Annotated in this window: 113 protein-coding genes and 2 pseudogenes; all 115 read right to left on the bottom strand. The window is 43.5% G+C overall.

Annotated features, from left to right (window positions below):
* Window positions 1–117 precede the first annotated feature (117 nt).
* The 115 genes and pseudogenes from G358_RS0107315 to G358_RS0106755 all read right to left on the bottom strand — a co-directional run bounded on the left by G358_RS0107315 (window position 118) and on the right by G358_RS0106755 (window position 115,277).
* Window positions 118–840, bottom strand: coding sequence for a lysozyme inhibitor LprI family protein (locus tag G358_RS0107315; protein ID WP_019636553.1), 723 nt, complete (start codon window positions 838–840; stop codon window positions 118–120).
* A 28-nt stretch (window positions 841–868) separates the two neighbouring features.
* A complete protein-coding gene (locus tag G358_RS0107310; RefSeq protein ID WP_019636552.1) occupies window positions 869–1,405 on the bottom strand; it encodes a cysteine hydrolase family protein in 537 nt (178 codons plus the stop codon).
* A 33-nt stretch (window positions 1,406–1,438) separates the two neighbouring features.
* Complete coding sequence (locus G358_RS29600; RefSeq protein ID WP_019636551.1) at window positions 1,439–1,933, bottom strand: GNAT family N-acetyltransferase; 495 nt, start codon at window positions 1,931–1,933, stop codon at window positions 1,439–1,441.
* Between the two features lie 14 nt (window positions 1,934–1,947).
* Complete coding sequence (locus G358_RS0107300) at window positions 1,948–2,523, bottom strand: GNAT family N-acetyltransferase (RefSeq protein ID WP_019636550.1); 576 nt, start codon at window positions 2,521–2,523, stop codon at window positions 1,948–1,950.
* A 36-nt stretch (window positions 2,524–2,559) separates the two neighbouring features.
* Entirely contained in the window at window positions 2,560–3,126 is a 567-nt protein-coding gene (locus G358_RS0107295; RefSeq protein ID WP_019636549.1) for a hypothetical protein, read from the bottom strand.
* 209 nt (window positions 3,127–3,335) lie between these two features.
* Window positions 3,336–3,983 (bottom strand): pentapeptide repeat-containing protein, encoded by a 648-nt coding sequence (locus G358_RS0107290; protein ID WP_019636548.1) that lies wholly within the window; start codon window positions 3,981–3,983, stop codon window positions 3,336–3,338.
* An 18-nt stretch (window positions 3,984–4,001) separates the two neighbouring features.
* On the bottom strand, window positions 4,002–6,197 hold the full coding sequence (locus G358_RS0107285; RefSeq protein WP_019636547.1) for a DEAD/DEAH box helicase: 2,196 nt from the start codon (window positions 6,195–6,197) through the stop codon (window positions 4,002–4,004).
* A complete protein-coding gene (locus G358_RS0107280) occupies window positions 6,194–7,552 on the bottom strand; it encodes an ATP-binding protein (RefSeq protein WP_420836048.1) in 1,359 nt (452 codons plus the stop codon). The genes G358_RS0107285 and G358_RS0107280 overlap by 4 nt, the downstream gene beginning before the upstream one ends.
* 19 nt (window positions 7,553–7,571) lie before the next feature.
* On the bottom strand, window positions 7,572–9,341 hold the full coding sequence (locus tag G358_RS0107275; protein WP_019636545.1) for a TerB N-terminal domain-containing protein: 1,770 nt from the start codon (window positions 9,339–9,341) through the stop codon (window positions 7,572–7,574).
* Between the two features lie 79 nt (window positions 9,342–9,420).
* Entirely contained in the window at window positions 9,421–9,690 is a 270-nt protein-coding gene (locus tag G358_RS0107270; protein WP_019636544.1) for a hypothetical protein, read from the bottom strand.
* Between the two features lie 237 nt (window positions 9,691–9,927).
* Window positions 9,928–11,646: an ABC transporter ATP-binding protein gene (locus G358_RS0107265; protein ID WP_019636543.1), complete on the bottom strand. Its 1,719-nt coding sequence runs from the start codon at window positions 11,644–11,646 to the stop codon at window positions 9,928–9,930.
* A 103-nt stretch (window positions 11,647–11,749) separates the two neighbouring features.
* On the bottom strand, window positions 11,750–12,673 hold the full coding sequence (locus G358_RS0107260; protein WP_019636542.1) for a DUF4261 domain-containing protein: 924 nt from the start codon (window positions 12,671–12,673) through the stop codon (window positions 11,750–11,752).
* Between the two features lie 218 nt (window positions 12,674–12,891).
* Window positions 12,892–13,329 carry a hypothetical protein gene (locus G358_RS0107255; protein ID WP_019636541.1) on the bottom strand — a complete coding sequence of 146 codons (438 nt, stop codon included), beginning with the start codon at window positions 13,327–13,329 and terminating at the stop codon, window positions 12,892–12,894.
* A complete protein-coding gene (locus G358_RS29595; RefSeq protein ID WP_420836047.1) occupies window positions 13,329–13,790 on the bottom strand; it encodes a zinc-ribbon domain-containing protein in 462 nt (153 codons plus the stop codon). Before G358_RS29595 ends, G358_RS0107255 begins: the two co-directional genes overlap by 1 nt.
* Before the next feature lie 169 nt (window positions 13,791–13,959).
* On the bottom strand, window positions 13,960–14,598 hold the full coding sequence (locus G358_RS0107245; RefSeq protein WP_019636539.1) for an NUDIX hydrolase: 639 nt from the start codon (window positions 14,596–14,598) through the stop codon (window positions 13,960–13,962).
* Between the two features lie 23 nt (window positions 14,599–14,621).
* On the bottom strand, window positions 14,622–15,044 hold the full coding sequence (gene fosB, locus G358_RS0107240) for a metallothiol transferase FosB (RefSeq protein ID WP_019636538.1): 423 nt from the start codon (window positions 15,042–15,044) through the stop codon (window positions 14,622–14,624).
* 22 nt (window positions 15,045–15,066) lie between these two features.
* Window positions 15,067–15,612 (bottom strand): GNAT family N-acetyltransferase, encoded by a 546-nt coding sequence (locus G358_RS0107235; protein WP_019636537.1) that lies wholly within the window; start codon window positions 15,610–15,612, stop codon window positions 15,067–15,069.
* Between the two features lie 164 nt (window positions 15,613–15,776).
* The gene (locus tag G358_RS0107230) at window positions 15,777–16,388 is read right to left on the bottom strand and encodes a hypothetical protein (protein ID WP_157274282.1); all 612 of its coding nucleotides are present in this window, start codon (window positions 16,386–16,388) and stop codon (window positions 15,777–15,779) included.
* Between the two features lie 65 nt (window positions 16,389–16,453).
* Entirely contained in the window at window positions 16,454–16,927 is a 474-nt protein-coding gene (locus G358_RS29590; RefSeq protein WP_019636535.1) for an SMI1/KNR4 family protein, read from the bottom strand.
* A gap of 55 nt (window positions 16,928–16,982) precedes the next feature.
* Window positions 16,983–17,774: a lipid II flippase Amj family protein gene (locus G358_RS0107220; RefSeq protein WP_019636534.1), complete on the bottom strand. Its 792-nt coding sequence runs from the start codon at window positions 17,772–17,774 to the stop codon at window positions 16,983–16,985.
* 80 nt (window positions 17,775–17,854) lie between these two features.
* Window positions 17,855–18,208: a hypothetical protein gene (locus G358_RS0107215; RefSeq protein WP_019636533.1), complete on the bottom strand. Its 354-nt coding sequence runs from the start codon at window positions 18,206–18,208 to the stop codon at window positions 17,855–17,857.
* A gap of 45 nt (window positions 18,209–18,253) precedes the next feature.
* Window positions 18,254–18,817 carry a hypothetical protein gene (locus G358_RS0107210; protein WP_019636532.1) on the bottom strand — a complete coding sequence of 188 codons (564 nt, stop codon included), beginning with the start codon at window positions 18,815–18,817 and terminating at the stop codon, window positions 18,254–18,256.
* A 123-nt stretch (window positions 18,818–18,940) separates the two neighbouring features.
* The gene (locus G358_RS0107205; protein ID WP_019636531.1) at window positions 18,941–19,489 is read right to left on the bottom strand and encodes a hypothetical protein; all 549 of its coding nucleotides are present in this window, start codon (window positions 19,487–19,489) and stop codon (window positions 18,941–18,943) included.
* A 172-nt stretch (window positions 19,490–19,661) separates the two neighbouring features.
* A complete protein-coding gene (locus tag G358_RS0107200; protein ID WP_019636530.1) occupies window positions 19,662–20,153 on the bottom strand; it encodes a hypothetical protein in 492 nt (163 codons plus the stop codon).
* 102 nt (window positions 20,154–20,255) lie between these two features.
* Window positions 20,256–20,786 (bottom strand): hypothetical protein, encoded by a 531-nt coding sequence (locus G358_RS0107195; protein ID WP_019636529.1) that lies wholly within the window; start codon window positions 20,784–20,786, stop codon window positions 20,256–20,258.
* 81 nt (window positions 20,787–20,867) lie between these two features.
* The gene (locus tag G358_RS33630; RefSeq protein ID WP_019636528.1) at window positions 20,868–21,635 is read right to left on the bottom strand and encodes a hypothetical protein; all 768 of its coding nucleotides are present in this window, start codon (window positions 21,633–21,635) and stop codon (window positions 20,868–20,870) included.
* Window positions 21,636–21,645: 10 nt separating this feature from the next.
* A complete protein-coding gene (locus G358_RS0107185) occupies window positions 21,646–22,443 on the bottom strand; it encodes an ABC transporter permease (RefSeq protein ID WP_019636527.1) in 798 nt (265 codons plus the stop codon).
* The gene (locus G358_RS0107180; RefSeq protein ID WP_420836050.1) at window positions 22,443–23,153 is read right to left on the bottom strand and encodes an ABC transporter ATP-binding protein; all 711 of its coding nucleotides are present in this window, start codon (window positions 23,151–23,153) and stop codon (window positions 22,443–22,445) included. Before G358_RS0107180 ends, G358_RS0107185 begins: the two co-directional genes overlap by 1 nt.
* 191 nt (window positions 23,154–23,344) lie before the next feature.
* Window positions 23,345–23,692, bottom strand: coding sequence for a hypothetical protein (locus G358_RS0107175; RefSeq protein WP_019636525.1), 348 nt, complete (start codon window positions 23,690–23,692; stop codon window positions 23,345–23,347).
* Between the two features lie 71 nt (window positions 23,693–23,763).
* Complete coding sequence (locus G358_RS0107170; protein ID WP_019636524.1) at window positions 23,764–25,329, bottom strand: serine hydrolase domain-containing protein; 1,566 nt, start codon at window positions 25,327–25,329, stop codon at window positions 23,764–23,766.
* Between the two features lie 71 nt (window positions 25,330–25,400).
* Entirely contained in the window at window positions 25,401–26,012 is a 612-nt protein-coding gene (locus G358_RS0107165; protein WP_019636523.1) for a class I SAM-dependent methyltransferase, read from the bottom strand.
* An 88-nt stretch (window positions 26,013–26,100) separates the two neighbouring features.
* Window positions 26,101–26,625, bottom strand: coding sequence for a GNAT family N-acetyltransferase (locus G358_RS0107160; RefSeq protein WP_019636522.1), 525 nt, complete (start codon window positions 26,623–26,625; stop codon window positions 26,101–26,103).
* A gap of 18 nt (window positions 26,626–26,643) precedes the next feature.
* Complete coding sequence (locus G358_RS0107155; protein ID WP_019636521.1) at window positions 26,644–27,237, bottom strand: hypothetical protein; 594 nt, start codon at window positions 27,235–27,237, stop codon at window positions 26,644–26,646.
* Window positions 27,238–27,340: 103 nt separating this feature from the next.
* Window positions 27,341–27,745, bottom strand: coding sequence for a hypothetical protein (locus tag G358_RS0107150; RefSeq protein WP_157274284.1), 405 nt, complete (start codon window positions 27,743–27,745; stop codon window positions 27,341–27,343).
* A gap of 8 nt (window positions 27,746–27,753) precedes the next feature.
* A complete protein-coding gene (locus G358_RS0107145) occupies window positions 27,754–28,182 on the bottom strand; it encodes a GNAT family N-acetyltransferase (protein WP_019636519.1) in 429 nt (142 codons plus the stop codon).
* Between the two features lie 426 nt (window positions 28,183–28,608).
* Window positions 28,609–29,091, bottom strand: a complete 483-nt coding sequence (locus tag G358_RS0107140; protein ID WP_019636518.1) for a GNAT family N-acetyltransferase — start codon at window positions 29,089–29,091, stop codon at window positions 28,609–28,611.
* A 40-nt stretch (window positions 29,092–29,131) separates the two neighbouring features.
* A complete protein-coding gene (locus G358_RS34505) occupies window positions 29,132–29,299 on the bottom strand; it encodes a DUF6985 domain-containing protein (protein ID WP_019636517.1) in 168 nt (55 codons plus the stop codon).
* A 198-nt stretch (window positions 29,300–29,497) separates the two neighbouring features.
* Window positions 29,498–30,088: a hypothetical protein gene (locus tag G358_RS0107130; RefSeq protein WP_019636516.1), complete on the bottom strand. Its 591-nt coding sequence runs from the start codon at window positions 30,086–30,088 to the stop codon at window positions 29,498–29,500.
* 54 nt (window positions 30,089–30,142) lie between these two features.
* Window positions 30,143–30,790 carry a hypothetical protein gene (locus G358_RS0107125; RefSeq protein ID WP_019636515.1) on the bottom strand — a complete coding sequence of 216 codons (648 nt, stop codon included), beginning with the start codon at window positions 30,788–30,790 and terminating at the stop codon, window positions 30,143–30,145.
* Between the two features lie 60 nt (window positions 30,791–30,850).
* Complete coding sequence (cysK, locus tag G358_RS0107120) at window positions 30,851–31,786, bottom strand: cysteine synthase A (protein WP_019636514.1); 936 nt, start codon at window positions 31,784–31,786, stop codon at window positions 30,851–30,853.
* A gap of 304 nt (window positions 31,787–32,090) precedes the next feature.
* On the bottom strand, window positions 32,091–32,621 hold the full coding sequence (locus G358_RS0107115) for a GrpB family protein (protein WP_019636513.1): 531 nt from the start codon (window positions 32,619–32,621) through the stop codon (window positions 32,091–32,093).
* Between the two features lie 376 nt (window positions 32,622–32,997).
* On the bottom strand, window positions 32,998–33,498 hold the full coding sequence (locus G358_RS0107110; RefSeq protein WP_019636512.1) for a hypothetical protein: 501 nt from the start codon (window positions 33,496–33,498) through the stop codon (window positions 32,998–33,000).
* 53 nt (window positions 33,499–33,551) lie between these two features.
* On the bottom strand, window positions 33,552–34,157 hold the full coding sequence (locus tag G358_RS0107105; RefSeq protein ID WP_019636511.1) for a class I SAM-dependent methyltransferase: 606 nt from the start codon (window positions 34,155–34,157) through the stop codon (window positions 33,552–33,554).
* A gap of 28 nt (window positions 34,158–34,185) precedes the next feature.
* Entirely contained in the window at window positions 34,186–34,656 is a 471-nt protein-coding gene (locus G358_RS0107100; protein ID WP_019636510.1) for a GNAT family N-acetyltransferase, read from the bottom strand.
* A 69-nt stretch (window positions 34,657–34,725) separates the two neighbouring features.
* Window positions 34,726–35,127: a GrpB family protein gene (locus G358_RS29580; RefSeq protein WP_019636509.1), complete on the bottom strand. Its 402-nt coding sequence runs from the start codon at window positions 35,125–35,127 to the stop codon at window positions 34,726–34,728.
* Window positions 35,128–35,146: 19 nt separating this feature from the next.
* Window positions 35,147–35,941 carry an aminoglycoside phosphotransferase family protein gene (locus G358_RS0107090; RefSeq protein ID WP_019636508.1) on the bottom strand — a complete coding sequence of 265 codons (795 nt, stop codon included), beginning with the start codon at window positions 35,939–35,941 and terminating at the stop codon, window positions 35,147–35,149.
* 297 nt (window positions 35,942–36,238) lie between these two features.
* Window positions 36,239–36,367, bottom strand: a complete 129-nt coding sequence (locus G358_RS33625; RefSeq protein ID WP_019636507.1) for a class III lanthipeptide — start codon at window positions 36,365–36,367, stop codon at window positions 36,239–36,241.
* A gap of 34 nt (window positions 36,368–36,401) precedes the next feature.
* Entirely contained in the window at window positions 36,402–39,014 is a 2,613-nt protein-coding gene (lanKC, locus tag G358_RS0107080) for a class III lanthionine synthetase LanKC (protein WP_019636506.1), read from the bottom strand.
* Between the two features lie 16 nt (window positions 39,015–39,030).
* The gene (locus G358_RS0107075; protein ID WP_019636505.1) at window positions 39,031–40,788 is read right to left on the bottom strand and encodes an ABC transporter ATP-binding protein; all 1,758 of its coding nucleotides are present in this window, start codon (window positions 40,786–40,788) and stop codon (window positions 39,031–39,033) included.
* 477 nt (window positions 40,789–41,265) lie between these two features.
* Window positions 41,266–41,625 carry an NUDIX hydrolase gene (locus G358_RS31585; protein WP_157274281.1) on the bottom strand — a complete coding sequence of 120 codons (360 nt, stop codon included), beginning with the start codon at window positions 41,623–41,625 and terminating at the stop codon, window positions 41,266–41,268.
* A gap of 56 nt (window positions 41,626–41,681) precedes the next feature.
* Window positions 41,682–42,566 (bottom strand): copper amine oxidase N-terminal domain-containing protein, encoded by an 885-nt coding sequence (locus tag G358_RS0107065; RefSeq protein ID WP_033403827.1) that lies wholly within the window; start codon window positions 42,564–42,566, stop codon window positions 41,682–41,684.
* Window positions 42,567–42,762: 196 nt separating this feature from the next.
* The gene (locus G358_RS0107060; RefSeq protein WP_019636502.1) at window positions 42,763–43,185 is read right to left on the bottom strand and encodes a hypothetical protein; all 423 of its coding nucleotides are present in this window, start codon (window positions 43,183–43,185) and stop codon (window positions 42,763–42,765) included.
* Between the two features lie 272 nt (window positions 43,186–43,457).
* Window positions 43,458–43,661, bottom strand: coding sequence for a VanZ family protein (locus G358_RS34500; RefSeq protein WP_420836049.1), 204 nt, complete (start codon window positions 43,659–43,661; stop codon window positions 43,458–43,460).
* An 81-nt stretch (window positions 43,662–43,742) separates the two neighbouring features.
* Window positions 43,743–44,393 carry an SMI1/KNR4 family protein gene (locus G358_RS0107055; protein ID WP_019636501.1) on the bottom strand — a complete coding sequence of 217 codons (651 nt, stop codon included), beginning with the start codon at window positions 44,391–44,393 and terminating at the stop codon, window positions 43,743–43,745.
* 113 nt (window positions 44,394–44,506) lie between these two features.
* Window positions 44,507–45,070, bottom strand: coding sequence for a hypothetical protein (locus tag G358_RS0107050; protein WP_019636500.1), 564 nt, complete (start codon window positions 45,068–45,070; stop codon window positions 44,507–44,509).
* Between the two features lie 21 nt (window positions 45,071–45,091).
* Window positions 45,092–45,598 (bottom strand): GNAT family N-acetyltransferase, encoded by a 507-nt coding sequence (locus G358_RS0107045; protein WP_019636499.1) that lies wholly within the window; start codon window positions 45,596–45,598, stop codon window positions 45,092–45,094.
* Between the two features lie 195 nt (window positions 45,599–45,793).
* Window positions 45,794–46,093: a hypothetical protein gene (locus tag G358_RS0107040; protein ID WP_019636498.1), complete on the bottom strand. Its 300-nt coding sequence runs from the start codon at window positions 46,091–46,093 to the stop codon at window positions 45,794–45,796.
* Between the two features lie 33 nt (window positions 46,094–46,126).
* Window positions 46,127–46,885: an aminoglycoside adenylyltransferase domain-containing protein gene (locus G358_RS0107035; protein ID WP_026342117.1), complete on the bottom strand. Its 759-nt coding sequence runs from the start codon at window positions 46,883–46,885 to the stop codon at window positions 46,127–46,129.
* Between the two features lie 89 nt (window positions 46,886–46,974).
* Window positions 46,975–47,445, bottom strand: coding sequence for a hypothetical protein (locus G358_RS0107030; protein WP_205621516.1), 471 nt, complete (start codon window positions 47,443–47,445; stop codon window positions 46,975–46,977).
* A gap of 213 nt (window positions 47,446–47,658) precedes the next feature.
* Window positions 47,659–48,264, bottom strand: coding sequence for an adenylyl-sulfate kinase (gene cysC, locus G358_RS0107025; RefSeq protein ID WP_019636495.1), 606 nt, complete (start codon window positions 48,262–48,264; stop codon window positions 47,659–47,661).
* Window positions 48,265–48,318: 54 nt separating this feature from the next.
* Window positions 48,319–49,779 (bottom strand): hypothetical protein, encoded by a 1,461-nt coding sequence (locus tag G358_RS0107020; RefSeq protein ID WP_019636494.1) that lies wholly within the window; start codon window positions 49,777–49,779, stop codon window positions 48,319–48,321.
* 255 nt (window positions 49,780–50,034) lie between these two features.
* Window positions 50,035–50,907 carry an SDR family oxidoreductase gene (locus G358_RS0107015; protein WP_019636493.1) on the bottom strand — a complete coding sequence of 291 codons (873 nt, stop codon included), beginning with the start codon at window positions 50,905–50,907 and terminating at the stop codon, window positions 50,035–50,037.
* 126 nt (window positions 50,908–51,033) lie between these two features.
* Window positions 51,034–52,005, bottom strand: a complete 972-nt coding sequence (locus G358_RS0107010) for a copper amine oxidase N-terminal domain-containing protein (protein ID WP_019636492.1) — start codon at window positions 52,003–52,005, stop codon at window positions 51,034–51,036.
* A 43-nt stretch (window positions 52,006–52,048) separates the two neighbouring features.
* Window positions 52,049–52,240, bottom strand: a complete 192-nt coding sequence (locus tag G358_RS34395; RefSeq protein ID WP_338042678.1) for a hypothetical protein — start codon at window positions 52,238–52,240, stop codon at window positions 52,049–52,051.
* A 29-nt stretch (window positions 52,241–52,269) separates the two neighbouring features.
* Complete coding sequence (locus tag G358_RS33850; RefSeq protein ID WP_240479966.1) at window positions 52,270–52,578, bottom strand: histidine phosphatase family protein; 309 nt, start codon at window positions 52,576–52,578, stop codon at window positions 52,270–52,272.
* Between the two features lie 194 nt (window positions 52,579–52,772).
* A complete protein-coding gene (locus G358_RS0107000; protein ID WP_019636491.1) occupies window positions 52,773–53,006 on the bottom strand; it encodes a hypothetical protein in 234 nt (77 codons plus the stop codon).
* 775 nt (window positions 53,007–53,781) lie between these two features.
* Window positions 53,782–56,349, bottom strand: coding sequence for a winged helix-turn-helix domain-containing protein (locus G358_RS0106995; protein WP_019636490.1), 2,568 nt, complete (start codon window positions 56,347–56,349; stop codon window positions 53,782–53,784).
* 431 nt (window positions 56,350–56,780) lie between these two features.
* Window positions 56,781–57,638 (bottom strand): HAD-IIB family hydrolase, encoded by an 858-nt coding sequence (locus tag G358_RS0106990; protein WP_019636489.1) that lies wholly within the window; start codon window positions 57,636–57,638, stop codon window positions 56,781–56,783.
* 36 nt (window positions 57,639–57,674) lie between these two features.
* Window positions 57,675–58,049 (bottom strand): VOC family protein, encoded by a 375-nt coding sequence (locus G358_RS0106985; RefSeq protein WP_019636488.1) that lies wholly within the window; start codon window positions 58,047–58,049, stop codon window positions 57,675–57,677.
* Between the two features lie 399 nt (window positions 58,050–58,448).
* Window positions 58,449–58,925 carry a GyrI-like domain-containing protein gene (locus G358_RS0106975; RefSeq protein ID WP_019636486.1) on the bottom strand — a complete coding sequence of 159 codons (477 nt, stop codon included), beginning with the start codon at window positions 58,923–58,925 and terminating at the stop codon, window positions 58,449–58,451.
* Window positions 58,926–58,951: 26 nt separating this feature from the next.
* Complete coding sequence (locus G358_RS29565; RefSeq protein WP_019636485.1) at window positions 58,952–59,425, bottom strand: NUDIX domain-containing protein; 474 nt, start codon at window positions 59,423–59,425, stop codon at window positions 58,952–58,954.
* Window positions 59,426–59,906: 481 nt separating this feature from the next.
* Window positions 59,907–60,429: pseudogene (locus G358_RS31210) on the bottom strand (ABC transporter ATP-binding protein); the annotation flags it as partial.
* Window positions 60,430–60,531: 102 nt separating this feature from the next.
* Window positions 60,532–60,742 (bottom strand): annotated as a pseudogene (locus tag G358_RS33835) (sensor histidine kinase); the annotation flags it as partial.
* 65 nt (window positions 60,743–60,807) lie between these two features.
* Window positions 60,808–62,013, bottom strand: coding sequence for an MFS transporter (locus G358_RS29555; protein ID WP_019636483.1), 1,206 nt, complete (start codon window positions 62,011–62,013; stop codon window positions 60,808–60,810).
* A 25-nt stretch (window positions 62,014–62,038) separates the two neighbouring features.
* On the bottom strand, window positions 62,039–63,226 hold the full coding sequence (locus tag G358_RS0106955) for a cytochrome P450 (RefSeq protein WP_019636482.1): 1,188 nt from the start codon (window positions 63,224–63,226) through the stop codon (window positions 62,039–62,041).
* Between the two features lie 41 nt (window positions 63,227–63,267).
* Entirely contained in the window at window positions 63,268–63,720 is a 453-nt protein-coding gene (locus G358_RS0106950; protein ID WP_019636481.1) for a MarR family winged helix-turn-helix transcriptional regulator, read from the bottom strand.
* A gap of 103 nt (window positions 63,721–63,823) precedes the next feature.
* Window positions 63,824–65,266: a carboxylesterase/lipase family protein gene (locus G358_RS0106945; protein WP_019636480.1), complete on the bottom strand. Its 1,443-nt coding sequence runs from the start codon at window positions 65,264–65,266 to the stop codon at window positions 63,824–63,826.
* A 33-nt stretch (window positions 65,267–65,299) separates the two neighbouring features.
* A complete protein-coding gene (locus tag G358_RS0106940) occupies window positions 65,300–66,481 on the bottom strand; it encodes an acetyl-CoA C-acetyltransferase (RefSeq protein ID WP_019636479.1) in 1,182 nt (393 codons plus the stop codon).
* 29 nt (window positions 66,482–66,510) lie between these two features.
* The gene (locus G358_RS0106935; RefSeq protein ID WP_019636478.1) at window positions 66,511–67,350 is read right to left on the bottom strand and encodes a fumarylacetoacetate hydrolase family protein; all 840 of its coding nucleotides are present in this window, start codon (window positions 67,348–67,350) and stop codon (window positions 66,511–66,513) included.
* Between the two features lie 30 nt (window positions 67,351–67,380).
* On the bottom strand, window positions 67,381–68,484 hold the full coding sequence (locus tag G358_RS0106930) for a cupin domain-containing protein (RefSeq protein ID WP_019636477.1): 1,104 nt from the start codon (window positions 68,482–68,484) through the stop codon (window positions 67,381–67,383).
* Window positions 68,471–69,481, bottom strand: coding sequence for an MBL fold metallo-hydrolase (locus G358_RS0106925; RefSeq protein ID WP_019636476.1), 1,011 nt, complete (start codon window positions 69,479–69,481; stop codon window positions 68,471–68,473). Before G358_RS0106925 ends, G358_RS0106930 begins: the two co-directional genes overlap by 14 nt.
* Window positions 69,482–69,495: 14 nt before the next feature.
* Window positions 69,496–70,716, bottom strand: coding sequence for an FAD-dependent monooxygenase (locus tag G358_RS0106920; protein ID WP_019636475.1), 1,221 nt, complete (start codon window positions 70,714–70,716; stop codon window positions 69,496–69,498).
* A gap of 180 nt (window positions 70,717–70,896) precedes the next feature.
* Window positions 70,897–72,318: an NAD-dependent malic enzyme gene (locus G358_RS0106915; protein WP_019636474.1), complete on the bottom strand. Its 1,422-nt coding sequence runs from the start codon at window positions 72,316–72,318 to the stop codon at window positions 70,897–70,899.
* Window positions 72,319–72,374: 56 nt separating this feature from the next.
* The gene (locus tag G358_RS0106910; protein WP_157274280.1) at window positions 72,375–72,821 is read right to left on the bottom strand and encodes a hypothetical protein; all 447 of its coding nucleotides are present in this window, start codon (window positions 72,819–72,821) and stop codon (window positions 72,375–72,377) included.
* A gap of 147 nt (window positions 72,822–72,968) precedes the next feature.
* The gene (locus tag G358_RS0106905; RefSeq protein WP_026342115.1) at window positions 72,969–73,748 is read right to left on the bottom strand and encodes an enoyl-CoA hydratase-related protein; all 780 of its coding nucleotides are present in this window, start codon (window positions 73,746–73,748) and stop codon (window positions 72,969–72,971) included.
* 221 nt (window positions 73,749–73,969) lie between these two features.
* Window positions 73,970–76,192: a helix-turn-helix domain-containing protein gene (locus G358_RS0106900; protein WP_019636471.1), complete on the bottom strand. Its 2,223-nt coding sequence runs from the start codon at window positions 76,190–76,192 to the stop codon at window positions 73,970–73,972.
* Between the two features lie 299 nt (window positions 76,193–76,491).
* Entirely contained in the window at window positions 76,492–77,352 is an 861-nt protein-coding gene (locus G358_RS0106895; RefSeq protein WP_019636470.1) for an alpha/beta fold hydrolase, read from the bottom strand.
* Window positions 77,353–77,455: 103 nt separating this feature from the next.
* Window positions 77,456–78,676, bottom strand: a complete 1,221-nt coding sequence (locus G358_RS0106890) for a CoA transferase (RefSeq protein ID WP_019636469.1) — start codon at window positions 78,674–78,676, stop codon at window positions 77,456–77,458.
* 25 nt (window positions 78,677–78,701) lie between these two features.
* On the bottom strand, window positions 78,702–80,012 hold the full coding sequence (locus tag G358_RS0106885; protein ID WP_019636468.1) for a 2-hydroxyacyl-CoA dehydratase subunit D: 1,311 nt from the start codon (window positions 80,010–80,012) through the stop codon (window positions 78,702–78,704).
* 1 nt (window position 80,013) lies between these two features.
* Window positions 80,014–81,162, bottom strand: coding sequence for a 2-hydroxyacyl-CoA dehydratase subunit D (locus G358_RS0106880; protein WP_019636467.1), 1,149 nt, complete (start codon window positions 81,160–81,162; stop codon window positions 80,014–80,016).
* Between the two features lie 39 nt (window positions 81,163–81,201).
* Window positions 81,202–82,914: a CocE/NonD family hydrolase gene (locus G358_RS0106875; RefSeq protein WP_019636466.1), complete on the bottom strand. Its 1,713-nt coding sequence runs from the start codon at window positions 82,912–82,914 to the stop codon at window positions 81,202–81,204.
* Between the two features lie 201 nt (window positions 82,915–83,115).
* Window positions 83,116–84,732: an ABC transporter substrate-binding protein gene (locus G358_RS0106870; protein WP_019636465.1), complete on the bottom strand. Its 1,617-nt coding sequence runs from the start codon at window positions 84,730–84,732 to the stop codon at window positions 83,116–83,118.
* Between the two features lie 212 nt (window positions 84,733–84,944).
* A complete protein-coding gene (locus tag G358_RS0106865) occupies window positions 84,945–86,063 on the bottom strand; it encodes a CapA family protein (RefSeq protein WP_019636464.1) in 1,119 nt (372 codons plus the stop codon).
* Window positions 86,056–87,261, bottom strand: coding sequence for an MFS transporter (locus G358_RS29550; RefSeq protein WP_019636463.1), 1,206 nt, complete (start codon window positions 87,259–87,261; stop codon window positions 86,056–86,058). The genes G358_RS0106865 and G358_RS29550 overlap by 8 nt, the downstream gene beginning before the upstream one ends.
* Complete coding sequence (locus G358_RS0106855; protein WP_019636462.1) at window positions 87,261–88,643, bottom strand: MmgE/PrpD family protein; 1,383 nt, start codon at window positions 88,641–88,643, stop codon at window positions 87,261–87,263. Before G358_RS0106855 ends, G358_RS29550 begins: the two co-directional genes overlap by 1 nt.
* Window positions 88,640–89,767, bottom strand: coding sequence for a CapA family protein (locus G358_RS0106850; protein WP_019636461.1), 1,128 nt, complete (start codon window positions 89,765–89,767; stop codon window positions 88,640–88,642). Before G358_RS0106850 ends, G358_RS0106855 begins: the two co-directional genes overlap by 4 nt.
* 35 nt (window positions 89,768–89,802) lie before the next feature.
* Window positions 89,803–91,242 (bottom strand): carboxylesterase/lipase family protein, encoded by a 1,440-nt coding sequence (locus G358_RS0106845; protein ID WP_019636460.1) that lies wholly within the window; start codon window positions 91,240–91,242, stop codon window positions 89,803–89,805.
* A 5-nt stretch (window positions 91,243–91,247) separates the two neighbouring features.
* Window positions 91,248–92,654 carry an MmgE/PrpD family protein gene (locus tag G358_RS29545; RefSeq protein WP_019636459.1) on the bottom strand — a complete coding sequence of 469 codons (1,407 nt, stop codon included), beginning with the start codon at window positions 92,652–92,654 and terminating at the stop codon, window positions 91,248–91,250.
* Window positions 92,655–94,268, bottom strand: coding sequence for an ABC transporter substrate-binding protein (locus tag G358_RS0106835; RefSeq protein ID WP_019636458.1), 1,614 nt, complete (start codon window positions 94,266–94,268; stop codon window positions 92,655–92,657).
* A gap of 89 nt (window positions 94,269–94,357) precedes the next feature.
* Complete coding sequence (locus G358_RS0106830; RefSeq protein WP_019636457.1) at window positions 94,358–95,980, bottom strand: ABC transporter substrate-binding protein; 1,623 nt, start codon at window positions 95,978–95,980, stop codon at window positions 94,358–94,360.
* A 191-nt stretch (window positions 95,981–96,171) separates the two neighbouring features.
* Window positions 96,172–98,223, bottom strand: coding sequence for an ABC transporter ATP-binding protein (locus G358_RS34245; RefSeq protein ID WP_019636456.1), 2,052 nt, complete (start codon window positions 98,221–98,223; stop codon window positions 96,172–96,174).
* A gap of 51 nt (window positions 98,224–98,274) precedes the next feature.
* The gene (locus G358_RS0106820) at window positions 98,275–99,174 is read right to left on the bottom strand and encodes an ABC transporter permease (protein ID WP_019636455.1); all 900 of its coding nucleotides are present in this window, start codon (window positions 99,172–99,174) and stop codon (window positions 98,275–98,277) included.
* Window positions 99,175–99,191: 17 nt separating this feature from the next.
* On the bottom strand, window positions 99,192–100,136 hold the full coding sequence (locus G358_RS0106815) for an ABC transporter permease (protein ID WP_019636454.1): 945 nt from the start codon (window positions 100,134–100,136) through the stop codon (window positions 99,192–99,194).
* Between the two features lie 125 nt (window positions 100,137–100,261).
* Window positions 100,262–101,062, bottom strand: coding sequence for a carboxylesterase family protein (locus tag G358_RS0106810; protein WP_276203557.1), 801 nt, complete (start codon window positions 101,060–101,062; stop codon window positions 100,262–100,264).
* A gap of 19 nt (window positions 101,063–101,081) precedes the next feature.
* Complete coding sequence (locus tag G358_RS0106805; RefSeq protein WP_157274279.1) at window positions 101,082–102,725, bottom strand: ABC transporter substrate-binding protein; 1,644 nt, start codon at window positions 102,723–102,725, stop codon at window positions 101,082–101,084.
* 215 nt (window positions 102,726–102,940) lie between these two features.
* On the bottom strand, window positions 102,941–104,224 hold the full coding sequence (locus G358_RS0106800; RefSeq protein WP_019636451.1) for a cytochrome P450: 1,284 nt from the start codon (window positions 104,222–104,224) through the stop codon (window positions 102,941–102,943).
* Window positions 104,225–104,245: 21 nt separating this feature from the next.
* Window positions 104,246–105,439: a thiolase family protein gene (locus tag G358_RS0106795; protein ID WP_019636450.1), complete on the bottom strand. Its 1,194-nt coding sequence runs from the start codon at window positions 105,437–105,439 to the stop codon at window positions 104,246–104,248.
* A gap of 8 nt (window positions 105,440–105,447) precedes the next feature.
* Window positions 105,448–107,508, bottom strand: coding sequence for a 3-hydroxyacyl-CoA dehydrogenase/enoyl-CoA hydratase family protein (locus tag G358_RS0106790; RefSeq protein ID WP_019636449.1), 2,061 nt, complete (start codon window positions 107,506–107,508; stop codon window positions 105,448–105,450).
* A gap of 155 nt (window positions 107,509–107,663) precedes the next feature.
* A complete protein-coding gene (locus G358_RS0106785) occupies window positions 107,664–109,223 on the bottom strand; it encodes a carboxylesterase/lipase family protein (protein WP_019636448.1) in 1,560 nt (519 codons plus the stop codon).
* Window positions 109,224–109,437: 214 nt separating this feature from the next.
* Window positions 109,438–109,848 (bottom strand): hypothetical protein, encoded by a 411-nt coding sequence (locus G358_RS0106780; RefSeq protein WP_019636447.1) that lies wholly within the window; start codon window positions 109,846–109,848, stop codon window positions 109,438–109,440.
* 22 nt (window positions 109,849–109,870) lie between these two features.
* Window positions 109,871–111,430 (bottom strand): class I adenylate-forming enzyme family protein, encoded by a 1,560-nt coding sequence (locus tag G358_RS0106775; RefSeq protein WP_019636446.1) that lies wholly within the window; start codon window positions 111,428–111,430, stop codon window positions 109,871–109,873.
* 168 nt (window positions 111,431–111,598) lie between these two features.
* Window positions 111,599–112,711 (bottom strand): CapA family protein, encoded by a 1,113-nt coding sequence (locus G358_RS0106770; protein ID WP_019636445.1) that lies wholly within the window; start codon window positions 112,709–112,711, stop codon window positions 111,599–111,601.
* Between the two features lie 39 nt (window positions 112,712–112,750).
* Window positions 112,751–113,860, bottom strand: coding sequence for a CapA family protein (locus G358_RS0106765; protein ID WP_019636444.1), 1,110 nt, complete (start codon window positions 113,858–113,860; stop codon window positions 112,751–112,753).
* Window positions 113,861–114,077: 217 nt separating this feature from the next.
* Entirely contained in the window at window positions 114,078–114,485 is a 408-nt protein-coding gene (locus G358_RS0106760; RefSeq protein WP_019636443.1) for an acyl-CoA thioesterase, read from the bottom strand.
* A gap of 15 nt (window positions 114,486–114,500) precedes the next feature.
* Complete coding sequence (locus G358_RS0106755; RefSeq protein WP_019636442.1) at window positions 114,501–115,277, bottom strand: IclR family transcriptional regulator; 777 nt, start codon at window positions 115,275–115,277, stop codon at window positions 114,501–114,503.
* Window positions 115,278–115,343 lie beyond the last annotated feature (66 nt).

Here is a 115,343-nt window from a genome sequence, read left to right as displayed (position 1 = left end):
CTATTTTAATAATTTTATATATCCATTTTCGATGACGCTTGACCATTTATGAAGCAGAAAGTTCCTCCGACCTATCAGCGGCGTTACCTTTCTCGAATCGCTGCTGATAGCGGCGGATTACTTTCCCTTATATAAAAATTCAGCATTCCCCTCAAGCATGTAATCATATTCAAATAATTGAATCGTTCTCTCTTTAATTCTATTTTTGAAGGCGATCTGTAAATTGACCAGTCCCTGAGAGCCGATGTGGTGACCTGTATCACTTAGAAACGTGCTTTCGACGAATTCTGTTTCCTTTAAATGATTTTGTAACCAGCCCCTTTGTGATTCGATTAACAATTCCTTTTGTTGTGCATCCAGTTTGTTTAAAAGCTGCTTGTAAATTTCATTCATTTCTTTATCCCAAATATCCGCGTATTTTCCCTCAAGCTGCATCCATCCCGTTGTGGAGAATTCCCCTGAATTATCAAACTCCTCAAATTCTTGTTCATAATCTCGATCGATTGGATTTGAGCGAATGAGTTCTGAGAACTCACCCGATAAATCATATGAGCCAAAATAAGCTAGCGTGGAATCATCATACGATGAGTCATCTAACCTCCCTGTATTTTCGTTGCCACCGGGTTCATGAGTAGAAGGCAATGATCCATTCGATTTGTTATTTGATGCATTTGATGCATTTGATGCATTTGATGCATTATTCGACGCGTTTGAAGCATCTGATATTATAGAATTATTTGCGACAGTACTATTACTAGCTGATTTATTACTATTTTCATTATTACAAGCGGTTAACGAAACGATTAATACGATAAATAGCCATAGCTTTCTTTGTGGCATTTGGATCTCTCCTAGCTTCCTAAGTGTTTTAACAATCTTTTATTCTAACCAATGTATGTTCAATATGTTCTACGATCGCAAATCGATCTTTAAATATATTAAAATTGTAGTGATCATATAAATCCCCCGCTAAAATGTTTCCATTATGAAAAGTCGTATTGGTTTTCTCCGGGATAATGATCTGAAACCCGTGTTCAAAAGCAGCTTTACAAGTAGCATCTATACAATATTCTGTTTGCATGCCTACTATTATTAATTGCTCTATGCCTTTCCCTTCCAAATATCCTCTTAAATTTGTCCCCTTAAATGCAGAATTATAATTTTTATTTATTATAGTTTCATTTGCTTTCGGACTGATCTCTCTATAAATCTGCCAGCCATCCGTATTTGGTTCTAACTCAGAACCGATTCTACCATTATGTTGAACATAAATGACCTCTACGCTATTTTCTCGGCATGCTGTAATCAATCTTTGTATGTGACTTAGAATTGTCTCTATATTATATGGTTTGGCCTGTACCAACGCATTTTGAACATCTACGACTAAGAGTGCTGTATTTTTCATACCTTACCCCCTCTAAATTATTATTATCCTGCATTAAGAAAACGGCCTCGATTGCTGCTGCGATGAGGCAGTTAATAAATCAAAACTATATACCCTTGTATATTCCCCATCCGCCTTTGGAGCGAGTTCTTTGAATGTCCAGCCGAGTCTTTCATAATATCCGTCATGGTCCGTAATTAAATATAGATAGGGATACCCTAATTTCCGGGCTTCTGCTATAGCATGTGCTTGCAGCAGCTTGCCGATCCCCATCTTCCTCTTCTCTTCGACGACATACAAACCAGCCAGCCAAGGATATAAATCTTGTCTGCATTTTAAATCATTCATCCACAGCGATACCGTGCCGATAGGCTCATCTTCGGCTAAAGCAACAAAAGTCATGGGAATCCTGTCTCTTTGGGCATGATGCTGAACCGCGTATTTGATATATTCAAATGTCGATTCCTTCCCCCATTCCTGCCATAACCACCGGCTAATAACATCGAGATAATTCATTTGGTCCGCAAGATTTACTATGTTTATATTCATTACTCTCTCCTATATCAATACTTCTCGTACAAGTTGGCACTCCAGCCCTCTCGATTGAGTCTTCTGACAAATTGGAATCCATAATCCTTGTAGTATTGATTTAGTCTTACGTTATCCGCCATACAATCAAGCCTGACCAGCGTTTTTCCTTTAAGCTTGATCTGTTCCTCAGCGCTGTTTAACAGATATTGTCCAATGCCTAATCCTTTATAGTCTCTATGAACTGCGAATCTATGTATATAACCGGCCTCAGGACAATCAAGCTCTTGCCAAATCAAAGGGTCTGTCCATGTCAATATATAGGTACCTACAATTTCTTGATTTGATTCGGCTACATATACGTCCGAGCCATCATGGAAAAAATCGATGACTTGTTCCAAATTAAATTTTTCCGGCCGCCATTGATTGATTCCTTTTGAATTAAGCCATTTTGCCGAGCTTTGCCATAAATCCAATACGATTGGGGCCTCTTTAAGTGACGCAGGTCTAATCAATAGCTCTGTTAGAAGATTTTCCATTAACATTACCTCACCCAGTATTGTTCTTGTACTTAAATTATGGGTATTTATCTTGCTGCCTTCCGAAGGCATAAAATGGGTATATCCTCATCCATAATTTACTTAATTTTACAAGGATTCATAGCTCTGGTCCTGATCTGCTTGATAGGAGCGATAATCGATGACGATATAATCGATGCTATTGGCATCATTATCAATCACAAAGTCGATGTATTTTTCATTAAGAGTATATCTGTACGTTTCATATCCTTCGTAGGGCGTTAACTTCGATTGGGGCTCTCCATACATTTCGAATAATTTCTCATAAGAATCTCCCGCTTTCACACCTCTGTTTGTGCTCACATTGTTTAATTGTGCAAACACTAAATACGTCGTATCACTGGCGGTCGTTAAAAAGACCATTCTACATTCCACATCATCCGAGTTTGGATAGGCCGCTTGCCATCTTATCGCGCCTCCCCCGCTGCTAATATACCCGTTATTGTTCGCGTCAAAATCCGCACCAAAACCTAATTTGCTTTCAATTTCTTCTGCTTCTGTATTTTCAGTAATTTCGGCCGAATTGTACTCAAAACGAAAATCTTCTTCCCCAAGCGGCTTGGGCGGTGTCGCTTTATTATTGCAACCAGTTAATGTAAAAACTAACGAAAAAGCAAGTAGGAAAAACCTTAACATGGGAGCTCCTCTCATAATTAGGCGGATTTACCGTCCGATTATTAGATTAAAACTAATAGGGACAACCTTAATTATACCTCCATTTCATTATTCTGTAAGATAATTTTATCTCCCATTATAGTCTTAGTTCAACACCATACACAACAAAAAAAGACAGCCCCCCATACTGAGGACTGTCCTCGCTAATCTTTCCGCCCTGATGGTGCTGATTAATATTTCACCTTCAACCCCAACAGCTTGGCAAAGCCAATTGCCTGTTCGGGAGACACCGTACATCCCGCCAAGGATTGTGGCGGAATATCAATCCGGTCATACGTACAGGTGCTGATATCTATCCCTTTTAGCGAAGTATCGGTAAAATCCGCCTCATTCAGATCGCAGTTGTCAAGCTCTACCTCTTTAAGCTTACTGCCGTAAAAATTAGCGTTCCGCAAAGAACATCCGCTAAATATTACTTGCTTGAGCGAGGCCTCCACCAAATCGGCCAAATTCATCACGCAATTTTCGAACGTTACATGTCCCAGATTGGCTTTGTTCAAATTTACGCCTGTCAATTTACAGTCTTTGAAATGAACACGGTAGATCACGCCCTGTTCCAGTATGGCATTGGACAGATCGCAGTTTTCCAGCACAACATCCGTCATATCCATCCGCTCAACCCTCGTATTGGCAAAAGAGCAACCACGAAACATCGCTTTAGCCACAATGCATTTCTCCAGAGTCTCATATTCCATATTCCCGCCGTTTACCAAGGCATTTACGAGCTCATGATCTTCACTCTCCAGCAATTCGTCCAAGTCTGCTTCCTGCAAAGTGGCCGGAAGCTGGGGTGCCGACACTTTTGCTTTCGCCGCCATTTCCTAATCTCCTTTTAATCATATTGAAAAAGAAGCGAGTGCTTCATTCAGCCCATTTACATCCAATCCATCTACGGCAAATGCACGCCGCACCAGCTCGGGAGGCACGAATTCGTCGTACTTGCCCAGGTACGGTGCTTCAGCAGCATCCAGCAAGGCTTCCGGGTCCCTGACCGCGGATAGTTCAGCTTGAATGCCTGCCAGCAGCTCTGCAGCAGGTGCTCTTCCCGAAACGACCATATAATACGGCTCCATAGGGACAACTTGACGCAATCTCATCGGTTCAGCCAGATTGTGCTTAAGAAGGCGCTCCAACGTACGGAACTGCTTACTCCCCGCCCACGGCAAAATAAACAGTGAATCGCCGCCTGCCGGAATGACCGGACTGTGCAGCAGCCCGCTGTCCCTGGCCAGTCTGCGCGCCCGTTCCAGACGGTTTACCGCGCCGGGAGCCAGGTACGGGTACAGCGTCTGTTCCTGCAGAACTTGGCGCATTTTCTGCATCACCCGCGTATGAACGTCTCCGCCAGCACCAAGCCAAAGCGTATCCACCTTGCCCTTGGAGGATTTGACATAGACGGCCTTGTGCTTGCTGTCTACTTCCTCCACCTTCCACAGCTTGCCGGCCAGCGAGAAGCAGTAGCCCGGCGGCGGCACGGTCGTGATGCTTCCGATCTCCTCGGAGCCGTTATATACCGCATGCTCTTCGTCATCCTTGAACACCGCGTAGAAGCGGAAGTTGTTTACGATCTTCTCGCCGCCAAGCCCGATAATCAGCGTGCCTTCCTCTGTCTGCTGAATATGGTCCGTCTGCAGCAAATACTGCAGCAGCTGCTTGAACTCCTCCGGCTCTACGCCGCGGAATGCCGGCAAGGTCAGCACGGCCTGCGCCAGTTCGGCGGGCTCTGCTTCACCGATGCTTTTGAGTGTGCTCATCGTCTGGTGATAGAGCACGCCAATCGGCTTGCGCCGCAAATCCAGCGGCTCTACCCAGCGCTCGCGGACGTACAGCTCAATGACAGCGATCGCCCGCAGCAGCATCCACGGCATCCGCGCAGGCAGCTGCGCCTCCTCGTCCTCTTCCTCCGCGCAGAGGAACATCATCTCCGACGCCTGATCGCCCCGGCGGCCAGAGCGGCCCAACCGCTGCACGAAGCTGGAGCAGCTGTACGGTGCGCCGAGTTGAATGACCCGCTCCAGCTCGCCAAGGTCGATGCCGAGCTCCAGCGTCACCGTCGCTGCGGCCACCGCCGGCCCGGAGCCGGAACGAAGTGCCGCTTCGGCCTCCTCGCGCAGCATCGCCGAAATACTGCCGTGGTGCACGTGGAATACGTCGCGCTCCTCCCGCTTTGCGGCGATCCGCCGCAGCTCCAGCGTAGTCAGTTCGGCGTCGGAGCGGCTGTTGGTGAAGACGAGCGCTTTTTTCCGATGGGTATGGTCATAGATGAATTTGTAATAGTTTTGCTTTGCCAGCTCCAAATGCTCGGCCTCTCGCTCATCCCGGGCATCCGGGAACGAGAAGTGCTCCACCGACAGCTTCAGCTTCCGTCCGCCTTGGGGAGATACGACCTCCACGGGCTGCGAAGTTCCGGCTCCAAGCCAGCGGGCCGCGGCCTCGTAGTCGCTCAACGTGGCGGACAGGCCGATTCGCCTCGGGGAACAGGAGGCCATACGCTCCAGCCGGGTCAGCTGGCTCAGCACCTGAATGCCCCGGTCGGCCCCCATAAACGCATGAACCTCATCAATCATGATGTACCGCAAATCATGGAACAAGGCCGGTATCGCATTCGGCCGGTTCATGAGCAGTCCCTCCAGCGACTCGGGCGTTATTTGCAGGACGCCGGATGGCCGCTGCATCAGCTTGGTTTTCTCCGCCTGGGAGACATCGCCGTGCCAATGCCATACCGGCACCTCCCCCTCCCGCAGCAGCTCGGTAATGCGCTCGAACTGATCGTTGATCAGTGCCTTAAGCGGTCCGATGTAGAGTATGCCGACCGACCCGGAAGGACGCTGATACAGCTCCGTCAACGCCGGAAAAAAAGCTGCCTCCGTCTTGCCCGACGCCGTGCCGGAAGCGATCAGCAAATGATGGCTCGTATCGAGCAGCACGCGGCAGGCCTCGACCTGGGCCTCCCGCAGGCTGTCCCATTGCTTCCGGTAAATGTATTCCTGGATAAACGGCGCCAATCGGGAAAATGGACTCGATCCGCTCATAACTCAAACTCCGCCAGGAAATCATCCAGATCATCCTTCGCTCCGCTCTTGCGGTCATTCGCGTTCACTGCATGCTCCCGTTCCCGCTCGCCCAGCAGTTCCTCGAACGAAAGCTCCTCATGCTGGTGCAGCATATGAAGCACATCCATGAAATCCCGGACCACCTCGCGGGTCGTCAGCAGTTCTTCGGCACCAAGCCGGTTCACCGCCGCCTGCATGAAGGCGATCAGCTGTTCATCCGCAAGCTGAGCTTCATAGCCGAAATGCATGGCATGGATGTCCCGCAGCTTCTGCAGCAGGACGAGGATCTCCTCATGGGACAGCATGTCCAGCTTCAGAATCGGCGAAGTATACGTCCGGCGCGAGCTGCTGCTGTAGCGGCCATCCATCAGCCGGGAACGCAGGGCGTCATAGCTAAACAGCCCTCTGCGCTCGTCCTCGACGAACTGCGGTGTTCCGCCCAGATAGATCCCCAGGTACTGCGCTTTGCCCTGCATCGTGTCGTTGAACATCGTGAGCAGCTTCTCGTAGTTGCTCTGACGGGAAATGCTGTTGGTGATTTTGTACAAATTGACGCCTTCATCTATAAACAGCAGCAGCCCTTTGTATCCTATGCGCACTGCAAACTCCGCCCACAGCTTCATGTAGTCGTACCAATTATCATCGTCGATGATGGCGCCAACTCCGAGCTCTTTGCGCGCCTCCGTGCGGTTCGGGTATTCCCCGCGCAGCCAGCGCAGCGCTGCCGCTTTCCGGTCGTCCTCTCCCAGCTTATAGCCGTTCCAGTAGGCGGCCAACACTTTGGCGAAATCAAAGCCGTGCACCAGATTTTGCATCTCATTGCATACCGCATAAATGCGGAGCTCTACCGCTTCGTGCAGCGCCGGATCACCGGGCCGCAGGCCGGCCGCCTGCATTTGCTCCTGCTGCAGCGAAACGATCCATTTTTGCAGCATCGGCTCCAGGGCGCCCCCGTCCGGTCTCGTTCGAGTGGACATGTTCATCATAAGCTCACGGTAGGTAGCAAGCCCTTGTCCTTTGGTGCCGACGAGCCTCCGCTCTGGCGATAAATCTCCGTCTGCCACCACAAACTCCCGGTCCATCGCATAGTTGCGGATCATTTGCAGCAAGAAGCTTTTGCCGCTTCCATACCGTCCGGTAATCAGGCGAAAAGCCGCCCCGCCCTCCGAGATATTGTCCATATCCTGCAGGATCGAAGCCACCTCTGCCCTTCGCCCGACGGCGATATGCTCCAGCCCGACCCGCGGAACTACCCCTGCTGTCAGGGAGTTCACCAGCGCCGTGGTCAGGCGTTTTGGTATTTGTATCTGTTTCACCGGTGTCACCTCATTCATCTGAACATGTGGAACTCTGTTAGCTAAGCAAACTCCGCAGCTCTTCCTTGTACTCCCGGGCGATCTCATCGCCATCGACGAGCAAGTCGCCAATACACTCCATCGCGATTTCGTTGATTTCGTCCAGCAGCAGCTCGGGCATGGAGCCAGCCCGCTCGGCAATGCTGAACCGCACTGCGGCGTCCGCTCCATCAAGCAGTGCGGACAGCATTTTGAGATGCGCCGTGGACAACCGGGCGAATACTTCGCGCCACTCCCCCGGCAGCTCCATCCCAATCTCCTCAGCCCCAATTTTCTTACATCTTCCGGTCACAGCGCTAATTTCTGTATCCAGGCTCTCGCTATCATCACGCATATTTGTTTCAGAGGGAGGCTGAGCCTGGTGCCTGGTCGCTATGGAATCTTCCTTGAAGTCGTGACGCGTAGAAACAAGTCTAACCTGCGTATGCTCTATTTCCTCAGGCTCCATCCAGCCCCGCTCGAAATCGAGCTCTGCCTGCTGCAGCTTCGCTGCTTTCTCAGGGTCCAGCACCTTGCTCCCCTTGACCAGTTGCAGCGGCGGTACGGCACCTTCTCTTCTCTCGCCGGTAACAGGTGCCTGCTCCTCAACGGTCAGCATATCCCGCACCTCGTCGGATTCCCACTGAGTCCTTTGCAGCTTCGATACGTTGATCTTCACCCGGGGCAGGCTCGCTTTGGCCTCCTCGGCCTTTCGCTGCTCGAACTCTTTATGCAGGAATCGTTCAACGAGCTGCTCCACCTCCGGCTCCAGCTGGATGCCCCGCAGCTTGCCTCTAAATCCCAATAACTCGCGCAGCTTATTCTCCGTGAACCTGACAAGCTGGGTCAAATACGAGCGCAGCGGAAGATGTGTACTGATCGGCAGAACGCTGACCGTAACACTGCGCCCGTACAGCTCATGATTGTATACAGCGGTACGGAACAAGGGCCTGCTCACTATTTTCTCGCGGGGCATAAATCGCTTCAGCAGCCTAGCTCCCTCGATTTTTGACAAATATCCATCGACCAGTGCCACCGCTTTCGAGGCATAAAGCTGCAAATCCTTGCGCCCTTGCCCGGTGTAAAAACGGCTCTTCTCCACGTCGTAGTCGACTAGCGTCCGCAGCATGTCCCAGGTCAGCGCAAGCGGCTCAGCGGTAAACCTGCGTTTCCACTCTAGCTCTTTCAGCTCTAGGGATAAATTCCTGGGGAGCTTCTGCAGCGGTTCGGAAGGCGGGACATCCAACCCAAACACCAGCCCGTAGTCATACAGCCATTCACGTACGTATGCTTCCAGCTTCGGATAACGCTCCCGGTAAGCCAGCCATACCTGCTGCATCTGCTTATACCCCTCGGCCGGTTCATTCGTGCCAATGCCATGAATCAGTTCATACAGGTACACAAAAAGATAAGACAAATCCGTATCCGGATACCGCCCTGAGCGTACCTCTCCCCGCCAATACAAATACCAGCGCAGCTGTCCCGGCTGCATTTGCTCATAGGTAGGCCAGTAAGCGTGAAAGGGGACAAACTCCCCCACTGCTCCACCCTTCCATTCGAGCTCTCGGGCCTGCTCCACAAACTGCCGCTCCCGGGAAACATAGCGGAAACTCTGCTGCCAATCTACTTCCCGCTCGCCGCGTTCAGGAATCACCACAAAGGGCTCCGCTCCTTTCCGTTCTGGCTGCTCAAACTCGATCTCGGCAAAAGTAAGCTGCTGCTCCCTAGTCCTCCTCTGATTGTTAACCATCTGATTCTGATATCCGTGCCTGCCCGTTCTATCGTTCATCGTCCATAGACCTCCATCACGACACCATTATACCATCAAAGCGAAAGCCTGTTCGTATTTTTTTCAGACGACTTAAGAGCTATATTTTATTATCGCGGCCTTCCTGCTTCAATTCCTCTAGCAGTTCCTCTTCAATCTCTTCATTGCTCATATTAAACTCGTCCTGCTCCAGGATCCCTAACTTTTCCTTGATACGTTGGATGTCATTATGCATTTCCCGGTTTCGAATATACATGTTAAGTACCAACCCAAAAATAACGGAAAGCAGAATTAGCACTCCAATCGGACCAAGAAAGAAGGAAATCAGTATGGCAATTATTATAGCTAGCAGCGTCCCGATAATAGACATTTTCTATACCTCCCCATCTGAATTCATTCGTTATTTATAACCTTTGTTCATATTAGTAGATAATGTTATCTCATATTGAAGGCTATAGAAGCCATTAGGCCTTATTTAAAAAAGAGCGAATGTTGTTGGAGTTTATCCACGAACCTCGCTCTAATGCTGTATCGGTATTTTTGTGCAGACATAGGCTGTCAGGCCTCTGTTTTTAAACAACTCTGGGACGGTTCCCGCCGTTTTATCTTACGCCTGTTGATATTGCGCCTGATGCAGCCTGCTATAGACGCCGCCAGAAGCGACAAGCTCCGCATGCCGTCCTTGCTCAGCAATGCCGCTCTCGTCGATGACGATGATCCGGTCGGCGTTTTTGATCGTTGCCAAACGGTGGGCAATGACCAGCGTCGTCCGTCCGATGGACAGCTCGGAAAGCGATTGTTGGATCGCCGCTTCCGTCTCGGTATCCAGCGCTGACGTCGCCTCGTCCAGAATCAAGATCGGAGGATTCTTCAGAAACATTCTAGCGATGGCAAGCCGCTGCTTCTGCCCTCCTGACAGCTTCACGCCCCGTTCGCCAATGACCGTATCCATCCCGTCAGGCAATTGGCTGATCATCTCTTCCAGAGATGCCCGCTTGGCCGCTCCCCAAATTTGCTCTTCGGTGGCCTTCAGATCGCCGTACATGATGTTCTCCCGGATCGTTCCTGCGAAAAGGAACACGTCTTGTTGAACAATGCCGATATTTTTGCGCAGCGACTGCAGCGTCATATCTCGGATATCCATGCCATCCACCGTGATCTGTCCTCCGTTCACATCGTAAAACCTCGGCAGAAGACTGCAAATGGTCGTTTTTCCAGCACCTGAAGGACCTACAAACGCAACCGTTTCTCCCGCGCGAATCGATAGATTAATTCCATCCAAAATATTCCGATCAGCCTCATAACCGAACGTTACGTTCTCGAAGCGAATATCGCCCCGCAGCGTATCGACCGCGACTGCATCTTTCCTATCCGCAATATCCGGCTCGGTATCTAGAATCTCTGTGTACCTTTTGAACCCGGCGATGCCCTTCGGATAACTTTCAATTACGGCGTTGATCTTCTCGATCGGACGGAAGAAAATATTCGATAACAATATAAAGGCCATAAATTCACCCAGCTCGATCTTGCCTTGGATATAAAACCAGGCCCCGCAAACCATGACGAAAATAGTGATCAGCCTCATCAGCATGTAGCTGACCGAGATGCTCTTGGCCATCGTTTTATACGCTGACAGCATCGTCTCTCGGTAATTCCGGTTATCCACCGAAAACAATTTTTTCTCGTGTTCTTCATTCGCGAACGATTGCACGACGCGGATTCCGCCGACATTTTCCTCGATCCGGGCGTTGAAATTGCCGACATTGGCGAACAACCGGCGGTAAGTCCTGGTCATCTTGCCCCCAAACACGATAATCAACCAGGCCATAATCGGAATAATGATAAAGGTGATCAACGCGAGCTCAAGATTTATGTAAGCCATCAGCGAAAATGAACCCGCGAGCGTCATGACAGCAATAAACACGTCTTCCGGGCCGTGATGCGCAAGCTCTCCGATTTCGTTCAAATCATTCGTCACTCTGCCGACCAGGTGCCCTGTCTTGTGATTATCGAAAAACCGGAATGACAGCTTTTGAATGTGCTCAAACATTTTACGCCGCATTTCCGTCTCAATATTGACGCCTAACATATGACCCCAATAGGTCACGATATAGTTCAATACCGTATTCAGCGCGTAAACGCATAACAACCCAACGCTTGCAACCACGATCATGCTCCAGTTTCCTCCTGGAAGCAGATCGTCGATAAATTTGCTGACAGCTAGCGGGAACCCAAGTTCCAGAACCCCCGCGATGACTGCACAGCTGAAATCCAATATAAATAAACCTTTATAAGGCCGGTAATACGAAAAAAATCGGCGCCACATGGCCATTATGTCTCCTCTCTGTCATCCACATCAGCCATCATTACGTTGTTTCATCCCTTACACTTGCCAGTAGAATAGCGGAGGAGCCTGTCTAATTTAAATATTATTCAGCAGAGGCGGCTTCCTCGTCATTTCCCTGTCGTCCTGCGTAATAAGGTTCGCCCGGGTCCAAATCGATCACGGCGCGATGCGGTCCAGCTAACGCATACTGGTGCTCACAGCGCCAACGCATGTCTTCGGATAAGTCTACCGTCTCCCCATCCTCGATAATGTCTCCGTGGGTAAATAAATAATACGCGATGTCCATTAAATGACCGGCAACCTCTGAAGGAGTGAGAGCATAGTAATGGCATTGTACATCGGGGATGCCCAGCGCCGCTAGTCCGATAGAGTCCATCAAGCGCTCCTCTTGCCCATGTCCGGTTCCTTCCACGTTATAAAAGCGTATATTCATCGCTCCGTATAATAAGTTCCCGTCTTCAATGGCGGCCAGGTACGGGCCAGGCTCTACCAGCTTGTCGCTCTCCCGAAAGTAAATCGCATCGCAAGGCGCTGCCTCAAGTACTGCCCGAAGTGCTCCGGTAAACAACTGCAGTCTGGACTTGGGTTCAAGTCCGGACGCCATCATATCCGCTAACAGCAGCGAATAGCTGCATTCATTCAAGGTTTGCTCAGCCTCCTGCCAATGCCAGCATTGCTGAATCGCCGTCTCGTAATCCGCAGCCGGACGATGATCAATTTCCACCAGAGTGGTCTGAGCTGGCATCTCTCCTTCCGCGTACTGAACCATGTAGTTGAAATGAAAGAAATGAATCAGGTTATCCTGACCCGTTCCATTTGCTTCCCCTACTGCTAACCCGGCTGTATCTTCCCCCGTTGCTCTAGGCTGTTCTATTGTACCGGTATATTGCTCCATTTTCTCATAGAGTAAACCCCGATCGAGCTTAGGCTGCTGCCTGTATTTCAGTTCTATCGTATAGACCCGGGCAAACCCGAAATCTTTTTCGAAATCAACACTATCATTCATAACTCTTGTCCCCAATCTATGATTTTATGTACGATAAAATTGTTGCACGGCGGGACAATTAAAGAGCGCCCTTCGCCACATGGGACGAAGAGCGCTTGGCTTGCTATTCATGTCCACCATTGATGAATTACTAATTATCGCATCACGTAAAAGATGCGAAACGTGTAAAACAGTACCCTAAGCTCATCGTTCAGCGTTATGTACAGAGCCGGCTTGAATCAGTTATCGAGCGAAGAAATGCGTGACTGCTCTGCATACGAAGTCGCTGTATATTTAAACAGCATATAACCAAGGAATGCGTAAACGGCTACCGATATTAAACTGGACAAAGAAATCGAAGTAAAGGGAAAAATAACGTACAATGCCCTTCCCCATAATCCGTACGGCAGATATTTCACATTAGGCGAAATCAAAGTCAGCCATACTCCTAACAGGAACGCGAGGTTTGCCAGTGACAATAACGGGATTGTGAAAAAAAGAGTATTCAGCACTTTAAGGCTCTGCCAAGGCATGACAACACTTAAGAGCTGGTATAAGAACATAATGCCTAACCCGCCAAACAATAAATGCAGAGCATAGGCACGAATCGCCGAATACCATTTAAATGACTCAAACCATAAACGAAGCTCTTTGAGCACCACAGAAAATTGCTGCATCAGGACGTTTCCTCCTCGGATTTGGCTTCAGGCAGTAAACCTGCGTTTGTTTCCCCGTTGTTATCCTCTCCAGATTCCTCTACTGGAATAGGGTCCACGCTAATCTCAAACGTACTTCCGCAACTAGAGCAAAAACGAACATTTACCGGAACGCTGCTTCCGCAGGATCTGCACACCTTCATGTCGGATAAATTGGCGATTTGCAGCAGATTTTGTTCAATTTCCATCCGCAGCTGAACGATGCGCTCGATCGGAGCTGCAAACTCCTCCAAAGGCAACGGCCATGATCCCTGCTCGGCAGCCGCGTACACAAGCTTGCCAATGGCCTGATATTGTTCGTTGACTTCGTTTTGTTTGCTGCTATTTTGCATTTTCAAACGGTTGACTTCAACAACCATTTTGGCCTTATTCCCGGCCTCGGCTACACCTGTCTTGAACTTGTCAAAAAAGCTCAACGACATCTCCCTCCCTAAAAATCATCTCAAAACATCTCAAATGTTATTTTTCGACATTAATATCAAAATCCCTCCAGAAAAACGCTGAATTTTCTATCTTCCTATGCCTTTACTTAAGAATAGTTCTATCGGTGTATTATATTTCCAGTAATTCCGGGACCTTTATGCCTAAGGCTCACTTTGGGTTCGTGTCTTGCAAAACTTCTTTTATTTGATGTAATACAGCTTGATAAAAAGATTCGTCATGTGGAACAAACTGATTTCTCCCCACGGTTTGTTTCACTTTCCTTTTTTGTCCGTCATCGTCCAGTTGAAACCCATGTATATCAATCTGATTTTGTTGTCCTAACCACAATTTAACAAAGTCATTAAAGCGAGCTCTAAAAATCCCTGATACTTCATCTTGTTGCACGGAAAAATCATCGAATGACAATTCGCAGCGATACAAAAAAACATACGCGATTTCTTTATCGATCCAGGCTTGGTTAGTGACAACATAATTCATGATCCCCAATGAAATTAGTTCGCTCATAGAGACTTCTATACCCGTCTCCTCTTTAATTTCCCTTATTCCATCCCCGACCGTTTCATGGGATAATAAATGTCCGGCCGCCGTAATATCCAAAAGGTTAGGATAGTCCCTCTTGTGTTCACTACGAAGTTGAAAGTAAATATAGTCCTCATTTTCATCATGACTAACAAACCAGCAATGAATGGATTCATGCCAATAACCAAGTTGATGCACATCAGCACGTGTAGCCACACCTATATGTACTCTATTCTCATCATAAATATTCAACAACTCTGTCTGCATCCTATTGATCCTTTCCCAGCATTTTATTCAAAAAAAGTCATATGAGTTTTAGATTCCCTATAATATTTCAATCGGTCTTCCAACTGCCCGGTATGCAGCTCAAATTTATGTCCATCGGGATCTGTGAAGTAAATAGACTTCTTGTCTCTTTCATCCCGTTCTCTTCCTGAGAGGATGTTAACTTTAAGTTTTTCCAGTTTTTCTTTATAGATTTCAAATGCTTCTTCTTTGATAGTAAAAGCAATGTGAGTATACGAATGAAATATTTCATTTCTTTCAATCTCCGGTTCTTCATTCAAAGCAAGCCATATCCCGTTTAAATCAAAGTAAGCAAGTTTTCTGCCTTTAACTAAAAGCTTTGCCCCGAAAACTTGCTCATAAAATGGGATGGACTGCTCTAAGCTTGCAACGGAGAAACAGATGTGATTTACACCTTGAATTTGCAAAAGCAATCATCCTTTTCTTTTCCTAAGTTATTTTCCAATCTTCCTTCAACATTCCATATACAACATAGTCTACATAATGATCATAAAGCCATTCCGCCTGTCTAATGATCCCTTCGTTACAGAAATTCAATCGTTCAGGTATAGCTCTGCTCTTTGAATTTTGTACGGCCGCCCTGATTTCAACTCTATTTAGTGATAATTCATGAAAGACATAATTAATCACTGCCTTGCAGGAGCTGGTCATGATGCCTTTTCCTTGCTGATCTGCAGATAGCCAATAGCCAATAGAAGTCTGTTTATTTCTCCAATCAATACTGTGCAGCCCAATGCAGCCTACGATTTTTTCTTTATAGAAAATACCTGAGCTAAAACCATTGTTGTCAGCAAATAAATTTAATGAAAGCTGTATAAACTCTTTAGTTTGTTCTACACTTTTTGTATCATCTACCCATGGCAGCCATTCTCTTAAGTGTACTCGATTGTGATCAGACAACTTGAACATTTCTTCAGCATGCCGCATTTCAAGCAGTTTTAATTGCAGGTCATTGCTTATAATGTGAGTAAACATAGATTTCTCCTCCTGATTTTTCTAGCATTTATTGTGTGATCCTGTATTTGATGTTAAAGTCTTGAGGTTGCTTTCTAACCACTTCATAGGGGATCCACATTGATCAAATCACCTCACCATCCGCACATCGGAATTAAATATTTTCTGAGGGACAACCTTAACCATTAACCGTTCCATCTTCTTAATACTTTAAATCCAAAAAACTCTAATTGTTCATCAATGGTTTGTATGGAGCGGATTTGCCTTAAGTAATTAATATTTTTAAATAGCCAACTGTTTTTTTCAATGAGCTCTTCAATCACTATAGTCCCTTCCGGGAACAATCTATTGAGCCTATTGATATATTCCTTTTCGGATGTTCCGATATAATAGGAAGGAGAGTGCGGATATATATTGCTATGAAAAACAAATTTGAAACCTAATTGATGGATGTACTCCGGAATATCCATCATATTTTGCAATGCCTTGTCCTGGATAATATAGTATAAATTCCTGTCGACATTTTCGAGGTTCGTGATAGATCTGCTTGGATAGTGCTGCAAAAGCAGAGCAGTTATTTCAGTGCTGCTTTTAGGATATTTGGATACGGGATTAAAAATGTAACCCAAATATTCAAAGTATTCCTGGAGCGAACCCTCAAATTTTACACTTCTCATCATGGCTTTCATCTCTTGATAAAGTTCTTGAGGTATAGCTTTATAGTAAGTAATTTTTTTATTTGCAGCATACTGATCCAGCTGCTGAATTAAATCTAATTCTTCTTTTGAATACTTCATTTTCATCTCCTTAATTTCACCTTGCTGGACATGGCTAGCCATCGTCAATAATATGAAAAACCTCATTATAGTTTCGCATTATAAAATAACTCCGTTAATGAATCCGATACCTTGCTGATGCTAATGTCATCATGAAAAATTCGGTATACACCGTATTTCCCTTCCTCTTCAAATTTGATAAATATCGGATCCCCGCTTCCATGCGAGCAATTTGCAACAAACAGATACCCTTCCTTCAGTACATGTATTCCAGGTTGATATCTTAAACTCTCGTCTAATATATCTTTAATCCCGCCCCATAAGATATACGATATTCCATCAAAATCAGGCTCGGGCTCATATTCCTGAAATCCAAATTCGGCATCAATAATCGGTACAGCAGTGTATAGATGAATTAAATCCTTTGGCAAGATAATGCCTAATTGGTTTTGCAAGCTCTCCATCTCTTCAATAGTCGCGATTTTCCCTTTGTAATCAGGATATTTTTCTTTTACTTTTTCAATTAATCCTTCAGCAGAATGTATAAGCGATGTATTCAAAATAATCACCTAGTCTCAATATTTACTTTTACACGAACTACTTCTCGATAAAAAATCAAATCAGTTTGATGATCATAACTATAAAATAGGATGCAGGCAATAGTAATACTTGTGCAAGCACTGTACCCAATAATCGGGACACCATTAAAGTATTGTATATTTTTCCGAGCTGATCTCTGTACTCTTCGTTATTAATCGCTTTATCTGTAATTAAACCTACTTGCGGGTCTATAAAAATCGTCAATAATATGGTTGCTATTCCATTAATAAGGCCCGATGATTGTGATGCTGTTGTACTCAATGAAGGAACTAAATGAGCAGCATAAAGGGATGACAGTACTCCTACTGTGTAAATTGCCGTAACCAAAATATTTAAGAGTATAAATCGCTTAGATATGCCTAAATATCTATAATGATAAAAATTGAATGACGGTTTTTTTATATAAGTTCTCACATTTCTTAATTGCGCTACCGTTACGCTAGATATGAGTCTTGGTAAGGAACCAGCAAGCTCCAGCTTGGATATGACTCTGGTCCAAACGTTAACAAAAGTAGGAAAAAGAAGAATGGCCATAAAAGTGCCCATCGTGGAGGAAATTAATATGATTCTGAGATTGTACAGCACATTAAAAGCTGGATCGATTTTAGCGTAATCAATAATTTTAGCTGTCAATGGAGCTTGAATTAAATTAGCGGTTCTCGAAATAAGTACGATAATACCTGTTAAAGAAAGCGCGACCGCAATCTTATTGATCTTCACCCCAGCATATCTTAGTGAGTAAGATAATGTTTCTACCGTATGGATGATCATGGTCAGAATAAAGATAACCATCAAATAATTAATCATTAGTTTAGTCTCCATAGTGTTATCATTTTCTAATCTTCTTCCATGATTATACATCTTTCAGTCAAGGGTGAGCCCCGATCTTAAGTATCGGTGTTTTCCATGTATTTATCGTGCAATTGAATTCCTTCAGTAATTGACTGCCGTGTATCCTTATCCATCATTTCTATTTCGAAGGTTAAACCTCCATATCCGTCGAGCATCTCAAGAATTCTATATATTACTTCATCTATCAACTCCACTTGAATTTCTCGAAATGATTGTTTATCCTTGTTTGAATGCAGCAATGATCCGAGTCTTATATATTCTTCTCGATATGTACTCCAGTTTAGCTTTGAATCTACTTCTAGGCTTCCTACAGAAAAATCAACATATTGGTCTCTAATTTGTTTCAACTTCTTCAATAATTCTTTTTGCTTTTCATTTACTTCCTTCAATGGAATACTCCTTTCTGAATGTTAGACTTTATTTCCCCCTTTTCTTCAATCGATGTCTACAATCATCCATCCTTGATCATTTGTGTTTTGAAGGGCGAAAGAAACGTTGTTATCATTATATTTAACACCTACAACTATACTTTTTGTAACTTTCGAACCATTTTCATAAGTATTCTCATGCTGATAATTTAATGCTTTAAGTTCAATTTTCGTCGTTTTTCCAATCTCCAAAAGCTGGTAGACGCGATCGCTTAAACCTGTATTATCCTTTATCGTTTCTTTCAGTAAATCGATATCATCCTCTTGTATTGCCAGAAAATGCTTATGCACCACTTCAAAAACACTAATAGGAATTCTTAAGTCATAAATAATTTCATGCTCTTTAGGTATGAGATCTTCATCATAACGAATTAACTCTTCGTTCTTTAACATTAAACTTGCGTTCAGTTCGTTTACTTCATCCAGCTTTTTCTGCAGAAGTTCATTTTCATTCGTCAATTCAACAACCCTGCTGGCATTTTCTTGGTTTATTGCCGATTGGTTTTCGCAACCTATAATGAAAAGCAATTGAAAACACATTAGCAGCACAATAATTTTCCTGTTCTTCATATGCCACTCCCCGCTAAAGATTTCGTATTTATGAAACAACCCAGCCTTAGAGATAACTCTTACCTTCGGCTGGGTTATATGTTGAACGAGCTTCTTTAGTGATATATGTTAATCTGCAGCTTATCACATTGTCGGATAGTCCAGTTTATCATCGATGATGCGGAACACTTTCCCGATACTTTCCGGGTACCGGGCCTCCAATTCCTCCCATTGCCGCTTCGGTAAAATCAAAAAATCGTGAGTATCGGAAAAATACGAGTATTCAAGCAGACGAATTTCGTACTTCTCCCGGATCAGCTCCTGGAAGCCGCGAATCGTGATATAGCGATCATCTCCGGAAAAGGTAAGTGCAATCGAATGCAGCTGGTCGTTATAAGTAACATCCAATCCTTTGTCTGTAAACGTAACCTCAACTGTTTCCTCTTGTAGCCGTTCACTGAACATTCGAACGATTTCCTCATCATCCTCACGCCAATCCACAGAAACACCATATACGACAGAAAACACAATCGAGATTTGCTCTTCAAGCTCATAATCATTTTTCAGCTCTTTCAAATCATCTATCAATTGATAGCGCTCGAAAGTTTTATAATGCCTTTCAATAAATAGTTCCAGCTGCTGCTCGTCACCTTCAAAAAGAAATGTCAATTCACTGTTACTTGGCATGTTCATTCTGTTTTCCTCCATATGTACACCTAATCGGTCGTAATTATAATCTAAACAATATGTACGCAAATCGAGGGCCGATTGGCCCGGATAATTACTCTTTTCAAAAAATCTTTTTCCATGATTATACATCTAACAACTAAAGAGGACAACTCTGCGGCGTGAATACGCTGACAACCTAACCAGTGCCGCATGAATGTCGACTATCGTTTATCTTGGGATAAACATTTTGGATAAAATCATTTTCTATTGCTTCATCTATCCAAAGCACTCTTGTTTCCTTTCCCTTATATATCGCATGTTCATATGTAAATAATTTAAATCTATATTCGCTTAACTTCCCATTCTTAGGTACAACTATACATCGATAAGTCATCGAATCCCTCTCAATAATATTTGTTAAGTCTGCGAAATCAAGTGGTTTATACCAGTATATTAATTTATTCTCTAAAAAGGGATTACTAATATCGAATACTTGTTCTTTACTTTTAAGAACTGTTCTTTCTTCAATGTATTTTTGTAACTCAGGACAGGGCACAAAGTTACATTCAAAAAAGGGAAATAACAAATCATGATTATCATCCATAAACTGGCTAAGGATATTTGCTTCTTCTCTTGCTGATAAAAAGAAGTTATAAATTGCTTTATCGTTGTTTTCAAAGATCATCATTGAATTCCCCCTATACCTTCTATCCAATAAATGCTCTTTCCCTTCATATCGCAGGAGTTTCAGAGCAGGACCATAAGGTTTCGCATGTCATGACTGAATTACCTATAAATTAAACTCTTCAATTTTCTTGATATTCGCTTCGAGTCTAGTTCTAATTTGATTTATTTCCACAGATAACAACTCATTATTTGCTGCTTCTTGTAACGCTTGGGCTTCAGCATAGAGATTATCTGCTTTGAAGGCCGTTTTATACAAGTTGCTTAATTTCTCCAACTCGTTATAAGATTCAAAAATATAGCTTTCCAAAGGTGTTGGAAGCATCGTGTTTAGACCGGAATTGATTAAATAGTTGAACGAGAAAAAAGAGATTGAATTAACATCATTCTTTTCCCATTTAAAATCAGCTTTTGAGCGTTCCCTCTGATCATGAGGCCGATTAAGCTCACTCACTATCTTCAAGTTATTTCTTAACTCTTTTCTTATTCGAGCGATATTCTCTCTAAGTAACACTTCATTATTTCGCATTGCAGAAATTTCATTAGCTGCAAATGGCCATCTTGCAATATTAAAAACGATAAGTCCACCTACGATAACAGCAAGTGTATTTAGGGCGAAATCTTTTAATATCTCCATTTTTAAACAAACCTCCTGTATATCACGTAAATATTGTAGTTATACGCCTGTTGTCTGTTTTTTTCAACATAACTACCCCCATCAAACCATTTTCCTCTGCCATTTCACAAAACTTATCAGCCCACAAATTATAAGTGTCCCTAGCGAATAAATCCAAAATGGGGAGTAGCCTTCTGGTCTAAGCGCCAGTAATATTTTCTGAAATGGATCAGATAATATTACTAAGTCAATCGCAATTCTATATATGAGTAAAGAAAGCACGAAAATAGCTACAAAGGAAACAAGTGGTCTTGAAATGAATAAACAAATCACACTACAAAACATTAATTTAGCTAAACATGCAAGCGTAAACAAGCCAAAGAAATTAAAGCTATAAAATATTGCTTTAGTTACATTAACTGACGCATTAGATCCATACAAAGTCATCGCATCAGCCTGAGGAAATAAGAGCCATGCAGCTGCCATAGAAAAAATAAACGTAAAGGCGATTAATATGACAGTTGTAGAAGCCAAAGCCAATAGCTTGCTGAACCAGATTTGAAACCGGGTAAATGGCCGAAGTACATATAACCGGTAGGCTCCTGAATGAATCTCTCCACTTAATTGATTAACGTAAATTACGGGTAATACAACAAGTGTAAGCACCAAAGATATCCCATCCATCATAAACCAAGGCATGTTAAGGTTGTTCAGTTCGATCCGGCCCGCACCAAATCGGAGGCTTCCCGAACCGTTTAGCACACCCCCCCACACATTGGCGGCCAACAAAAGTATAAAAATCAGGTACAAAATGAGCATTGACTTGCTTTTCCATATCCGCTCCATTTCACTAATCCATACTCCAAACATAGGTAACCTCCTAGTACAAATAATCATCTCGAACAAACCGACGATATGCAGTCCATATGAAAACAACCATATAAAATATTAAGATGGCAGCCATTGGCAATATTGAGTGTGTATTATGCTCATTCATTAGAGAATGTACCCCCGTATGCTGCATATATGGAATTAAAACAAAAGCAACTAATTCATGCATGAATGATCCATTTTCAAAAAAATTAGCAAAATACAAAAATATCCCATCAAATAACAATGAAATAAGAACATAACCTATAGAAATACCTAACATATAAGTTACATTTTTACTGATCAGCGCGATATAAGAAAAGAGGCATGATATTGCAGCTAAAGTTAAATAAGCTAAAATATAATATTGAAAAATAAAGGGTAAATTCTTCGTTAGCGGTATAGTTGCTTCCCCTTCGTTTTGAAATTGAATTAGGCCGACCAAACTTAGCGAAATTCCCATGATAACCAACAAAGCCAATATAGTCATATTAATAACTAACAGTTTACTTACAAACATTTTCCCCCGAGAATACTGACGTAAAAACAACAGCCGCAGCTGACCTCCACGATATTCCTCTGTGTACACAGCAGCAACAATAGCAGCAACAGCTATATTACACGGTAAATATAAATTTTCTCTTAAACCTATAATTACAAACAAACTGGAGGACATAGTTTCAGATGGATAAAAAACATGAATATAATTCCCTGTAACATAGGCAAGGATAGGTGTGCAGACGAGTAAATACCATGTCAGCTTGCTCTTTAACAATCGTTCTAGCTCACAAAATATTAATCTATTCATTACTGTACCAGCTCCACGAAAGCATCTTCGAGTCTTTGTCCGTCCTTAACTATGTTCTCTTTGGGACCCTTCCAAATAATTGAACCTTCACGGATGATAATAAGTTCATCACACATTTGTTGTAATTCATCGAGCAAATGACTTGAAATAAAGAAGGCTAAATTTTCGGACTCACGCAATGTAATTATAATGTCTCTCAGTTCCCTCATCCCTAGAGGGTCAAGCCCATTAGACGGTTCGTCAAGCAGCAACAACTTCGGACGACCCAGCATAGACTGAGCGATTCCAAGTCTTTGCTTCATGCCTAAGGAGTATGTCCGTACTTTATCATTACCTCTTTTTTCAAGACCAACCGTTGTTAACAATTTTTCAATATGCTCTTCCCTTTGTGCTGATTTTATTGTCGGATGCAGTCGGGATAAATTACGCAGCACCTGCCTGCCTGTCATATATTCAAAAAATATAGGTGATTCTATAATAGCTCCAACTCTCGCAATTGCTTGCTGACGCTGCGTCTTTATATGATATGAATCAATCCGAACTTCCCCGCTTGTCGGTTGAATTAATCCGGTCATGATGCGCATTAAGGTCGTTTTCCCTGCTCCATTGGGTCCTATAAACCCATATATTTTTCCCGTTTCCAATTGAAATGATGATTCATGAATAATTGTCCGCTTTCCGATCGTCTTCGTGATCTGACTGACTTCCATCACAGTATTTGTCAATGCTATCCCTCTCTTTCTAATACTATAAAATGTTTTTCTTTGCCTTGGAAACAACACCACAGCCAACCCCTAATTTTCCATCTAATATAGAGACGAAGCTACACAGCGCTGCCCCTGCATAATTTTATAAATATGTATTAAATATTAGGGCAAGTTTAACCGCTTGACTCCTAACCCTACTTTATTTCATTAATTATGTATTCATTCAGTTTGTTCAGATGATCTGTTGCAAACATAATATCGCGGTTTTTTATGTTTACTATCACATACAATGGTGTTTGCGTTACATTAATTCTTTTGTCTGGGACATCTAAAACTCCAATGCTATATCCACTTATTCGATTGTTCGGATCTTTTATTTTTTCTAAATACTCTTGTTTAAGATCTTCATTGCTCGCAGGATAGTTATAAACTATAAGCGTATATTTGGGTTTTTCGTTATTAAAAACTAATCCTAACATCACAATTATGATTACCAATGAGATACCCAAATAAAATAAATATTTATTAATTGAATTTTTCATTGTCTCTTCCTTTCCCCGCATCTATGACGCGACCCGACCTTAGATAGCGTTTATCTTAGGCCGGGCCGTCTTTAATTATTAGGTGTATGTATAACCGAGTTAGTGAGCAGATCAGCACCGAGTGTGCTGCTTCTGATTATTCTTATATTTTTAATATTAATTAAAATGGATAACATACAATTGATCGCAGTAAGCCCCATCCATATCAAGACCGAATACGACATCCATACCTTTATCATATAGTAATTATTATTTAAGAGATAAGGCCAGAACATGACCAACAACAAAAGCACAATGCTGAAGATGAGTCTAATACTGCTTTTAATTATTTTCCTAATTCTTATCTTTTCATCTTTAACATTTAGTTTTATCCCTCTAACTAGTCTAGTTGCTCTAAGCCCTAAGTTAACGACAGCTATTATTGCTAGAAACGAAAATATCAAATCAATCAATACATAAACATCATCATAATTGAATTTTGTCATATGATTGCCGTTCATATTATTATATATATTGTTTGCAATTAGCAACGGTGCACTAGAGTTCGAATTAGCCAATACAAATATGGCCTGTTGTTTTTCTAAATCAATAATAACCTGTGAGGAATAATTGGGATTACTGCCGGCATGATTAATAACTCCATTCTCCGTATCATTGATCCATCCGAATGAATAGTATTGATTGTTACCGACATTTCCAGCTGTTTGTATGTTGACTTCATGAGATCGTTGAATCGCTCTCTTTAAATTATTCGGAAAATCGCCTATCCCCATCTGCGCATTAATCCATTTCTCTAAGTTTTCTAAATTAGTTACCAAATATCCCGCTGCAATATTGCCATAGTATCGAGGGGCATCATATTCTATACTCTTACCAAAAAACACACGATATCCTTTTGTAAGTTTATCTGGTTTCTGTTCCTGCCCTGTTGAGAAATAACTTTCCGTCATTCCTAATGGAATCAGTATATGTTCAGTTACGTAATCCTGATAACTTTGACCTGTCACTTTTTCAATAATCATCGCTAGAACATCATAATTAATAGTTGCATAATTGCACTCTGTCCCAGGATATGTATTTAATGCAATGTCCGAAATATTATGTATAGTTTTTTCAAGCATATCCTCTGTAGTACCTTCTGGAATTAACTGAATACTCCAAGGCGGAATTCCACTTGTATGAGATAACAACTGATCAATAGTAATATTAACCTTCTCACCCTTAAAGGTTGGCTCAAACGAAGAAATATAATCTGATATAGGATCTGAGTAAGTTAAGTATCCCTCGTCTTCTAATAAAATGATGGACAAGGCTGTAAACGCTTTTGTAGTCGATCCCAATTCAAACAGCGATTGTTTAGTAACCATGTTCTTATTATTAATATCTGAATACCCGTAACTTTTATATTCTGTCTCACCCTGATTGGATAATACTATAGCTATTCCTGGAGTGGCTGATTTCGACATGATCGTTTCCACCATACCATCCGCATTATCATAATTTCCTGGACTAAATAAAGCTCCTAATTCATTCCAAAAAACAACAGCGGTAATTATAACGGTGAGCAGAATGATACCTATTCTACTTAGTACTTTCTTCCCTGTATTCCCAGTGGCTCCCCTATTTCCCTTATCCATATAATATCCTTTCCTCGTTTAAGTAGTGCTTTATAACTTTATAGCGTTGTAGCACTGCATTAGTTCATTAATTATACCTTACTTTCGACGGTTCCTCTAATTAGAAGCACTGAATTTAACATCATTCGTTCCAAGTGTTCAATTACAATTCCGGCATCCTTTACCATTTGCACAATATCCCGATTCTGATGGCAACCGAATAATTTTACAGATAGTCCGTCCAACCGATTCTGGAACCATGAATAGGTCCGATTCGTACTGATTCCATGTTCGAACAACAGGATGTTGCCTCCGATTTTGACCCACGCCTTCATTTTTCTTAAAACCTCATCTGGCCTCTGATACGCGCATAACGACAATGTAGATACGATCGTATCGAATGTGTTCTCAGGGAATTCCAGGCTCTCCACATCAGAAACAAACAATTCACAATCGATGCCGCATTCCGCTGCAGCTTCTTTCGCTTTTTCAATCATCTTAGGGCTGAAATCGACCGCCGTCACATGTACGCCCTTTGGGTAGAATAGAAAGTTGTTTCCGGCCCCAACCGATACCTCCAGCACTTTTCCCGTTGCATATCGCAATAATTTGCTTCGTTCGCCAGCCAGCTGCATTTTTTTTCTTCGTTTTTCATACGATTTGGCCTGCCGATCGAAAATACGCACCCTATTGTGATTGGTCATTTCACATCCCCCCTCTACTTTCTCAGCTATTAATCAATCGACTCACCTTAAGGTAATTCGCGGTCTTCGCGGTCATTGTTACCAGCCGTCATGCTTTTTTAAATTTATTTAAATAATAAGTCATGTATTCTTCGTCGTATCCCTGGTCGTTATATTCTAAAGCGTTCTTCTCGACCCCATATATTTGAAACCCTAATTTCTTATAAAGACCAGCTGCTGCTTGATTTATAGTTACAACACTAAGATTAATTTGTTTTAAGCCTTCCAGGTCTTCCCCTCTTTTCAACACCTCTTGTAATAATTGTTTAGCTATTCCTTTTCCGCGATAATCCGGCGCCACGTATACACCCCAGATCATTCCTTTATGTTTAAATTTCATTCCCTGTCCGCGTCTGAAGCCTGTAATCCCTACAATTTGTCCATTTTTGGCAAATGCCCCTAATATATAATCATCCGGTTCATTTTTTATTCTCTTGGCTACCTCCTCTAATGGAGTTTGAACAGAATCTTCATATGAAGTATAGAATGCTTCTGGATGTGTTCTTAATGCTTCCAGTCTTAACTCCCAGAAGGCTCCAGCTTGCTCTTGCGTAATATTTTTTATCTGAATCATCTTCGAAGTATCCTTTCGTTACCTTACCGAATCGACGGTTTCATTTACAATTCGAATCATGGCGTCGACGCCGGCGATCGGACATCGATACTCGATCCGGAGAACATTTTGGTCGAACTCGTAGAAAATAACACCAGAAAAAACGGACTCATCTTTATATTGATTGTGTTTGCCCCTTAGGCCGCCTTTTGAGGTAGTCTCGATAAATTCACCAGAGAAAGAGCCCTCGTGATCTTGCAGCTCCTTAGCTACGGCTTCATTTAACGATGTATTCTCCACCACTTCATACGATAGCGTTGCTTTTCCCGACAAATCACTCGAAAAAACGATTCTCTCGCCCTCAACAACAGGTTCGCCCATATCCGTTCGCACCGCGAAGGTCACTCCATAGGGCTGGATCGTGTATTCCGTTCCATCAAAAATCGCCGTTTCGTGCTCCAATGAGGTTTTCAACTTGACGCTGTCGCCGACCACAATAGAGAACTGATTTGAATTATGAGTTGCAGGCGAAGTCACTAGCGACTGTTCGGCTGCGTTGGGCTTCCCCGTACAACCAGCTACTATCAATACGAGTACGGCAGCAATTAGCCCTGGAACCCAACCTTTATGCATCAATGGCCTTGTCTCCTCTCCATCCACCATAATCAATAAAATAAATCATTTCCAGAAATTTCTCGGAAGTTTCGAGTCAATTCCACTACCAACCGCGTTTGACTCATTCATTGCTATCATCAGTTTCATAAACATTTGTACTACAACAAATTGATGTATTATATTTAACTTGGACAAGAACCTCATCGTCATTGGATCCTTTAATAAATCTTTGTTTTAATTTCCCTTCATTATTTGAATAAATATAAGATACCTCGACATCTTTATATCCTTTGACATAGCTGTACTTATACCCATCGTTAGTTTCATATGAATGTATTTTTACTTCTGGGTCATTTTTAGCTGCTTGTAACCACGAGTCTATCTCTTTTCCATGTTTAGGTTCGACTTTATTTAATTCATACGAAAATAGGAATGGCTTCTCATTTTGATTGCTTTTGTTGTTGGAGCAACCTGTCATTAGCAATATTAAGGAGATGAGTACTATCGTAAATCTCAACCTCCTCACCCCCCGTTTCACAAGATGTCCTGTCCTATAACTACTCCGAACATTCCCGTCATGCCCTCATGCTTGTTCAAACCATAGCGATTATAAAAGGCTTCTTTTCCTTGATATGCGAACAAGCCAACGAATGCTTTTTCTGGTGCATTTTCCTTCAAATATTCTGTTAATGATTCCAATATCAGCCTTCCAATACCTTGACCTTGGTGAGTAGGGTCAACAGCTACATCTTGGATGTAAAAATATATCTGACCATCCCCTACAATCCTTCCCATTCCAATTACTTCATCAATATGTTTTATGATCACACCAAATAACGATTTTTTTAATGACTCTTCAGCAACATCAAAGTTAATAAAATCTTTCCAGCCAACTGAGGTACATATTCTAATATATTCTTCAATGGAGGGGAGTCTCTTAATTACTAAATAATCTTTGTTCATTATTCTACCTCTTTCAAATGATGTGTTAGACCTGCGAGTGATTGCGACCTCTTGAGATTTACTACCATTGTAAAAGATCTAACATACGCTCATTCAGCTAATCCTATTTTTTTCTGCAGTAGTTGTTCCTCTTTCTTTACTTAGCCTAATTTTTCATATGTTTTTACTGCTTCACCATTCTTTTTACCTGTTAGCACTCTAACCGATTCCACACCTCTTACTCTAAGCTCATTAGGATTAGATAAATTTTTAATAATTTCCTTTTCCGTGATCCCTACTCCATTAAATTCATCATTAAGCTTAGCAAGAGCTTGAGCATCATTTATCGTAGCCCACCGATAATGTATGTTGGATGTGCGATCAAGATACTCCCTCCCTTGACGTGTGAATACGGTGTACTACGATACAGTCTCTTCTCGAAATACTTCAAATAATGTCCTTACTCATATGTATTGCTATTAATTGCTTATCTTTAATTGTTGTAATTTTAATATCAAAAGGTTTAAACCCATTCTTTGAATAGAATGCCAAACCTCTTGAATTTGTGTTGTGACAGGCTAATCGTACCGTTGTGTTACCTAAATTGTATTTAGCTTTGTCAATCATTACATTTAGAAGATATTGAGATGCTCCTTGCCCCCTATATTTAGGTGAAACTATTACATTACCAAGCCAGCAAATACCTTCTTCAAAGTCTTTCTTATATATATTGGCATATGCAACGACCTCATTCGTAGCTTGATCTACAATAACAGTGGGTTCAAATCTATTCTTCAATAAATTAACAATTTGCTCCGATGTTAAAGGATAAATAAACATTGGACTAATATATTGTAATTCCTCTTCAGATTGCGGAAATGTACATATTATTTCTAGATCATCCATTTCCAGACTTCTGTGTACATACATAATTCACTGCTCCTTCTTTAAGCCGCAGCACAGTGCTTTCTTAATCATTTCCGCTGGTATCGTTCCAAATTTCATATTTGCCGTAACCTAAATACTCACGCACCTCAAGTACCTTACTGCCCTGAATAACAATTTCCATACCATTTTCAGAGTCCCATTCTGTGCCTCCACTCAGAACAGCCCCGAATGTATTATCGTTTTTTATCATAAGGATTTCGATAGAGATAGACTTCCCCTATGGATATGAATTCCAAAACATCTCTTCCATCCACTTCAATTAGATTTTGTGTTCAGATTATTTAGCCATGTTTCTATTTTTGAAATGATATTTTCATATTCTTTTAAAGCCCGCAATGTTTCTGTTACTTGCATTGTCCCCAATTCCTGTTCATTTTCATTGTGGCTTTTAAGATATTCTATCTCGCTTCTTAGATCTCCATATAAATAAAACAACTAGCGCAATAATTATAGATACTCCAATAGATAATATAATAATTAATGAAAGATTCTGATCATGATTTGTTTCATGATTCGTTTCTTCAACATTATTTTTGCTTAATATAGTTCCGGTTCCTAATTGTTTTAATTCATCTCCTGCTTGTGAAATAGGAATATTTCCGCTACATAAATTCGTTTGTAAAGAATTATCTTCAGCTAGATATGAATACACTAAATAAGTTTGATTCTTGTCAAATTGAAATCCACACGATTCCGAACCTCCATCATAGCTGTAGATAGTTATACGACTATCTTTATCATTAATGCCTTTCCATGCCCTATCTACATCAAAAGTATATTCTCTTAAGCGACCGTACTGAGAATTCTGAGTCCCGCCCTTCTTTATGACTTTCCCTACAAATACAACTGCAGACCGTTCTAATTTTTCTTTAGCATCCCCACCAACACAACTGCACGCGAATACCTTCTTCACCGGAAAAGATACTAACCCGGTTACTAGAATTAATAGCAATAACGTAACTGAAACTAATCGCTTCATTGTTTACCTCCTAACTTGCACGAATTTCCACTAAGGCTTTTGGATCTAGGTTAATTAGTCTTCATTTGTATTTTTATTGAATTTATTCCCATCCGATGTATAGATTTCGTCAATATATTGTCCAGCAACATTGTTATAGTGTCTTACCTTGAATGATTGGTTGTTAATTTTCTCTAGCTGTATTGAATATCTATTTCCACCACTAACAAAGAGTTCGTTATTTTCAGCTATATTTACTTCTTGAATTTGTTTATCCGAAGTCAGCGTAAAGATTTTATAAAAGTTTCCATTACTCGTGCCATACTGGCCTATTGTAAAATCAATTTCGTGATCCCCGTTATAGTCATCAAACACGAACTCAAAAAAATCGTTAAATATTAGTTCTTCATTATTAAAATAGTTATTCAAATCGATATGACTAATTTCCTTCCCATTTTCATAGGAAAGGATAAGTTGAAAATCACCTCTCCATGTCCTCCCTGTATATGGACTGGGGGACCAGTCCTCCGAATAATTACCCTTAACTAAACGAAGGCTTAAAAATTCGTGTGACCCAGTAATCGGAAATAAATCACTATGTGCTATTGTCATTTCACTTTCCACATGAATTGTTTCAGCTGAATGATCTATTTTTTTATTTGATGAGCAAGCAGATATAAGAACTAAAACGATAAATAGGATTAAAAGTTGCAATCTGAACACACAAAAACTCCTTTTCTCTATTTCCTTTTCCCTCGTATACCGATAACGTTGTATTTGATCCTATACATCGGGAAAAAGAGGTGTTGAAAAATACCTTTCACCTGTGTCTGGAAGAAGTACAACAATATTCTTATCTTTATTTTCTGGCCTTTTTGCTATTTGGAGAGCAGCATAAGCAACTGCACCCGATGAAATTCCAACTAGCAACCCCTCAGACTTGGCCAGAAAACGGGCAGTTTCATATGCTTCCGCATTTCTTACTTGGAAAATCTCATCAACGACATTCCTATTAAAGTTATCTGGCACAAACCCCGCACCTATTCCTTGAATTTCATGAACTCCTTTATTTCCTCCGGAAAGTACTGGAGAATCAAAGGGTTCAACAGCTACAATTTTGACTGCTGATTTTCTTTGTTTAAGTACTTCACCAACTCCCGATATTGTTCCTCCAGTACCAACACCACCAACAAAGATATCTATTTCCCCATCTGTATCCCGCCAAATTTCTTCAGCAGTCGTTTTCTTGTGAATCTCTGGATTAGCGGGATTTTTAAACTGCTGAGGTATAAATGAGTTGGGAATATTGGCAGCAATTTCTTCAGCCTTTTTAATGGCTCCGGACATTCCTTCTTCAGTTGGAGTTAACACCAGTTCTGCTCCAAGTGCATTCATAAGCTTCCTTCGTTCAATACTGAAACTCTCTGGAAGGGTAATAATAAGTCTGTAACCCAGTGCTGCTGCTGCAAATGCTAGACCCACTCCTGTATTCCCACTCGTAGGTTCAACTATCACTGTATTTTGATTAATGAATCCTTTTTCTTCCGCATCTTTGATCATGGCAAATCCAATTCTATCCTTAACACTCCCCGCAGGGTTGAAGTATTCTAATTTAGCAATGATTTTTGAATCAATCTTATGTTTCCTAGCAAAATTGGATAGTTCTAATAACGGTGTATTCCCGATTAGATCTGTAAGATTCTTTGCAATTCTTGTCATAGAAATCCCTCCATAAATATAATCCCAACTAAAAGAGTCGGCTTTGTATTTAGACCATACCATTCATGGTAAATAAATACAATATGAACCTCATCCCCATGGATGGGCGATCGGACATACCTACAAAAGAAATTAGGGCCGATCTCACCTAACATTTCTCGAATTTACGAAACGCCCCCAACCCTAGATAACTCTTACCTTAGGCTGGAGCGTTTTGTTGTCTGAGCTTCTTGAATTACTTCTTCAATTATACAATCGTAACGGCCATGCGTTAATGGGGTGTGATCAATTAGAGCTGCCTTCTTCAAATTAACTTTTTCAATTCTAAATCGTCATTTGCCCTGTCAATAATTCCGTTTATATAGTCAGCCTTTCCTTCCGTATACGCCACCCTGTCATGTTTAAATTTTTGCTCAAGTTTCTTTTTGAGCTCATAATATTCATGTTTTATTTCAGGATTTCTCTTTAAATACTCTCTAAATAATAAATTATTATTCCAGTTCTTTCCCCCATATTTATAAATATGCAAGTGATGTGTCCCCGCTCTCCATTGGCCTCGTCTGAAAAATAATCGTTCAGGAAATTCCGGCTTATTTACAAATTCATAGCCTATCTCATGTAAGTTTCTTAAATGAGTTTCACCAATTAGATCTAATCGAGCTATTCCAGCCATCATATCAATCGTTGGCTTTGAACCTAATCCTGGGACTGATGTACTCCCTATATGCTCGATAACTACTTGCAGATCTTTTAAGGCGTTTAAAATTTTTATTTTTTCTTCTTCAAACTCACGACCCCAATTGGAATTGTATTCAGATATAATCACTTCTTCCATTCTTCTCAACTCCAACTTCCTTGAAATTCTCGCATATCTTACGCGGCACTTTTATCTATTTACAGTTCCGAAAGTGATTTTCATATTAGGTGCGTATGTGATCTATTTATCAATATTAAATTCACTTGAAAATAATAGTTCTGCTTCATATTGACGCTGAGCTTAATCGTCATTGTAGTATAGCCATCGAGTATTTCTAAGATACTCTATCTTATCGTCCCAATAATTTTCTGACATGTTAAGCTCCTTTCATTATGTTCCGAATTACCTAGTTCATCTTTTATTCCTGTACCCAGGGATTTGTCCTTTCGATGCGTTGTACAATGTTATACGACGTTACTCACTTTCTAATATGGTTAATTAAAGGTTTATCATCCTATATTTGCACTTCAATATATCTTTCCGGTCCTTTATCTCCTTGCCTGTTCCACTTTTGGGGCAAACCAAATACTTCTATTAGTTTATAAATCTCGTCTTTCGTATATATCTGCCCTCGATATGGCTTGCCATCTTGGAATCGCATCGTTGGAAACAAATCTCCATAGGTGAAACTTATTGTTTTTTCATCGAATTCATCGACATGAATTTCAAGTTCTTGTCCCTCTTTGTACCACTCCCTGAGCCATTCGCATTTTCCCAATACCATGTAATGTGGAGTAGATCTAACCGGCTTTCCGCCCTTACCAATAAATAAGTCCCTTGCTTTCTGCTCTAAATCTCTACGAATAAACAAATAATCAGCTGATCGTTTACTCGCAAATAACGATTTATCTTCTTTGAGTTGATCTTGAATGACCATAGCTTCATGCGTCGGTAAATCAGTTAATGACAAAAATGGCCCTCTAGCCAATTCATAGTAATGATATAAAAATTTCATTGAATCGGACTCCTTAAAAAGGTTACTATGAATCTTACTTAGTTTAAATGTCCTCATTTTTTTAATATGTAATCTACAAATCCCTGCCGTATTTTATTTCCCTCAAACATCCTTTCCAAAACACGATCTTCTTTATAAATTACTTGCATTTCATCGAACATCGTTTCTGCCTCATTTTGATCATAATATGAATGAATAACTGTCTCATTATCTTCCATTTGTTCGTATTGATTCTCCCCTAAATCTACGCCCTCACCAACCCTGAAGTCCTTTAACGTGAGAAAGTTCACAAATAACAATCCATTTGGTTTTAACACTCGCTTCATTTCATTTAAAGATTTTTTCACATCTTCTTTCTTCATATGGAATATCGAGTTATATGAGTACACAAAACTTATCGACTTATCACTTAATGGCAAATGTCTCATATCACCCTGTTGTATATTAAGTTTCTGTCCTCTCATTTCTGCAAATTGATTGGCTTTTTGGAGCTGTTCATCATTCATTTCTATTCCATAAGTGATGTATCCATGGTCTGCAAATAAACATAAGGGAGGTGTATCTCCCCCCGCCCCACAATCTAATACTGTTCTTTCCATCCCGCTCTCATTGCACAACGCTAAAAATCTATATAGTGGTACTTGTTTAAATATCTCCACAATAATCTACCCCTTCAATTCTACTGTTTTACAATAATATTTCCCATTTCTCTTCGACAATTTCCTGATTTGATAAATATGATTTCTTAACTTCAGACACCTTAAATCCGTTTTTCTCATATAGTTTTCTTGCAGCATGCAATGATTGGTTCGTCCATAAAATAATAGTCTTGTAATGGTTATCTTTACAAAAACTTATGGCTTCATGTATTAATTGATTTCCTAAACCTTTTCCTCTTTGATCTGGTTCAATAAGAAACCATCGTAATTGGGCAATTTCGTCACTAACTTTCACAATTCCGATTGATCCCTTAAGTATCCCCTCTTGATCAACGAACCAAATATTTTCTTTGCTATCATCCTTGTTCTTTAGAAAATGGTTAATTGAGCTTGTGATGAATTCAGTAAATGAATCATCAAACTTATATTCTTGTTGATAGATTCGACAGTGTGCCTCCACAATATAGTTAAGATCTGTTTCCATATAAGATCGGATCAAATGATCACCACCTGTTTACCGTTGTTTTTAAGTTGTTAGGCGAATTCAGCCCGAAGCGTGAACATATTGTTATCGGATGCGCCTATACTCTTTCATTACCTTATTTACAAATTCAGTTTTTCCTTCTGTGTAGGCTTGGCGGTTATTTTTATATCTGGCTGCTAGTTCTTTCTTTAATTTTGCATATTCATCTACAAGATGAGAGTGTTGTCTCAATATATCTCTGAATAATTGATGCTTAATAAGTGCATCACTCTCTTGATTGCACACATAAAGATGATGCTCAGGTTTGAATTGGTTGCTTTGATTATAAGGAACTCTTTCATCTTTTCTTCCAAATGCTTCTCTATTCTCAATCCCCAAATTTCCTTCATGGAAGTAACCTAATTCACCTAACTTCTCTATTAACTCGGGGAGTAATGACGTAGAACTAACTACGATATCCAGATCTATTATTGGTTTTGCAGCCATCCCTGATTCTCCTTAGAAATTAACTCCAGTCATCGAAATGTTTCTCAAGAAATTCTACTTCCTTCTTATAGTGAGCCAAATGTCCTTCTTGAACCAGTTTGATAAAGGCAGGGTCGCCGGATGCAGCTCGGTCCGACAGTGTAGTGCACATTACATTTATGCGGGAAATAACCCACTCCTTGAGATTGGCCGGCACATTCATGCCATAGGAATCAAAAAATAGCTTTATTCGTTCTTTCCGCGTGGATGCATGATCTGTTTTGTTATATTCAACAACCGTGTAATCTTCCCCGCTTGGCATAAACCCTGCAAGAGGAACTGAGGTGTACAAGGTGTAAGCAATATCCCATATTCGTGGCCCTAGACCTGCCATATCAAAATCAATAATCCCAACTGGGAGCTTGTCTTTGAACACAACGTTATACAGCGCAACATCGTTATGGCAGATTACTTCATGCAGGGATTTTTCTGGATAATCATTCGAAGACGTTTCAGATGTTGTAAATCCTACAGTCGCATCATGAAAGTTTCTTAAAAGCTTTGCCAGTTCAACTAAAACCACATCCGACCACATATATCCTTCAATTTCAGGGTAGTCGTTTCCAGGGACCACACCATCAATGTAAGATAAGATTTCTCTGCCCTTCTCATCTACTCCTAAATATCTAGGGACATATGGGCAACCAACCTTCTCAAGGTATTTTAGCAAATCGCTTATATATGGGTTCGGTTTAGATTCACGGCGTACTGTCTCTCCTACCTTTACGACTTTATTAATATTTCCTCCGGTCAAGATTTCCTCGTCATCTATCAATGTGTATACCTCCTTTGAATCACATATAAGTCTTTGCGTATGTCTTTGCACTGATTTCCTACGACGTTCCTCACAATCACGAAACAACCCAGCCCCTAGATAGCTTTATCTTAGGCTGGGTTGTTTGTTGTGTGAGCTTCTTCCATGATTATACATTGGGCAAACAAAAATCGATAGCCCCCAGCTAGCTATAATTAAACATAAACAAGGCTGCCGAGAAAATCTCGACAGCCTGAGAATAAGCGACATGCTTATCCTTCTCCTTATTTATGCGGGCTTATGAATGTTGTTTAGTTATTAACAATGATTGCTTACTGTCGACCAAGTTGCTGCTGTAGTCGTTACAGTCCATGTAATTGTGATCGGAAATAACTCTTGCTCGTCTGGGAGTGCAGCTAATTGTTGTAGCTCCAGCACTTCATTCATTGTTTTCACCTCCTTTCATGAATAGGTATACTATCTATGAAAATAATGGAGTATTCATATACTTTGTCTTCGTTACAAATTGATTGATATTTATAATCGGCAGCCAATATAATGGGTTGGATTCTAGAATTCCTTTTAACCCTAATATGATCCCTGCACTTCCAGAATATAAATCATCAGATAAGCGATAACAGAAGTTTCCTGGAAATAAACAATAGTTTTCTTTGAAAATAAGGAACAAATTTAATCGATCAATGGCTCGTTTTTTGTGAGTTTCAATCATTTCATAAGTAACATCCAGCAGAGGTGGTATTAGTAGAAAGCCGCCCGCCCCATCAAATAATCCCCCTGTGAACGTACATCTTATATGATTCAGATTAACTATTAATTTTAACTCGTCCTGATAATGCTTCTGACCACTTACATGATTCAGATACCAAATGGCTACTCCAATTCCTATAGATCCACCTGATAGATAAGGAATCAACAATTTTCGATCATTCAAGATTTGCAGAACATGCAAATCCTCGTCAATGTGGGTATTTTTTAAATCAAGCTCTACTAACTCTTTTGCCACCACATAAAAAGTTGCATTCCCTGTAATCGCATACATCGCTGTAAAAAACAACGATACACCTGACCATCCATCGATAAGCCCAACAGGATCAGCAGCCCAGTCGGAAACGGTTAAACTTCGATTATCTCTTAAAAAATGGTTAATATGACTTGCAATCGATTCAGCTTGCTTTAAATATTGATCATTGTTTTCTTCAAAATATAAACTGATTAAAGCAAGTCCTATTCCAGCCAAGCCTGACCTTAATGAAATGTCATCGTTATTGTCAGTTAAATTGTTAAATAATTTTAAAGCTTCGTCTTTATATCCTAATTCATACAATGTTGCAGCAATACCAGCTTTTCCAGTAAACAATCCTTGTCCCTGCATTTCTAATTGTTCAGAATGAAGGTTATGAATGAATTGTTGTTCAATCCAATGAATCACTTGTTTATCCACATTTCCTGTTCTAAACAAAGCTAGCGCCGCACCAGTCCCCCCAGTAAGTACATTCGTTGCTCCACCAGCGATTTCAAATTGTCTAATATCACCATGAATCAAACCTTGATCTGGCACTAGATTTGCCAACATACCCGCTCTTAGACCTTCTATCAACGAATCTATTTCATCTGGCAACCTTTTTTGAGTATAGTCTATGGGGTCATATTGTTTCTCTTTTGTTGCTGATAAATGGGTGTCACATCTATTTTCGATTTCTCGTAGAAATAAGAAGAACTCACTCCCAAATTCCTGTTTAATCCACTCATTGTGATAAGAGGTTATATGATCTTCAATATTGCTTATCGGACCTATAGGCAACACACAATATCTTAGTATTTTTTTAACTGCATACCAGTCTCGTTCCTTGCGGTTTATATTTTGATGATCTGAAAATCCCATCGTATGAATTGCCGCCTTCTCTTCACGATCCTTGTGATCAGCAGACTCAAAATCAATAAGTGTCACTTCCAAATCTTTCGTGATCATAATATTGGCTGGCTGTAAATCACCCATGCCAACATTTTGACCATGCATCTCGGTAACAATATCTATTAAACGGAGGGTTATTTGTTTCACTTCATTTAGATATATTTCTTTATCTTTATGGCGATGAAAGGGGTATTTCGCAGCTATCCACGTCTTCATATCAATCCCTTCGACATATTCTTCTACTAGAAATAAATGCTTCCACGATTTAAAATAATCAACTACCTTTACTACACCTTTCACATCCGCAAGCTTCGATAATGCTTCGTATTCCTTTTGCAGCCTGTCGATTGCATCTTTATTTTGTCCGTCTAGCCCTACCTTTGGCCTTGCTTCCTTAATAACTACCTTTCGTTTATCCTCATTTCTTTCAGCGATATAAATCCCGCCGCCATTTGTAAATCGCAGCGCATTTTGGAATTTATATTGTTTAAACTTAGGATTATTGTCATCAGCATCAGAAAAGTGGTTGTTCAACTCTAAAAACTGATCAAAATCTTTAACAAATTCAGGCGCCTGATAATAAGGGGTACGATTATCCGGAATAAGTTGTCCTGTGGGATCCTTGATGCAAAATTCGCCTTTTTCGTTGGAAATTTTCACAAATCCCCCATATCTATAGTATATATTGCTATTCTTCCAGCATTTATCACTTAGAATATAAGGCCCATTTTCTTGATCTTTAACCTTGTCATATAAAATATGAAGTAATTGATAAAACTCTTCATCGGTTGGAGGATATATCGTTATGAATTTTCCGGAGCTTATTCTATTCCCATTTTTGGAGTTAATACTATGTAAGTAGGTTTTATTAAGAAGATGCTTAAAGGTAATTTTACGTTCGATTAAAACTTGGCTTATGTCCGCTAGAATTTGCTGTGCATTTTCCATCGTTGCACTAACATGAATCTTCCAGCCCTGATCCTTAATTTTCTTATTGGCAAAACTATAAATTTTCCAAGGAGAATTCTCCTCTGTTCTAATCAAACAATCTTCAGACAAATGGTTTATCGTGAATTCAGCTATTTTGTTGCCAGCCTGCAGCCTCTCAAAATATTTCGAATCATTATTTACGTACTTAAAATAAAGATGGTTTTTATCCATTATGGCTGCTCCTCCCTCATTGTAATTGTGCGCTAAATTGCAATTCACAGAATTGCTGATACAATTTATGAGTTCTCTGTAATTCATAGTGGGTTCCTTGGCCTGTTACCTTGCCATCTTCCACAAAAATAATATATTCGGAGTCCATAATCGTAGATAATCTATGAGCTATTACAATCGCGGTTCTACCCTCAATAATTTTCTTCATCGCAGATTGCACTTTTTCCTCAGACTGGCTGTCCAAATTTGATGTTGCCTCATCTAATAAAATGATTTTTGGATCTTTAAGGAACATTCTTGCGATAGCAATTCTTTGTCTTTGTCCGCCGGATAAATGGAGTCCTCGCTCGCCAATATGCGTGTCCAATCCATTAGGCAGCTGACTTATGAATTCCCATGCATACGCCATTTCGCAAGCTTCAATAATTTTCGCCTCATCTTGCGGTTCTAATCCAAAGATTAGATTCTCCCTTATCGTCCCGGTAATTAGACTGTGCTCCTGAGATACATAACCGATTTGAGAACGCCAGGAATGCAATGAGTAATTTTCTATACTTTCACCATCTATATAAATACTTCCGCTGGTTGGTTTGTAAAATCGCTCTAATAAGGAAACAAACGTCGTTTTTCCGCTGCCGCTTGGGCCAACTAACGCATAAGTATTACCGCTCCTAATATTCAAAGTAATGTCCTCTAAAGAAAATGATAAATTTTCCTGAGTGTTATACTTAAAGCTCAAATTGCTAATTTCAATGTCTTTGCAGCTTAGATCTAGATCCTTGCCTTCGTTTATATTCTCTTCTTCCTCGGATAGCAGCTGTAAAATTCGCTCTGTTGCCCCCTTGGTTTTCTGCAGCTGAGAGAAGAAAAAACCAAAGTTAGAAATAGGATTGATAATATAAAAAATCAAGGTTAGAAATGCGATAAAAGTTCCTACCGTTAAACGGCCATTCGCTAATTGGACACCGCCATAGCCAATAATGATCATAATAATAATTAACATGATCATATTCAGGAATGGATTTACCGTAGCTGACCATTTGGCTTGCTTCAAACCTAGTTGCATTAAATCGTTAATATTTTTTAATCCTTTATTTATTTGATAGTTTTCAGCAGTAAAAGACTTCACCAACTTATTTTCGGAAATCATTTCGATCGCACTCACATTCAATTTTCCTGTTGACTTTTGCGTTTTTTTAGAAAGATCGGATAACGCTCGGCCTAAAGGAATAAAAAATAACAGGAATATTGGAATCGCAGCTACAATAACTAGGGATAATTCCCAGCTATAATAAAACAGCCAAAATCCACAAAATAATATGGTTAATACAGCATTGATAAATGTAGAAAATGAATGAGTGACCAAGTTGTATATCACGGTAGTGTCACTAACTAATCTACTAGCTATATCGCCGGATTGATTTCTATCAAAAAAAGCTGTTGGTAATTTCACAATTTTCGTCCAAGTCATTCCTCTTAGATTAGCTACAACCGTTAAGCCAACCTTGCTCAATAAATAACTTGATAGAACACCTGTAATTGTCACACAAACAAAAATGGCTATTAAACCAATTAAAATACCGCGATTCAAGCTGCCAGAGAGGGAATAGGAATCGATGATAATTTTCAAGACATTAGGGATAAATGTGGAAAGTATGGCGCTAGCAGAGCTTATGATACAAGCCACAATAAAGAGTCCTACATGAGGTTTCGATTTATGGATTAGCTCGAAAAAATTTCCCCACGAATATTGACTTCTTGCTTCTTTAGCCATCTTTTCACCTTTTCTATTGTTTATTGGCTGTAAGTTCAATGGAGATGGTATAACTCTGATTAATTGGAAGGTGATCAAGATACATTTTGACGTGTTTTGATGTGTTTTGACGCGTTTCTGAGGTAAGTTATGGAGGTGTATAATCTAAGTACGAAGAATATTGGGATATTACTATCAAATGAGTTACTTAAAAACATAAGATCGATCATTTAAAACCTTATTAGCAAGAAATTAACAATTATTCTTCTTTACTTTAACATGCATAATTGTAAATTTCAATATTTAATATCTAATATTAGTAATAATTATTCTCTAATTTCTCATAACATCCTCGTATTCTTGAACCCAAGAGCCTTTTCTTATAACTATCAGACAACAAAAAGACCCAGACCTGGGATAGCTCCTATCTTAGGCCGGGTTATAATGCTCCCATAGTTTGAGACACGTGAGGTAAAAAAAATTATAGTTCCGCTTTTTTCATAGGAAGTATACAAAGCCATGTATATCAATCTGTACTTTCCTGCCAAACCACAACTTAAAAAAATCGTAAAAACGAGCCTTAAACATGCCAGAGACTTCTTCTATTTGTACAGAAAAGTCGTGCATTGACCTATGGAATGGATATACAAAAGTATGCGCAATTTCTCGATCAATGAATGTTTCATTAACTACTTCATAATTCATGACTCCCAATGGAATCAGCTCGCGAGCAGAGACCTCAATGCCCGTCTCCTCTTTAACTTCTCTTATTCCATCAGCAATGGTTTCATGCCAATAACCCCGTCGATGTACTTCTCCGCGAGTGGCCAACACCAATATGAACTCTATTCTCATCAAAAATGTTTAACCTCTGCGTATCCATAGTTCTCTCCTTCCCTTTGGCTAGTTCACTACTAATCACGTTGAGGTCTGATATCTGTACGGTTCTCCCCCTCGATTGACATGACTGAGTCTTTTAATTCACTATAATAGAACTTCCCAAACTCCTTATCGTTTCCTTGAGCGTCCACGAGTCCATAAGTAAATAAGCTGGCCATAAATTCGTCTAAGAAATAAACATAGCTTTTAAAATCTGGTTTCTTCCCCCACTCCCGGTTAGCTACGTGATCCATCTGCCACTTGTGTATCGCGAGCCCTTCGTCGTTTATTTCATAATAATGTTCACTATAACCAGCAGCACTAAATGTAAACCGCAACGCCTCACCTTCTGGAAAAGTATAAAAGAAATGATGATAGCCTTCTCCGAATTGGAGCTGCGGCGCTTCTCCATTTACTCTAGTTAGTTTGAGCGCAATCTTGCGGGCTTCTGTGAGATCCCCTTGCATCAAAGTTTCATATTGAGCCTGCCCCGTAGGAGTACGGACGATGACCCGGTCATCTTTACCATTAAATTCAAGATGGGCCCCAAACGTCTCCGCGATAAAACGAAGCGGCACATAGGTTAGGCCGTTCTTATTAACAACTTCAGCGTCTAATTGCACTTTTTCGCCGTTAACCGTAGCTGTCCTTTCCCCCACTCGAAGCTGTACCGTTACGGTGTTATCTTTGTCATGAACCGAAGCGATGCTCGTCTTGGGATCATAAGCATAAACAAGCCATTCTTGGTCGGTCAATGCTCTTATAGGCACCCATATTCGTCCTTCTATCGTTATAGCATTACGCGTATATTCTCCATTTACGAAAACTTCAGGGGATGCATATGCGGGAGAGCTCACAAAGAAGATGCTTCCGAGGATTACGAAAGCAATCAATTGTTTGATCCATCTGCTCAAGGACATCACAACTCCTTTTCAAATTTACTTACAAATATTAGGACGTTAATATAGCGAAAAAGTTCCGTATCATTAAGTTCAAAGCTCTGTCCATGTTGTTCTTACATACCCGATTTTCATACCGATATTCTCCATATTTCTGTAGCTGTGGGTTAAAAAACCGGCCTGGCCAATTACGATACCGCAATTGTTTATTAACGCCTCATATAATCTTCTTCGTATTAATGCTTGTTGAAGACCATTTAATAGAATCGTCTACTACTGGATAGTATAACGATGTATGGAATCCCGACTGATAATAACCGCGTTGGGCAAGTTCTTGTAACAGTGCCTGATTCACCCGCGATGGAACAATTTCAAATTGAACTTTTCGCTTTCTAGATTTATAAAATTCAACAATCTCGTCAAGTAATTCAATCTCATTTGCGCTTATGCCCTTTACCGTATTAAAAGCTGGCCAAGGCATTGTTTCACTATATAGCGCTAGTGCGTTGCCAAACGATTTTATCTCAACACCCTCAGGTTTTCCTGATCTTTCTTGAATAGCTTTCATCCTGTCCAGCATATAATCCCGTTCGGACTTTTCTATTAAGTTGACTGTCTCTTGGGTTAAAGTTTGTGACATAGTGGAGCACCTCACCGTTTTGGATTACTCAATTATTTCTCCTTATCCATTAAAATTCGAAACTTTTGATTCAAATCATCTAATAACCTCTGAAGGCCATCCATCCTCCTTAATCCCGCATTTTGGTTCCCAATAATTCCTGCTAGTCCAATGAGAAGTACAATTCCATTTCTTATTTGTTATCTGTTTTACCTTTGCGTCTAACGCTGTAATACCTCATTGCTGCAGGAACGCCCTTTATTCATCTTTTTAACTCTCGAAATATTTTACTCTCACAGTTGTACCCTTATTTTTATATAACGAACTAAATCGTACATGCTAGTGCCAATCAAACAACCTACGAAGTTCAGAATAATATCATCAACATCAAAATAACCAAGCATAGTAATAAACTGAAGAGCCTCTATTCCTACGATGATAGCTAAGCAAACCACGCTTGTAACATATTTTCTGCGAATCCTTGTAAAGCCTGATATAAAAAACCCATCGGAACGAAAGGTACTATATTTCCCAGAAATGGAGTCGGGTTATAGTTCCAATATTCTCAATAGTCACCATTATATTTTTAAACCTAAGCTATTTCTAAACTCTTCAGCATTTTCACTATTAGGATTTAATCCATCTTGCTTATTAGCTACAAAAGGCAACCACTGCCAATCTTCTCCACCCACAAAAGCAAGCCTCGACCATCTGTTAAGGAAATCAATATAATTGTTTCCTAGAATGTATCCATGGCCTGTCCCATCATCATGACTTAAATAAACAACTGGTGGATCCTCATCCCCATTTAAATCAAACGCGATATAGTCTCCGTTGCCTACGCTTAAAAAAGCCAACTTATTATGCCAAACTCTGTCGTATGGATCATGGGGATTAAAGAAAACATTTTCGACCCATTCTTTCCTCTCTTTATCCAAATCAACCGTAAGGTCTAATCCCAAGTGAGGTGTTCCTCCGAATATTCCCCTTAAATTATCAGGCAAGCTATATTCATCGGGTAAAAACCACCGAAAACTAAAATTAGACGAAAACTCTAACATCGCTTTTCTAAAACTATACGGAAGTCTGAATCCTAGCTCTTCTTCAACTTTTAAGATATCGATTTCCCTTGCGGGTTCATCTATGACTAACTCTCGGACTTTACCACCAATTTCAATAATCCTATTTGAAGTAGCATTGATTCTATCTATTAATAACCCAAAGTCCATGGGTACTCCTCCAATCCAGTCGATATTAGTTGCAAAATCAGCCGTTCGTATGAATAGCCGTAGCTTTTCCGATTACTTCGGCCCAATATTCTTCTCATAATAATGATACAGATCTAGTTCATAACTGAGTTTGTCCGGCGGGAGCCATTAATAATTTCTTGGATTACCATCATCTCATTTATGACCCGATTTCTCCCCTTCTCGGTAAGCGCCCAATTATTACGATGTATATCTCTATGATCAATTAATGGATATACATCAAACACGCAATCTTCTCGTCCATGAAGTGCTGCTAATATTAAAAATCTTCTACAAAAGAATGCCTTCCCGGCTAATAAAATATTCTGCTCATTCGCAGGGAGATTAGTTACTGCTGATTTAACCACATCGTTTCCATTCTGATACTGTCCCTCTATGGGGAAAATTACTTCTGAGGGTATCCCTAATTCAGCTAATCTAGCTACATGATAGTCATATTCAACGGCTTCGAGAAATTTGTTATATACATTTGGTAAATATATCTTTTCAAATCCCTCATTTAAATAGAGCTCTGCAATTTGTTGATTCAATTCAGGAAAATGACCAGGGTGATAAATAACCGCATCCGCTTTAAAAAAAAGATAACTTCTTTGAGCAAAAACCATCTCTGCTATCTGCTGATGATATTGTGCGTTCATCCTTGAGTCGCCCCTAGATATTTATTGTGCGTCTAGCCTGATCCAGTAACGACAGATTCCATTTGTTATGGAATCAAGCTCCCCACCATTTCTTTCTATTACTTTCCTGGAGCGTTCATTGATTTCATCGCAAGTAATTAATAGCTCATAAATACTTCGTTTGGTTGCTTCCTCAATCATTTTGCTGAGAAAAAGCTTCCCATATCCTTTCCCTCCCTCAGTTGGCCTGACAATGTATCCAACATGGCCTCCATACATTAGCAAACTCTCATTGAGTTGGTGCCTAAGCTTCCCATATGCAACGGGTCTGTCATCGACATACAACCAGTAAATCGTCTGCGGCACATAACCATCGGGGAGTTCTTTCCCTCTCGAAATTTGAACAAAGCGCGGCAAACTTCTTTTGAATTCTTCATAATCCTGATCCGGAAAATGGCCTGTAAAACCATTCTCCCCTAAAATTTCTCGTATCATCTCAAAAATATCCTGACCATCCGTTTCACTCAGTTCTTTTAATTCAGCCTTCATTTAAACAACCTACTTTGTACATATTTTGGCAATAACAAAACCCAGCCTTTTAGATCGCTCTTATCTTAGGCTGGGTCGTTTGTTGCTCAAGTCATTTTCCTTAATTATACATTTATTTACGCAGAGGCGCTATCCCCTAATAGCGGATTGAAAACTAAATTCATTTCTGAAATACATTCAAACAACGATTAAGATTCATCTGCCATCAATGCCTGGAGGTATTTTCCAACCCCCTAGTGACAGTACCACAATTCTTCCGGTAATCACACCATTTTCGTCCCTATGAAAAAGAAGTGCCTTGTAGAATTCCCCATCCCCGCTAATAGGCATCTTTCTATCCGTAAATCCAATTTGTCCTAGCCCGCTAGGCAGGTTCTGGGTTATTAGATGCCCGTGACTCCGTCCCGAAATCCGATCCATCAGTCCGACTGCTTCTTCCTCAGCCAAATCTATTCCATAAATCTGTTCATGCACAAGTGAGTAAAGATAATCCACCCCCGCCTTCTTTCATGAAACACAAGTCCTCAATCACATATATTTTTTAATTTCTTTATGCATATATTCCATGTAGTTTAAGAGCATCTTCTCGTCGAGATTTAAATTCTCCAATCCATTTTCATACATTGCTAGACATTGAGCGATAGTATCTTTATATGGATTGGGCACCTCATTAAGAGCCCATTCTCCTGCTTCTTTTTTCGAAGAAATGACCGATTCTTTTAAATAAAGAAGAACCCTTGACAGATTCAATACATAATAAACAGGCATTTCAGTAATTTCTTCTACTGCTCCTTCAACATCAGACTTAATCGAATCGATGTAATATCTGCGATCTATAGGCTTGAATACTTCCTTAATTGGTTTTCCAGAAAGTACAATCCCGCGATTGTATATTACAACAAAGTGAGCTGCTAAATCGGGATCATCATATCCTCCACAGAAATAGTTCTCATCCGTTATATATTTTTCTTTGTGGTATGCAGAATAATGAAATTCGAAAGGTGTTGGGTATACAAAATCATCAGCATACGTTTCCAATACTACACTTAATTCAAATCCTTTAATTATTTTTAAATTTTCTTCAAGCTGAATAAGCTTTTCAGCAATTTTCCGGTAGGTATCCCTGGATTGCTTTTCCTTTACTAATACTAAAATATCTATGTCACTTTTTAAGGGATTAAAACACCCCATTGCCATTGAGCCATGTAAATAAACCCCTGTGAGGGATCCCAATAACTCATTTTGTAAGAGACTAGTTACACTGTTTAAAACAACTTGTTGATTCATTCTTTTTCTACCCGCCCTGTTTATTTTTTGGACTTGCGGCAATTCTCAATAGCGACCTCGTATCCACAAATGGTATTATTCAAAGGACCTTATTTTACCTCTTTCAAATGCTGAATATGTATTCCGATGTGTCCTATACCAAGGAGGAGAGTAAATGCAATCAGCCAAATGACCTTCCCATAAATGCCTAATAACAAAAAGGCTATAACTGGCAGACTGGCAAGAGGTATAGGAATTCCGTAGAAGCTGCGATAAAAATTTTCCTCTGTGTGTTCATTAGTAAAATATCTAATCCAACAAATTTCATAAAGAATCATTAGTAAAAATGATGAAATTAGCCACCAGCTCCACGCTGAGAACACGTCAATGTTAAAATCACTAAAAATGATTACACTACCTGTACAGCCTACTTGTCCAACTCGCTCAAACCATACTAATATTTTATTTTCATTAGTTTTGACATGATCAACTGGTTGTTTTTTGCTCCAAATGATATTTGGGATAAATAACATCAATAAATAAATCAGTCCTACGTAGGAGAAACCTAAATGTCCCAACATAATATCTCCTTTACGAAGTTTGTAAAAATTTATAGCGATTCCCATAAATCATTAGATAGTTTGGATCCTGTCTAATGATATTCACTACACAACCCAGCACACTGATTGTGATTCCAGTAGTATCAATGTACTCAAACCTTTGGGGTTACCTGCCGAGCTTTATTCCACAATTATACAATATTTTCAAAAAAACTGTATCATGATGAAGTATATCTAATGGATTAACTTATTTTCTATTAAATATGCAACTATTTGATAAGCAGCATCAACGATTGAAACTTTGTGAGATTCAATTGTAATTTCTGGATTTCCCGGTTCCTCATACGGTGCAGAAATTCCGGTAAATTCTATTATTTCTCCACTTCGAGCTTTTTTATATAATCCTTTTGGATCCCTTGTTTCACAAACTTCTATAGGACATTTCACATAGACCTCTATAAATTCCTGCGATTCAAGGATGGAGCGAGCAAATTCACGTTCAGACAAGTATGGCGAGATAAATGCTGTTATGCATATTATGCCAGCATCCACAAATAACTTAGATACTTCAGCTATACGCCGAATGTTTTCTTTTCTATCCTTTGGAAGAAAACCCAGATCGCGATTTAATCCAAGTCTAATATTATCCCCATCTAAAAGATAAGTTGATAGGTTTCTATTATAAAGTAAATACTCTACTTCATTTGCCAAGCTTGTCTTCCCGGAACCCGATAGTCCCGTGAACCAAATTACAAAACTCTTATTTCCCTTTTTCTCCTGACGGTCTTTTTTATTTATTTTTACAGCTTGTCGAAATACATTCTTAGCTGTATTCTCCATAAACTCCTCCATAAGAAACGAATTGGTTTGACATGTAAAATATGAAGAATGGCTCTATAATATTAGTTTTACCCCTGATCCCACCCATCTTACGCCAAATGCCCCAGTTCTCTGTTGTTCAAAAATTTCCTCATAATTAAATGTAGTCAATTTTTCTCCATTAATATAAACATGAATATCCCTGTTAACTTCTTCAACTTTTACATGTCCTGAAAACGGCAATCCAGTATTTACAAAATTGGTTAGTCTAGTCCATGCGGCACCATCATTTTTCCAAATGGTTAGATAGGACTCCGACGGAGAACTAGGCTGAATTAATAATAATGTCATATTTGTATCTTCGTCATTTCCTCGATAGTCGAGTACAGCAGAAATATGCCGTTCATTTAAATTTTCTTCTCCCGAGAAGCAATAGTTGAACGAAATATGGTTATCTTCCTGTAACTTTTTCACGATGGATAACTGATCTATTCCAGTATATAAATATCCATCATCGCCAACCTGAGGAGAACCAAGAATAATTTCGTAATTGCTCCAGATAGCCTGCTTTTCGTAAGCCCTATTGTATGCATCAAAACGTTTCCGGGAACCTTCTATCAGAATTCCTTCTCGTTCAAGAAGCTTTCCAAGGCCGGAAAATGGCACATTATGGTGAGCTAAGTCAGGTACGTCAAGAAGGCGAACTTCATTAACGGCCCCATAATGGCCAAGGAGAATGTGATCAATTGTTTTCCAATTATTACGATCAACGATCCATAATCCACTCATAGAACCGCGTCTTAAATCCCTCCCTGTTTGCTGACTTTCACCAACTATAATGAAATTTCTATGGGCAGCTAGACCTCGTGTAAAAATAGGCGCGCCAGAAACCCAAAGAGGCAACTTCTCATCTAGATCAATTAAGCTGCCATTATTTGAATCACAACTAATTTTTTGACCCTGATCTGTAATCCATATATTATGAAGGCCAGTTCTTGGTCCTAAGTTCTGAATTTCCAATAACTGCATGTTTGGATAAGACAACACACCAAGCCATGATCCTTTATTAAATCTGTGAGCAATAACATATAATTTTTGATCTTTGATGAACACTGAATTAAGATGATCGCCGCTGTAAACATCTGGGAATAGCCGATCCCACCGTTCTGAGCTTAAGCCGATTTCATGAAAGAAACCTGGTCTAGATAAATCAATGGTCGTTATGACATTACGCCCTGTATTGGTGCAAACAACTTTTCCGTCCGGTGTACATAAAATTTGATGAGGGGCGGATAAAAAAGCAGGACTTCTTATTTCACCTGCAGATATCCAGCCTTGTTCGGATAAAGCGTATGAGGCGATGTCAATTAAATTTGAATTATCAATCCCACTATGAGATAACACAAGATGATCTTCATTCTCAAACCATGATATTCCATAGTACTCCTGACGATCACTTTCAATCGGAGTAGCACGGCCGCTTTCAAGATCAACAAGAATGAGATGACTGGTTGTAGCTACCAATGCGTATTTCATATTTTTTACCTCTCAGCATCACTTATTCAACTGAATATCCTTCATAATTGAATATCTATGTTATTTGAATCAAAAAAATACTTAACACATGTATGTACTACTTATCATTCTTAGAAGATCATTTGAAGAAATACAAAATGACCCAACCAAGATTGCTCTCATCTTGGCTGGGTCATTTGACTCATAACTTTTCCATGCTTATTTAACTAGAATGTAAGCTAAAGCTTGTAGTGGGAATCTCATAACAACGCGAACTTACATGGCACTTGTTATGCCGTTGACGACTTGAGCTAAAGCTTCATGGACTGGGGTAGCCGGACGGCCAAGCAATTTCTCGAAATCATTGCTTTTAACCTCTAACCCGCCTACTCGAATGCCTTGTTGAATGCTTACGAGAAACGGAATAAGAAAATCCGGAACGCCCGCACTTTTCATGATATTAGCGTAAGCAGCGTCGTCAACCTGTTGTATAGGTATTTCCTTGCCTAAAACATCGCTGAGGGCTGAGACGAATTGTTCCTGCGTCATGAGCTCGCCTGAAAGTTCATAGATCGTATTCTCGTGACCGTTATTAGCTAGTACCGCCGCGGCCGCCTCTGCATATTCCTGCTGCAGGGCCCATCCGACCTTACCGGAACCCGCTGATGTTACCCAAGGAGCCCCGGCCATAATTCCTTGAATGCTTGAAATCTCATTTTCCAAATACCAGTTGTTCCGCAGGAAGGAGTATGGAATTCCTGTTTCTAAAATGGCCTCTTCTGTTGCCTTATGTGGCGGAGACAGGAACATATTGCTTTCTTTTGCATTGGCTAAACTGGTATATGCTATAAATTTAACTCCAGCGCGTTCAGCTGCTGCAACCGCGTTGCTGTGCTGCCGAATTCGAGTTTCATTATCTCCGTCCGCGGAAATTATTAATAAGCGGTCGATACCAGCAAATGCAGACTCCAACGTTTCTGGACGGTCAAAATCGCCTTGGCGTACTTCCACACCCCGAGCTCGGTATCCTTCAGCTTTCTCGGGGTTGCGGACACTTACGGCCAGGTGATCCACAGGTACTGAATTCAATAAGGTTTCAACAATTTTTGTCCCTAGCTTTCCTGTTGCACCAGTAACCAATATCTTCATTATACGAATCCCCCCAACCCTAAGTATAATTCTGATCTTATCTTAATGTTTTTAATGCACCGCTTCAAGCAATTATTTGATAGGGTCTGTTTGCAATCTCATCTCATAAGTCTCCATTCCATTTCCTTAGTTATGTGGTATCTCTAAGCTTTCCTTCCGAACTTCATTAGGCAGCACGAGTGATACCGTTCCAAACTCTTCAATCGGGCCTCCGCCTGACTGGTTGTTGTAGCCAATTAGAGTATAAGAGCCATCCGTATCAATGTGCCCTGATTCCTTACGATTGCTTCCTCCGAAAGGATTTTCTAAATAATAGAGAAAGGGCTTGCCTATTTTCGGTGTAGGTCCAGTGCGGTCTTTGAGTCGATCACCAATCAGCTGTTGAAAAACATCTAAACCTATCTCTTCGAAATGAGCCTGCCAAGTAGCAACCAGAAAATCATCCTCATATTCGAACAATGTTATAGTTTCATCTCCTTCAATAACGAAAAACCGCAGCGCCTCTCCCTCGGGAAACAGAAATGCCGTGCTGTAATCTAAATACGGGTGTAACGTTTTTAACGGTGTATGCCTATAATTACGGCCATTGTATGCTGTATCTATGGCTATTTGTCTGCTTACCGACAAGTCGCCCGAATAGAGCTTGGCCCGCTGAGCCTCATTCAACGGGGATTGAATAGAAACGGTATTGTTGGCGTAGTTTACGTTGTAGCCAAATTGTTCTGCTATAAATCTCAAAGGAACGTACACGCGGTTACTGAGCGACTTGACTGAAGTATCTAATGGAACTTCCTCTGGCTCGAACAGTCCATATGTGACCAATGCTGTTTTTTTACCAACGGTTAGCCAAGCCTTTTGAGACCATTTGGAAATAGCAGCTGTTTTCGTTTGTTTATTCCACTCGACTGAGGCACCAAGAGCCTCAGAGACGGCTCGAAGCGGAACCATCACCCTGCCTTGAATGATTACTGGGGCGCTATCCGGTCGCAGTTGTGTATTTTTCACTATAATTTTAATTTCTTTGGCCGCAAATGCCGAGAGACTGAAACACATCGTGCAAATTATCACACATGTCATTGTGATCATAAACCGTTTCATAAAGCCCAACCTCCATTTTTTTTGTACTCCGGAAACGCCTATATTACTTCCACTCTCTTGTTACATTAATCAAGTCAGTTCCTTGAAATTCAAGTCTATAAATATCAGGCATTGTAGTTGATTTCCAAAATTCATAATTATACGATTTATCAAAACAATTCAGAATCAGCGTCATTATATCTCCATGAGTGCCAATTACAATGTTCTTTCCTTCATACGTTTTGAGTAAATCTATAAATGTCTTGATCGCTCTTTGTTGAGCACTTATTGAAGATTCACCTTATAGGAAAGAAAAATCGAATTCCTGATATACCTTAACTTTGCTTCTTTAAATTTATGATCAGGTATTGTTCCAATTTGTCTTTCTCTCAGGTCTTCAAATATTTCAATGTCATGATTTCCGGTAGCATCCCTTATAGTTTGAATAGCCCTTTCATAGGGACTGGATACAAAAACATCTATGCTGGTATTCTGTAGTATCGTTCTAACTTTAAGCGCGTCTGCTTTCCCTTTAGTGGATAATCCTCTTGATCGTTCTTCTCCAGCGACATAAGGAGATTCCGCATGCCTCACTAAGTAAATCACCCAGCTGATACTGCTTCACAACCCGTATTTCCCCCGAAATCCCCTCACTCGTCATATATTTCTGACCCATATGCATACTAAAAGAAGAGTTTCACCTAACCATGTATTCTATCCTTTATGTGTGATGAGATTCCAAGCTTCTTCGATCGTAATTGAAAATGTCTTCCTTATGGTTTCCACATTTATTTACCGTCTTTCTCATTTCCACGTTTAAAATTTCCTGTCAATTTAGCTAGAACTAACTGGATTTCCAAATGATTTTTACCTTCTATCGCTTTTAAAAATTTATCGCTCGCCTTGCCAGTAAGTATAGTAACTTGCTTCCCCATCCAATAAATAAAAACTTTATTATCTTTCGTTCTCTTATAGGTGAAGACTTCTTCGTTAAACCTATTTCGTTTATCAATATTACTCATATTATCAATCCAATCTGTAGTGGTGTTGTATTTCAACAAAATTATATAAACAAACAGGCCTTGCCTGAAGCCGATTCATTCCCATAACTGAAGTCATATTACTTTACCACTCCGTGATGTATCCTGCTTTTCAAAGATAATGTTCTGTAAATGGATTTATATTTACGATCGGTTGGCTCAAAGAAAAATATTTCAGTTCAGACCGCCTATAGTTCCCCAATCATTTGTGTCTGTTCTCCTTTGAAGAAGCGACTCTCTATCCTTATTGAATATTAACACGCAAGCCCCTACCATAATTAAAGGTCTAGAACCTACAATTGCCCTTAAATCCATAATATTGCCGAATCTACTAACCTCTGCCGAACTATGGGCTGTATGGCCCGAAGTGTGAATAAACCTACAATATTGTTATTCCTTGTCAAATTACTATTTCCTTTATTTTGTTAGCCCCACGAGTAAAATCATCCCTAATCTACTTAACGGAATGCACTGCAAGCAGTTAAATTTCATCTAGTCTTTCTGGTACCATAAGCAGAAACAACTGCATAAACAGCAAAAAAATGATGCACAACCTCACTAGGCCTCTCCCCGTATTACATTGTATGATTGTCTACGCTTCTTCCCAATGAATCCATCTCATACAATACCCCCTAAGTTTATCTCTTAATATTTTCATCCAATTTACTGTACACACTTCCCTTTCGGTTATGATCAACCCTATCTGTAGCAAAGAGCAAAAAGATTGAGATAATTTATACAAAAAAAGAGGAACGACTCAGAACAACTTTAGTGTTCTGGCACGTTCCAGCGCTTGCAAACGGTCTTTGGCCTGCAGTTTGTTATAAATGTTATGAATATGCGTTTTGACAGTTGCGAGAGACACATTTAGATTGTGGGCAATTTCTTTGTTTGACATCTCTGTTTCCATTAAACGAAGCACAATTTGTTCTTTTGCTGTTAAAGCAGGTATATTTCCTTCTTCTGGAACTAAATCATCGATCCGTCTATCGAATTGGAAAATGAGTCGCCACAGCCGCTTCACGTAAGACAAAGGAACCTTCCTGGCAGGGCGGCGATGTTGATTTTGACGCAGTTTCATATATTGTTCCAACAATTGTCCGAGCGGCGCTCCCTCATCTACAAAAGTGCGGATGTATCCTTCCGGCCATGCCAACGCGAGCGCTTCTTCCAATACATCCATACTATGCACAAGCTCGCCCCGAAAGGAAAGAACCATGCTCTTATGAACGAGAAACCGGATCTTATCACTATGCCTTCCTGCTTCACTGGCAATAAAGAGGAGCCGCTCCAATAAAGCAACGGCTTCATCGGTCTTTCCCTGCTCTGCCAGGAAGCAAGCGAGCAAATCGTATTCCTTAATCATCGATAAGGGAATTTCATCCTCGGCTCGTAGATCGCTCGTTCTCAGCCATTGTCTCACCAGCCGCTCTTTTCCTAGTACTCTGCCCTGGAGCGCTGAAAACCATGCGACTTTCCCGGTCAACTGTGGACTTGCTTGCAATGCCGATTGTTGGGTGATCTTATGCATCATTACTTGTGCAGTCTTCATGTCTCCTTTTACAGCAGAGATGTGCGCTAGCCAGAGCGTTGCGATGGTCAGCAGGCTGAAATTGTCATGCGAGCTTCCGATATCGTGCGCTATTCGCATATACTTCTCCGATTCGTCCAGACGATTGCGTTCATACTGCAATTTTCCAATATCAATGCACAAATGAGCGATAAAGTACACATTTCGGGTTTCGGACCAAAGGGACAGCAAGGGTGTCAGGACCTGATCTGCTAATCGAAGACTATCATCCGATACATAAACATCCCACACTGGATGATAGCCATCCTGGCCGCTTCCAAACCCAATAAACAAATCGCCTACCGGATGTCTCTCCACGTATTCCTTCGAATATTGGACGGCATACTCAAAATCCCTGTCTAAAAACGTGCGAAATGCGGCTAGAAAAGCCAGTCCGGCTTGCAGCATCCCACTTTCATCAGGATAAACGGACGATGCGCCCTCTTCCAGCCCGCGAACTACCTGCCAGTATCCGTCTGTGGCCGCTTCAGTCTGCCCGGCTAAATACTGTGCAGCAAGCTTGGTCAGCAGCATCCTCGGCTTAGCCAAAAACAGCGGATCAGGAATAGCGCTTAGCCACGTAAATAGCGTCGTCCATTCATTGATCATTAGCTCCGGCGCAATGACTTCTAACAACGAAAGCGCAGATACAAAACCCTCCCCTGCCAAATAATGATCTACCGCTTCACGCGTATAGCCATTCTCTTCAAGCCACCTACCCGCCGCAAGGTGAAGTGCCTTCCACCGCTGCGGTTCCCGTATTTTCAGTTGTGCTGACAAAAATTGCTGAAACAGATGATGGTACCTGTACCATTCCCGGCGCTCGTCCAAAGGCACAAGAAACAAGCTTTCCTGTTCCAACCGCTGCAAATACGCGGCGCTCTCGGAAATTCCGGTTACTGCCATACATAGTTCGCCTGTCATACGTTCTAATATTGACGTTTGAAGAAGAAATTGCATCATCGTCTCAGGCTGCTGGGATAACACTTCTTCGAAAAAATAATCAGCTATGTCGCGATCCGTTCCCGTCGTTCTGCAAACAATCTTTACAGGATCGGCATTATCATGCAAGGATAAGACCATCAAGCGCATCGCGGCTATCCATCCTTCGGTTTGCTGCTGTACGGCAGATGCTTCTTTGCCGGACAATTTCACACCGCCGCATTTCAAGAAAAATTCGGACGTTTCTTCCGAAACGAAGCGGAGCTCGTTCGCATCAATCCGATTCAGCCCAACTTCCACCCTCAATCTGGATAGAGGCAGTGCCGGTTGGATTCGGCTTGCAATATAGAGATGAACATGGGGCGGAAGGCGATCTAGCAAGTACACAATTCCCTTCTGGATCGCCGGATCCTCGATATGGTGGAAATCATCCCATACGAGCACGACCGTATGTGATAAGCGATGCAACCCGTTCACGAGCGCAGCAACTAACGAATTGCCTAGTGCGTCTTCCGCGGCAAAGCGAAGTACGGCCTGTTCGTCGAAAGCCGGGTAAGCTTGTTTGAGCGCTGCAATCGTATGCGCCCAGAAGCGTATGCGATCGTTATCTCCCTGGTCCAGCGATACCCAGGCGACCGGACATTCCATCGTCGTCGACCACTCGCTGAGCAGCGTTGTTTTGCCGTATCCGGCTGGCGCTGTAACCAAGGTCAGCACATGGTTTAATCCTTCATGCAGACGATGAATGAGACGAGAACGCGTAATAAGCTCAGTCCGCGCTCGCGGAATATGTAATTTGGTAGTGATAATCATCGCACGATCACTTCCTTTTTTAATAAAAATTTAATATGTTCACCTTTTAAATAACATTATATACTTGACGAAAACTTGAAGTCATTAGAAACATAGGATATGACAGGGAGATCAAATGAAAAAAAATAGTAATGAAGACGTTCCCCCGCTTGACAGATAAGAGGATAAAAAAATAAGCGACTGGTTCTTGTTGTAACCAGCCGCTTACTGCTATTTGGTTATGACTTCCCAGGTTTCCTCGTCATCATCACTTTCACTGTCAACCATAATTAGCCCCGCTGCAGGAATGCCGAGCTAGTAGGTGTCTTAGCCACCTTCGACAGTTCTACAAATCTGACTGTCTTGGTTTCCAACCTGCTTCCTGTGACCATATATGAGCCTTTTGTAATATAAACCATACGAGGTTATGTCGCTAGTTGTCTGAGTTTCTTTCATGATTGAGCAAAGTCCCCGCGCGCCATCAAACATTCCTTTATAAATTTGGCCACGCCATCTTCATTATTACTTTCAATGACCGTATCTGCAATTCTCAAAATGTCTGCATGCGAGTTAGACACTGCTATTTTCTGGCCACCAACCTCAAATAGTCCTAAATCATTGAGATTATCGCCAAATATACAAATATCCTTAATTTCTACATTCATATGCTTTGCCCACATTTTTAAACCTTCACATTTTGAAGCAAGTGGATGACTGAATTCAAGAAAGTATTGATTTTCAATATAATAGTCTTTCATAATATGGAGGTTTACCTTATCCCCTAATACAGAGCTAACTTCTTCTTTAAGCGGCAATAAATCATCCAGCTCACCAATAAACGTCAAAGCTAATGTCCTTTCATCATCGGACGATTCAAGTTCACCCACTTCCATGAACCTTGGATCATTGGTACGGCTCTTTAGGAACTCAATCATACCGAATGAAGTTAATTTCTCGTGATATACACGTTCTTTATTCGTAGAGTCCAATAAAAAGTAAAAAGGTGAACAACCATGTTTGTTGCCTCTATGTATGATCTCGTTTGTCAAATCAGTGTCCAAAAAATATCCATCGATCACCTTGTTGTTAATAACATCAAATAGTAGTGCACCATTATATAAAATGACTGGATGCTTCCACGCGATATCAGAAACTACACTATATGCACTTATTAACCCTCTGGCGGTAGCAAAACTAATAATGTAGTCTTCCTGAATAGCAAAATTTAGAACATGAACCGTAAAGTCAGACATCGTTTGATCGGATCTTAATAGAGTGCCATCTAGATCTGTTATGAATATTTTACTCAAATTTCACACCTCCTATGGTCTTTGCATCACACTCCCTTACACCATAAAGCACCATCTAACTCCAAACTTATCAATAAAGGATACTAAACAGGGACTGAAGAATATGGGTCCAATTGGAGTGATCGTTTTACTTTCTACATTAATTATTTGATAAGCCTCTCGTAATGATTGCTCGTTATGAAAAATTGCGACTATTTCCATAGTGGAGTCAGTTGATGTCTCTATAGACCCACCATAATCACTTAACATTATCCTAGTGCCCAAAATATGCATTTCCGCGTGAATAACAAACTTTTCAGGCTCCTGTTCAGGGTCATACATAATACTGTCAACTTCTGATCCAAAGGTCTTCTTATAAAGCTCGATAGCTTCAGAACAAGCGCCGTTTAAATAAAGCTGCGGTACCAGCATCCGTTAATCCTCCTCAAAATAACCATTTTACACAAAGTGATAGTCACGTGTTGTCTGAGTCGAAATAACTTTAAAGTTCTGCTTCCCTTATCTTCACACTTGACCACCGACTTCCAATTTTATCGGTAAATTAAATATGTATTGTATTGTTTTCTCTATACCATGTTCTAAGCTGATTAATGTGAGCCTGATGATAACGACTATGATCAGCAATATGCCATATTCCCCATCGAATGGTTGCTGAGTGGCATGCCTTCAGTGATGAGTTGTAGTCGTTGGTTATTCTCTTTTACAGCAGAGTATAGGATTCCTACAATAGGTGACATGGTTGATTCACCCTGTAAATCGTATAGCATAAGCACTTCCTCCTGGTTGTTGCAATGTCATCGCCTTAAGGATTTAAGTTCTGATCGGTATTAGAATTTCAACATCTTCTTCTTCCACATTCTCTTCAAAGTAAAAAATCTCTATTGGGAACGTGTTTTCTAGAAATCTCTGAACATACCCTTTCTCACTCATCCATTTGAAAATCCTATCGTACGCCTCGCCAATCGATTTGTTTGTACAATTAATCTTTGCATAGGTTTGGGCAGGCATAGTGAATCCAATCATCCCTTCCGGAATATCGGTCAAATCACTGACTTCCAAACAAGCAAAATATGTAGCAATAATTCCATTACACATATACGGTGAGAGCAATACTTCCTTGTCCTTGGAATTTATAATTTCACTTCTTCTTTCAACGAACTCCAACTGTACTTTCAGGGCAGCGTCAGGAAATCCACTCGGAAAATTAGCTGTAATGCTCTGACCGATCAACGAATATTCCCGTGTTGTTAATTCAGATTTAAATTTCTCAAGTTTTTGTCTTTGCATGATAAATGCCTTCCTTTCCAATCAAATTATTTTATAAAATGTGCTCTTTCTCCTTGATCCGAACTGAAGATGTAATCTGGGTATTTGTTTGCAATCGGTGGTATCTGGTCTTCAGGAAAGAACTTAAGATCCTTCATTTCTTCATTAAATGGATTTAACTGTCCACCCCTGATTTTGCAATCAAATACTATCGTTAAGTATTCAACTTGATGTCCGTTATCATAAGTAAATCGTCGTTCTTCTCCACCATATACTCCAATGATCCGATCCGGCTCAACATCAAGCCCTGTCTCTTCGAATGCTTCTCTGACCATTGCCTGAGCAGGGTTCTCCCCTATCTCAATAGCTCCAGCAATTAAACCCCAGTTCTCCTCATTGTGTTTTCTGCCAAAAAGAATTTCACCTTGTTTATTCCGTATAATGCCTACTACTGACGGCATAAACAATAACTGATTCCCAAGTTTTTCTCTAAGGTTTTTGTAGTAATCTGACATCCCCATACTGGTCACCTCATTCTTTGTTTTTAGTTATGTCATATCACGTATTGTATACACGAAACGACCCAGCCCTAGATAGCTCTTATCTTAGGCTGGGTCGTTAGTTGTCTAAGCTTCTTCCATGATTATACATCTAACAACCGAGGGGAGATAGCCCAGTTGATTAAATTCTAATGTTCATATTTGACCATAAGAAAACCGCCTTGGTGAAAAGGCGGTTTTAAGCTTTCGCTCCTCATTAGTGGAATGAGCAGTATAACTTAAATTATTAGAACTTTCGTTTATGATACGGGATACCCTCGCCATCTTCACAATAGGATTTGAGACTATAAAGGAAAATAGCCCGGTTGTAGTTACAGGATCGATAAAATGGCGTTACTTCTTTCCAGTTCGAATGACGCAAAGTAATAAAAGACTTCCCGTTCTCCTCTTCAATATCAAAGGAAATCATCGTACCAATCCATTCTGGATCTGAATCTATGTTCAAAATGTAGTTCCTCGACTGCGGATCAATCCCTACGGTGGATTCATCCATAATGATTAGAGTTGGTTTATGCGCGATTGCACAAGCGATATTCAACCTTCTTTTCATACCGCCCGAGAAGTTTTTGGGATGCATCTGCATTTTATCGCCAAGACCGACAAAAACCAGCGCTTCCTCTACACTTTTCTTCAACTGCGCCCCCCTTAACCCATATAAGCCCGCAAAAAATGCTACATTCTCATTAGTTGACATATCCTCATAAATAGCCAATTCTTGTGGAACGATACCGATGTTTGCTTTGGCAAACTTGCCTTGCTCGGTAATATCCTTGCCCAAAAATGTAATCTGCCCGCTTGTCATCGATAGTAACGAGGATATCATATGATTGACTGTACTTTTCCCAGCACCGTTCGGTCCAAGAAAACCAAAAATCTCACCTGGTCGGACAGAGAACGAAATATTGTCAACTGCGATGAAATCATCGAACTTTTTCGGTTAATTTTGTGATTTCCAGAACGTTCATTCTGCACCCTTCCCTCTTTCTTAAGATACATTCATAATAATAAAAAGGATGAACCTGCAGTAGTGCACAAGTTCATCCTGTACGATGAGAATCTTCATTAATTTACTTCAATTTATTATTAGGATTCTCATATGGAATTAATGTCGTAACTGAAAAACCTTGTGAGCCATCAACGATGACGGTTCCATTTACTACTGCAGCTTTCCTCCATTCCGATAATTCCGAGACCTTTGATTACTTTTCGTGCGCCCTTACCGTTATCCGAAATGACGACTTTGATTATCGTATTTAACACCTGAATGTGAATAGAGACTTTCTGTTGTGAACAAGGATATTTATCCATTTATTGAAGCAAAACTTATTTGCACTTCCATAGTCTTAAATGACTGGATCCTGCTGAGCTTCGTGTTCCTTAATTTGCTGCTTAAGCTTTTGGTTCATCCAAATAATTATCGCATTTGCGAACAGCAGCCCCATGGTAATGAAAAATATAGATCTGAATCCAAAGCTGGCTGATATGACACTTCCCATAATCGGGCCTGTTAAATTGCCAATGAATTGACTTGATGCATTTAATCCCTGCGCTCTGGATTGCATATGCTGCGGGGCAAGCTTTTTGATCAGTGTGTTCAGGGAGGGCAGCATTCCTCCAATGAATAACCCTAAGCAGAAACGGCTGGCCAGCAATACAATGATGCTGCTCGTCAGGGCTTGGGGAATAAAGGTCATCCCGCACATGATGAGCGAGAAGATGAGAACAGCTCGCTGTCCGATGGCGTCCCCCATCCTTCCTAATATGGGAGATCCAATTAATGTGCCAATGCCAGCGACTGAAATGACCAGACCAGCAATCAATTCCGTATGGGAACCGTCAGTTAAAGATGCGGCATAGATCGGGATGATGGGCTGTATAGACATCATTGCTAATTGTGTCAGCATGGTAGCAGCAAAGATAGGCAGCAGCGGCAGCATGACAGACCATCCCTGGGCTGGTGTCTCTTTGGCTTCTCTCTGCTTCGGTTTATTGTTCTTGACATAAATGCCAACAATCAGAGTAGAGACGAGGGACAGAAATCCAGTCAGGATAAAAACCGTACGAAATCCAAAAAAGCCGGCCATCACCCCGCCAATGAGCGGACCGATCAGCATCCCGGCGGTCACCCCGGTTTGAAGGGTCCCTAGTGCTTTTCCTGTATGCTGATCAGGTGTGACCGCGGCTTGCATCGAGACAGCCATCGGTATAAATCCGGATGCAGCCCCGTTAGCCATACGGAGCAGCAGCAAGTGCCATGGTCCGCCTGCGAACCCCATCAGCATCGTGATGATGCTGCCAAATATTCCAGCCCGCATCAGCATCAGCTTATGACCATACCGATCTGCAAAGGAGCCCCATATCGGTTGAAAAAAAATACTAGTAAGTGCTTGAGCTGAAAAAATAAAACCTGACCAAAGCAAAACTTCCGACTCATCTGTGACACCAAGTTCCCCTAGATATAAAGGCAGGAACGGAAGAATCATACTAATGCCTGTTGCTGTACTAAAATTCGCCATCCATAAGATCCATAAGGTACGCTGCCAGCTCATTAAAGCTCCTTTCTGGATCTGTTTCTTAGGCAGGATCCACTTTAAGCGGAACCGATTGAGCTCCCCACTCAGGCCATCTGGTCATCGTGATGTCTCCCGCTAATTCAATATGCTTCGTTCTGACAAGAAGTTCTTTCAATGCAATCTGGAACATCATACGAGCTAACGGCGCCCCTGGACAGCGATGCGGACCGCTGCCGAATGCAATATGATCCTTTATATTGGGGCGGTTTATCATAAACTGGCCGCTGTTCGGAAAAACCGCTTCGTCACGATTCGCCGAGCTGAACACGACTGCAATCGGTTCATCTTTTCTGATCGTCCGTCCGCCAATTTCCACATCCCGCGCGGCTGTTCTGGCAAAACCTCGATATGGGGTATAGAGTCTTAAGTACTCTTCAACAGCCGCAGGTATAAGCGAAGGTTCTTTCCGGAGCATACTCTGTACATCGGGATTCTCTGCGAGATGAACGCTGATGCTGCCCATGAAAATAACCGGAGCAATCATCCCTACTACGATTAATTGACGGATGGTTCCTAATATGAGTTCATCCGGAAGCGGCTTCCCCTTATATGTTTTTTGCAGGTAGGCGGTTACCACATCAATGGATGGATCATAGGCATTTAGCTTCCGGTCTTCAATAATTCGCCGTGCGATCTCGTACAGCTCCTGACTGTATTTCTGAATATTGTCTTTATCCATGACATGCAGCGCTTTTACATATTGTTGTGTGACCCCGCGGATCGTCATGGACATTTCTTTGGATAAGTTAAAAAATTCAGCAAACACATAGCCTGGCAGTTTGTGCGAGAATTCTTCGCAAATATCCCCGCCTCCCTTTTGAATAAACGGATCAAGCAGATTCACAATCGTGGTTTGCACTCGATCTCTTAAGTCTTCCATCTTCTCGTCTGTAAAGAACGGATCCAGCACTCTGCGATATGGCGTATGCTCTGGCGGGTCTAAATGCAGGGGCGGCCTGCGCCCTGTCGTAGACACTTTAGGCACCACATTCTGCACAGAGGTAACGTAGGTTGCCGGATCCTTCAGCACATTGACAACATCTTCATACTTCAACACTGCCCAAAATCCACCTAGATCGTTACTATGTGCGACAGGACATTTTGACCGCAGTTCAGCAAAGGTCTCATGCATGCTTGTGAACGTTTCTTCTGTCACTGCGTCAAAATCATGCGCAACACTTTTATTCATAGATAAACGCCTCCTTAAGCAAGTGAACGTTCTCAAACTATCTATCCAAATAGCTTCTTGGCTTCCTCTAAATTGGTCCACACTCGATTCAACATGGATCTCAGCAGCACTTTTTCTTCCGCGCTAAACCCCTTACTCAGGTTTTCTTCATTCGTCATGATTAAATCAAGCACGACAGCTTCCAGTGCCTTTCCCTCTGGTGTTAAATAAACGAGCTTCACCCTTGCATCTTTAGGATGCAGTTTTCTAAGCACCCAGCCTCTAGCTTCCATACTATCGAGCATTCCTGTTAAGGATGCCCCTCTTACACCGAGGTGTTGAACGAGCTGTTTTTGGGTGACACCCTCCTTCTCCCACAGCAGCTTTAAGATCCAGTATTGTGAGCTAGTGATCCCATGTTGAGCCAATATTTTGTCCATAATATTGGTTAAGTATAGTGATATCTTTCGAAACCATGTTCCGAACCAAGCGCTGGATAGGTGATTGTTATGCATAGAAAGCCTCCTAATGCGAACATATAACAGCTCCCTTTGTTAGGACCCTAACAATTATACTGAAAAAGAAGGAAGCATCCTAAATATATCTTTGATGATGTTGTTAGACTTGCTCCCAGAACTCTCGCTCATCGGAGTTGGGATCCCGAGCAAGCTTGCTCTCCTTATTAAATAGCATCGTTTCCCTCTCCTCGCTGCTGTAGGGTGACCAAACTGGCAGGCCTGGCCCGTTAGGGCTTCCCGTCTTAGCAAATGCGATCCAAGCTGCATGAATCTGGTCGGCAACAGCCTGACTCTCAGATGCTGTCCCTGTAAATGCTTTGGACGCATCCAGGTTATTGAACACAAATGGAACCTCAATGCCATGAAATGCGAATCCTCCTGCTGCTTCCGAAGTCCAGTCAAAGCGATAAACCCAGGTCGGCGCTTGATGTAAATTTCGGTGTTCAGCCAGCTTAATGGCTGGTATATTGAAATCGTGGAATGTCAGCAAACGGGCAAGCTGATGCAGCAAACTAGGATCCTGATCGTATTTTGTGGAATAAAAGGAAACCGCCTGCTGCAATACATCCCCCACTCGTTGTTTAAATAGTGCCAGCAGCTCTTCATCACTCTTCCCTGCCCATTCCGGGTCCATGTTCGGTGTAACCTCATGCTGCGTAGTTCCTATGATGACAGGTATGTCCTTGTTGAAGCCATCGGCAGCAGCAGCAAGCGGCATTTTGGCGAAGAAGTTACCTTCAAACGTAGGCTCTAAACCTACGGCTGGTCTTAAGGGCGGTACTGCTTCCAGAATCTGTTCCGCTGGAATCGTTCTTAATGTGTACAAATGATCTGCACTGATCTGCAGCTTCTTCAGAATCTCATTCGTAATTCGGCTGGCATCCGATTTGCTGCGGTAAGTTGAAATCATTCCACTTTGAATGATGGCTCGATGAAAGAGTCCCTTCGACTGAGGAAGGGCCAAGTGAAGACCGACACTTCGGCCGCCTGCGGATTCACCGAAAATGGTCACTTGGTTCGGATCCCCTCCGAAGGGGGATATATTCTGCTGCACCCATTTTAGCGCAGCAATTTGATCCAGAATGCCAAGATTCCCTGAATCCTGAAATGCTGTGCCTCCCCATTCATCCAGATAAAGAAATCCCATGGCGCCTAATCGGTAATTGATCGTAACGACAACAAGATCTCCTTTCTCCGCGAAGGATTTGCCATCAAACATGGGATCCGATCCAGCCCCTACCATAAAGCCGCCGCCATGAATCCACACTAAAACTGGACGTCGACGATGATCTGCGCCTGGCGACCAGATATTTAAGGATAAACAATCTTCATCCATTACCTTTCCCTTTATAGGCTGAAGCGAAGCAAATCCATATTCAGTTGCATCACGCACCCCTTGCCATGGTTCAGGCTCTTGCGGCGGAGCATATCGGAGATCGCGGAGGGGAGCTTTCGCATAGGGAATCCCCTTCCAGCAGATCACAGCCCCGTTCTGCTCCCCTTTTAATTTTCCATACGCGCACTCAGCGATTAAATTCACCATTTTCCCAGCTTCCTCCTTTTGAAAACAAAGTAGCTACAATCTTTCCCAAATGGCCGCGATGCCCTGTCCTCCGCCAATACATAAGGAAGAAATGCCGTATTTCTTGCCTCTGCGTCCTAGTTCGTAAATTAGGGACAGTGATATTCTAGTTCCTGAAGCGCCGAGAGGGTGACCTAAAGCAACGGCTCCACCATTGACATTTCCGATCGCTGGGTCAAAACCAAGCTGCTTTTGGCAAGCCAAGTACTGTGCTGAAAAAGCCTCGTTAATTTCAATCAGATCCATATCCTGTAAAGAGAGACCCGCCTGCTTCAATGCCTTCTGAATAGCCGGGCATGGACCAATGCCCATGATCTTGGGATCTACACCTGCGACGGCCCATGATACCAATCGGGCAATCGGCTTCAAGCCTCGACTCGCCGCATATTCTGCTGAAGTCACCACCACGGAGGCTGCCCCGTCATTAATGCCGCTGGCATTGCCAGCTGTAACCACACCATCTGCCTTGAATTTGGGTTCGAGCTTTGCGAGCTTCTCCATGCTGGTTTGGCGCGGATGCTCGTCGCGATCCACCACGATCGTTTGCTTGCGTTCGCGCACCTCAATCGGAACGATTTCCTCGCCTAGGCGTCCAGCCTCCATGGCGGCTAACGCCTTGTTATGGCTGGATACAGCATGCTGATCGATTTCTTCCCGAGATAAACCGTACTGCACAGCAAGATTTTCACCTGTTTCTGCCATATAGACCTGGCCTACGGGATCATACAGTGCTTCATACAGGTAGTCCTGCATAGGTGCCTCAAATAATGGAATTCCCCATCTGGCTCCGCGGATGACGTGCGGAATCTGACTCATATTTTCGGCTCCGCCTGCAAGTGCGATATCGGATTCTCCCGTCATAATCATTCTTGCAGCCTGCGTAATGGATTCCAGTCCCGAACCGCACAGCCGGTTTACGATAAGCGCTGGAGCCTCTTTAGGAATGCCCGCTTTCAGTCCGACATGCCGAGCCATTAGGACCGCATCCGGGCTGGACTGAATCACATTTCCGAACACCACATGATCAATTTCCTCGGGTTCCACTTTAGCACGTTTTAGTGCTTCTTTTGCCGTAATCGCCCCAAGCTCAATAGCGGACAGATTCCTGAACGCACCGCCAAATTTAGCAAACGCCGTTCTTGCTCCATCAATGATCACAATTTCATTGCAGCTCATGACCACTCATCCTCTCTATGCAGTTGTGCTTACTCCGCTGTCACGGGGTTGGAGAACGCCCCAATATGCTCAATATTAATCGTTACTGTATCGCCTGGTTTTATTGGAGCTACACCCTCAGGTGTACCTGTTGCGATAATGTCACCTGGCTCCAAAGTGAGCACATGGGAATAAATTTCTACTAACTCTGCAATCCCGCAAACCATATCTTTGGTATTGACCTGCTGTCTAATTTCACCGTTCACTTTGAGATCCAAATTGATATTGGTATAGTCGGGAATATCCTCCAGAGTTGTGATCCACGGGCCCATCGGCGTAAAGGTATCGAAAGATTTTCGAAGGCAGCGTTCTTCCTCATTGTGCTCGTCTGGGCGCAGCGTCACATCATTTAAGCCTGTGAAACCAAAAATATAATGCCGGGCGTCTTCAGCCTTCACGTTTTTAGCCTTTCTGCCAATGATAAAAGCAAGCTCAAGTTCATGGTCGATCCGTCTTCCATGCTTGCTGGCCGGAAGGATAATGGGATCATTTGGACCAATGATGGATGTATTCGCTTTCAGAAAAAACCCAAGACCTCTTGCCGTATGCTGCACATTCATCTCTTTTTTGTGGGATAAATAATTAACGGGGGCAGCGACGATTTTCCCGGGGCGGGAAACAGGCTGCCTAAGACGGACCTCTGCAATGTTAAAGGCTTCGCATTCCGTGTATCTCGATTCTATGATTTCCTTATAAGTGTCATAGCTTCGGGCCAATTCAACCATGGGACATAGGGGTTTTTTCTCGTTAAACAACAAACCGCCTACGTCATAAATCTTATCGCCTCTCACGAGTCCCAGCTGAAAGTCGTTAAATAATGTAATTTTCACGCTGTGCGCCTCCGTTCGAAATATATCCAGTTATTCGGGTTGAAAGATACGCTCGATGAATTGATTTCCGTTATTTTCTGCGTATGCTTCCTCTTGGTCCAATCCGAGAATTTCGAGCACCGGTCTATCATTCATCGAGAATAAATGAACATCCGTTTGTCCTGTACTATGGTGTTCATGCCAGCTCCACGGCGGTACGATAAAGAAATCTCCTTGGGTCCATTCAAACTTCTCACCGTTAATCACCGTATAGCCTTCCCCCTCCAATACATGGTAGCAGGCACTGTGAACATGACGATGTGCTTTGGTGCCCGTCCCTGCAGCAATTTTCTGCATCGAGGTGCCCAGCCGCGCATCGGCCGAGCCGCCGGTTACCGGATTGACATAATCAATGGCATAGCCATCATAAGGGTCCGCATCCAATCGGGTTAGACCTTCCAGCGCTTGCTTAATATTTGTCCACTTATAATTAATCAAGGGTGAAGGATATCCTCGAACCTTCCGCTCTGAAATAGATCGAACTCCACTGGCATAACGCGCAACGGAGCTGTCTGCGGGCCCGTTCAACGGATAAGTGTCATCATGGTAAGGCTCGAAGAAAGAACCTGTCAGGGTTTTAACCAGCCCTACGTCAAGGCCATCCATCCAGAACACGGGCTCCGTTCCTTCATGCCCGTGATCATGCCAAGTCCAAGGGGGCGTTAGGACCAGATCCCCGCGCTCCATATAAGTTTTTTCTCCATTTACTGTAGTAAATGCGTCGCCCTTGCCTTCGATGATAAAACGAATGGCTGCCTGTGAATGACGATGTGAAGGAGCTACCTCACCCGGCAGCAGCAATTGAATGCCTACATACAAAGTATCTGTGGCGTATCCAATTTTGCCTTCATGAATGAGCGATGGATTCTGTAGATAGATGACGCGGCGTTCGCTTTCACGTCCAAGTGCCAGCAGCGGCCCTGCCTCTAACAAATAGTTGCGAATAGTCTGCCATTTCCACAGATACGGCTTCACTTTATGCGTAGGCTGCTTAGTCACCATGGTACCCAAATTATCCCATAGCGGTCCCAAGTGATCCTTTGCCAGACGGTCTGCAAATTGGTCTAAGGCTTTGCGATGATCAGATTGATTCATTTGAGCCCCTCCTTGTTAAAGAGTAATGATATACTCCGTCAGATTTGCGACGAACAACATACCCCGTGCGTTCCAGATGATCCAGCAAGCCAATCACCTCTGACATGACCAAGAAAAACTGATTTACATAAATATCCTTGTAGTATAAACGGGCCATACTACCTGCAGTATCGCAGCCCGCCCGGATTAAATTCATGATTCGTTCCAGCTTGTGCTTGATCCTCGATATCTTGTCTTCGATTACCGGATTAGGCGAATGAATGACTCTCCCATGCCCCGTTAACAAAAGCTGTACATCTAAGGAAAGACAGCGTTCCAATGAGGCTAGCTGCTGTGTCACCGTAGGAATTAATCGGCCGCCGGCATCGGGTTCAATAATCGCGTTGGTTGACATATGCTCAATGACCAAGTCTCCAGCAACGGCCCATTTACCATCAGGGTCATACAGCAAAATATGGTCTGGTGCATGTCCGGGCACGTCTATAACCTTAAAATTTAATAGGTTATCGCCTTCTTGAATGAGTTCAATGTCGCCATCGATTCGAAATGCTTCATTTTTAATGAAAGAGGCCCTAAACTTCTCTAATTGTTCAGCAGCTTCCGGCATACCGTCCATTTCACTATAAAGCTTTTCAAAAAAAGCAATCCGATTCCCTAAAAAATCTTTATCGTGGGTAATATACGGGATGGCTAGCGGATGTGCATATACCTTAACCTGTGGATTTAACTTTCGAATCCGGTGAACCAGCCCAACATGATCAGGGTGATGATGCGTGAGAATAATACCCGACAAATCCGCAGCCGAGAAATCAAGCTGCTCCATGGCCTGGTTGAAAGCTCCCCAGCATGCATCATTGTCCATCCCAGCATCTATTAAATAGAAACCTTCAGCGTGATGAACAAGAAAGGAGTTGATCGTCTTAAGCGCAGCATCCGCGGGCGCTTCAATCATGTAAATCAAAGTCTCTCCTTGTTGAAAACCAGTCAGCTTAGACATAGCGGATCCTTCCATTAGTACTTGGTCGAAACCATAGGATGGCCCTGCTTCGGTCCATACGGCCCTTCATCCAGCCAGCGCCCCAACTTTGGAATGAGCGGAGTTAAAGATGCAGCGAGCTCCCTCTTTAAATTCATATAAGGGGAATTTCCTTGAATATGCTCGAGTGCAGTACCTGCAGCATCCCGATTGTATCGGGAGGCCATTAAACGTTCTTCGGCCGCCAGCTCAACAGCTTTTCGGCGATCTGCTTCATTTGCAGCCTTCATCGCTTTCGCAACGCCTCGAACGGAGATGATCGCATCAGGCACACCGGAATTTAATCCGCGCGCGCCAAATGGAGCAAACAAGTGAGCTGCTTCTCCTACCAGCAGAACGCGCCGGCTTTCGTCTGTAAACGATTCAGCCACGACTTGATAAAATTGATAAGTGGACACCCAAGTTACGCGCTCTGCATATTTGGGATTCATGACCTTCCTAAGCCATGCCTTCAAGCCTTCTTCACTGCCAAATTCTTTCGGATCATCACCCTCCAGCAGCTGCAGGTCAACCCGCCATCCACCTTTAAATGGAACGAGAAGTACATTTCGCCCGTCCATCGCTGGATGCTCGTAATGGAATGTCCGCTCCAGCGGCATTGGATTTGCTGCATCCTCTTTAATATCAACAACGAGGAAGGTGTCGTTGGCGCGCGGGCCTTCAAGCTCAATACCTACACCTTTCCTTACAGCAGAGCGGGATCCGTCCGCACCGATCACATAGGGGGCTATCCAGTCCGTTCCGCTCGCCGTCTTTAACCGCACATGTTCTTTCGTTGTTTGTACATCAGTTACCTGCGTATCCCACACGAATTCCACGCCAGCGTCCAAACAAGCCTGGTACATATATTTCTCAATTTCAACTTGAGCCAAACTAGTGAATGCAGGGATTTCCCCTGGTGTAGGCGCTGGATAATGGCGCACATACACGTCCTTGCCTCGGTATGTTGTCCGCTTAACAGGCCAGATCACTCCGTTCTCTGCTAATTTAAACCCCAGTCCAGGTGAAACTTCTTCAATCAGCTTCAAAGTTGCTTTATGAATATAGATCGCTCGGCTGCCCGGACGAAACCTCCCTTCTTCCTCCGCTTCCAAGATCGTAGCCTTCATCCCTTCATGTCTGAGCGCAAGCGCAGCGACCATCCCCACAGGTCCGGCACCTACTACAATCGCTTCACGATGTTCTTGTTGTGTCACACTACTTCCTCCATTTCATAGATACTTATCACTCTTGGTTAACCTTATTCAAATTATAAATGGCGACAAACTACAAACCTATCTACACCGTATAGGAATTCTTGCTGGTTTTTTCGGTTATTTCGTACGAAAACCCAATGCAAATCACGCCCTATCCATTGGATAGGGCGTGTACCTTGTTCAGCTGAAGTCATGTGGTTTTCTTCGATAGACATCGGTCTCTATGGCTGCTTGAATGACTTTTTTCCTCACCGCTTCTACCACTCGCGAATGAAAGACACTTGGAATGATATACTGCTCGTTAAGCTCATCCTCGCTTACGATTGAAGCAATGGCATAGGCAGCAGCCAGCTTCATTTCTTCATTAATGCCTGTAGCTTGGCAGTCCAGGGCACCTCGGAATATCCCGGGAAAACACAGCACGTTATTCAGCTGGTTTGGATAATCTGAGCGGCCTGTTGCCATGACACGTACATAAGGTTCTGCCGCTTCCGGCATAATTTCTGGTGTTGGATTAGCCATAGCAAACACGATGGGGTCTTTGGCCATCTTCTTTAAATCTTCTACAGAAATCACGCCTGGCCCAGAAAGCCCTACAAAGACATCCGCATCCTGCATCGCATCGCTCAGCTGGCCAGTTTCATGGTTAGGATTGGTATGTTCGGCATACCATTGAAGCATCGGGTTGCTATAGGTCTCGCCTCGATGCAGAATACCTACCGAGCGGGTTGCTCCAACAATATTTTTGACACCCGCTGATTGAAGAATCTTCGTGCAGGCAATGCCTGCAGCCCCCACACCGCTGAACACAACCTTGATCTCATGCATCTGTTTGCCTACAATTTTCAGTGCGTTGATCAGTCCCGCCAACATCACTACGGCGGTACCATGCTGATCATCGTGGAAAACTGGAATATCCAGCTCCTGCTTCAACCGTTCTTCTATTTCAAAGCAGCGCGGAGAGGAAATATCTTCGAGATTTATGCCCCCAAACACAGGTGCAATTTTCTTCACGATGTCGATGATCTCGTCCGTGTCCTTGGTATCTAGGCAAATAGGGAATGCATCAATGCCGGCCATTTCTTTAAAAAGCATCGCCTTCCCTTCCATGACAGGCAGAGCAGCTACCGGGCCAATGTTACCTAATCCTAATACCGCAGTTCCATCAGTAATTACTGCAACAGTATTTCGCTTAATCGTCAGTGAATACGCTTTCGAAGGGTCCTCATGCAAAGCTGTACATACCCTTGCAACACCTGGTGTGTAGACATGTGATAGATCATCACGATTCTTAATCGGTATTTTGGAGTTAATTTCAAGCTTGCCTCCCAAGTGCAGCAAGAAGGTTCGATCCGACACATTAATAATTTGGACACCCCTTACTTTCTTCAGTTCATTGACTAACTGACTTTCATTAGCCGGATTGAACACAGAAACCGTGATGTCCCTAACCATGGACATTTTCCCCCGACTCACTGTATCCACAGCAACGATTTCGGCACCTACTTCATGGATGACCTTCGCTATATCAATAAAGGGAAGGTCTGATTCAATGTCCAACCGAATAATGATAGTGTAGCTGCCCCTTGTTTGGCTATTCATCGCCTGACAACCCCCTGATTACTTTCAATTCACAATGTGCTGCGCGTCTCTGGAGATTAATACACATGAAAAGAACCATCCTTCACCCCTAGAGGAAGATAGCCCAGGCTCAATAATTCAAAAAGCTTAGCAATGGGACTAGGGTGATCACATACAGCACTGCATGAAATGTGAAGGCTAGTGATATACAATACTGCGGCTACAACATGCGAAATCACTATCTTTCCCTGCTCTTCAAACGCCTTGAATGCCCCATCATATATAGTGTGGAATAAATGCTCCGGCACATCATTCATGATGAACGACACATCCTCTTTTATTCCCTTTGTTTGTGCAGCATCATAGATCTGCTGAGGAATGTCATACAGGTGAGGCCACATGGGATCGTGGACCAGATTATAATCTTGAATGAAACTGGCAATCTCTTGCTTTTCCAACCAGCGAACGGAAACCTCGCCCTCTTCAATCGAAGTAAATAAATCCTGTATAGCCGCTTCTGCCATGAATCTGTTATTCCTCGGTGATTCAAACCATTTGTTTTCTACCAGCCTTGAAACGTACTGGTCCAAATCGCGGCCCTGTTCCGTAGATATGATCGATTCCGGCCATTTCCCCACGACACTTCCCATTTTGATCGCCTCCCATAATTTTCACTTATCCTTGTAAACAGGTTTTCGCTTCTCAACGAAAGCACGCATGCCTTCTTCGCGGTCAGCTGTCACGAAAGTTTGTTCAAAGCAAGCCGCTTCATGTGTCAGAGCACTGGATAAATCACTATTCACTCCAATACTCATCGCCGTCTTCATCATCCGCATAGCTACTCCGGGCTTATTGGCCAGCTTGTTCGCCCAATCCATGCAGGTGTCAAGCAGCTCCTTCCACTCTGCCACTTTATTTACCAAACCAATTGAAAATGCTTCCTCTGCGTTGATGATATCTCCAAAATATAAAAGCTCCTTGGCTCTTGATGGACCAATCAAACGCGGTAATCGCTGTGTTCCGCCGCCTCCCGGAATGGTCGCTAGGTTTATTTCCGGCAATGCAATCTTGGCATTGTCCGAACAAATTCTAAAGTCACAGCATAATGTCAGTTCCAGGCCGCCGCCCAATGCAAGCCCATTGATGCCTGCAATGACCGGAATCCATAGATTTTCCAGCTTATCAAAGGCCTTGCGAGAGGTTTGATTCATCTTTTTGATTTCTTCAGCATCCAAGTTCGCCATTTCTGATATGTCTGCTCCCGCCGCAAAGGCACGTTCCCCTTTTCCAGTCACAATCAATACCTTAATTGAAGAATCATTCTCAATGTTGACCAGAATGCGGTACAATTCTTCAAACGATGTATAGTTTAAAGTATTCACGGGCGGTCGATCCAAGTAAATGACAGCAACCTTATCGACAATCTTTAACTCAAGCGTTTCAAACTCCAAGGCTTCTAGTTCATGATTCATAGCATGATTATTCGCAACCATATTAGCGCCTCCAGTCTTGACACACCAAAGATAGATATTGTAATTATAAAACCTCTTAGAACAAGCTAGAACATCCACGGTGAATGAATTAAGAGTGTTCTTTTTATCCATCATATAGGGCAATCGGACTTTGCATAAAAATGGAGAAGCCCGATCATGCAGGGCTCCTCCAAAGAAAATCAGCTTTCCTCATTAAATAAGTCATATAGTTTGTATGCCAGCATTAAATTGAAACGCTGTTCTGCATGATCTATATTAATCCCGACAATTTCCCGAATTCGTTCCAACCTGTACTTTAATGAACTGCGGTGGATAAACAAAAGGTTCGCCGCGTCTTTGATATTCCCGTTCGTCTGCAAATAGACTCTCAATGTATCGAATAAATCTCGATTTTTACCATTCCCATATTCAAGCAGCGGGTTTAGATATGTTTTCAAGAACAGCGGAACAACCATCGGATCACCCAAATGATACAGCACGGTATAGGATCCCAGCTCATCGAAGCGCATATAACCCTTTTCAGCAAATCGACTGTACAGAATCACAAGCGTCTTTTGGGCTTGTTTGTAGCACAAATAGTAATCCTCAATTTGGTTAGCTTCCTGACTGATACCTATATGTACGGATAGATGCTGCTCCTCGGAGCTAACCATCTTCTTCACACGCTCATAAAAGCGTTTCCAAAATTCGTTAGCAGCGAAGATCTCTTTTGGGACGATCACCATATAGTATCCATCTTTACGAGTAAAAATAATTCCCGGATACATCCGAGTCATATAGTCACGTATGCGTTCCCATACCCAAGTCTTCTTTGCGTCTTCCTCCAGAAGGTTCGTGTTGTGCTCCTCATTTGATTTGAAATCAAATTCAAAGGAGAACAAACCAATACAATGCGGCTCATTGATGTTCCAATTTAGAAGGTTTGTGTACTCGAGTATTTTCTTGCGATCTTGTATTTTCTCAACAAATAATTGATTAAAAAAACTGTCCCGTACTTGTTCACGCACATCAAGAACCAGTTTCTGTTTGATAAACTGAACCGCACACACGTTAAGGGCGTGATTCAATGACATTCTAAGGACAATATCCATGTGACTCTTAGGAATTAAAAGCCCTAAATATCCCAACGTATCGCTGCCGCTGGCCACTCTCCACAGGCCTAGCTCTAAATGGCCATCAGCAGTAAACCACTGTTCCGCTTGCCCAGCTTTTAATATGGCCTTCTTCTCTCTGCCAATTAAGTCCAGTACATCCTCCATACGCATTTCATCATGCTCCTTGAACTTATGAGAGGTTAAATGGAGAAAGCGGTCGAGCATCACAACCGAACAGTTAATCATATCGGACAGAAAGTTGGAAATCCCAGCGAAACCTTCATCATCTATCGTTTGTTTGACTAACTCCTGCTGGTGCTGCATATAGGTTTGCAGCCTGTTTTGGCGGTCCACTTCACTCATGTACAGCCTTGCATTTTCGATTAGGGTGGATACATGTGACGCAAGAAATTGGAGCAACTCCAAATCTTCATTGGTGAAATAACCCTGAAGCCTCTCATTGACATGAAGTACACCAATCAGCTTTAAATTCACCATGAGAGGGATCGTCATCTCCGAGGCCCCGCTCTTCTCCAAATAAGGGAAAAAGGGCTTCAAATCATATACATCCAGCATATCGATTTTTCGCGGCGGCTTCGTCCCGCCATAGCTCGGAGGCTGCAGCAGCAAATTATTAGTATGTTCATCATACAAATAAACAAAGGCTTCTTTGGCATTCGTACCTTTACCTGCACGCTCTACAATATTCTCAACGATTTGTTCAATAGAGGACCCTCCGAGATAATTATTCTCTTTTAGCCAGGCCAAGCCTTCTATTTTCTTGTTTTCATTCTCTCTTTGCTGAGCTAGCTGCAAGGAAGTCGCAATATCCTTGCCGTACTCTTCAAACAGCTTCTCTGCTCCAATCACGAGCGGAACAAACGAACGAAAACCGATGACACAAAACCCTAGGCTGCTGTCCTCCTCCAGCCTGATGGGGATCGTAAACCAGGTTTGAAATCGTTCTTCTTCCAGGCCTGTGAGGATAGGACATTGTTCTTTGTTGTCCAGGACATCAAATAACGAGCTAATGGGCTCCAGCAATAATCTAGGATTACAACGTTTGGCATTCAAGGGAAAATCGGCTTCAAACCGAGCAGCATCTCCCTTATTGGCTTTTAGCCTCAACATATCATTTTCCAAGTAAATAATGGACATGTAGTCGCAAGCATACTGTTGATGAAAAGAATCGATTAAATAGTGCAGCGTTTCATCTAAGGTGTCAAATTGAACCATGCGTCGTGCGGTTTTTCGTAAATGCCCATCAATCTTATCCATAATGTGCTTGTTCTTTTGTACATCCATCATGCCGCTCCCTCCCCATCCCATAGAAATATTCCATCACCGTAATAGAATTATCCTAATGTTTTTGGACAGCGCTTACAAAATTTTATTATAAAATAGAATCGCTTGGCGCAGATTACCTTTATTTTAATCTATTATAAATCGAAAATCACGTTAAAATTATATGCACTATGTACTAATTAATTATGTCTCTTTCCTGCACTGTAAACTAAATACGGACTAGATCGAACTGCTTCACAGAACAAAACAACACAAAACAACCTAGCGAGCTAGATCAGCTCCGCTAGGTTGTGACTTATAGATTAAATTAAATGACGCTGGTTGCAGAATTGCATGATATCCTCTACGATTTCAAGGCGAAACTCCGGTCCTAAATTCCCATGGTTTGCATCAGAGTATAAGACTAGCTTGGAGTGCTTCACCGCCTTGCAAGACCTTACCATGTCTTCCGGGGTACTAATATCGTCCTTCATTCCGCCGATCATCAGAGTAGGAATCTCGATATTTCCCAGAATTTCAATCAACGCTTCTTCGGTTTTTACCTTTGGAAATGGCTTTCTGGGATTAAGAATCGCAGCCTCCTTCGGCATGTTGATCCAGAAATCTCTGTACTGCTCTGCTGCAGCCCATGCTAAATGCTTCGTTTCCTCGTCATCAGCCCGCTCTGCTATTCGTCTAAACATCTCCGTGTTGCCCGCCGTCATCTTCTCAGCGTATGGCCTCCATGTTTCCGGACTTTCCGCCGCCATGATCGTATTCATCCGCGCAGAGCCTGTCTCCTGACCGTCTCTCTTATGCGGTCCGCCCACAATCGGGAAGAACGCTCGAAGCCGCTCAGGATGATTCATACAAAGGTGCCACCCAATACCCGCACCGTGGGAATAGCCCGTATAGAAAAAAGACTGGATCCCCATGAAATCCGCAAAATCGCAAACGTCCTGCGCCCACACATCATACCAGGCCTCTCCCAAATCCTCATGAACTGGCGTGGAGGGGGCATATCCCCGTATTTGGATGTTGAATACATGAAAACCCTGCTTTGCCAGATCGATCGTGTAATGCAGCTTATTGTTTGTGTATTGCTGTGCTTGAATTAAATATCTGTCTCCCGAACCAAACTCATCATAATATAACTCAACATTTTTTAATTTAATGATTGGCATATGTTCAAGCCTCCTCTAGCCAGACAAATTTCCTCTGTAACAGCGGGACCTCGGAAGTCAATCGTTGCAGCACTTCACTTTCCAGCGCATGACCGGTCCTCACTTAAATCACACCGGCCTGCTTAAGCGCCTCTAAATCCTCTTCTTCCAGACCAAGCAGCTCTTTATATACTTCCTTGTTGTCCTGACCAAGCAGTGGTGCCGGCTTCACTTCCAGAGGAGATGCCGAGAGCTTCATGGAGTTGCCCGGGATCACAAGTTTGCCACGAACGGGATGGTCAATCTCAACCATCGTGCCGCGCTCGCGAAGATATTCATCGTTAGTAATATCAACGGTGGATAGAATGGCTGAGATGGGCACATCCGCTCTGCCTATAATATCCATAGCTTCGTGTTTCGTATATTGCATGGTCCACTCGCTGATCATAGCGTCTATTTCCTCTTTATGCTCATACCTGGATTCCGGAGTAGCAAATCTAGGATCATCCATCATGTCTTCCCGACCAATGACCTTTAGCAAGCGCTTCCACTGCGGGCTGCTCGGAACACGAGAGGTGTAAATAAATACATAGTCATTAGGGCCTCCAGGCTTACAAGGATACACATTGCATGGCGCTACAGCTGCCATAGGCATTTCATTGCCCACTCTGGGAGTTTCTTTCCCGCCTGTCATGAACTGGCGCCCCCAGGCAGAACGGCTAAAATTGATCATGACATCCTGCATAGCTACTTCTACCTTTTGGCCTTCACCTGTCATTGTGCGTTGATAAAGTGCGCCAAGAATGGCAATAGCACAGTGGTAGCCTGCTCCGCTGTCGGCAAAATTAACACCTGCATGCATCGGCGGTCCGTCTTTTTCACCTGTCACGCTCATCACCACACCGGCCGCCTGCCCGATGGCATCAAATGCTGGAAAATTGGCGTAAGGCCCATCCGCCCCGAAGCCTTTAATTTGTGCATAAATCATTCTCGAATTCAGCTTGCGGACGGTTTCGTAATCAAAGCCTAATCGTTCAATAACACCCGGCGAAAAATTCTCAACCATGACATCCGCTTTTTCAATCATTTTGTAGACCAGCTCTTTGCCCTCTGGCTTCTTCACATCCACTGTGATCGATTTCTTATTTGAATTTAATATAATAAAACCGTAGGAGTCTGCCCCTTTTTGATCTGCCGAGGCACCTCGCCCCTGTTCTCCCGTGCCAGGACGCTCGAGCTTGATGACGTTGGCGCCCAGCCACGCTAAGGTTTGAGTACAGACCGTTCCGGCTTCAAATTGTGTGAAATCAAGCACGGTTACGCCTTCTAACGCTGATTTACTCAATATCCTAACCCCCTGTTCATCATGATCATGCCCTAACCTTTACTCGTTCCTCCAGAAATTGCTCAAGCTCCTTGATCATAGCCGAGTCATCCCATGAACGCGCATCAACCGGGTCAGCCCGCAGTTGAAGAACAGGAATGCCTGCAGCTTCAAACGCCTTTTTAATAAAATAAGTTCCTCCAGCTCCCTGTGTGCAGCTGTCTGAAATGAGATGAACCACACCGTCAATCTGATTCAGCTTGGCTTCCTTCACATACCAATCGCTATTCCAAGGCGGCATATGCAGCATGTCTTCCATGCCCACAAAACGGCTGGCCAAGGTACGAAGAGAATCCTCACCATATCTCGCGTAAGCATCGGCTGCAAGTCCAAGATAGATGGACCAAATGAAGGATGCCCCATATTTCTCCTCGAAGTGCTGATAAAATCCGAGATTGAACCATAAGCCGCGTCCCACCCAAGCCAAGCGAATTCTCTCGTTCGGGTTAGCCGCCTCCTTGCGCTCTACCAAATCACTGACTTCCTCGTAAAGCGAGCGGGCGATATCCACAGCCCACTCGGTACCTCGCTGCCATTGAGGCACCATTACGGTTTGTACGGTGTCTGTAATGCTAACTGGAGCCGGAATGGTTCGGGCTATTAGATCACGCGTTTTCTTGTTGTATTCCGCCTGTTCATTCACTAATTTCATGACCTTTTTAAAACGGCTTTCACTGAAGGTTTTGCCTGTGTTCGTTTCTAGAAAGCGAATCAATCCTTTAAAGTCCTCCACCATTAAATCTAAACGATGTGGTTCGAACAGTTCATCCCAGTTTCTTCTCGCCTTGGTCCACCATTCGTCCGGGATCTGCAAAGGTACCGTATTCTCCAAAGGATAGAAGGGCACGCCGTATTCCTGCGCCAGCAGTTCAAATATTTTTGCCTGGGAATCGCAAGTCAATCTAGTTATAGCTACCGTGGGTTTAGGCAGTCCGCCCCAAGGGCCTTTTTCCGGCTCTGGATCGATGGCTGCAGCTAGTGCTAGCGAACAATAGCGGCACAAATCCTGACGGTAACCGCACTCATTCAATAAATTAAGATAGTGCGGGGCCATCTGCTTTGCTGAACAAACAGCGGACCACCATTGATTGACAACATAGGGAATATCCATCGCTCGAAGAATTTCCTGAGGGACATCCGCATTGACGATAGCCAGCGGTTCGCCGGACTCCACTTTCTCCTTCAACCCCATAAACCATTCCTTCTGATACGCTGTGGCTCTAGCGGCTGTTTTTAACTTTTTAACACTCGCGCGGGAGCCGGATGCTGGTGCGGATGTATTCGCTTGTTCAGTCATCTTAAGAACGTCCCCCCTTGATGGTAGTTATGAATTGAGTTATTTTCCTCTTCGTTTCCTCCGGAACCGGACCATAGGGCTGATCCTCCAGCATCAGCACCGAAATCCCTTTTGCCTCCAATGCTTTGCGCTGGGAGGGATAATCCCAGGAGATCGCGTCATGTTTCTCATGGACATAAAACACAACAGCTTGGGCTCCCGACTGCTCCACTGCATTCGCTAAATCCTTCACACGCCGGGACACCGTGGCTTGGCCGGACACGGGAGGTCTTAAATGATAGCGGTCAACAATACCGTCAATCGGATCAACACACTCATCCACGAGATCCTTCACATGGCGAAAACCCATCTCGTGGTCCTCGCCTGCGACTAGTCCCCCGCAAGCTTCAATCACCTCATATAGAAACGTGTGATCCTGAGGGCTTCCTGTCACAAACACGGGAACACCCGCCAGCTCACTGCCTGTCCTAGCTTCTTCTAGGAATTCAGCGAGTAAATCATTATAAAGCTCTCTTGGCATCACCATTGATGCACCGATCAGCTTTAGCATTTGTGTGCCGCTGACCTTCGGGGCAGTTGGCTGCCTGAGCTCGTTGAGTTCATGCAGCAGCCTTCTGGTCCGGTTACAAACTGATACAGCCTCCTGAAGCACTTGCGTATTGATTTCTTTACCTGACCAGCCCTCGACCTCCCGGATCAAAGCGCATAATCGGTCCCGGTTATACATCCCGCTCATTCTAAAGGGGGTATGTAGAAAGTCGAAAAAGTAAAGCGGCGGCACCGGCATGTGAGGTTCCATTTTTCTAATGGCCCTTAAATAATAATAGGATCGAATCACTGCGTCAGAAGAATTCGATATCACTAAACGATCCAAAAACGTGTAACTGCCATTTACAACTTGTTCAAACTGAGAAACCGTAAGCGGATCAAAGCCTTTCTCCAAATATTGTTCTGCCAGCGAAGAGTTGGCCTCTGGATTGCCGAACACTTGAACCGGCAAAATACCTCCCGCTATCAGAACTTCCTCGGGTACATCCGAACCTATACAACCGACGGCAAGCCGGCCTTGTTTTTTCCACTCGATTACGGTTTCTTTGCTGTGCCGATAAGCTTGTTCTATCGTTTCATACGCACGTGACTTTATGGCCACATAGACGCCTCCTAACCTGTTGTTGTGATGTTTATATGCTTACGGAATCACTGGAAGTTCAATATGAGATGGATAATTGGAGTCATGATAAATCGTTTGTTCTGCCACCACACCGACCGCATCTTCTCCGATCGAATGTCCCGTGTTCATATTTCGATCAAATAACGGAAAATTGCTGCTCGAGACATGAATCCGAATACGATGTCCCTTGCGAAACACATGACTGGTATTGCCCAGATTTATCGTGTATTTAGTGACAGCACCAGGCTCAATTGGTATGGCCTCATGATTCCAATTTCTGTACTTTGCTCGCTGGATTCCTTCAGCAATGAGCAGAGAGCGGCCATCTGGCTGAACATCCGTCAACTTTGCCGTAAAATCTGTATCTTTGGCCGTAGTACTTGCATATAAAATCATTTGTAGCGGGCCTGTGACTTCAAGATCCTCACGCAACTCGGACGTGCTGTAACAAAGGATGTCCTCCCTTCGCTCGATAACCGTTTGATCTACCGGGCCTGGCACCATGCCCCCCATGGCTAACAGTTTTCCACCTACCGTTGGTACCGGCTGAAGCGGGTTATAGAAAAAAGTATCTGCGGGCTCGATCGAAGGTGCCTCACGACTCAACAAGCCATCACCCTGGCTGGTGTTTGCTCTCCCGCTGCTGTGAAAGTACCAGGATTGCCACTGCGTTTCTGGCAACGGCCAAGAGTCTGCTGTTCTCCACTCATTCCGTCCCATCACAAAATAACGCACAGCAGGAATGTCCACCTCTTGTTCCAGGAGGTATCGGTCATAAAATTGAATGATATGCCGCCTTAGTTCCGACTCATTCGCTGAGGCGGGACCAAATTCCATATTGCCTAAAAATGAGCGCACGCTCCCGTGATCCCACGGCCCGATCATCAGGTGCTGAGAGGTTTTGGCGCGTTCCGAGCCGCCAAACTCCTTAACCTTCAAATAGTTATTCACAATCGCCTGCTCCAGCTGATCAAACCATCCGCCAATATGCATCCCAGGGATACGAATGTTCTCATACCGCTTCCGCTGCAAAATCTCTTCCTTTGTCGGCGGATGAAGGCGCTGCTCAAGCATGAGCCGAATGGGTTCAAATTGGGCAAGCGGAATTTCCTTAAAGGGCAAATAGTTAATCACCCAGTAGGGGTCCCGCAGGGCATGATCAAGATGTTGTCGAAGCTCTGTGACATCTTCACCCTGCTGCTCTAATTTATCTACCAGATCTGCAGCTGTTAATGGCAATGCGTTGGCTGCGGAGTAGAAGGAAACGGCACCGGTTTCTGGCGGCGGCGCTATATTCGTGCCTATGTCTCCAATATACGGTGAGAACGCTTTTAGATGGGGGGGACTTGCCATCGCTGTAATCCACTGCATGGCCGTTAAGTAAGAGCCCCCGGCCAGCCCCACATGCCCGCTGCTCCATGGCTGAACCGCGATTTGCTCTACCGTATCATATCCATCCAAAGCTTCCACCTCGAACATGCGATGACGCTCCCAAACTCCATCTGAAGCATATCTGCCTCGAATGTCTTGAACGACTACGGCGTACCCCGCTTGCGCCATTGCCAGCGGATTAACTAATCCTTGGTTAAACCCGGTTTTATTATATGGCGTTCTAATTAGAATCACAGGAAATCTGCCTGCAACCTCTGGCTTATACACATCCGCTCTTAATAGTGTGCCATCCCTCATTTCGAACGGGACATCGGTTTGAATTTGAATGGATCCATGCACAGTCAATTCCACTCCCAAGTATGAAAATTATATTTCGTCGAAACCGCTTACAATTAATTCTAAGTGGGGATCATGGCGAAGTAAACGTTTACAGGAGACTAAAAGAGGTAATGTCTTCCCTGCACGATGCACTAATTTTTTTCGTCTACATAAGAAGCCTCGATCTGCCGAAGAGGCAAATCGAGGCTAGATTTACAGTGATTATTTTTCGATCTTTGCGTCTTCAGGTCTGAAAAACGTCATGTAAGTCTCATTGATGCCGGTATCTTTGACATACGGCTTGAATATGGCCGGGGATGTTGTCACGAATTGCGGATAAGCCAAGGCATACTCATCATAGACCAGTTTTTGAAGCTCGTGACTGATTTTAATTTTGGTATCTTGGTCGGGAGCCGTTCTCGCTTCCTGAAGCAGCCTTGTTACATCTTCTGGTTGGAAGACATTATTGGCGTATAAAGGACCGCCTGGCGCAAAATTTCTTGACATATAAAGGGCTAAGTCTGCATCACCTCTAAAGTTGTAGGTAATAATCCCTTCCCAATTGGCTTCTGCCCCGGTCAGGTCTTTATATTTCCCGAATTCGACCATTTCAATTTGTGCATCAATGCCAACCTCCTTGAGATAGGCCTGCACGGCAGTTAAGCGATCACTATCGCCTGACCCGCCTATTAATTTGGTTTTGAACCCATTTGGATATCCCGCTTCTTCCAACAGCTGTTTGGCTTTCTCTGGATTGTAAGGCTGGCCTTCCACCTCTGGATTGTAGGACCATGACGTGGATAATCCCCATTGATTTGTATTCAGCACGGTATCGCCAAAAAGTGATTTCGTAATAGCTTCAGAGTCAATTGCATGCCCCATCGCCTTACGTACTCTGACATCGGCAAAAGGAGATTTTGGATTCGCACTGTCTGTGATAAATCCACTGGCGCCTGCACCTAAACCTGATTCAAGTCTAACGATTACCGCTTCTTTTTCCAGTTCCCTGACCGTGTTGGACGGAGCTAGCAGCAGACCGTCTACATCCCCTGTTTGGAAAGTAGCCGATGCAATCATCGGATCTTTAATAATATGGAATTCTAACCCATCTAAGTATGGTTTTCCTGCCTGCCAATATTCTTCATTCTTCTTATATTTAATTACAACATCTTGTTCGAAGCTATCCATGACGAAAGGCCCTGTACCTACCGGCTGTTTCGAAAAAGCGTCCTTTCCTAACTTCTCAAAGGAAGTTGGAGACATGATCCACAAGAAGTTCGTTACGGTCTCAATCATCGTGCTGTCCCAGCTTTTGAGATTTAATTTCACGGTATGTTCATCGATGACTTCTGCGGAAGCCAGGTTGCTGAATTCACGCTTCTCCACGGCAAGCAGCTGGTCCAGATTCCACTTCACAGCTTCCGCATTAAAATCGGTACCGTCATGGAATTTAACGCCTTGCTTTAATGTGTAAGTAATCGCCTTTCCTTCCACATCCTGCTCCCACTTTTCTGCAAGCCAAGGTACAAAGTTACCGCTGCTGTCAAAGCGCGTCAGGGTCTCAAGAGCTGCGCCTCCAACGATGACTTCTTCAATGGTTCTGGCTTGGGGCATATTCCCTATATTCACGGGTCCATTACTAAAAGCTAATCTCAGCACGCCGCCGCTTCCTGCAGTCGGATTCCCGGAAGCTTCATTCTCTGTTTTCTTTGAATTACCTGTATTACCGTTGTTGGCAGATCCGCTTTGTTTACTGCCGCATCCTGCTAGAACGAGTACAACGGATAAGCATATGACCATGGTTAAATACAGTTTTTTCCTAAATCCTGACATTTTCATCGCCCCTTACTTCCCATTATTCAGGTAAATTTGATACGTTTACAATATAAAGCAGCGACCTATTCACATCCCCCTTTGGAATCGCTTACAAATTGATATTTGTTCTAGAGTGACATTTCTCACTTAATGCAATTTTAAGAAAAAACCTCTCAGCATTCATACGTGCATGGTATACTAATTTCATTTTTATTTTTACACCACGATGAACGATTTTATTTTCCACTAGGCAGCGCTACAATCTCATTTCCGTCCCATTCATACGATGTATTTAAGCCGGCCGCTTCCGTTATTTTTCTTAAGTATTCGAACATTTCTTGGCCTTTTTGAGTTTGGCCTACCAGCTCAGGCTGACCTGTCTTGTTGACATAACAAGGAATGACAGCAGTGCGTATAAGCCCGGACGCATCGATTGTGCATTTGGCAAACATCGTGAATTTGGCTTCAGGATGAAAGGGATAGTTCTTATATTCCTTGTCAGGCTCAAATCCAAACAGCGCCTTTCTTCGCTCGGCCCAGTTATCAGGCAGCGGGCCCGTATGGAGCGCTTCCATCGGCAGATAAACAAAGCCATTGCACAACCCATGATAAATGGGCTTGCCTTTATACCATTCCACACCTTTTAATATATGGGAGTGATGCGAAATGATCAGATCCGCGCCAGCATCAATCGCTTCGTAGGAAACTTGATATTCATAATCGACCAGCTTCGCCGGCGTGTGAACCAGGCCTTTATGAAGCGCAACCACCACAAAATCACACTCTCCCTTGAGCTTGTCGATATCTTCCTTCATCCAGCCCATGGTTTTGGGCTCGGCATAGGTGTGAACCTTCGGCGGACCGCCAGGATTGGCGTGATCAAGCTCATAATGAGTAACAATATGAATATAGGCATTGCCGGCTCGCTCTTGGCCAGCCCACGTCTCTTGTGGACCTACACAATTATAGTTTAGAAAACCTACGCGAAGCTGCTTTCGTTCCAGTACGGCAGGCCTTCGCGATTCGGCTAGATTCATCCCTGCGCCAACATAATGAATGTGATGTTCATCCAGCCACTGGATGGTGTCTTCAATGCCTTCCTTTCCATAATCCATCAGATGATTGCCCGCTAAGGTCAGCACATCGAATCCGGCATCCGCGATAGGCTTGAGATTCTGCGGCGTCCTGCCCAAGGCAGCAGCATGTGCAGCTCTATCCGTATGCGTGACCTCTAATTGACCTACTGTAATGTCTGCAGCCTGAAGCAGCGGACGTGCATGATCGAATAAATACTCGCAGTCTTTTCCCAGAATGATATCGCCTGTAGCTATAATATCAATCGTTTGATTATCCATTGGCTTGAATTCCTTTCTTCTCTGTTGATTTTCTGCCGGCCATGATAAATAGGAGCAGCGCTATAGTCAGCGGTACAACGGTTAATAGATACATCATGGAATAACCTACATAACTGGCTGCGATCCCTCCAAGCATCGGCCCCAAGCCGGCTGCCAAATCGAGCCCCAAATAAAATGTGCTGATCGCCGCACCGCGGCGCTGTGGTGGAACTTTATGAACAGCCATGGAATTCAGAGTGCTTTGAGTAGCCCCACTGCCGATCCCTAATACAAAGGCTGACATCAGAAACATCAGCAAAGAGTCCGCAAAGAAAAGCAGTACCATGGACAACATCTGAAAAATAATGCCTGGTATGATCGCATATCCAAAGCCTTTTCGATCAGCCAGCCGGCCGGCGGCAGGTCTGGACATGACTAGAACGAGTGCAAACACAGTGAAAAACAAACCAATATGTTCGACCCGGCGCTCCAGGCCATAAACGGCTATAAAACCGGAGGTGACACCAAAAGTCATGCCAGAGAAACAGCCTACCACGGCGGGTTTGACAGCTGCCCGTTCAATCAAATGAATTCCACCCTTCAGCGCCTCCACAACACGGATATCATCTGTCCGCTTCTCATAGCGAACCAGCAAGGCCAGAAGGCTGCCAATTGCACACATCCCTGCAGCGGTGAAGAACATGACGTTAAAATCCCACTTGTCGATAAGATACAGACCCAGACTTGGCGCTATAGCCATGGAGGCAACTGTGCCTAAACCAAAATACCCAATGCCTTCGGTAATTCTATTTTTCGGAATAAAATCAACTGCAATCGTGTTCGCTGCGGTTGTAACAATGCCGATCCCAATCCCATGCAGCAGCCTAAGTAATGAAAGCATTAGAGCCGAGCTGGCGAAAGCATATAATAGGATTGCCGCAATGGAGATCAACTGTCCTGCCAGATACGTATCCCTGCGGTGACCCGAATCTAGTACTTTTCCGGCAAAAGGCCTTGATATCATAGCAGTCACTACAAAGATCCCCGTAACAATGCCTGCAATATCTTGTGCATACCCTAACTGCTCAAGATAAATCGGAAAAATAGGGGTCATGCTCAAATAGCTATTTACCACAAAACAATTGGCAAGCATGATAAATATGAAATTTGCGTTCCATATACGGCTTGGTCCGCTTGCTGCCAGATCAAATTCATTCATTACAAAACCCCTCTATCCATTAAATCTTGACTAACATCGTTGACTTGTTCGAGGTTCATAATACGCTCGATGAGCTGGTCGATGTGTTCATCAGATATTGTCCTCTCCGCATACCTTGCACAATCCCGAAATTTATTCATCAGCATCTGCTCGCTCATAGGCTGCTTAGGATGTCCAAATGGTTTGTCAACCTTTACGCAGAATGCTCCCCGACCGGTTATTACTTTCAATGCACCGCCTATCGCTTCAGCGCGAGCTGCTGTATGATCAATCTGATATCCCACTTTGTCTGCCAGCTTCAAGACCTGCTCGTTTTGTAATGCTTCAGCAGCGAAATGATCCAATCCTACATCCCCGTAATGTAAAGCTGTTGCTGTAACAAAGGGAAGGCTGAATTTCGCGTCAATCGCTGTGGCAGGCCGGCGCTTGGACTGTGCTGGCTCACATAACATTTGAAACACAGGGTTTACAATCACTTCTACAGCTGCAATCTCCTCCGGCATAATCATATATTCGGTTCGAATTCGCATGGCTGCTTCAATGAAAGCGTGTGTTCCTCCACAGCTGGGCCAAGGCTTAAAAGACACGTTAGCACCCTCAAAAACGGACCCGAGATTCTCTACTAATCGCAGCGGGTTGTATCTTCCTCCAGCAAAAGCATGAAAAAATCCCATTCTCCCTTCGAAAGGTTCCGCAAAACCGCTTAAACCCTCTGCAGCCAGCATGGAAGACATAACTCCGGCTTTAGCCGAAAATGCGTCACGTACGGATCGAATAATGGATTGAGAGTTGTTAGCCAACTCTGCACTGCAGGTTGACTGACAAAGCACCAGTGAGAAGGCGTCTAGATACTGCTGCTCGTTCAAGGAGAGCAGTTTGCCCGCCGAAGCTGCTGCACCAAATGCACCCAGGATCGGCGGCATATACCATCCCGTTTCCAGCAAGCTGTGTTCGATCGCTAACCCTAGACGACAGGTCAGATCATTCCCCAAAGCTACCGCGGCAATAAGTTCCTTCCCGCTGATCTGCCCTGCAGCTTCTGCCACTGCAATAGCTGCCGGTATCGTGGCCGCACTGGCATGCACCAGAGCCTCGCCATGTCCTTCCTCGAAATCCATCGCATGCGCCATAGCCCCGTTTACAAAGGCTGCTTGCAGTGCAGGCACTTTCGTTCGATAACCAATCATAGTGCTTTGGCGGCGCCCCCCGCTTTGAACGGCTAGCTTCACAAAAGCTGAACAACCTTCGCCTAATGTATTTGCTGCCAAGATAACACCCAGGGTATCTAATATTGTTCTCTTAGTCATCTCTACTGTGCAAGGAGATAAATCTTCATAGCGGACGCTTGAAATATGCTTAGCTAATTCTCCTGATAGGCTCACTCGACTAGCTCTCCTTGCAGCAAAACTTCATTGCCTTGAACAGACACATTCAGCATCAAGCCTTGATCCTCCGAAATATGCTTAAGATAAGATAGAACCTCATCAAATCTTGGATCTTCCGCCGACAATATATGTGGATCCGAATATTCATCGATCATAACAGGCAGAAAGGCAACCTGCTCTATACCCTTTGGACTGATAAGGCATTTTACCATAATTGATTTTAAAGAATCCTTGGGTAATGTTCTGCTCCCTTCTTTGAAATCAGGATGAAGTGCTGCAATCTCTTTGTGCGACTCTTTTTGCTCCAAATTTTCTGCGAATGTGAAGGGCGATTCTAACGCAAAATTAGCAAGACTGTAAAAGATCGCCTTTCCTTTGTACATTTCAATTCCCTTTAGAATATGAGGGTGATGTCCCAAAATCAGATCGGCACCCGCATCGATCGCAGCGTAAGCCAATTCCTTCTGATAATCGGCTATAACAGCGGGTACAAAATGAATGCCCCAATGCATAGAAAGAACCACAACATCAGAACGCTTCTTCGCTTGTTGAATGTCCTCCAGCATGCCCTTCATATCTCCCGAATGCGCATAGGTATGCACTCTGCAAGGCGTGCCTGGTTGATCATGCTCAATTTGTTCATACAATGTATGAGCACGAAGCGGAGCACATCCCGGGCGGTCAGATTCGGCCCAGTATCCTTGTGGCAGAATAGAATTATAGGCTAGAAATGCAACTCTAGTCCCCTTGGCCCGCATGATCGCAGGTGCTCTTGCTTCATCAATATGGCTGCCTGCTCCGATCACCTGAAGCTGCTGCGCTTTCAAGGCATCAAGTGTGTCCTGAAAGGCTTCGATCCCCCAATCCATACAATGGTTGCTGGCAAAAGAGACGACATGAAAGCCAGCCTCACGGATCGCTTCAGCCGAAGAGGGGTCAGCCCGCATGGACAATCGAGCCTGAGGCAGCGGAGAGCCTCTTCGAGAGAGCGCTGGCTCAAGCTGGCAAAAGGCAAGATCGCCTTTTTGAATGAAAGGCGCCGTATATTGAAATATGGAAAATGGCTTCTCTCGATTAGGTCCCACATCGCCAACAGCATAGAATTCCAATAAATCTGTCATTCGTTCTCCCCCTTGCATATCACTGAATGCATAAGCTAAGCCTGCTGCTTTGCCTTGTCCCACGCGATTCGGATCTCGCGGTCAAGGTCATATTCAAGACGACTATCACGGCTTAACAGCATTGTTGGCCGACGCTTCAGATCGTATGCAGGCCAATCTGGAATTTCCTTGTTATTTGGGTTGCCATTTCGTGCAAACGCTGCCCAGGTCGTGTACATTTGAACCGCCATGACATGTCCGTCCGAATCTTCGGCCGTATTAAATATATAAGGGAGTTCAGAGCCGTGCGTAGCCAGGCCTGATTTGGGGTCAGGATAATCATATCTGAACAGCCACGCAGCTGTACCGTGACCCGCTTGCAGCTCGACCAACCGTGTGGCGGGCATAGCAAATTCATTGCGAATGAGAAGCTGAATCAGCTTTTCAAGGACATCATCGCCCTTCTGCTCCAAATATAAAGGAGATACGTCATCCCAGACGCTTCCTATTTTCTTTTGAAAATATTGCAATATTTCATCTTCGCTCATACGCTCCCAGCTCGGGTCAAACGTTCTTGTGAAATCGTTTAAAGTGTACCCGGCCATAATTGGAATATGGATGGCATCTCCTGCAGCCACCGCTTCAAGCGGCATGTTCGGCAAAAACTCGCCATCTATATTCGGTTCCATCCCGTTGCCGGCATGGGGCATTGGTGCTGCTTCAAGAATAGCTTCAGCGGTGATTTCGTGTAATTCAGATAGATTGTCTTTTGAAATATTTAATTTATGCAACATGACCTCGGCCAGCTTTGCGGCGTTGTCAGCTGTTCCAATTGTTTGAATGCCGCCGCTGTGAATAATGGCTTTTTGAAACAAACCTTTCGCTGATGGCATCGACAAAAGCAGTCCGACACTTCTCCCGCCTGCAGATTGTCCAAATATCGTAACGTTGTCAGGATCGCCTCCAAATGCTGCAATATTCTCTTTGACCCATGTCAGAGCGGCTACCTGGTCGAGCATGCCGCAGTTTCCTGATGCCGCATAGTCCTCCCCGCCGATTTGCCGCAGCTGTAAAAACCCGAAGGGACCCAAACGATAATTCATCGTTACCAAAACAACATCATTCAATTCAGCCATAGCTGTGCCATTAAAGCGAGGGTCTGAGCCTGATCCGACCGTAAAAAAACCGCCGTGAATCCATACCATAACTGGTCGTTTCTTATGATCCGCGGCTGGAGACCAAATATTGAGATATAAGCAGTCTTCACTGTAGCCTTCTGGGGCTGCTTCTTGGCTCCATAGCAGCGGCTGCATTGCCCTTGGAGCAAACTGCTGTGCTTCCTTGATACCCTCCCACGGTTCTGGCGCTTGCGGCGGCCTAAAACGCAGATTTCCTAACGGCGGCTTCGCATAGGGGACACCCCGCCAAGCAAATACCCGCCCCTCCTGCACACCTTGAAGCTGGCCGAACTTGGTAGTTACCAATGCTGCAGTCATCCTCATCACTCCCATTCTAAGTTCATTAATGGCGCCTGCAATAATGCAGTAAGCTCATGAATGTCTTTGACTGAATCTAAGTTTAGAACGCAGTCTACAATATGACTTAATTGCTCGTCCGACCGCGGGATCGCCGCATGCCGTGCGCATGCCTTAAATTTTGCAATCAAATCATCCAGACCTAATGGGTGGGCGGGATCACCGTAAGGGGTCTCTATTACGGTGCTGAATACCTGATCCTTCGTGTGAATTTCAGTAAAGCCCCGAAGGGTATCCTTTAAACTCATGGAATGATCAATTTCATAGGTTACCATAGCCGCAATACTTAGCACTTCCGAATCTTCTAAAACCTCGGATTTAAAATGATCCAGACTAACCGTCCCATGATGAATCGCAACCCCAATCGCATAAGGAATACTAAACTTCGCGTTTATAGGCGAACTCGGACGCTGTTTGGCTTCCAAAGGCTCACACAGCATTTTATTGACAGGGCTGACCACAGTTCTGATTGCCTCAATATCCTCAACTTGCACACCTTGCTCTTGCATGATCTTTAAAGCCCCTTCGATATAGGGGTGTGTACCGCGGCAGCTAGGCCAAGCCTTGAAGCTTACATTTGCCATTTCATACACAGCTCCCAAGTTCGCAGTCATGGCTTCGGCATCGTAATTGCCTTTGGCATACGCGTGGAAAAATCCAAGCCTCCCTTCAAACGGCTGTTGAAACCCTGTTACCCCTTCCTTTGCCAGCTGAGCCGAGAGTACGCCGGACTGCGCAGCAAAAGCATCCCGAATGGAGCGAATGACCGACTGCGGATTCTGAGTTAATTCCGCGCTGCAGGTCGCCTGACATAATGTTAAAGATATGGCATCCAGCATCTGCTCCGTCGACAAGCCCAAAACCTTGCCAGCTGCAGCCGCAGCGCCAAAAGCGCCGAAGATCGGAGGCATATACCACCCTGCTTCCAGCAGATTGTCTTTGATTGACAAGCCCAACCTGCACACCAGCTCACTGCCAAGCGCTGTTGCCGTTATCAGCTCTTTGCCGCTGATCTGCCCGGATGCTTCAGCAACGGCAAGCGCCGCAGGAATAGCTGCCGCATTGGAATGAACGAACGCTTTGTCGTGGGTGTCTTCAAAATCCATCGCATGTGCCAGTGCACCATTGGCGAAGGCAGCCATATGTGCGGGCCGCTTCGCCCCTATGCCTAGAATTGTGCTTTCCTCATGTCCGCCATTTGCGACAGCCAGCTTCAGCATGGGCGCGCAGCCATCACCTAAGGTGCTCGCAGCGAGCATGACCCCAATCGCATCGAGCAAGCTTTTTTTGGCGGTTTCAATGACATGAGCCGGCAGATCTTCATACTGCGTCTTCACAATAAATTCGGCAACATCATTAGACAACTGATTCATTTATTCCTCCAACTTGATTTGCTCTGGCGTCCATTGAGGGGCATTAAAGTTCGCACCTTTAACATAAGGTTGAGTCGCAGAGATATTCTTTGTGGCGTAGATCCAGAAAAACGCAGCATAATCATCCGTTGCTACCTTCTGCATATCATGAATCATGCTTTTCGCTTTGGCCGGATCAGGCTCATTCGAAGCTTTGCCTATGAAGTCCTGAAGCTCATCCGGATTGTAAACCACTGGCAATCTTGCTGCAGAAACACCAGGTCCTAGCAGCCGGGCATATGCCCCCAGCTCATTAGGCACTATGGTAAATGGTACAATGGTTAATCCATTCTTCCATCCACCCTTTTCAGGGCCGCCTGTCAGCATCTCGAAATACTTCCCCTGGTCAACCAGCTCAACCTTGGCCGTGATCCCTACTTCCTGCAAAAATGCCTGCACTGCTGTTAATATATCCGAATAACCGGGGGTGTTTTGTGCATACAACGTAGTGGCAAACCCATCTGCATATCCTGCCTCTTTCAGCAAAGCTTTGGCTCTCTCAGGATCATAGGGATATCCTTTAACATTGGGATTATTAGCTGTACTGGCCTCTGTCGCCAGCTGGAAGGTTGCTTCGTGATAACCATAGCCCATGGTCTCGGCAATAGCTTCAAAATTAATGGCATGCCAAACGGCTTGCCTTACCTTCACATTCGAATAAACTGAATCTGAATGCGCACTGTCCGGCAGCAGGCCCAGCACGGATGAGGCTAAATCAGATGCCTCTATATTGTATTTATCAGCTTGCTTCAATTCGTTCGCATCCTTCGGACCGAGGCTCATAATCGCATCAATCTCGCCCGTTTCGAAAGAAGCCTTCTGAGCAAACGGATCCACGATCACCTCGATCACAAGCTTATCCAGCTCAGGAGTTCCCTGCCAATAACCTTCAAACCTCTTAAAGACTATACGCTGGTCCCGATCCCAGCTGACAAATTGATATGCACCCGTACCGATCGGATTCATCTCAGCCCAGGCTTCTCCATTCTCCTCTACTGATTTTTGCGATACCATCATGCCAGGAATGCCTGACAAATTTTGAAGCAGCATACCGTCAAATTCTTTCAAATGCAGCTTCACTGTATAGTCTCCAGCCGCTTCAACAGACTGAACTTTAGCTAATTCTGCTCTTTCGGTCGCGATATACCGGTCCAAGTTCCATTTCACAACGTGAGCATTGAAATCGGAACTATCATGGAACTTAATTCCCTGCTTTAATTCAATTGTAATGGACAAGTTATCGTCTGCGATGTTATAGCTTTCAGCGAGGTAAGGTTCGGGTTCACCCTGTTGATCCCGTCTGAACAGCCTTTCAACAGCCGGCGCAGCGTAATTCGGATCAGACTGTTTCATAAGCGTAGGCGGGTTCCCCAAAATGATAGCATCCTCTGATACAGCAAACGTGAAGGTCCCGCCAGAAACTGAATGGTCAGCATCTGCAGATATGTTCTCAGTTGAAGCATTCGCTTCAATCCCTGTATTGACTGACGCACTTTTATTGGTGCAGCCCACCGCGAGGATAATCATGCATGTAATCAAACCCAACATCAGCGCTAGTTGCTTTCGAGCCACCATAGATGAATCCCCTCCCTTTGATTAGATTCCTAACTATTGGTAAATATAAAAGATTAAGCCACTTTAAATGTGGCTTAACCATATTCAATTTAATTCATTTTAGCTGATTCAGGCGTCCAATCTGTCAGGAATGTCGTTGTCATGCCATCACCTTCGACGCCCTTAGCTTTAATTGTAGTGTTTGCGCCCAAATAAAGGGGGACCGCTGATACCTTCTCCCCAAATAGCTTCTGCTGAAGCTCAAGTACGGCAGTCTTATACGTTTCAGAATCAGGAACCGTCCTGGACTGTCTCATCAATTCATCTAATTCTGGATAGGTCTCAACGCTGCGGGCATTGGTGCCAAAGCTGGCCAGATTTCGGATCATATCCCATGATGTGTCGGGTGCGACCCTGAACACATATCCAATTAAGCCTTCCCAGCTGCCCTCTGCGCCTGAAATTTCTCTAAATTTCGCTCCATCCACTGGTGCCAGTTCAAGTTCAATTCCAATATTCCCTAGATAAGATTGAATCGCAGTGTACAAGTCTGCACTTTCCGGGCTGTTCGCAAAAATGACCTGTGTTTTAAACCCATCAGCATACCCGGCATCTGCTAGCAATTGTTTCGCTTTGTCCGGGTTAAACTCCGGTTTAATCTCATCATTATAGTGGTCCAGACCAGGAGAGCTGTATTGTGAAGTGGCTGTACCATAGCCAAACGCCAATGTTTTTACGATGGCTTCTCGATCAATTGCCAGCGACAAAGCTTGACGAACTCTTTCATCCGCCCAAGGGGAGTCAGGATTTCCTCCAGATGGATAAATCGCTGGCCCGAACGCACCAAACCCGGAGAACTTAATAACTTCAAAGTTGGCTTGAAGATCCTGAGCCACTTTTGCTGAGGTGTTATAATAAACATCTGCCTCTCCAGCAGACATTGCAGCTGAAGCCGTTTGTGAATCTGTGATCATCTTCCACTCTACGCCATCTAGGTAGGGCATACCTTCCTGCCAATAATTTTCGTTCTTCTTAAACTTTACGGAAACACCTTTGACAAATTGCTCCATCACAAAGGGTCCCGTCCCGACCGGATTATCCATCGCCCAATCCTTGCCATGCTCTTTAAATGCGGTAGGGGAAGCCATTTTAACTGCCGTTAAGATGGTATCCATCATGCCAATATCCCAAGTATTTAACTTGATCACAACGGTAGTCGCATCCGGAGCTTCAATGGATTGTGTATCCGTTTCATTGAAGTTCGGCTTTTGTGACAGCCTATATTGTTCCAAATTCCACTTTACAGCCTCTGCATTAAAATCTGTGCCATCTGAGAACTTGATGCCTTCTTTAATTGTAATGGTGATAGTTTTAGCGGCCGTATCAATCTGCCAGCGATCTGCCAAGAAAGGGGTCAATGTACCCTTGGTGTTGTACCTGCCCAATGTTTCTAGAGCTGTCGCACTGACCATAAGGTCACCAATCGAGCGAATTTCGGGATTATACCCCAGCGCCTTGATCGCATCATCTCCGATGATGATTCTTAATGTTCCGCCACTTTTCTTGCTTTCAGTCGTTTCCTCCTGCCGTTCAGATTTCGTGTTCGTTTCTGAATCGGTATTTGGCTGGTTCCCCGATGCGTTCTGATTCGCCGAACTTGTGCAGCCGGATAAGACTAGACCCATTATGAAAAAGCACATCATGAAGTAATTGTTCATCCATTTTCGCTTCAAATGAATACACCCCCTGCATCAACTGTGAATACGCTTACATCCTCATCATAATCAACACAAGGGGGTTACTAACATATCCACGATGTACGAATAATTAAAATTGAATTAATAAACGATGCACAAATGCAGCAATACAAAATGACAAATTAAAACTCCGGCTTGTATACCGGAGCTATGGCGATTGTGTTTGTTCAAACTTTGATACAAGCCACTCCATGGTCGGCAGCAACAGACTTCAGAGGTGGCTCCATCTCTTTACATTCACTCGTCGCTAATGGGCAGCGATTAGAAAAGCTGCAGCCCTTGGGTCTGTTAAGAAGGCTTGGCACTTCGCCTTTGATCTCCACATGCTCACGTTTCTCCTCTATGAATGGATCAGGGATAGGCACTGCAGAAAGCAGCATTTGGGTATAGGGATGCTTGGGACTCTCGTACAAGGTTTGCCAATCCGCAATCTCAACGATCTTACCCAAATACATCACGGCTACGCGATCACTTATATGACGTACGACGGAAAGGTCATGGGCAATAAACAAGTAGGTTAATCCCAGTTTTCTCTGAAGATCCTCCAAAAGATTAATAATCTGAGCTTGAATGGATACATCTAGAGCGGATATGGCTTCATCACACACGATAAAGGACGGGTTGCTGGCAAGAGCCCTCGCAATCCCGATTCTCTGCCGCTGACCTCCACTGAACTCATGCGGCATTCGATTCCGAACACTCGGATTCAAACCAACCATTTCAAATAATTCGACCAATCTATCTTCGTACTCTTTGCGGGACTTCACCATCTTATGAACCTTAAGCGGTTCGCCTACGAGATCTGCTACGGATTGTCTTGGGTCCAGCGAGCTAAACGGATCTTGAAAAACCATGGGCATGTCACGACGTAAAGGTCTCATCTTGCTTAATGACATTCTGGTAATGTCATGATTTTGGAACACGATACTTCCATCCGTCGGTTCATACATTCTCAGAATCGTGCGTGCCACTGTGGTTTTACCGCATCCGCTTTCTCCGACAAGCCCCAATGTCTCCCCTTTTCGAATATCAAAACTTACATCATCTACAGCTTTTATATCTGCAACTTTGCGGCTTAAAAGCCCCTTGGTTACAGGGAAGTACATTTTGAGATTCTTGACCTCTAAAATCGTTTCTTTCTGTTCACGAGGTACTTTCTGCTGCAGTTCTGCCTGTAAAGTGGCAGACACTTCACTCTTAGCAGCTGCAACATGAGAGCTGCCGATCTTCCATCCGGAATTTTCAATTTTCACATAACATGCTGCGGAGTGATTCTCCCCCACTGTCATTGGCGAAGGCGCTGGATTACTGCTGCAGACTTCTGTCGCGAACTCACATCTAGGCAAGAAGGCGCATTGCTCCTGCTTGTTTGCAAGGTTAGGCGGAGAGCCTTCGATCGATAACAACTTCCGATCCTTCGGGTCATCCAAACGTGGAACCGCCTTCATGAGACCGATGGTATATGGATGCTTTGGATTTTTGAAAATCTCCTTAGTCGGGCCTGATTCCACAATACCGCCTGCATACATGACGTATATTCGTTCTGCGTATCTGGCAACAATGCCCAAATTATGCGTAACCAGAATCAAGGAGGTATTCGTCTTCTTTACGACATCTTTCATCATTTCTAACAATTGCGCTTGTGTCGTCACGTCAAGAGCAGTAGTAGCTTCATCTGCGATCAACAGCTTCGGATTACATGATAAAGCCATCGCAATCATAATACGCTGACGCATCCCTCCGCTAAATTGGTGCGGATAATAATCCACACGATGCTCAGCATCTGGTATACCTACCATGTTTATTAATTCGACAGCACGCTTTCTAGCTTCTGCTTTGTTCAAACCCATGTGAAGCATAACCGATTCGGAGATCTGCTTTCCTACCGTCATAACGGGATTCAGCGAGGTCATCGGCTCCTGAAAGACGACTCCAATTTTGCCGCCGCGCACTTTTCTCATTTTTTCACTGTTCGGCTTATAGCTCAGTAAATCCTCGCCATCAAACACGACACTCCCGTCAACTATTCGTCCTGGGGGCGTAGGAATTAACTGCAGGCCTGAGTATTGGGTTACCGATTTTCCGGATCCACTCTCCCCTACAAAAGCGACGATCTCCCCTTCATCAATATGATAGGACACGCCGTCTACCGCCTTGATGGTCGAACCATCACTGGAAAAATAGGTCTTTAGGTTTCTTACTTCAAGAAGATGGTTCATATGTTGTATACCCCCCTGATTGCTATGTTAAGGTTCATGTCTGACTACCCCTTATTCCGTACCGCGAAGTCTTGGGTCGAGTGCATCCCTAATTGCGTCCCCTACTATATTAAATGCTAGCACCACAATCACTATGGCTACACCTGGAGCTAGAGACAGCACGGGGTTGGTAAGCAAATAACGATAACCGTCGTTTACCATAGAGCCCCATGAGGCGCCTGGCGGCACAATTCCCAAGCCCAGGAAGCTTAGTCCAGCTTCGGCCAAAATAGCCATCCCTAAATTCATTGTAATTAATACAATGAGCGGTGAAATACAGTTCGGCAGCACATGAACCAGCATATTTCTTAAGTTGCTTATGCCTGTAAGCGTGCCTGCTATGACAAAATCAGCTTGTTTCACAGACAGCACTTGTCCTCGCATCAGTCTCGCGTACGCAGGTACGATGGCTACACCTAGCGCTATGATCACATTCACTATACCGCCCCCAAGCACGGCCCCGATCGCCATGGCCAATACAATCATAGGAATGGCAATGACAGCATCCATAAATCGCATCAATACCGAATCAAGCCATCCGCCAAAATAACCTGACACCAGCCCTATACTCATTCCCAGCACTCCGGCAATGATGACAACTACAAATCCAACAATCAAAGATATTCTTGTACCAAAGATGATTCGGCTGAGCACATCTCTACCCAGCATGTCAGTGCCTAATAAATGGGTGGATGATGGCTGTACTAAGGAATTGGACAAGTCCTGCTTATATGGATTATACGGCGCAAATAGCGGCGCAAAGATAGCAACTAATATAGTGGCAATCAAAATAAATAGGGCAATCACAACAATTTTTCGAGCCAATAATACTCGAAAGAACCGGTGGGTACTGCTGGTTTGCGGCGGGAGTTCATGTAAGGCTGCCGGTGCTATACTTGATTCAGTTGTCATATCCCTCACTCCTTGTCTTATTTGTAGCGAATTCTTGGATCAATAAATCCATACGCGATGTCTACGGCTAAATTCCCAAATGCTACAACGGATGCAACGATCAGAACCACACTCTGAACCACAATATAATCTTTGCCAAAGATAGATTGAACCATCAGCCGTCCCATACCAGGTATATTAAATACTTGTTCGATGAACACGGAGCCTCCAACCAAATGAGCAAGCCCCATACCAAGCAAGGTAATGACAGGAATCAGCGCATTTCGCAAAGCATGACCGAGTACTACCTTTCTTTCTGACAATCCTTTCGCTCTGGCAGTCCGTATATAGTCCTGGCGAATCACTTCAAGCATAGACGAGCGCGTTTGACGTGCAAGTGAAGCAAGTGAACCCAGGGATAGTAAGACAATAGGCATAATGCTTTGATGCATACTTCTCCAGAAATCATCAAAAGGCGAGGTGTACCCCTGTACTGGCAGCCAGCCCAGCTTCAGGCTAAACAGGTAAACCCCAAGAATGCCCAGCCAGAACACAGGTACCGCCATCCCCATATTTGCAGTCACTGTAATAAGGGAATCCACCCAGCTTCCGCGTTTGACAGCAGCGATAATTCCTGCTGGAACACCAATCATAATCGCTAGCAGGAATGACAACAATCCAATGTGAAATGAAATCGGGAGCCGCTGCTGGATCAGCGCATTCACACTTTGATTGTAAGCTATTGAATTTCCTAAATCTCCGCGAAGGACATTCGTTACCCAATTCATGTACTGGATAGGAAGCGGTTTGTCGAGCCCAAGTTCCTGTCGAAGATTTTCTATTTCTTCTTGAGATGCATAATCTCCCAGCATAATGGAAACAGGATCACCTGGCAGAAGGTGCATTATCATGAATACAATAATGCTTACGAAGAAAAGTATAAATAACGTTTGTAGTATCCTGCGCACAATGAAAGTAAGCATGATTCAGATCTCCTTATTATTTAATATCAGCGCTTCCGCACCATCTGACTTTTTATCATTTTATATGTGAACGCTTACAAATTATACATTCATCATGTACTAAAATCTTCACCTTCAATACAACATCATACACGAATCCACTCCTGGTTAGAAGGGGTGATGCGTGAGACCCAAATGTTCGCATGCACGCTCCCATACAAGACGTTTCTCTCGATGTGGATCCATTGTAAGTTCGGAATAAACCGGGCTCCATTCCCTGCGGTTGACTTCCAGTCAAAACGATAAGCCCACAAAGGGGAGGATTGCTCCCCAAGAACCGTTAGCAATTGCTCCATGGGGTATGTATATAAATGAAAGCTCATCAATCGCTTCATTTTTTCTGCGATCGTGCTGCCTGCAGCCTCATTACTTAAATAATAAGGTGCCACTTCATTCCAATAGGGCTGCGTGAATTCCTTCGCATATCGAATCAGATCATCAGATTTATTTTCTTTGAACAAGGGAAGCCTGCTGGCCTTCATCCCATATTCATCTTTGGTTCCGCCAGCTAAAATTGGAATGCCGCTATGAAGGCCTTCTTTCATGGCTTCAAGAGGGGGTTTAAGCAATACCACGCCGTCTTCTACGGGTCTTAGGCTAACAAAGGACAATAGTTTTGAAGCATCGATCAACCGCTGCACCGGAACCTGCCGTAATTCATTTAAAATGTTTAACTGGGGGAGAGCCAGTTCATCAAGGACCATATGTGTTACTGTTTCAGCCTCACCCGGTTTAATCGTAGAAGCCGTACTCCAGCTCTGAATGATCACTTGTTGAAATAACCCCCGAGCCATTGGAGAAGTCAGCAGCACACTTACGCTGCCAGCTCCTGAGGATTGCCCAAAGATCGTCACCCTTTCAGGATCTCCGCCAAAAGATTCCCCCATTCTTAATGTGTTAGACTGGTTACCGCGTGGCTGTTTCGGGTGACCAATAGGCAGCATGTGTTTGATTTAAACCTGTGCCCTGTACATTATTCGTTTTAACGATCGGCATGGAGCTTATAAACAGGTTGACAGTCAACTGCTGTTCATCCGTGATCATTTTCTGTAATTGATGCGTATAATTTTTAAGTTCATCCAGATTTTTCGCTGTTGCTGCTTGCTCCAGCAAGTCATCCAATGCCTTTGGCGGTTCGATAGATTTATACATGAATCCTTTGGAGCCAAGCATGATATTCAATACAGTAGGGACCTCGGTATCCATTTTTGAAGTCAGTTTGATGATCCCATCCCAACCTCCATCAGGCCCTCTAATGGATGTGAACTTGGCGCCGTCAACAGGATTTAATTTAAGCTTGATCCCCACATCGGCTAAATAACTTTGTACCGCTGTCATCATTTGCGTATCAGCTTCTGATTGCGCATAGGTCATGACAGTCGTAAAACCATCCTCATATCCTGCTTCTTTAAGCAGTGCCTTCGCTTTCTCAGAATTATATTCCAAACCTTTCACATCAGGATTGTAGGTCCACGCATTGGAGGCGGCCCACTGGTTAGTTTGAACCACGGTTTCCCCATAAATGGTATTAATGATTGCCTTGATGTCTATCGCATGACCTACAGCTTGACGGACTTTGATATCTCGATAAGGAGAATCTAGATCAACCGTATTAAAGGCCAGGTGCACCCCAGCTGAACCAATCCCGTTCTCCAGCTTCAGAATATCAAATTGACCGGCTAAATTCTTAACCGTAGAAGCGGAAGGTTCTAATAAAATATCATAATCCCCCTTCTGCATCGCTGCTTCTGCAGTCATGGGTTCCTCAATGAAATCAAATTGGATCCCATCCAGTTTTGGAAGCCCTTCCTGCCAGTAGTTCTCATTCTTCTTAAATGAGATGAATTGCCCCTGCTTCCACTCCTCCATAATGAAAGGCCCTGTACCTACCGGACTTAGATTCACGGCATCCTTGCCCTGTGTCTCAAAGGCTGCCTGCGAAGTCATTGGCACGACAGCAATCACATTGATCATACTCACGTTCCAATCCGCCAAAGTAATCTGCACAGTATGCTCATCGATGACTTCTATAGAATGGGTATCCGTTTCGTTAAACACTGGTTTTTTTGCTATTCTATACTGATCTAGATTCCACTTTACAGCCTCTGCATTAAAGGGCGTACCATCATGGAATTCAATACCCGTTCGCAATTTCAAGGTGATCGTTTTTGCTGCCTGGTCTTCCTCCCAGCTTTCCGCAAGATGTGGTGCAACGTCTCCTGTTTCGGTGTAGCGCCCAAGAGTTTCAACAGCAGGCGCGCTTAGCAGGGTTTCTGTCCTTGAGATAATATCCGCAGGGTGACCAAGTGCTCTTGGCATCGGCCCGGATATTATTTTTAGCACCCCGCCGCGTGCCGCGGTCTTAGTCTGATCAGCTGGTTTTTCAGAATTCGTGTTGTCCTCTTGCTGATTTGAGCTGTTCCCTGAAATTTCAGAGACCGGACCCTGATTGCCAGCCGGAGCATTGGAGCAGCCCGCAAGAGTCAGAAGGAAAACCAGAAACAATAGAGCGCTGACATTCAACCTTTTATAGGTACTGCCTGCAAACATATGGATCACCAACACTTTCCTATTTTATTTTCAAGCCGCACAGATTTATGAAAGCGCTGTCAATGATTGTAATCCAAGCATAAAATATTTGATATTCCAAAGACACTTGCACTGTGTAGGAAAATAAAAACGGAGATTTGTTGATTGTAAATGAACCTTCTGCTCATAAAAAAAGAAGTGCCTAACGGCACCTCAGGGTCAACAGAGCAGCTATGTTAAGCAGGAGTCAATTTCATAGGTGCGGTCAGTACGCCCCATTCCGCCCAAACGGTCATCTTGACTTCTCCGTTTAAGGCAATAGCCTTCGTATGCTTCAAGCCTTTTTCGATGGCAAACCGAACCATCATACGGGCAAGCGGGCTTGCAGGGCACTTATGAGGCCCCCCTCCGAAGACAATGTGCTGGTTGATATTCGGCCTATTCAGAATAAATTGATCACCATCTGGAAAGACATCCTCATCCCGGTTGGCCGAGAAGTAATTCAAGGCAATCGGTTCGTCCTTCTTAATAAGCTGTCCCCGGATCACTACATCACGTTTTGCTGTTCTGGCCATACCTCGATATGGCGTAAGCAATCTCAGATATTCCTCCGTTGCTGCTGGAACAAGACTCAAGTCATTCCGCAGTTGTTCCTGGACATCTTTGTTCTCGGCTAAATGTACAAATATACTGGCAATCAGCACACTTGGGGCAACCATACCCGCAACCAGCATCGCACGTGTAGTCCCTAATATCATATCATCCGTATAGTAGGAGGCATCCTTTCCTTCCTTTGCCTGGAGAAGAGCACTTACAAAATCCTCTTTAGGATCCATCGGCTTTTCTGCTCGGTCTTTAATAATCGTTCGTGCAATATCATACAGCTGAAAACTGAGTTGTTTCACCGTATCTTGGTCCTTGTTCGCAAATGCAAAGATGGATTGTACATAAGCGGTGCTAATTCTTTTAATCTCCTTGGACAGTGCTTTGGAAATGTTGAAGAACTGAGCAAACACTAAGGCAGGTATTTCATGGGCGTATTCAGAGGAGATTTCGACTTCCCCTTTCTTAGCTAGTGACTGCATCAATTCGTCGATATCCCGTTCGATCCTGGGCTTGATTTTTTCCATTTTCTCTACTGTAAAAAACTTATTAATAAGCCGACGATAAGTGCTGTGTTCAGGCGGATCGAAATGTAAGGGAGGCCGCCTTCCAGTAAAGGCTACCTTCGGAACAACATTTTGAACAGAGGTCGTATAGGTATGGTAATCCTTCAGAACATGAACGACATCTTCATGCTTTGTCAGAGCCCAAAACCCTCCCCATTCATTGCTGTGGGCTACGGGACATTTGCTGCGCATTTCCTTATACAGGTCCTGTGCGCTTATGAATGTTTCAGGTGTGCTGTGATCAATCGGATCAAAGTCATGATCAAACCGCTTATCTAAAATTGGCGTCTCAAATAAAGCCTCCTCAAATTTCTCTAATTCACCCTTTTCTGTCCCGTTCTGATCACTCATTCGAATCCCCTCCTTTTAGAACTAGCCTACTTTTACGATAATAGCAGCTCCGTTGTCACCTGCAGCGCAGCCTGTGGCTAGTAAGTATCCTCCGCCTTTCATTACTGTTTCCTCGATCGCCTCGATCAGCAATCGACCGACGGTTGGCGCTTGAGGGTGACCAAACACCAATGAACTGCCATAATTATTAAAATGCATGGCGTTGATGCCAAGCTCTTGTGCCAAATACAAATCATTTACAATAAATGGATTATGGCTTTTGATCGTCGTAAGATCTTGAACTGACAACCCCGCTCGTTTCAGCGCCATCTTTACCGCTGGCACTGGGGCAGCCGGCATCGTCCCCTTCTCTGCTCTGGCATACCCGTATGAAATCACTTGAATAGGAATGTTTGAATCTGTGCTTAGTCTTGCCGCATTGTCCTGCGAGGTTACAATAATCCCTACATTCCCGTCGGCAGGATGCGTCTGTCCTCCAAACGAAATAATCCCATCTTCCGTTGTAGGACGAAGTTTTCTTAAAGCTTCCATAGTGGTTTTGGTTACACCCTCGTCGGTTTCCAGCACCCTGGTCTCCCGCTTCGATACTTGAATCTCCACAGGAAGCATATAGCGTTTGTGGAAGGCCCGGCCATCCTTCATCGCTTCATTATATTGCTCGTACCTGTGGAGCGTCAGCTCGTCGGCCTGCTCCTTTGTAAATCCATGCTCTTTTGCAACTCGCTCAGCCGTATGCACCATTCCAATGCCCGTAGATGGATCTCCAGCCATGTTATCCATATTCCAATTTTCGGAAATGACTTCACCCCCGGGTCCTTTCGGATTAGGCCAGATTGTATGCGGACCGTTGGAGCAGCGATCCACTAACAGGCAATAAGCTGCAGCTGCATTCCCCAGTTCCACCGCAGAGGCTGCATTGAAGACTGCAGTGGTTGAAGTTGCACAGGCATGCATTAAGGTCTGCCCTGGAATATCCGGGGCACCCATTAATGTAGATGCCCAGGATGCCCCGTAAAAAACACCTTTTTGCCCAATGGTGATACCCAAATAAAGATAATCTAATATCTCATTCGGATCCCATTTTCTAGATTCGAACCATTTTTTACTGCTGCGGGCGCCTAATTCAATAGAATTCTCATTTTGGAGTGAACCCTGCCATTTGCTAAAAGGAGTTGAATAATACCCGCCATAGGGAATGAAAGCTTTTTTAAACATACTCAGGGTTAGGCACTCCTTCCACCGATTTTCGTTTTAAATATAGGCCGCTCGCCGGATGCAGCAGCCAACAAGCCGCTGAGTGCATCCTCTGTTTTGAAGATGTCGGTTAATCCCGCCAACTCCAGCTCGATGCCATCGTCAATGGTCATATTTGTCTGCTGATCGATCAGCTCGTTCATCGTCTCTAGTGCAATAATACCTTTATAGGAGATGGTTTTGGCTAATTGTGCCGCTAGTTCATTGCTTACACCCTGAACAGGTTCGCCATCTAATAGCCGCCTAACATTCTCATCGGAGAAGGCTTTTTGTAATTCCAGATATGAAGCAGGAATCTCCCGTTCCGCATACTTGTCAGTCTTCTCACGCTGTACAAGCACTTCAATCGCTGCTTCAATTTGTTCCATCTCTACAAGCTCTGTAATGATGCCAAGACCTTTTCCTGCTTTGGCAGACAGTTTTTTTCCGGTAAAGGTATAATATTTGGTTAACTCCTTGCCCACATGGCGGTTTGTTCGAAGCATGCCGCCTAGCCCTGGATAAATACCCAAGCCGCTTTCAGGGAAAGCCATGGAGCCTTGCTCAGTTGCTACAATCGCTTGACAAGCTAAAGCCAATTCACTGCCGCCGCCTAGTGACAAACCATCCAGCACAGCAATGGTCAATTTGGGTGAGGTTTCCAATCTTCTGAACAGCTTGTGACTTCTGCGCGTAAAGGCTACGTTCTCATCGATTTGATCGGTCTTAATGCATTCGATGAAATGCTTGATATCCGCACCAGCCACAAAAGCTTTACCCGCGCCCCGTATCGCAATGCCCTTCACTTGCGGATCCTTCTCTGCGTTATCAAAAGCGGCTTCCAGCTGATCTACAACAATGGGATTTAGAGCGTTCATGGCTTCTGGGCGATTAATCGTGATGTAAGCGACACTGTTCTTGATCTCCATATCAATGTATTGGAAAACAAAAGGTTCCCCAAGCTCTGCCTGCTTCCTTAGCACTTCGGGCAGATGAAACCCTGGGCGTTTGGCGTACAGTTCCTGGACCATCTTGAATGCTTCGTCTACACCTACCTTATTCATTAGCTCAAAAGGTCCTAATTTCCACCTCAGACCAATTTTCGCCCCACGATCGGTATCCTCAATGCTGGCTACGCCCTCATCAACTTGAGCCCCTGCGGCTCCAAACACGGCCGCATAGATTTGGCGGATGATCTGTTCAAATTTGCTTTCATCCACCTCTCCGCCGAGTTCCCAATCCTGCTTTAGCGCCACTTGCTTACTCAACAGGTCTGCAGGAGCATAAAACTCACTGATCTCTTTCGCCATGTAAGTAGCCGCATGCTCAGCAATTGGAACGCCCGTAACATTCATGAGCTCGAACGGTCCCATCCCAATTTCAAACCCTTGTCTAGCGGCCGCGTCAATGGTAGGAATATTGGCTGCCCCTTCTTGCAATAAATGAACGGATTCATTGAGAAAGCAGACAAAGTATCTATTGACAGCAAAACCAGGTGCATCCTTCACCACAATGCTTGTCTTGTTATGCAGCTTACTGATCAGGAGCGTTTTTTCAACGGTCTCCACGCTCGTTCCGTCATGCGGAATAACTTCTACGAGTCTATTTTTTGCCGGGTGGTAGAAATAATGCATCCCGATCACGCGATCCGGACGAGTAGTGAATTTAGCAAGGTCCTTCACATACAAGCTTGAAGTATTGCTTGCCAGGATCGTCTTCTCGTCACAGATGGCATCCAGCTTTTTAAAAACCTCGCCTTTTACTTCCAGGTTTTCAAAAACCGCTTCAACGACCAAATCTGCTCCCTTCAGCGCTTCATAGGATGTTGTTCCATGAATGCGGCTTAAAGTTTCTTCAACCTGCTCTTCCGTGAATATGCCTCGCTTGACTCCCTCTTCCATGGTTTTACTAATTATGGTAAGGCCTTTTGCAACCTGCTCTTGGGTTACATCAACCAAGGTAACCTCCAAGCCCTCTTGCGCCATTTTTTGTGCAATACCAGAGCCCATGTTCCCTGCTCCCACAACACCTACTTTGAATTTGTTGGACATATCCATTCTCCTTAATCGTAATTGCTTTATGTTTATTCAATTGTAAAATCTGGAGTAGTAGAAAAGTACGTTCACCATGAAGGAAAATAAATATCGAAATTGCTCGAGTATAAGGAAAATCAGCGGACCATATTACAGCTCCACCGTTCACATCGTTATGAAATGAAAAGTTGATCCAACACCCGGCGACCTTCCCGTCTGGGGTCGTTCACGATATTACACTGCTTGTCAAAAACCATAGTCGGCCGTTCCTCCAAATTATAGGGGGGCCAGGCTGGCAATCCATCATGGTTCGGATTACCTGAACTGGCAAAGTTGATCCAAGCCTGGCTCATATTGGCAGCTAAATCAGAAAGTCCTGGGGCGTCTCCAACAAAATCCGGTGTAGATTTATGTAAATTATCAAAGACAAAGGGGATTTCGAGCCCATGCAAGGATTTCATTTTCCCGCCAAGAGTTGGGGACTCGTGCTCGAACCGATACATGTAAACAGGTGCCCCCTTTGGGGCAATTTTTCGCTCGGCAAGCACGATGGAATCCTTGATGGTAATCACATCACTAGAAACGGCAACGAGCAGGTCATTGGGTGATGCGTTCGGTTCATCCTTCAAATATGCAACAATCACCCTGTCCACGTTCTGTTCGCCAACATAATGCTTAAGCCATTGCCGCATTCCCGCCTCATCCACCTGGCCTAGATTGGGCTCTGAACCTAAGAAGATGGTGGATTCATCCTTTGTCGTCCCAATCATAATAGGGATGTGGGCCGATATTTCTGGTCCGACCGGATCAAATGGATGATGGGGAAGATGCATGCCATCTACTACGGGCCCGATATTCATAACATTTCGTCTTTTTTCTGCAAATGCGATGGGATCCCATTTAGAAATATGATAATAAGCATCCCACAACTGCTTGGGATGAAGCTGATGAAGCCGCTCGAGTTGATCTTTTTTTAACCCTAAGACTGCTAAAATACGCTCCGTTGTTTCTGAAGCCGCTGAGCTCTCCATCATTCTCAGCCCGTATGCCCCTTGAATGACCGCACGATGAAACAACCCCTTCGCTGCAGGCATAGCGAGCAATGTACTGACCTTACCGCCGCCCCCTGAATGCCCGAAAAGCGTTACGTTGCCGGGGTCTCCTCCAAAGGCTTCAATATTGTCACGAACCCATTTCAGCGCTGCCACGATATCGAGCATGCCGGCATTGCCTGAGGCTCCATAATCAGAACCGCCCAGTTCCTTCAAATATAAAAATCCGAGCGGCCCCAGCCGATGATTGATTGTAACCACTACAACATCACCGCGCCTTGCTAAATTGGTGCCATCATTCACCGAATTTGAACCCGAGCCAGCAAAGTAACCGCCGCCATGACACCAGAATAGAACTGGGCGTTTCTTCCCGTCCCCTGTGCCTGGAGACCATACATTAAGAACAAGGCAATTTTCTGACTGAAACTCTTCTGATTTTCTTGGCGGTTGAGTTCGGGTTAGCTCATTATCTACGTTAATACCGCCTTTCGTTTGGAAGCAGGCAGGACCATAGTCGAATACATCGCGCACCCCCGTCCATGAAGCAGGCCGGGTTGGGGGCATAAATCTGGCGCTGCCCTCGGTTGAGCCTCCATATGGAATACCTTTGTACACATTAATTCCTTCTTTATTGAGCCCTCTAACTTTTCCATAGCCGGTTTCTACAATATCACTGTACAAAGCAAATCATCCCTTCTATTGTGCTCGACATGTATTTTGATCCGGAGTAGAATGACGGCGTTTTCAATCGGGCGGGTACGAGATCCTAAAATAATTATAGTTTTTATATTCATTCCAAAATATGTTCACCGTGTATTAATTTTCATATTTCATTTTGGCTATTGTAATGAAAAAACAGCAGGCCAGAAACGGACTGCTGTTTGCATCATATTTGCTATTGTCTTTTGGTGAGCTTCCATTCTTTTTCGAAAGGGCCATTCTCGTTTCCCCCTCGTACCCCCATCACCAATTCCTTGCCCGGATGGGAGGTGTTAAAATATATTTCTTGAATATTTGCCGATTTATGAATAAACGTTCTGAACACATGAGCATGCCCCTCTGCAGATTCCTGTTTCTCACCTATGTAGGCGCCATTTTCATGCCCCATTTGGGCTGGATATACAAACAGCTTTTCGTTCTTGGCCTCAAATCGAAAGGTTTCCCAGTAGACTGTCATCCCTGCTTCATTTGACGCTTGCATATTGCCGAACATCAAGGTGTATACAGGCTCGGTAAAGTCTAGGATGAATCCTTCGCCCTGCCACGCGCCGCTTATATACGCCAGCTCTTTTAACGGATTGTGCATCTCCTTCACCTCTCGCAGCTAGTTATCTACCTAAGTCGTCGCTTTTCGCATGGATGATGAGTTCACGCAGCTTGGACTTTTGAACTTTTCCGCTTGCTGTAGAAGGCAGTTCATCCATAAAGAACACTCTTGAAGGCAGCTTATAAGTAGCGATCATGGATTTCAAGTAATCAATGAATTCCTCAGGGGTAGCTCTTTCTCCCGGGCGCAGCCTTACTACGGCACAGGCGATCTCCCCCATGACAGAGTCAGGCAAGCCTAAAACAGCCGCTTCCAGTACCTTCGGATGCTTTTGCAGCAGGCCTTCTACTTCCTGCGGATAAATGTTAAAGCCGCCTCTAATGATGATTTCTTTCTTACGGCCTAAATAACGCACATAACCGTCACGATCCATTGTGCCTAAGTCGCCTGTATAGAACCAGCCGTCTACATCAAGCACCGTTCGTGTCTGCTCTGGCTGTTGGTAATATCCCTTCATAACCCCAAAGCCTCGGCAGGCGATTTCGCCAACTTCACCGTAATTGACTTCTTCCCTTTGACTATTCACTATTTTCACTTCTGCGCCTTCGACTGCTTTACCTATCGTTTGGTAAATATGCTCTTCTGTATCATCATAATTTGTAATCGTCACTGTACAGGTTTCAGTAGCACCGTAGGAAATGCTTAAGACCATGCCTATTTCTTCTCGAACTGCACGAATAACTTCAGGCGGACAAGGAGATGCCCCTGTCATGCCTGCCCGCAGGCTGGAAAGATCATAGCGTTTGAAATTAGGATCTTTCAGCTCCAAATTCAGCATCGAGGGTACGGCATGCTGAATGGTAACCTTCTCTTCCTGTATAAGCTCTAATGCCTTGCTCGCTTTAAATTTATCCAGCAAGACCATCCTTGAAGCGAAATAAATAGCGGATAATAGATTACATCCCAGCCCGAAGACATGGAAAATCGGAGCTAGAATCAGGAACACATCCTGATCCGTACATTTCATGCTTTTTCCAATGGCAATGCCCGACTTCACTAAAGCTTGGTGCGTAATGAGCGCGCCCTTCGGCGCGCCTGTCGTTCCAGAGGTATAAAGAATACAATAGATATCCTCTGCCTCGATCTGCACCTCCGGCAATACAGCAGGTTCAAACTCAGCAACCAAAGCCTCATATGACCGGAATGGAGGCTGGCTATAACGAACGGTGATGATCTCGTTCACTAGCGGCTGAACAACTTCATACTCCATATTTTCAAATTCCTCACATACAAAAACCAGCTTTGCCCCTGAGTTGCTCAGAATATGCTTCATCTCATGTGAACGATATTTGGGGTTGAAGGGGACAAGCACGGCTCCAAGTCTTGCGATGGCAAGATATAAAATTACAGCTTCATTCCAGTTTGGGAGCGATACCCCTACTTTATCCCCGGCCTTGATCCCGAGTGACATGAGCAGGGCTGCTGCCAGTTCCGATTCATGTAAAAGTTGTTCGTAATTCATTCTCCGTACCAGATCATATACCGCTTCTTTATCGAAGTTGGCTTGCGCTGTCCTTTCAAATACATCCCAAACCGTGAAGTTGTTACTGGCTGCTTTCATTTCTTCCCCTCCCACCGACTGATAACGCTTCCATTCCATTTGTCAAGTTTTTTGGTTACTTATCATTATAGAAGCATTGAAGGCCGGCCTTAATGTACATGGTGGACCAAATTCAATCCTTTGTTTAGTTATCAGTGTAGCAAGCAGTTTATATCCCCGTATCCCTCTTTATAATATAATCTGCACCTCTTCCTTTAGTATATTAAAGTTAACATTTAAGCCTTGAGAGCTTGATATATCTTTGACATATGCCGCAATGCCTTCAAAGTCCGGATCATCATGGGTAACGATCCGCGGTACATCATCCGCATCAATTTGAACAGGGATAAAAGACACGCCTTTAATCGCTTTGTCCTCAATGACACCCTTTACAATCATCGTTTTGTAGGAATCCTCCGGCCAGCCTTTGCCTGCCTTCCATGTCGGATTGAGTGAAGCGACCTCCTTGTGCGACTTGCGTTTTTCCAGATCCTTGTGGAACTTGATCGGAGAATCAATCGCAAAATTCCCAAGGCTGTAAAATATCGCTTTTCCTTTATATACTTCAACCCCTTTTAAAATATGGGCATGATGGCCAATGATCATATCTGCGCCCGCATCAATGGCAGCATAAGCCATTTCCTTCTGATAATCCGCCAGCACAGCGGGGATAAAGTGAATACCCGCATGCATGGAGACTATCACTAGATCTGCCCCGGCTTTGGCTTTTCGGATGTCTTCAACCATATGCTTCAAGTCCTGGCGATGAGCAAAGGTATGAATCCTGCATGGCGTGCCCGGCTGATCATGTTCAATTTGTTCATATAAAGTATGCGCTCTTAAAGGCACACAGCCCTGCCGATCCTCAGTAGCCCAATAATCTTGAGGGAGGATCGAATTGTAGGCTAAAAAGGCGATTCGCAGTCCATCTTGCTCATAGTATGCGGGCTTTCGCGCTTCTGAGATATTCCGTCCCACACCTATCACTTGCAGAGCTTCCTGCTTAAGAACATCAATAGTATCCTGAAAGGCTTCTCTGCCCCAGTCCATACAGTGATTAGTCGCGAACGATACGATATGAAAGCCAGCCTTTTTAATGGCAGCTGCTGCATTGGGGTGACTTCTTGCGGCTAATCTTGCTTGCGGCAAAGGTGTTCCGCGTTCAGACAATACGGGCTCAAGCTGGCAAAAAGCGACATCCCCTGATTGGATTAATGGAGCCACTTGTTCAAAAATCGTATACGGAACCTCCCTTGTCGGTCCTACATCACCAACGGCATAGAAGACAGTCTCTTTTCCCATGAATCTACAGCCTCCCCTGTGAGTACATTCAGCCCGTTCTCAGCCGGTCACAATAATTTCATCACCTGACCATGCATACTTCGCATTCATTCGCGCTTTTTGCGTGATCGCTTCCATATAATCAAAGACCTGCTGCCCCTGTTCATCGCGTTTAAGAATAATGGGCTTACCACTCTTATCGATCAGGCAGGGCAGAAAGCTGTTACGAACAATTTTCCCACCTTCGATTTCAGCTTTAGCAATGATCGTATAAATGGCCTCTGGATGAAAAGGATATGTCGGGTACTCCGGGTCTGGCGCAAATCCAAAAAATTCAATTCGTTTCATAGCCCATGAATCGGGATCTTTATCGTCAGATGGCGCGAGCAGCGGTACCCAAGTTACAAAATTACATAAACCATGGTAGATCGCTTTACCTTTGTAAAATTCGATGCCTCTTAAAATATGTGCGTGATGCGCCACGACCAAATCAGCGCCGGCATCGATCGCCGCATAGGACACCTGCTGCTCATATTGGGCAATCTTCGCAGGGGTATGTCCAATTCCTTTATGGAAAGCTACGACCAATACATCGCATTGGGAGCGCAGTTGACGGATGTCCTCCTCCATTAGCTTCAAGGTAGGCTGGGTTGCCCAAGAATAGATCGTCGGCGGTCCTCCAGGAGTTTCATGCTCTAACTCGTAATGCGTAATGACCTCCAAATACGCATTCCCCGGCTTGTCTTTGGCTGCCCATGTCGATTTGGGTCCTACACAGTTATAATTCAAGTAACCGATACGTGTACCGTCTTGCTCTAAGATCACAGGGCGCCTGGCTTCCTCCAAGTTCATTCCAGCCCCGACATAAGAGATGCCGTGCTGCTTCAGCCAGTCCATCGTGTCTTCAACCCCCTGGGAGCCTGCATCCATAAGATGATTCCCTGCCATCGTTACCAAATCAAAGCCGTTCGAGGCAAGCGGGCTTAAGTTTTCGGGCAGCCGGTCCAGTTCCACCGCTTTGGCATCACGAGCGGTATGGGTGACCTCCAGCTGTCCAACCACGAAATCCGCCTCCAGCAAGGCAGACTTAACTTCCGAAAAATAGGATTCTGGATCAGGGCCCAGAATGATATCGCCAACATTAAGCAAAGTAATGCTCTTCTTCCCCATTGTATTTCCTCCCTATATGTACACTTAGTTTCAGTTTAGTGTAGTGAACAAGGTTAAAACACTTCTATGATGAACAAATTGGCAGGATGAAATTAATACATCATGAACAATCCTCAGCCTCCATTAGAGACTTGAACCCTTAGGACAACGTCATGGCTGGACGTAGAACGAAAAGAAGCACAACCCGGACTTGTTGGGCTGTACTTCTTTGATTAATTCATTTCATAAAAACTTGCCTTAAATCTTCCGGAATGGCTTCTGCCTTCAGGTTCCCCTCTGCGAATGATACCCAAACCCTGGTTTCCTGCCCTTCAGCGACCACCTGCTGATCCTCTTTTTTAATGAAACGATGCTCAATCACGATGACTTTGTTTTTAACATCCTTCACCTTCGATATTACCTGAACTTCATCGTCAAATCGGAGTGAATGATAGAACTTGCACTGCGCCTCAACCAGAGGAAAACCCTTCTTGATCGACGATAGTATGGTGGTTGGATAACTAGTTTGCCGCAGCATTTCATGTGTAGACGAATCCATCCATTGATAGAAATTAGGATAGTATACAATCCCGGCCATATCCGTTTCTCCGAAACGCACTTTAAATTCCCAAGTTGACTCCATCATGAACTTCGTTCCCCTTTATTTCAATTTTCGTTTGATATTATAACCGAAGGCTTCAGAGATCTCGTTACGCATTTTGATCAGATACTGACTCATCATATCGTCCAGCTTGTCAGCAATCGTATTCGAAAAACCAACAACCACGACTACACCAAGCAACCGACCCTCAAAGTTCAATATAGGAAATGCTATAGACGAAATACTTGGAACGAGAGGCTCCCTTGCGAAAGCGATCCCGTTGGAACGAACGAATTGAATTTCCTGGTCGAAATACGCCTGCTGTGCTTCGTCCATCCGTTTGAGTTCTTCTGCCTTCCATTCATCCATTAAATTCTCCTCTAAAAAAGCTAAGAACACCTTGCCTGCAGCGGACATGGATGGCAGCACCGTACCCAGCTGGGCTCCGATATTCAACCCTTCTTGGGAATTAATCAATCTAACCACCATCGGGCCGCTTTGGGACCAGGACGTCAAAAGTACAGTATTTTTGCAGGTTTGATTCATTTCCTGCAGGAAGGGCATGACGCGTTCTACTACATTTTCTTGATTCACTGCTTTCATGCCGTACTCTACAAGCTTGCTGCCCAAAGAATACAGTCCGCTGCTTTTATCCCGATAGAGCAGTCCCACTAAGGTCAACGTATGCAGATATTTATGCAGATTGCTTTTAGTCATATGTGACAATTCATAGATCTCATTATATTTTAACGGCTTGCCGCTAGATGCAATGAGCTCGAGTATATCACAGCCTACCTGAAGCGATTGTATGACATTTGTTGCTTTGATTTCAGCCATATTCAGAAGACAACCTTTCCAGACTAATTATACAGACCGTCCTTCCTGTAGAACCCTGTACTCCTT

Source organism: Paenibacillus fonticola DSM 21315, from assembly GCF_000381905.1.
Classification (GTDB): domain Bacteria; phylum Bacillota; class Bacilli; order Paenibacillales; family Paenibacillaceae; genus Fontibacillus; species Fontibacillus fonticola.
Note: the sequence above shows the minus strand (reverse complement) of the source record. Positions and strands in the feature narration are given on the sequence as shown.

Bases quoted from the DNA above. Each gene is read 5' to 3' on its own strand.
- G358_RS0107315 (WP_019636553.1), bottom strand. From the start codon at position 840: ATGCCACAAAGAAAGCTATGGCTATTTATCGTATTAATCGTTTCGTTA.
- G358_RS0107310 (WP_019636552.1), bottom strand. From the start codon at position 1,405: ATGAAAAATACAGCACTCTTAGTCGTAGATGTTCAAAATGCGTTGGTA.
- G358_RS29600 (WP_019636551.1), bottom strand. From the start codon at position 1,933: ATGAATATAAACATAGTAAATCTTGCGGACCAAATGAATTATCTCGAT.
- G358_RS0107300 (WP_019636550.1), bottom strand. From the start codon at position 2,523: ATGCCTTCGGAAGGCAGCAAGATAAATACCCATAATTTAAGTACAAGA.
- G358_RS0107295 (WP_019636549.1), bottom strand. From the start codon at position 3,126: ATGTTAAGGTTTTTCCTACTTGCTTTTTCGTTAGTTTTTACATTAACT.
- G358_RS0107290 (WP_019636548.1), bottom strand. From the start codon at position 3,983: ATGGCGGCGAAAGCAAAAGTGTCGGCACCCCAGCTTCCGGCCACTTTG.
- G358_RS0107285 (WP_019636547.1), bottom strand. From the start codon at position 6,197: ATGAGCGGATCGAGTCCATTTTCCCGATTGGCGCCGTTTATCCAGGAA.
- G358_RS0107280 (WP_420836048.1), bottom strand. From the start codon at position 7,552: ATGAATGAGGTGACACCGGTGAAACAGATACAAATACCAAAACGCCTG.
- G358_RS0107275 (WP_019636545.1), bottom strand. From the start codon at position 9,341: ATGAACGATAGAACGGGCAGGCACGGATATCAGAATCAGATGGTTAAC.
- G358_RS0107270 (WP_019636544.1), bottom strand. From the start codon at position 9,690: ATGTCTATTATCGGGACGCTGCTAGCTATAATAATTGCCATACTGATT.
- G358_RS0107265 (WP_019636543.1), bottom strand. From the start codon at position 11,646: ATGTGGCGCCGATTTTTTTCGTATTACCGGCCTTATAAAGGTTTATTT.
- G358_RS0107260 (WP_019636542.1), bottom strand. From the start codon at position 12,673: ATGAATGATAGTGTTGATTTCGAAAAAGATTTCGGGTTTGCCCGGGTC.
- G358_RS0107255 (WP_019636541.1), bottom strand. From the start codon at position 13,329: ATGCAGCAATTTTCTGTGGTGCTCAAAGAGCTTCGTTTATGGTTTGAG.
- G358_RS29595 (WP_420836047.1), bottom strand. From the start codon at position 13,790: ATGTCGTTGAGCTTTTTTGACAAGTTCAAGACAGGTGTAGCCGAGGCC.
- G358_RS0107245 (WP_019636539.1), bottom strand. From the start codon at position 14,598: ATGCAGACAGAGTTGTTGAATATTTATGATGAGAATAGAGTACATATA.
- G358_RS0107235 (WP_019636537.1), bottom strand. From the start codon at position 15,612: ATGTTTACTCACATTATAAGCAATGACCTGCAATTAAAACTGCTTGAA.
- G358_RS0107230 (WP_157274282.1), bottom strand. From the start codon at position 16,388: ATGAAGTATTCAAAAGAAGAATTAGATTTAATTCAGCAGCTGGATCAG.
- G358_RS0107220 (WP_019636534.1), bottom strand. From the start codon at position 17,774: ATGATTAATTATTTGATGGTTATCTTTATTCTGACCATGATCATCCAT.
- G358_RS0107210 (WP_019636532.1), bottom strand. From the start codon at position 18,817: ATGAAGAACAGGAAAATTATTGTGCTGCTAATGTGTTTTCAATTGCTT.
- G358_RS0107205 (WP_019636531.1), bottom strand. From the start codon at position 19,489: ATGAACATGCCAAGTAACAGTGAATTGACATTTCTTTTTGAAGGTGAC.
- G358_RS0107200 (WP_019636530.1), bottom strand. From the start codon at position 20,153: ATGATGATCTTTGAAAACAACGATAAAGCAATTTATAACTTCTTTTTA.
- G358_RS0107195 (WP_019636529.1), bottom strand. From the start codon at position 20,786: ATGGAGATATTAAAAGATTTCGCCCTAAATACACTTGCTGTTATCGTA.
- G358_RS33630 (WP_019636528.1), bottom strand. From the start codon at position 21,635: ATGTTTGGAGTATGGATTAGTGAAATGGAGCGGATATGGAAAAGCAAG.
- G358_RS0107185 (WP_019636527.1), bottom strand. From the start codon at position 22,443: ATGAATAGATTAATATTTTGTGAGCTAGAACGATTGTTAAAGAGCAAG.
- G358_RS0107180 (WP_420836050.1), bottom strand. From the start codon at position 23,153: ATGGAAGTCAGTCAGATCACGAAGACGATCGGAAAGCGGACAATTATT.
- G358_RS0107175 (WP_019636525.1), bottom strand. From the start codon at position 23,692: ATGAAAAATTCAATTAATAAATATTTATTTTATTTGGGTATCTCATTG.
- G358_RS0107170 (WP_019636524.1), bottom strand. From the start codon at position 25,329: ATGGATAAGGGAAATAGGGGAGCCACTGGGAATACAGGGAAGAAAGTA.
- G358_RS0107165 (WP_019636523.1), bottom strand. From the start codon at position 26,012: ATGACCAATCACAATAGGGTGCGTATTTTCGATCGGCAGGCCAAATCG.
- G358_RS0107160 (WP_019636522.1), bottom strand. From the start codon at position 26,625: ATGATTCAGATAAAAAATATTACGCAAGAGCAAGCTGGAGCCTTCTGG.
- G358_RS0107155 (WP_019636521.1), bottom strand. From the start codon at position 27,237: ATGCATAAAGGTTGGGTTCCAGGGCTAATTGCTGCCGTACTCGTATTG.
- G358_RS0107145 (WP_019636519.1), bottom strand. From the start codon at position 28,182: ATGAACAAAGATTATTTAGTAATTAAGAGACTCCCCTCCATTGAAGAA.
- G358_RS0107140 (WP_019636518.1), bottom strand. From the start codon at position 29,091: ATGTATGTACACAGAAGTCTGGAAATGGATGATCTAGAAATAATATGT.
- G358_RS34505 (WP_019636517.1), bottom strand. From the start codon at position 29,299: ATGATAAAAAACGATAATACATTCGGGGCTGTTCTGAGTGGAGGCACA.
- G358_RS0107130 (WP_019636516.1), bottom strand. From the start codon at position 30,088: ATGAAGCGATTAGTTTCAGTTACGTTATTGCTATTAATTCTAGTAACC.
- cysK (WP_019636514.1), bottom strand. From the start codon at position 31,786: ATGACAAGAATTGCAAAGAATCTTACAGATCTAATCGGGAATACACCG.
- G358_RS0107115 (WP_019636513.1), bottom strand. From the start codon at position 32,621: ATGGAAGAAGTGATTATATCTGAATACAATTCCAATTGGGGTCGTGAG.
- G358_RS0107110 (WP_019636512.1), bottom strand. From the start codon at position 33,498: ATGAAATTTTTATATCATTACTATGAATTGGCTAGAGGGCCATTTTTG.
- G358_RS29580 (WP_019636509.1), bottom strand. From the start codon at position 35,127: ATGGCTGCAAAACCAATAATAGATCTGGATATCGTAGTTAGTTCTACG.
- G358_RS33625 (WP_019636507.1), bottom strand. From the start codon at position 36,367: ATGAATGAAGTGCTGGAGCTACAACAATTAGCTGCACTCCCAGACGAG.
- lanKC (WP_019636506.1), bottom strand. From the start codon at position 39,014: ATGGATAAAAACCATCTTTATTTTAAGTACGTAAATAATGATTCGAAA.
- G358_RS0107075 (WP_019636505.1), bottom strand. From the start codon at position 40,788: ATGGCTAAAGAAGCAAGAAGTCAATATTCGTGGGGAAATTTTTTCGAG.
- G358_RS0107065 (WP_033403827.1), bottom strand. From the start codon at position 42,566: ATGTCCTTGAGCAGATGGATCAAACAATTGATTGCTTTCGTAATCCTC.
- G358_RS0107060 (WP_019636502.1), bottom strand. From the start codon at position 43,185: ATGTCACAAACTTTAACCCAAGAGACAGTCAACTTAATAGAAAAGTCC.
- G358_RS0107055 (WP_019636501.1), bottom strand. From the start codon at position 44,393: ATGGACTTTGGGTTATTAATAGATAGAATCAATGCTACTTCAAATAGG.
- G358_RS0107050 (WP_019636500.1), bottom strand. From the start codon at position 45,070: ATGAACGCACAATATCATCAGCAGATAGCAGAGATGGTTTTTGCTCAA.
- G358_RS0107045 (WP_019636499.1), bottom strand. From the start codon at position 45,598: ATGAAGGCTGAATTAAAAGAACTGAGTGAAACGGATGGTCAGGATATT.
- G358_RS0107035 (WP_026342117.1), bottom strand. From the start codon at position 46,885: ATGAATCAACAAGTTGTTTTAAACAGTGTAACTAGTCTCTTACAAAAT.
- G358_RS0107030 (WP_205621516.1), bottom strand. From the start codon at position 47,445: ATGTTGGGACATTTAGGTTTCTCCTACGTAGGACTGATTTATTTATTG.
- cysC (WP_019636495.1), bottom strand. From the start codon at position 48,264: ATGGAGAATACAGCTAAGAATGTATTTCGACAAGCTGTAAAAATAAAT.
- G358_RS0107020 (WP_019636494.1), bottom strand. From the start codon at position 49,779: ATGAAATACGCATTGGTAGCTACAACCAGTCATCTCATTCTTGTTGAT.
- G358_RS0107015 (WP_019636493.1), bottom strand. From the start codon at position 50,907: ATGAAGATATTGGTTACTGGTGCAACAGGAAAGCTAGGGACAAAAATT.
- G358_RS0107010 (WP_019636492.1), bottom strand. From the start codon at position 52,005: ATGAAACGGTTTATGATCACAATGACATGTGTGATAATTTGCACGATG.
- G358_RS0107000 (WP_019636491.1), bottom strand. From the start codon at position 53,006: ATGAGTAATATTGATAAACGAAATAGGTTTAACGAAGAAGTCTTCACC.
- G358_RS0106995 (WP_019636490.1), bottom strand. From the start codon at position 56,349: ATGATTATCACTACCAAATTACATATTCCGCGAGCGCGGACTGAGCTT.
- G358_RS0106985 (WP_019636488.1), bottom strand. From the start codon at position 58,049: ATGCTGGTACCGCAGCTTTATTTAAACGGCGCTTGTTCTGAAGCTATC.
- G358_RS0106975 (WP_019636486.1), bottom strand. From the start codon at position 58,925: ATGCAAAGACAAAAACTTGAGAAATTTAAATCTGAATTAACAACACGG.
- G358_RS29565 (WP_019636485.1), bottom strand. From the start codon at position 59,425: ATGGGGATGTCAGATTACTACAAAAACCTTAGAGAAAAACTTGGGAAT.
- G358_RS29555 (WP_019636483.1), bottom strand. From the start codon at position 62,013: ATGAGCTGGCAGCGTACCTTATGGATCTTATGGATGGCGAATTTTAGT.
- G358_RS0106955 (WP_019636482.1), bottom strand. From the start codon at position 63,226: ATGAATAAAAGTGTTGCGCATGATTTTGACGCAGTGACAGAAGAAACG.
- G358_RS0106950 (WP_019636481.1), bottom strand. From the start codon at position 63,720: ATGCATAACAATCACCTATCCAGCGCTTGGTTCGGAACATGGTTTCGA.
- G358_RS0106945 (WP_019636480.1), bottom strand. From the start codon at position 65,266: ATGGTGAATTTAATCGCTGAGTGCGCGTATGGAAAATTAAAAGGGGAG.
- G358_RS0106940 (WP_019636479.1), bottom strand. From the start codon at position 66,481: ATGAGCTGCAATGAAATTGTGATCATTGATGGAGCAAGAACGGCGTTT.
- G358_RS0106930 (WP_019636477.1), bottom strand. From the start codon at position 68,484: ATGAATCAATCTGATCATCGCAAAGCCTTAGACCAATTTGCAGACCGT.
- G358_RS0106925 (WP_019636476.1), bottom strand. From the start codon at position 69,481: ATGTCTAAGCTGACTGGTTTTCAACAAGGAGAGACTTTGATTTACATG.
- G358_RS0106915 (WP_019636474.1), bottom strand. From the start codon at position 72,318: ATGAATAGCCAAACAAGGGGCAGCTACACTATCATTATTCGGTTGGAC.
- G358_RS0106910 (WP_157274280.1), bottom strand. From the start codon at position 72,821: ATGGCAGAAGCGGCTATACAGGATTTATTTACTTCGATTGAAGAGGGC.
- G358_RS0106900 (WP_019636471.1), bottom strand. From the start codon at position 76,192: ATGATGGATGTACAAAAGAACAAGCACATTATGGATAAGATTGATGGG.
- G358_RS0106895 (WP_019636470.1), bottom strand. From the start codon at position 77,352: ATGCCAATCATTAAATTAAAAAATGTTGAGTTATATTATGATGAGTTT.
- G358_RS0106885 (WP_019636468.1), bottom strand. From the start codon at position 80,012: ATGACTGAACAAGCGAATACATCCGCACCAGCATCCGGCTCCCGCGCG.
- G358_RS0106870 (WP_019636465.1), bottom strand. From the start codon at position 84,732: ATGAAAATGTCAGGATTTAGGAAAAAACTGTATTTAACCATGGTCATA.
- G358_RS0106865 (WP_019636464.1), bottom strand. From the start codon at position 86,063: ATGGATAATCAAACGATTGATATTATAGCTACAGGCGATATCATTCTG.
- G358_RS29550 (WP_019636463.1), bottom strand. From the start codon at position 87,261: ATGAATGAATTTGATCTGGCAGCAAGCGGACCAAGCCGTATATGGAAC.
- G358_RS0106850 (WP_019636461.1), bottom strand. From the start codon at position 89,767: ATGACAGATTTATTGGAATTCTATGCTGTTGGCGATGTGGGACCTAAT.
- G358_RS0106845 (WP_019636460.1), bottom strand. From the start codon at position 91,242: ATGACTGCAGCATTGGTAACTACCAAGTTCGGCCAGCTTCAAGGTGTG.
- G358_RS29545 (WP_019636459.1), bottom strand. From the start codon at position 92,654: ATGAATCAGTTGTCTAATGATGTTGCCGAATTTATTGTGAAGACGCAG.
- G358_RS0106835 (WP_019636458.1), bottom strand. From the start codon at position 94,268: ATGGTGGCTCGAAAGCAACTAGCGCTGATGTTGGGTTTGATTACATGC.
- G358_RS34245 (WP_019636456.1), bottom strand. From the start codon at position 98,223: ATGAACCATCTTCTTGAAGTAAGAAACCTAAAGACCTATTTTTCCAGT.
- G358_RS0106820 (WP_019636455.1), bottom strand. From the start codon at position 99,174: ATGACAACTGAATCAAGTATAGCACCGGCAGCCTTACATGAACTCCCG.
- G358_RS0106815 (WP_019636454.1), bottom strand. From the start codon at position 100,136: ATGCTTACTTTCATTGTGCGCAGGATACTACAAACGTTATTTATACTT.
- G358_RS0106810 (WP_276203557.1), bottom strand. From the start codon at position 101,062: ATGGGGGAATCTTTTGGCGGAGATCCTGAAAGGGTGACGATCTTTGGG.
- G358_RS0106805 (WP_157274279.1), bottom strand. From the start codon at position 102,725: ATGTTTGCAGGCAGTACCTATAAAAGGTTGAATGTCAGCGCTCTATTG.
- G358_RS0106800 (WP_019636451.1), bottom strand. From the start codon at position 104,224: ATGAGTGATCAGAACGGGACAGAAAAGGGTGAATTAGAGAAATTTGAG.
- G358_RS0106795 (WP_019636450.1), bottom strand. From the start codon at position 105,439: ATGTTTAAAAAAGCTTTCATTCCCTATGGCGGGTATTATTCAACTCCT.
- G358_RS0106790 (WP_019636449.1), bottom strand. From the start codon at position 107,508: ATGTCCAACAAATTCAAAGTAGGTGTTGTGGGAGCAGGGAACATGGGC.
- G358_RS0106780 (WP_019636447.1), bottom strand. From the start codon at position 109,848: ATGCACAATCCGTTAAAAGAGCTGGCGTATATAAGCGGCGCGTGGCAG.
- G358_RS0106775 (WP_019636446.1), bottom strand. From the start codon at position 111,430: ATGAAAGCAGCCAGTAACAACTTCACGGTTTGGGATGTATTTGAAAGG.
- G358_RS0106770 (WP_019636445.1), bottom strand. From the start codon at position 112,711: ATGGGAAAAGAGACTGTCTTCTATGCCGTTGGTGATGTAGGACCGACA.
- G358_RS0106765 (WP_019636444.1), bottom strand. From the start codon at position 113,860: ATGGGGAAGAAGAGCATTACTTTGCTTAATGTTGGCGATATCATTCTG.
- G358_RS0106760 (WP_019636443.1), bottom strand. From the start codon at position 114,485: ATGATGGAGTCAACTTGGGAATTTAAAGTGCGTTTCGGAGAAACGGAT.
- G358_RS0106755 (WP_019636442.1), bottom strand. From the start codon at position 115,277: ATGGCTGAAATCAAAGCAACAAATGTCATACAATCGCTTCAGGTAGGC.